This window comes from Marinobacter vinifirmus, assembly GCF_002258215.1.
Lineage (GTDB): Bacteria > Pseudomonadota > Gammaproteobacteria > Pseudomonadales > Oleiphilaceae > Marinobacter > Marinobacter vinifirmus.
Genome location: NZ_NEFY01000009.1, coordinates 1 through 111909 on the forward strand (window position 1 = coordinate 1; position 111909 = coordinate 111909).

105 protein-coding genes, 1 other RNA gene and 1 pseudogene (1 of these 107 only partly in view) are annotated in these 111909 nt (G+C 59.4%); 49 read left to right on the forward strand and 58 right to left on the reverse strand.

Annotation, left to right across the window (positions count from 1 at the left end; translation table 11 throughout):
* Positions 1-58: 58 nt before the first annotated feature.
* Positions 59-439 (reverse strand): annotated as a pseudogene (locus B9Q17_RS11930) (transposase); the annotation flags it as partial.
* Positions 440-467: 28 nt separating this feature from the next.
* Entirely contained in the window at positions 468-1364 is an 897-nt protein-coding gene (locus B9Q17_RS11935; RefSeq protein WP_004574643.1) for a cation efflux transmembrane domain-containing protein, read from the reverse strand.
* A gap of 95 nt (positions 1365-1459) precedes the next feature.
* On the opposite strand from B9Q17_RS11935, the gene cadR reads away from it, so the two are divergent.
* The gene (cadR, locus tag B9Q17_RS11940; RefSeq protein ID WP_004364961.1) at positions 1460-1867 is read left to right on the forward strand and encodes a Cd(II)/Pb(II)-responsive transcriptional regulator; all 408 of its coding nucleotides are present in this window, start codon (positions 1460-1462) and stop codon (positions 1865-1867) included.
* A gap of 136 nt (positions 1868-2003) precedes the next feature.
* Positions 2004-2795, forward strand: coding sequence for a porin (locus tag B9Q17_RS11945; RefSeq protein WP_227508389.1), 792 nt, complete (start codon positions 2004-2006; stop codon positions 2793-2795).
* Between the two features lie 91 nt (positions 2796-2886).
* On the opposite strand, the gene B9Q17_RS11950 is transcribed toward B9Q17_RS11945, so the two are convergent.
* From B9Q17_RS11950 to B9Q17_RS11975, 6 genes are all read right to left on the reverse strand, one after another.
* A complete protein-coding gene (locus B9Q17_RS11950; RefSeq protein ID WP_058341904.1) occupies positions 2887-4011 on the reverse strand; it encodes an NAD(P)/FAD-dependent oxidoreductase in 1125 nt (374 codons plus the stop codon).
* A complete protein-coding gene (locus B9Q17_RS11955) occupies positions 4011-5330 on the reverse strand; it encodes an SAM-dependent methyltransferase (RefSeq protein ID WP_094625395.1) in 1320 nt (439 codons plus the stop codon). Before B9Q17_RS11955 ends, B9Q17_RS11950 begins: the two co-directional genes overlap by 1 nt.
* 176 nt (positions 5331-5506) lie before the next feature.
* Positions 5507-6802, reverse strand: a complete 1296-nt coding sequence (locus tag B9Q17_RS11960; RefSeq protein WP_022988400.1) for a TRAP transporter large permease — start codon at positions 6800-6802, stop codon at positions 5507-5509.
* On the reverse strand, positions 6799-7344 hold the full coding sequence (locus B9Q17_RS11965; protein WP_058341901.1) for a TRAP transporter small permease subunit: 546 nt from the start codon (positions 7342-7344) through the stop codon (positions 6799-6801). The genes B9Q17_RS11960 and B9Q17_RS11965 overlap by 4 nt, the downstream gene beginning before the upstream one ends.
* 105 nt (positions 7345-7449) lie before the next feature.
* Positions 7450-8526, reverse strand: coding sequence for a TRAP transporter substrate-binding protein (locus tag B9Q17_RS11970; RefSeq protein WP_022988398.1), 1077 nt, complete (start codon positions 8524-8526; stop codon positions 7450-7452).
* A 167-nt stretch (positions 8527-8693) separates the two neighbouring features.
* On the reverse strand, positions 8694-9152 hold the full coding sequence (locus B9Q17_RS11975) for a hypothetical protein (protein ID WP_058341900.1): 459 nt from the start codon (positions 9150-9152) through the stop codon (positions 8694-8696).
* A gap of 214 nt (positions 9153-9366) precedes the next feature.
* Between B9Q17_RS11975 and B9Q17_RS11980 the strand changes: the two genes are divergently transcribed.
* Positions 9367-10434 carry a beta-N-acetylglucosaminidase domain-containing protein gene (locus B9Q17_RS11980; protein WP_094625396.1) on the forward strand — a complete coding sequence of 356 codons (1068 nt, stop codon included), beginning with the start codon at positions 9367-9369 and terminating at the stop codon, positions 10432-10434.
* A 5-nt stretch (positions 10435-10439) separates the two neighbouring features.
* On the opposite strand, the gene B9Q17_RS11985 is transcribed toward B9Q17_RS11980, so the two are convergent.
* From B9Q17_RS11985 to B9Q17_RS11995, 3 genes are read right to left on the reverse strand one after another with little or no spacing between them, the layout of a single operon-like run.
* The gene (locus B9Q17_RS11985) at positions 10440-11150 is read right to left on the reverse strand and encodes an SIMPL domain-containing protein (protein WP_094625397.1); all 711 of its coding nucleotides are present in this window, start codon (positions 11148-11150) and stop codon (positions 10440-10442) included.
* Between the two features lie 15 nt (positions 11151-11165).
* Complete coding sequence (locus B9Q17_RS11990) at positions 11166-12161, reverse strand: ChaN family lipoprotein (protein WP_244177382.1); 996 nt, start codon at positions 12159-12161, stop codon at positions 11166-11168.
* Positions 12162-12183: 22 nt separating this feature from the next.
* The gene (locus B9Q17_RS11995) at positions 12184-12372 is read right to left on the reverse strand and encodes a ribbon-helix-helix protein (RefSeq protein WP_022988393.1); all 189 of its coding nucleotides are present in this window, start codon (positions 12370-12372) and stop codon (positions 12184-12186) included.
* A gap of 100 nt (positions 12373-12472) precedes the next feature.
* Between B9Q17_RS11995 and dauA the strand changes: the two genes are divergently transcribed.
* The gene (dauA, locus tag B9Q17_RS12000) at positions 12473-14203 is read left to right on the forward strand and encodes a C4-dicarboxylic acid transporter DauA (RefSeq protein WP_094625398.1); all 1731 of its coding nucleotides are present in this window, start codon (positions 12473-12475) and stop codon (positions 14201-14203) included.
* A gap of 44 nt (positions 14204-14247) precedes the next feature.
* Positions 14248-16194: a CASTOR/POLLUX-related putative ion channel gene (locus B9Q17_RS12005; RefSeq protein WP_094625399.1), complete on the forward strand. Its 1947-nt coding sequence runs from the start codon at positions 14248-14250 to the stop codon at positions 16192-16194.
* A gap of 12 nt (positions 16195-16206) precedes the next feature.
* Here B9Q17_RS12005 and B9Q17_RS12010 read toward each other — a convergent pair whose 3' ends face one another.
* Genes B9Q17_RS12010 through B9Q17_RS12020 form a run of 3 tightly spaced genes read right to left on the reverse strand, consistent with a single transcriptional unit; the run spans position 16207 to position 18429 of the window.
* Positions 16207-16596, reverse strand: coding sequence for a CBS domain-containing protein (locus B9Q17_RS12010; RefSeq protein ID WP_094625400.1), 390 nt, complete (start codon positions 16594-16596; stop codon positions 16207-16209).
* 13 nt (positions 16597-16609) lie between these two features.
* Positions 16610-16960, reverse strand: a complete 351-nt coding sequence (locus tag B9Q17_RS12015; protein WP_022988389.1) for a P-II family nitrogen regulator — start codon at positions 16958-16960, stop codon at positions 16610-16612.
* On the reverse strand, positions 16957-18429 hold the full coding sequence (locus tag B9Q17_RS12020) for a DUF1538 domain-containing protein (protein WP_244177383.1): 1473 nt from the start codon (positions 18427-18429) through the stop codon (positions 16957-16959). Before B9Q17_RS12020 ends, B9Q17_RS12015 begins: the two co-directional genes overlap by 4 nt.
* Positions 18430-18772: 343 nt before the next feature.
* Here B9Q17_RS12020 and B9Q17_RS12025 point away from each other — a divergent pair, with 343 nt between their 5' ends.
* The 5 genes from B9Q17_RS12025 to B9Q17_RS12045 all read left to right on the forward strand — a co-directional run bounded on the left by B9Q17_RS12025 (position 18773) and on the right by B9Q17_RS12045 (position 23372).
* Positions 18773-20365 (forward strand): isocitrate lyase, encoded by a 1593-nt coding sequence (locus B9Q17_RS12025; protein ID WP_094625402.1) that lies wholly within the window; start codon positions 18773-18775, stop codon positions 20363-20365.
* A 384-nt stretch (positions 20366-20749) separates the two neighbouring features.
* Positions 20750-21796, forward strand: coding sequence for a hypothetical protein (locus tag B9Q17_RS12030; RefSeq protein WP_094625403.1), 1047 nt, complete (start codon positions 20750-20752; stop codon positions 21794-21796).
* Positions 21797-21848: 52 nt separating this feature from the next.
* Complete coding sequence (locus B9Q17_RS12035) at positions 21849-22187, forward strand: hypothetical protein (RefSeq protein ID WP_094625404.1); 339 nt, start codon at positions 21849-21851, stop codon at positions 22185-22187.
* A 14-nt stretch (positions 22188-22201) separates the two neighbouring features.
* The gene (locus B9Q17_RS12040; RefSeq protein ID WP_094625405.1) at positions 22202-22894 is read left to right on the forward strand and encodes a C39 family peptidase; all 693 of its coding nucleotides are present in this window, start codon (positions 22202-22204) and stop codon (positions 22892-22894) included.
* A 4-nt stretch (positions 22895-22898) separates the two neighbouring features.
* Entirely contained in the window at positions 22899-23372 is a 474-nt protein-coding gene (locus B9Q17_RS12045; RefSeq protein WP_094625406.1) for a hypothetical protein, read from the forward strand.
* 7 nt (positions 23373-23379) lie between these two features.
* Here B9Q17_RS12045 and B9Q17_RS12050 read toward each other — a convergent pair whose 3' ends face one another.
* Complete coding sequence (locus B9Q17_RS12050) at positions 23380-24486, reverse strand: transporter (RefSeq protein ID WP_094625407.1); 1107 nt, start codon at positions 24484-24486, stop codon at positions 23380-23382.
* Positions 24483-25871 carry a sigma-54-dependent transcriptional regulator gene (locus tag B9Q17_RS12055; protein WP_094625408.1) on the reverse strand — a complete coding sequence of 463 codons (1389 nt, stop codon included), beginning with the start codon at positions 25869-25871 and terminating at the stop codon, positions 24483-24485. The genes B9Q17_RS12050 and B9Q17_RS12055 overlap by 4 nt, the downstream gene beginning before the upstream one ends.
* A gap of 270 nt (positions 25872-26141) precedes the next feature.
* On the opposite strand from B9Q17_RS12055, the gene B9Q17_RS12060 reads away from it, so the two are divergent.
* On the forward strand, positions 26142-27980 hold the full coding sequence (locus tag B9Q17_RS12060; protein WP_094625409.1) for an SLC13 family permease: 1839 nt from the start codon (positions 26142-26144) through the stop codon (positions 27978-27980).
* Here B9Q17_RS12060 and B9Q17_RS12065 read toward each other — a convergent pair whose 3' ends face one another.
* Positions 27981-28580: a TetR family transcriptional regulator gene (locus B9Q17_RS12065; RefSeq protein ID WP_094625410.1), complete on the reverse strand. Its 600-nt coding sequence runs from the start codon at positions 28578-28580 to the stop codon at positions 27981-27983.
* A gap of 126 nt (positions 28581-28706) precedes the next feature.
* Here B9Q17_RS12065 and B9Q17_RS12070 point away from each other — a divergent pair, with 126 nt between their 5' ends.
* The 3 genes from B9Q17_RS12070 (at position 28707) to senA (ending at position 34618) form a co-directional block, all read left to right on the forward strand.
* A complete protein-coding gene (locus tag B9Q17_RS12070) occupies positions 28707-29879 on the forward strand; it encodes an efflux RND transporter periplasmic adaptor subunit (RefSeq protein WP_094625411.1) in 1173 nt (390 codons plus the stop codon).
* Complete coding sequence (locus B9Q17_RS12075; protein WP_094625412.1) at positions 29879-32989, forward strand: efflux RND transporter permease subunit; 3111 nt, start codon at positions 29879-29881, stop codon at positions 32987-32989. The genes B9Q17_RS12070 and B9Q17_RS12075 overlap by 1 nt, the downstream gene beginning before the upstream one ends.
* 294 nt (positions 32990-33283) lie before the next feature.
* Positions 33284-34618, forward strand: coding sequence for a selenoneine synthase SenA (gene senA, locus B9Q17_RS12080; RefSeq protein WP_094625413.1), 1335 nt, complete (start codon positions 33284-33286; stop codon positions 34616-34618).
* Here senA and B9Q17_RS12085 read toward each other — a convergent pair.
* The 11 genes from B9Q17_RS12085 to aroQ form a co-directional block, all read right to left on the reverse strand.
* The gene (locus B9Q17_RS12085) at positions 34588-36159 is read right to left on the reverse strand and encodes a cation:proton antiporter domain-containing protein (protein ID WP_094625414.1); all 1572 of its coding nucleotides are present in this window, start codon (positions 36157-36159) and stop codon (positions 34588-34590) included. The two genes, senA and B9Q17_RS12085, sit on opposite strands and share 31 nt — an antisense overlap.
* Before the next feature lie 75 nt (positions 36160-36234).
* Positions 36235-37170: an alpha/beta fold hydrolase gene (locus B9Q17_RS12090; RefSeq protein WP_094625415.1), complete on the reverse strand. Its 936-nt coding sequence runs from the start codon at positions 37168-37170 to the stop codon at positions 36235-36237.
* 104 nt (positions 37171-37274) lie between these two features.
* Positions 37275-38561 carry a phosphoribosylamine--glycine ligase gene (purD, locus tag B9Q17_RS12095; protein ID WP_094625416.1) on the reverse strand — a complete coding sequence of 429 codons (1287 nt, stop codon included), beginning with the start codon at positions 38559-38561 and terminating at the stop codon, positions 37275-37277.
* Between the two features lie 22 nt (positions 38562-38583).
* Complete coding sequence (purH, locus tag B9Q17_RS12100) at positions 38584-40164, reverse strand: bifunctional phosphoribosylaminoimidazolecarboxamide formyltransferase/IMP cyclohydrolase (protein WP_094625417.1); 1581 nt, start codon at positions 40162-40164, stop codon at positions 38584-38586.
* Positions 40165-40187: 23 nt separating this feature from the next.
* Positions 40188-40505, reverse strand: a complete 318-nt coding sequence (gene fis, locus B9Q17_RS12105; protein ID WP_022988371.1) for a DNA-binding transcriptional regulator Fis — start codon at positions 40503-40505, stop codon at positions 40188-40190.
* Positions 40502-41500, reverse strand: coding sequence for a tRNA dihydrouridine synthase DusB (dusB, locus tag B9Q17_RS12110; RefSeq protein ID WP_058341878.1), 999 nt, complete (start codon positions 41498-41500; stop codon positions 40502-40504). Before dusB ends, fis begins: the two co-directional genes overlap by 4 nt.
* Before the next feature lie 211 nt (positions 41501-41711).
* Positions 41712-42872, reverse strand: a complete 1161-nt coding sequence (locus B9Q17_RS12115) for a DUF3426 domain-containing protein (RefSeq protein ID WP_094625418.1) — start codon at positions 42870-42872, stop codon at positions 41712-41714.
* An 84-nt stretch (positions 42873-42956) separates the two neighbouring features.
* Positions 42957-43853, reverse strand: a complete 897-nt coding sequence (gene prmA / locus B9Q17_RS12120; protein WP_036219133.1) for a 50S ribosomal protein L11 methyltransferase — start codon at positions 43851-43853, stop codon at positions 42957-42959.
* A 2-nt stretch (positions 43854-43855) separates the two neighbouring features.
* A complete protein-coding gene (gene accC, locus B9Q17_RS12125; RefSeq protein WP_022988367.1) occupies positions 43856-45202 on the reverse strand; it encodes an acetyl-CoA carboxylase biotin carboxylase subunit in 1347 nt (448 codons plus the stop codon).
* Positions 45203-45220: 18 nt separating this feature from the next.
* Positions 45221-45685 (reverse strand): acetyl-CoA carboxylase biotin carboxyl carrier protein, encoded by a 465-nt coding sequence (gene accB / locus B9Q17_RS12130; protein WP_094625419.1) that lies wholly within the window; start codon positions 45683-45685, stop codon positions 45221-45223.
* A 26-nt stretch (positions 45686-45711) separates the two neighbouring features.
* The gene (aroQ, locus tag B9Q17_RS12135; RefSeq protein WP_022988365.1) at positions 45712-46152 is read right to left on the reverse strand and encodes a type II 3-dehydroquinate dehydratase; all 441 of its coding nucleotides are present in this window, start codon (positions 46150-46152) and stop codon (positions 45712-45714) included.
* Here aroQ and B9Q17_RS18065 point away from each other — a divergent pair.
* Positions 46142-46327, forward strand: coding sequence for a hypothetical protein (locus B9Q17_RS18065; RefSeq protein ID WP_022988364.1), 186 nt, complete (start codon positions 46142-46144; stop codon positions 46325-46327). The two genes, aroQ and B9Q17_RS18065, sit on opposite strands and share 11 nt — an antisense overlap.
* Positions 46328-46448: 121 nt before the next feature.
* Here the strand turns inward: B9Q17_RS18065 and B9Q17_RS12140 are convergent, their stop codons facing one another.
* Entirely contained in the window at positions 46449-48059 is a 1611-nt protein-coding gene (locus B9Q17_RS12140; RefSeq protein WP_094625420.1) for a GGDEF domain-containing response regulator, read from the reverse strand.
* A 204-nt stretch (positions 48060-48263) separates the two neighbouring features.
* Between B9Q17_RS12140 and B9Q17_RS12145 the strand changes: the two genes are divergently transcribed.
* Both B9Q17_RS12145 and B9Q17_RS12150 read left to right on the forward strand, forming a co-directional pair.
* On the forward strand, positions 48264-50249 hold the full coding sequence (locus B9Q17_RS12145) for a bifunctional diguanylate cyclase/phosphodiesterase (RefSeq protein ID WP_094625421.1): 1986 nt from the start codon (positions 48264-48266) through the stop codon (positions 50247-50249).
* A gap of 22 nt (positions 50250-50271) precedes the next feature.
* Positions 50272-51324 (forward strand): DUF2333 family protein, encoded by a 1053-nt coding sequence (locus B9Q17_RS12150; protein ID WP_022988361.1) that lies wholly within the window; start codon positions 50272-50274, stop codon positions 51322-51324.
* Between the two features lie 92 nt (positions 51325-51416).
* Here the strand turns inward: B9Q17_RS12150 and ppa are convergent, their stop codons facing one another.
* From ppa to rpiA, 3 genes are all read right to left on the reverse strand, one after another.
* A complete protein-coding gene (gene ppa / locus B9Q17_RS12155) occupies positions 51417-51944 on the reverse strand; it encodes an inorganic diphosphatase (protein ID WP_022988360.1) in 528 nt (175 codons plus the stop codon).
* Between the two features lie 97 nt (positions 51945-52041).
* Positions 52042-53181, reverse strand: coding sequence for an acyl-CoA dehydrogenase family protein (locus B9Q17_RS12160; protein ID WP_094625422.1), 1140 nt, complete (start codon positions 53179-53181; stop codon positions 52042-52044).
* A gap of 137 nt (positions 53182-53318) precedes the next feature.
* Positions 53319-53999 (reverse strand): ribose-5-phosphate isomerase RpiA, encoded by a 681-nt coding sequence (rpiA, locus tag B9Q17_RS12165; protein ID WP_022988358.1) that lies wholly within the window; start codon positions 53997-53999, stop codon positions 53319-53321.
* Between the two features lie 136 nt (positions 54000-54135).
* Here rpiA and ilvA point away from each other — a divergent pair, with 136 nt between their 5' ends.
* Together ilvA and B9Q17_RS18195 are read left to right on the forward strand one after the other, a co-directional pair.
* Entirely contained in the window at positions 54136-55671 is a 1536-nt protein-coding gene (gene ilvA, locus B9Q17_RS12170) for a threonine ammonia-lyase, biosynthetic (RefSeq protein WP_058341870.1), read from the forward strand.
* 330 nt (positions 55672-56001) lie between these two features.
* Positions 56002-56166, forward strand: coding sequence for a hypothetical protein (locus B9Q17_RS18195; protein ID WP_022988356.1), 165 nt, complete (start codon positions 56002-56004; stop codon positions 56164-56166).
* Here the strand turns inward: B9Q17_RS18195 and B9Q17_RS12175 are convergent.
* Positions 56148-56783 carry a 5-formyltetrahydrofolate cyclo-ligase gene (locus tag B9Q17_RS12175; protein WP_094625423.1) on the reverse strand — a complete coding sequence of 212 codons (636 nt, stop codon included), beginning with the start codon at positions 56781-56783 and terminating at the stop codon, positions 56148-56150. The genes B9Q17_RS18195 and B9Q17_RS12175 overlap by 19 nt on opposite strands.
* Before the next feature lie 118 nt (positions 56784-56901).
* Here B9Q17_RS12175 and B9Q17_RS12180 point away from each other — a divergent pair, with 118 nt between their 5' ends.
* Entirely contained in the window at positions 56902-58686 is a 1785-nt protein-coding gene (locus tag B9Q17_RS12180) for a tetratricopeptide repeat protein (protein WP_094625424.1), read from the forward strand.
* A gap of 7 nt (positions 58687-58693) precedes the next feature.
* Here the strand turns inward: B9Q17_RS12180 and ssrS are convergent.
* From ssrS to B9Q17_RS12205, 5 genes are all read right to left on the reverse strand, one after another.
* Positions 58694-58873: non-coding RNA, 6S RNA (ssrS, locus tag B9Q17_RS12185), on the reverse strand.
* A 61-nt stretch (positions 58874-58934) separates the two neighbouring features.
* Positions 58935-59231, reverse strand: coding sequence for a cell division protein ZapA (locus B9Q17_RS12190; RefSeq protein WP_094625425.1), 297 nt, complete (start codon positions 59229-59231; stop codon positions 58935-58937).
* Positions 59231-59437: a TIGR02449 family protein gene (locus B9Q17_RS12195; RefSeq protein ID WP_022988352.1), complete on the reverse strand. Its 207-nt coding sequence runs from the start codon at positions 59435-59437 to the stop codon at positions 59231-59233. The genes B9Q17_RS12190 and B9Q17_RS12195 overlap by 1 nt, the downstream gene beginning before the upstream one ends.
* A gap of 118 nt (positions 59438-59555) precedes the next feature.
* Positions 59556-60830 carry an ABC transporter permease gene (locus tag B9Q17_RS12200; RefSeq protein ID WP_244177384.1) on the reverse strand — a complete coding sequence of 425 codons (1275 nt, stop codon included), beginning with the start codon at positions 60828-60830 and terminating at the stop codon, positions 59556-59558.
* The gene (locus B9Q17_RS12205) at positions 60827-61528 is read right to left on the reverse strand and encodes an ABC transporter ATP-binding protein (RefSeq protein WP_094625427.1); all 702 of its coding nucleotides are present in this window, start codon (positions 61526-61528) and stop codon (positions 60827-60829) included. The genes B9Q17_RS12200 and B9Q17_RS12205 overlap by 4 nt, the downstream gene beginning before the upstream one ends.
* A gap of 69 nt (positions 61529-61597) precedes the next feature.
* Between B9Q17_RS12205 and B9Q17_RS12210 the strand changes: the two genes are divergently transcribed.
* Positions 61598-62110 (forward strand): DUF3299 domain-containing protein, encoded by a 513-nt coding sequence (locus B9Q17_RS12210; RefSeq protein ID WP_094625474.1) that lies wholly within the window; start codon positions 61598-61600, stop codon positions 62108-62110.
* Positions 62111-62112: 2 nt separating this feature from the next.
* Here B9Q17_RS12210 and B9Q17_RS12215 read toward each other — a convergent pair whose 3' ends face one another.
* On the reverse strand, positions 62113-62691 hold the full coding sequence (locus tag B9Q17_RS12215) for a ZrgA family zinc uptake protein (RefSeq protein ID WP_094625428.1): 579 nt from the start codon (positions 62689-62691) through the stop codon (positions 62113-62115).
* 183 nt (positions 62692-62874) lie between these two features.
* On the opposite strand from B9Q17_RS12215, the gene B9Q17_RS12220 reads away from it, so the two are divergent.
* The 5 genes from B9Q17_RS12220 (at position 62875) to B9Q17_RS12240 (ending at position 68321) form a co-directional block, all read left to right on the forward strand.
* Positions 62875-63474 (forward strand): UPF0149 family protein, encoded by a 600-nt coding sequence (locus tag B9Q17_RS12220; RefSeq protein WP_036219211.1) that lies wholly within the window; start codon positions 62875-62877, stop codon positions 63472-63474.
* 12 nt (positions 63475-63486) lie between these two features.
* Positions 63487-64806, forward strand: a complete 1320-nt coding sequence (pepP, locus tag B9Q17_RS12225; protein WP_094625429.1) for a Xaa-Pro aminopeptidase — start codon at positions 63487-63489, stop codon at positions 64804-64806.
* Positions 64807-64810: 4 nt separating this feature from the next.
* Positions 64811-66097: a 2-octaprenyl-6-methoxyphenyl hydroxylase gene (ubiH, locus tag B9Q17_RS12230; RefSeq protein WP_094625430.1), complete on the forward strand. Its 1287-nt coding sequence runs from the start codon at positions 64811-64813 to the stop codon at positions 66095-66097.
* Positions 66087-67310 (forward strand): FAD-dependent monooxygenase, encoded by a 1224-nt coding sequence (locus B9Q17_RS12235; protein WP_094625431.1) that lies wholly within the window; start codon positions 66087-66089, stop codon positions 67308-67310. The genes ubiH and B9Q17_RS12235 overlap by 11 nt, the downstream gene beginning before the upstream one ends.
* Before the next feature lie 96 nt (positions 67311-67406).
* A complete protein-coding gene (locus B9Q17_RS12240) occupies positions 67407-68321 on the forward strand; it encodes a DUF808 domain-containing protein (protein ID WP_094625432.1) in 915 nt (304 codons plus the stop codon).
* Positions 68322-68340: 19 nt separating this feature from the next.
* Here the strand turns inward: B9Q17_RS12240 and B9Q17_RS12245 are convergent, their stop codons facing one another.
* The 9 genes from B9Q17_RS12245 to ubiE all read right to left on the reverse strand — a co-directional run bounded on the left by B9Q17_RS12245 (position 68341) and on the right by ubiE (position 74463).
* Entirely contained in the window at positions 68341-69060 is a 720-nt protein-coding gene (locus B9Q17_RS12245) for a 16S rRNA (uracil(1498)-N(3))-methyltransferase (RefSeq protein WP_094625433.1), read from the reverse strand.
* Positions 69060-69842, reverse strand: coding sequence for a twin-arginine translocase subunit TatC (gene tatC / locus B9Q17_RS12250; RefSeq protein WP_022988341.1), 783 nt, complete (start codon positions 69840-69842; stop codon positions 69060-69062). Before tatC ends, B9Q17_RS12245 begins: the two co-directional genes overlap by 1 nt.
* Positions 69839-70288, reverse strand: a complete 450-nt coding sequence (gene tatB / locus B9Q17_RS12255) for a Sec-independent protein translocase protein TatB (RefSeq protein WP_094625434.1) — start codon at positions 70286-70288, stop codon at positions 69839-69841. Before tatB ends, tatC begins: the two co-directional genes overlap by 4 nt.
* Positions 70289-70299: 11 nt before the next feature.
* Positions 70300-70527 (reverse strand): Sec-independent protein translocase subunit TatA, encoded by a 228-nt coding sequence (gene tatA, locus B9Q17_RS12260; RefSeq protein WP_022988339.1) that lies wholly within the window; start codon positions 70525-70527, stop codon positions 70300-70302.
* A gap of 86 nt (positions 70528-70613) precedes the next feature.
* A complete protein-coding gene (locus tag B9Q17_RS12265; RefSeq protein ID WP_022988338.1) occupies positions 70614-70943 on the reverse strand; it encodes a phosphoribosyl-ATP diphosphatase in 330 nt (109 codons plus the stop codon).
* A 12-nt stretch (positions 70944-70955) separates the two neighbouring features.
* Positions 70956-71372, reverse strand: coding sequence for a phosphoribosyl-AMP cyclohydrolase (gene hisI, locus B9Q17_RS12270; protein ID WP_094625435.1), 417 nt, complete (start codon positions 71370-71372; stop codon positions 70956-70958).
* Positions 71373-71399: 27 nt separating this feature from the next.
* Positions 71400-73043, reverse strand: coding sequence for a ubiquinone biosynthesis regulatory protein kinase UbiB (gene ubiB, locus B9Q17_RS12275; protein WP_094625436.1), 1644 nt, complete (start codon positions 73041-73043; stop codon positions 71400-71402).
* Positions 73040-73681, reverse strand: a complete 642-nt coding sequence (locus tag B9Q17_RS12280) for a ubiquinone biosynthesis accessory factor UbiJ (protein WP_094625437.1) — start codon at positions 73679-73681, stop codon at positions 73040-73042. Before B9Q17_RS12280 ends, ubiB begins: the two co-directional genes overlap by 4 nt.
* Positions 73681-74463: a bifunctional demethylmenaquinone methyltransferase/2-methoxy-6-polyprenyl-1,4-benzoquinol methylase UbiE gene (gene ubiE, locus B9Q17_RS12285; protein ID WP_094625438.1), complete on the reverse strand. Its 783-nt coding sequence runs from the start codon at positions 74461-74463 to the stop codon at positions 73681-73683. Before ubiE ends, B9Q17_RS12280 begins: the two co-directional genes overlap by 1 nt.
* 116 nt (positions 74464-74579) lie before the next feature.
* Here ubiE and B9Q17_RS12290 point away from each other — a divergent pair, with 116 nt between their 5' ends.
* A complete protein-coding gene (locus B9Q17_RS12290; protein ID WP_094625439.1) occupies positions 74580-74858 on the forward strand; it encodes a polyhydroxyalkanoic acid system family protein in 279 nt (92 codons plus the stop codon).
* Between the two features lie 3 nt (positions 74859-74861).
* Here B9Q17_RS12290 and B9Q17_RS12295 read toward each other — a convergent pair whose 3' ends face one another.
* Positions 74862-75611 (reverse strand): DUF8198 family protein, encoded by a 750-nt coding sequence (locus B9Q17_RS12295; protein ID WP_094625440.1) that lies wholly within the window; start codon positions 75609-75611, stop codon positions 74862-74864.
* An 84-nt stretch (positions 75612-75695) separates the two neighbouring features.
* Positions 75696-76619, reverse strand: a complete 924-nt coding sequence (locus B9Q17_RS12300; RefSeq protein WP_022988331.1) for a hypothetical protein — start codon at positions 76617-76619, stop codon at positions 75696-75698.
* Positions 76620-76958: 339 nt separating this feature from the next.
* On the opposite strand from B9Q17_RS12300, the gene B9Q17_RS12305 reads away from it, so the two are divergent.
* From B9Q17_RS12305 to B9Q17_RS12320, 4 genes are all read left to right on the forward strand, one after another.
* A complete protein-coding gene (locus tag B9Q17_RS12305) occupies positions 76959-78323 on the forward strand; it encodes a WS/DGAT domain-containing protein (protein ID WP_094625441.1) in 1365 nt (454 codons plus the stop codon).
* Between the two features lie 174 nt (positions 78324-78497).
* The gene (locus B9Q17_RS12310) at positions 78498-79601 is read left to right on the forward strand and encodes a porin (RefSeq protein ID WP_094625442.1); all 1104 of its coding nucleotides are present in this window, start codon (positions 78498-78500) and stop codon (positions 79599-79601) included.
* 243 nt (positions 79602-79844) lie between these two features.
* Entirely contained in the window at positions 79845-81005 is a 1161-nt protein-coding gene (gene nosP / locus B9Q17_RS12315) for a nitric oxide-sensing protein NosP (RefSeq protein WP_094625475.1), read from the forward strand.
* The gene (locus B9Q17_RS12320; RefSeq protein ID WP_167373029.1) at positions 80980-83253 is read left to right on the forward strand and encodes a hybrid sensor histidine kinase/response regulator; all 2274 of its coding nucleotides are present in this window, start codon (positions 80980-80982) and stop codon (positions 83251-83253) included. Before nosP ends, B9Q17_RS12320 begins: the two co-directional genes overlap by 26 nt.
* A 19-nt stretch (positions 83254-83272) precedes the next feature.
* Here B9Q17_RS12320 and B9Q17_RS12325 read toward each other — a convergent pair whose 3' ends face one another.
* Positions 83273-83950: a response regulator gene (locus tag B9Q17_RS12325; protein ID WP_058342435.1), complete on the reverse strand. Its 678-nt coding sequence runs from the start codon at positions 83948-83950 to the stop codon at positions 83273-83275.
* A gap of 334 nt (positions 83951-84284) precedes the next feature.
* Between B9Q17_RS12325 and B9Q17_RS12330 the strand changes: the two genes are divergently transcribed.
* The 3 genes from B9Q17_RS12330 to B9Q17_RS12340 are packed head-to-tail and all read left to right on the forward strand — an operon-like array spanning position 84285 to position 86675.
* Positions 84285-85238, forward strand: coding sequence for an ABC transporter substrate-binding protein (locus B9Q17_RS12330; RefSeq protein ID WP_094625444.1), 954 nt, complete (start codon positions 84285-84287; stop codon positions 85236-85238).
* Complete coding sequence (locus B9Q17_RS12335) at positions 85235-86011, forward strand: ABC transporter permease (protein ID WP_244177386.1); 777 nt, start codon at positions 85235-85237, stop codon at positions 86009-86011. The genes B9Q17_RS12330 and B9Q17_RS12335 overlap by 4 nt, the downstream gene beginning before the upstream one ends.
* Complete coding sequence (locus B9Q17_RS12340; RefSeq protein ID WP_094625445.1) at positions 86004-86675, forward strand: ATP-binding cassette domain-containing protein; 672 nt, start codon at positions 86004-86006, stop codon at positions 86673-86675. The genes B9Q17_RS12335 and B9Q17_RS12340 overlap by 8 nt, the downstream gene beginning before the upstream one ends.
* A 16-nt stretch (positions 86676-86691) precedes the next feature.
* Here the strand turns inward: B9Q17_RS12340 and B9Q17_RS12345 are convergent, their stop codons facing one another.
* The 4 genes from B9Q17_RS12345 to B9Q17_RS12360 are packed head-to-tail and all read right to left on the reverse strand — an operon-like array spanning position 86692 to position 90418.
* On the reverse strand, positions 86692-87495 hold the full coding sequence (locus B9Q17_RS12345) for a lanthanide ABC transporter permease protein PedC (RefSeq protein WP_094625446.1): 804 nt from the start codon (positions 87493-87495) through the stop codon (positions 86692-86694).
* Between the two features lies 1 nt (position 87496).
* Positions 87497-88219, reverse strand: a complete 723-nt coding sequence (locus tag B9Q17_RS12350) for a lanthanide ABC transporter ATP-binding protein PedB/LutE (protein ID WP_058341847.1) — start codon at positions 88217-88219, stop codon at positions 87497-87499.
* On the reverse strand, positions 88216-89190 hold the full coding sequence (locus tag B9Q17_RS12355; RefSeq protein WP_058341846.1) for a YVTN family beta-propeller repeat protein: 975 nt from the start codon (positions 89188-89190) through the stop codon (positions 88216-88218). Before B9Q17_RS12355 ends, B9Q17_RS12350 begins: the two co-directional genes overlap by 4 nt.
* Positions 89191-89230: 40 nt before the next feature.
* Complete coding sequence (locus B9Q17_RS12360; RefSeq protein WP_244177387.1) at positions 89231-90418, reverse strand: lanthanide ABC transporter ABC transporter substrate-binding protein PedA1; 1188 nt, start codon at positions 90416-90418, stop codon at positions 89231-89233.
* A gap of 163 nt (positions 90419-90581) precedes the next feature.
* Between B9Q17_RS12360 and B9Q17_RS12365 the strand changes: the two genes are divergently transcribed.
* Positions 90582-91823, forward strand: a complete 1242-nt coding sequence (locus B9Q17_RS12365) for a sensor histidine kinase (RefSeq protein WP_094625478.1) — start codon at positions 90582-90584, stop codon at positions 91821-91823.
* 3 nt (positions 91824-91826) lie between these two features.
* Positions 91827-92483, forward strand: a complete 657-nt coding sequence (locus B9Q17_RS12370) for a response regulator (protein WP_058341844.1) — start codon at positions 91827-91829, stop codon at positions 92481-92483.
* A gap of 27 nt (positions 92484-92510) precedes the next feature.
* Here the strand turns inward: B9Q17_RS12370 and B9Q17_RS12375 are convergent, their stop codons facing one another.
* Positions 92511-93167 carry a pentapeptide repeat-containing protein gene (locus tag B9Q17_RS12375; RefSeq protein WP_094625447.1) on the reverse strand — a complete coding sequence of 219 codons (657 nt, stop codon included), beginning with the start codon at positions 93165-93167 and terminating at the stop codon, positions 92511-92513.
* A gap of 73 nt (positions 93168-93240) precedes the next feature.
* Complete coding sequence (locus B9Q17_RS12380; protein WP_094625448.1) at positions 93241-95088, reverse strand: methanol/ethanol family PQQ-dependent dehydrogenase; 1848 nt, start codon at positions 95086-95088, stop codon at positions 93241-93243.
* A gap of 361 nt (positions 95089-95449) precedes the next feature.
* On the opposite strand from B9Q17_RS12380, the gene pedF reads away from it, so the two are divergent.
* The 5 genes from pedF to acuI all read left to right on the forward strand — a co-directional run bounded on the left by pedF (position 95450) and on the right by acuI (position 101808).
* Positions 95450-95878: a cytochrome c-550 PedF gene (gene pedF / locus B9Q17_RS12390; RefSeq protein ID WP_094625450.1), complete on the forward strand. Its 429-nt coding sequence runs from the start codon at positions 95450-95452 to the stop codon at positions 95876-95878.
* Positions 95879-95949: 71 nt separating this feature from the next.
* Positions 95950-96906 (forward strand): substrate-binding periplasmic protein, encoded by a 957-nt coding sequence (locus B9Q17_RS12395; protein ID WP_094625451.1) that lies wholly within the window; start codon positions 95950-95952, stop codon positions 96904-96906.
* Positions 96907-97051: 145 nt separating this feature from the next.
* A complete protein-coding gene (locus B9Q17_RS12400; RefSeq protein WP_094625452.1) occupies positions 97052-98827 on the forward strand; it encodes a PQQ-dependent methanol/ethanol family dehydrogenase in 1776 nt (591 codons plus the stop codon).
* Positions 98828-99030: 203 nt separating this feature from the next.
* Positions 99031-100551, forward strand: a complete 1521-nt coding sequence (gene exaC / locus B9Q17_RS12405; RefSeq protein WP_058341837.1) for an acetaldehyde dehydrogenase ExaC — start codon at positions 99031-99033, stop codon at positions 100549-100551.
* Between the two features lie 273 nt (positions 100552-100824).
* On the forward strand, positions 100825-101808 hold the full coding sequence (gene acuI / locus B9Q17_RS12410; RefSeq protein WP_094625453.1) for an acrylyl-CoA reductase (NADPH): 984 nt from the start codon (positions 100825-100827) through the stop codon (positions 101806-101808).
* A 1-nt stretch (position 101809) separates the two neighbouring features.
* Here acuI and B9Q17_RS12415 read toward each other — a convergent pair whose 3' ends face one another.
* Positions 101810-103918, reverse strand: a complete 2109-nt coding sequence (locus tag B9Q17_RS12415; protein ID WP_094625454.1) for a NosR/NirI family protein — start codon at positions 103916-103918, stop codon at positions 101810-101812.
* A gap of 228 nt (positions 103919-104146) precedes the next feature.
* Here B9Q17_RS12415 and pqqA point away from each other — a divergent pair, with 228 nt between their 5' ends.
* From pqqA to B9Q17_RS12455, 8 genes are all read left to right on the forward strand, one after another.
* On the forward strand, positions 104147-104218 hold the full coding sequence (gene pqqA, locus B9Q17_RS12420; RefSeq protein ID WP_007153157.1) for a pyrroloquinoline quinone precursor peptide PqqA: 72 nt from the start codon (positions 104147-104149) through the stop codon (positions 104216-104218).
* Positions 104219-104274: 56 nt separating this feature from the next.
* Positions 104275-105192 (forward strand): pyrroloquinoline quinone biosynthesis protein PqqB, encoded by a 918-nt coding sequence (gene pqqB / locus B9Q17_RS12425; protein WP_094625455.1) that lies wholly within the window; start codon positions 104275-104277, stop codon positions 105190-105192.
* Between the two features lie 7 nt (positions 105193-105199).
* Entirely contained in the window at positions 105200-105955 is a 756-nt protein-coding gene (pqqC, locus tag B9Q17_RS12430) for a pyrroloquinoline-quinone synthase PqqC (RefSeq protein WP_094625479.1), read from the forward strand.
* A gap of 10 nt (positions 105956-105965) precedes the next feature.
* Positions 105966-106229 carry a pyrroloquinoline quinone biosynthesis peptide chaperone PqqD gene (gene pqqD / locus B9Q17_RS12435; protein WP_058341833.1) on the forward strand — a complete coding sequence of 88 codons (264 nt, stop codon included), beginning with the start codon at positions 105966-105968 and terminating at the stop codon, positions 106227-106229.
* Positions 106226-107365 carry a pyrroloquinoline quinone biosynthesis protein PqqE gene (pqqE, locus tag B9Q17_RS12440; RefSeq protein ID WP_094625456.1) on the forward strand — a complete coding sequence of 380 codons (1140 nt, stop codon included), beginning with the start codon at positions 106226-106228 and terminating at the stop codon, positions 107363-107365. Before pqqD ends, pqqE begins: the two co-directional genes overlap by 4 nt.
* Complete coding sequence (locus B9Q17_RS12445; RefSeq protein WP_094625457.1) at positions 107331-109184, forward strand: S9 family peptidase; 1854 nt, start codon at positions 107331-107333, stop codon at positions 109182-109184. The genes pqqE and B9Q17_RS12445 overlap by 35 nt, the downstream gene beginning before the upstream one ends.
* A 69-nt stretch (positions 109185-109253) precedes the next feature.
* Positions 109254-110417, forward strand: coding sequence for an alcohol dehydrogenase-like regulatory protein ErcA (gene ercA, locus B9Q17_RS12450; RefSeq protein WP_094625458.1), 1164 nt, complete (start codon positions 109254-109256; stop codon positions 110415-110417).
* Positions 110401-111909: the 5' portion of a hybrid sensor histidine kinase/response regulator gene (locus B9Q17_RS12455; protein ID WP_094625459.1), read on the forward strand. The gene runs 162 nt beyond the window's last position; 1509 of the gene's 1671 nt are visible here — the first part of the coding sequence; it begins with the start codon at positions 110401-110403; the stop codon falls past the right edge of the window. Before ercA ends, B9Q17_RS12455 begins: the two co-directional genes overlap by 17 nt.

Below are 111909 nucleotides of genomic sequence, written 5' to 3' on the forward strand. Positions count from 1 at the left end.
GGGTATACGGATTTAATGGTTGATGGGGCACCTTCACCCCATCAATCTGATACCACCCTCAGATGGTTGATAGATCGACTCCGTAGTTGAGTTCCTCTGCGAAGTCCGGCAGTCCGTAACCGATGGTTTTCTTGTAGAAAGGAGAGACCTTCGCAGTCGGTGCCTTTTTCTTGTGCTTCGTGGTGTAGAGCATTCGTGCCCGCATCACCTCGAAGGAGTAACCGCGCCCTTCACGGTTCTTGTCCTTGGCCAGTCGGTTGATGGACTCCGTGTAAGCGTTGGTGACGGGCATGTCCGTCTCGAAGTAGGTCATGGTCTCTTCGCGCCAGTTTCCCACTGCCCTGACCAGATCGCTCCAGACTTCCTTTTGGCCCTTCGGGATGGTGGCTATCCACTCGTCCAGGGCGGCTTCTGCCTGGAGCCGTGTGGTGGCGTCCCAAGAGCTTTTTGCCAATAATGAGCATTATTTAACCCTTCAACGCCAAAATGCGTCTGGCACCGTTAAGTACAATGCCCCCCGCGATGGTGCCGATAATCAGATCCGGATAATTGGAACCGGTCCACGCGACCAGGGCGCCGGCGGTGATGACCCCCAGGTTGATCACCACGTCGTTGGCCGAGAATATCCAGCTTGCCTTCATGTGCGCCCCGCCTTCCCGATGTTTGGATATGAGCAGCAGACAACTGGTATTGGCAATCAATGCGACGAATGCGATAGCCATCATCACCAGCGATTCAGGCTCACTACCGAATACAAAGCGTCTCACCACCTCTACGAGCACGCCCACAGCCAAGATCAGTTGCAGTACACCAGCAAGATGCGCGGCACGTACCTGCATTTTCACGCTATGTCCAACCGCATAAAGGGCAAGCCCGTACACCGCCGCATCGGCAAAATTGTCCAGGGATTCTCCAATCAGGCCGGTGGACTGGGCGATCAGACCGGCAGTCATTTCCACCACGAACAGAAGTGCATTGATGCCGAGCAACCAGCGCAGGGTCCCGGATTCTTGCTTAGCAGAAGCTGCCGAAAACTCGGCGGCCTTGATGGTCTCCGGATTTGCAGCGACGGTTTCCTGAAGCGAGGCGCCTAGCCCCAAGGTCTTCAGTTTCGAGGTGACGGGCTCGACCTCGCCGTCATGCACGACCTTCAGCCGGCGGTTCGACAAGTCGAAGGACAGCGCCCGAATCTCCTCAAAGCCGTTCAGGGCTAGGCGAATCATTCGTTCTTCTGATGGACAGTCCATCTTCGGCACGGCATAAACACTGACCCATCTCCCTGGCGCCTCGGAGGAGGCCTGTATATCGGTATCCGCTGCGGACGTTGCATCACCGCCACAGGCGCCACCACAGGATTTGCTCATGATACGACTCCACTTGAACAATGTTGTGGTACCATTTAAAACTATAAAGCTACTATAAGGTCAATAGAGTAAAGAATCCGTTGGGGAGGAGGCTGATGCGCATTGGTCAGTTGGCGCAGTTGGTAGGGGTCGAAACACAGACGATCCGCTTCTATGAACAGCAGGGCTTGTTGCCGCCGCCTGATCGGCAGGACAACGGTTACCGTGTCTATACCGAGAAGCATGGTGAGGGGCTGGCCTTCATCCGTCGCTGCAGAATCCTGGGCCTGTCACTGGCTGAGATTCACGAACTACAGAGCTATCAGGACGACCCTCATCAGCCTTGTACCGCCGTCAACGCCTTGCTCGATGATCACATCTCTCATGTGCGGTCGCAGATAACCGCTCTGCAAGCGCTTGAGAAACAACTCGTTTCACTGAGAGCGAGTTGCAACGATGACCGGGAAGTTGAGGCGTGTGGGGTTCTTGCTGGAATTAGCGAAGGAAACATGCACCAGCAGTAGGTGAAGCATCAACCAGATAATCCGATGAGATGCCGGTCTGTCTCACTCTCATGCAAAGGTAAGATCAACCATTTAATCCGCTTACCCGAAAATTGGTGACAACAAAAATGAATATGTTGATTTCGACGACCTGGAAATCAAAAACTACGTAAGCTATGAGCTCGGCAATAACATGAAAGCCTTTGGCCGTCTGGATCTTGACTTTAAAGATCACGCCAATGGTAATGAAGAAGAAATTGCCGGTGACAATTACGCGTCAACAGATGAGCCGATTGAAGAGGCATATGTTGGTATCCAGTACGGCGTAACCTCTTTCTCCTTCGGTAAGCAGAACTTCGCTTCTGACGAATTCGGCATCGAAGAAGCCTATGAAGCACCGCTGGACGAAGATCAGTTTGATGCGGTAGACACAGACGGCGATGACACCTTCCGCGTAGACGTAGAACTGGATCAGGTATACCTGGTTGCAAGCTACGAGCTGGAAGCCGAAGACAAAGATGGCATCACCGGTGAATTCTTCGATCTGTTCGCTGCTACCGAAATCGCTGGTCTGGAACTGGCTGCCGCTTTCCAGCAGCACACTCCGATTGGTGGTGATTCCCTGGACACCTGGGGTCTGAGCGCCGGTTACGACTTTGGCATGTTTGGCCTGGCCGCTGACTACAGTGTCACCGACGACAGCAACACAGATCGCGAAACCACCCTGTATAACGTTGCTGCTACCATCGACGTCACCAGCACTACCGGCGTTGCAATCGGTATGCAGAACCAGGAAGAGGACAACGAAGAAGACGTAACTGGCTGGTACGCTAACGTGACTTATAAGTTCCCGGAAGCCAAGAACGTAAGCGTGTTTGCTGAAATTGCTGACACTGATGAAGACGACACCGACATGGGCTTCCTGGCCGGCATGCGCGTGAAGTTCTAAGCACTACCTCCAAAGCACCAACCACAGTCATACCCACGGTTGGCGCATGGAAAAACAAAGGCCGGGCAGCAATGCCCGGCCTTTGTGCATCTCACACCGCCACATCCAGTGGCGGCACCTGCTGGTGTAAAAACCATTTCTCTGTCACCACCTTCCGTGTAAACCAGTGTGAGCGCATCAGCGTGCTGGCAATGGGTTGCTTGAGCCATTCCGGCAAGTCAAAACCATGTTCCTGCTCAGACGCCCGATTGCCAAAGCGGGCCGCGATCTGTTCGCCGTAGGGCTGCAGGGAAACCGCAGAATAATCCGGGGCTTCCTGTATCACTTTCGCAGCCATCAGGGCCGATTCGATGGCCGGGCGGATGCCTTCGCCGCTCTGGGTGTAGGCCAGCCCTGCGGCATCACCGATCAGCAACACGCCATCGTCCAGCAGCGGGCGGTCGGCGTGGGCATACAGCAGGTAGGCGTGACCCTTGAACCGGCCGGGCAGGTCGGCGGGAATGCGCCCGGCTTGTTTCATATCTTCTACAAAGGCTTCCAGGTGATCCGTCAGTCGGTGATTGTCTTCCCGGCCCAGGCCGATGTTCAGGTAGCTGCCTTTGCGGAATACCCAGGCATAGCCCTTGAGATCGCGGCAGAACCAGAGCTCCGGCGTGTCGCCCCGGGCTTCGCAGGCGCGGGCCTGTTCCGGTGTCATCTCGAACTCTACTTCCTTGGCCGCAACCACGGTTTCATGCTTGCCGGGGCCGTTGCCCAGCTGCCGGGCCACAGGGCAGAAGTGACCGCCGGCGCCCACCAGTAACGGCGCCTGCCATTGTTCGTTGATCACCCAGTTGCCGCTGTCACGGGTGATGGATTTTACCGGCGTACCCAGCTGTTTGGTGCAGGACACCCGGCCAAGCAGGTAGTCATCAAACTCGCAGCGGCGGATGCCGTAACTGACCACTTCACCGTGGTTGTTCTCCACCGCGTCCTGGCCCATCATGCCGATGCGGAAGCGGCGAATGGGTTGCAGGGTGCGGCCATTGCCATACTCGTTGGCATCAATATCCAAGCTTGCCAGTACCGCGGGGGTTACCCAGCCTGCGCAGGTTTTATCCCGGGGGAATTCGGCCTTGTCGATAATCAGCACCTGCTTGCCCGCGCCCTCCAGCGCCCGGGCCAGGGTAGCGCCGGCGGGGCCGGCGCCGACAATGATCACATCGTAGTAATCCATCAAATGCCCTCCGGTGTGGCTGGGAAGGTATAAAGATCCTGCCGGCTCCGGGGCAGCTGATTGTTATCGCCGTGGGTGAATACCACCTGGAACAGCTGCAATGAGCCGGCCCGGAAGGCGGCAATGGAGCCGGCCAGGTACAGCCGCCATGCCCGGGTGAAGTGCTCGTCGTACATCTCCGTTACCTTGTCCTGGTTGGCGGTGAAATTGTCCATCCAGTGGCTCAGGGTCTGGGCGTAGTGCAGGCGCAGGTTCTCCACATCCAGCACCGAGAAATCGCCGTGTTCGCAGAGTTCCATAAACTCGCCAATGCTGGGCGGGTAGGCGCCCGGGAAAATCCGTTTCTCGATCCAGGCGTTCATCAGCATCGGCCGGTTACGCCCGATACTGTGCAGCAGGGCAATGCCATCGGGTTTGAGGGAGCGTTTGATCAGTTCCGACAGGGCCGGGTAGTTGTCCTTGCCCACATGCTCCAGCATGCCGATGGAGACGAAGGCATCGTACTGGCCCTCAATGTTGCGGTAGTCGTCTTCCACATAGGTGACCAGGTTATCCAGGCCCTGCCGCTCTGCCTCGGCCCGGGCATAGGCCAGTTGCTCCCGGGAAATGTTGTAGGCATGCACGGTTACCCCGTAATTGCGGGCCATATAACGGGCAAGGCCGCCCCAGCCGCAACCGGCTTCCACCACGGTCATGCCCGGTTTCAGGCGCAGTTTGCGGCACACATGTTCCAGCTTGGCCAGTTGGGCCTGTTCCAGGGTATTGTCTGCCTGCTCGTAATAGGCGCAGGTGTACTGCATTTCTGCCTTATCCAGCCAGAGCCGGTAGAACTCGTTGCCCAGATCGTAGTGGTGGTGGATGTTTTCCCTGGCTTCGGAAATCCCGGTAGGCCGGGGGTTGTGGTTGCGCCAAAGTGCATCCAGCCATTTCGGCCACTTCTGCCGCGCCGCATGAACCGCCCGGTACATGGCCTCCATAAGATCCGGCAGGTCGCCGTCTACTTCCAGTCGGCCGGCGCTGTACAGGTCTCCGAACGCCAGGTTGGGATTGGCCACCAGTGAATACAGGGCTTTGGGATCGGCCAGGCTCAGGGTGAACCGGGCGGGTTGCTGTTCCGGTTCGATGGTCTCGCCGTTCCACAGGCGGAAGCGCACCGGTGGCGAACCGGCCATACGCATCAGCTTGGCCACCAGCCAGCGCTCGTAGCTGTGGGGTTCCCGGTCGGTCTGGCTGTTTTCGAGGGGCAGGGTCAGTACATGGCCCTGGCCTCTTGGGTCGCTTCCGGAATATTCCGGTTTGCGGGCGGTGTTCTGTGTCACGGCAGGCTCTCCCTTTGTTCTCTGTACTCCTGTGCGGTCCCGAAATCAGGCTGAGAGTCGCGTTTCTGATTCAGTATAGAAAATGATCAGGATTTGTCAGGTATTGGCGAAAACGGAGGGTAAACCGGGGCGAAAACCGGGATCGGGCGGGTGCCCGATCCCGGAAGGTACAAGTCTTAGTAAGTAGCGCTCATGCCAAACCATTCGGGGAATATGATGATCATCGCCAGCACCAGGATCTGGAGCAGGATGAACGGCAGTATGCCCTTGTAGATATCGGTGGTTTTGACGTTTGGTGGCGCCACCCCTTTCAGGTAGAACAGGGCGAAGCCGAACGGTGGCGTCAGGAAGCTGGTTTGCAGGTTCATGGCCACCAGGATGGCGAACCAGAGCATGTTGATGCCCAGGGCTTCGGCCACCGGCGCCAGGATCGGCACGATGATGAACGAAATCTCCACGAAGTCGATAAAGAAGCCCAGAACCAGGATCACCAGCATGGCCAGGATGATGAAGCCCCACTGTTCGCCCGGCAGCATCAGCAGCCATTCTTCCAGAAGGTAGTCGCCGCCGGTGTAGCTGAACACCATGGAGAAGGCGGTGGCACCGATCAGGATGGCGAACACCATGGCGGTTACGCTGACGGTATCCCTGGCCGCATCCCACACCATCTTGAACGAGAACTGGCGATAGATGATGGCCAGGACCACCGCACCCACACCACCCAGTGCGGACGATTCGGTGGGGGTGGCAATGCCGGTAAAGATCGAGCCAAGCACCACCACAATCAGTGCCAGCGGCGGGATAATCGCGAGCAACGCATCGCGTATTTCCTTGCCACGGCTGATGCTGTCATCCGGCGGCATGGCCGGCGCTGTCTGGGGCTTGAGGCGGGTGATCACCAGGATGTAGATAATGTACAGGCCGATCAGAACGATGCCGGGCATCACTGCGGCCTTGAACAGGTCGCCCACCGGCAGGCCCAGCACATCCCCCAGAATGATCAGGATAATGGACGGCGGCACAATCTGGCCCAGGGTGCCAGACGCACAGATAGTACCGGTGGCCAGGCGCTTGTCGTAGTTATGGGCCAGCATCACCGGCAGGGAGATCAGGCCCATGGCCACCACACTGGCGCCGACCACACCGGTGGACGCAGCCAGCAATGCGCCCACCAGGATGGTGGAGATAGCCAGGCCGCCCGGCAGGCCGCCAAACAGCCGGCCCATGGACGTGAGCAGCTGCTCGGCCAGCCTGGTGCGCTGCAGCACCACGCCCATGAAGATAAACAGGGGTACGGCCATCAAGACGGTGTTCTGCATCACACTCATGATGCGGTAGGGCATGAACGCGAACAGATCCATGCCTTCAGCGAAGATGCCAAAGAACAGCGCCACGCCACCGAAGGTGAAAGCCACCGGGAAACCCAGCATCAGCATGACCAGTGCCACGCCGAACATAATCATGCCGATCATGCCAGACCTCCCGCACTGTGCTCGCCTTCGTATTCTTTATCACCTGCCATCACCCTCAGGGCGTAGGTGGCCATGTTCAGGCCGGCGGTCGCCATAAACACGGCAGAGAAAGGAATCACGGCCTTGATAATCCAGCGGTGTGGCAAGCCGCCCGGGTCGCCGCTGCCTTCACCCATCTGGTAGGCGTCCTGGGCAAAGCTGTAACCGTAGAAGCCGATCAGGTAGGCGAAGGGCACAACAAAGATCAGGGCGCCAATCAGGTTCACCCAGGCTTTGCGCTTCTGGCTCCAGTTGGTGTAGAACACGTCTACCCGAACGTGGCTGTCTGTGCGCAGGGCATAGGGAATGCCCAGCAGGAACACCACCGAATACAGGTGCCATTCCATTTCCTGCATGGCGATGGAGACGTCGTTAAACACATACCTTGTGAGCACGTCGTAGAACACGTTGGCGGCCATCAGGATCATGGCAATGCACGCCACCCAGCCACACACTTTCGAGACCCAGGCCAGGCCCTCGTCCAGTTTTATTATCCAGCGCATCTGTACATCGTCCTCCGCAGAGCGGATTTTCTGTTCTGATTAGAAAGCAAAAAGCCGGGACCTCTCCAAGAGCGATCCCGGCTCTGTTGCTGCATGGCGCCCAGTTTACTCGACTTCCGCCATGGTGTTGAGATAGGCCCTTTCGGAAATATCCGTGTAAGCCCGGCTCTGCTCCTGGTAGCTCAGCTGGGAATCAATGATCTTCTTGGCGATTGCACTGTCTTCCGCCGCTTCTGTCAGCAGTTTTTTGTTGGCATCGTACATGGCCTGGAAGATGTCTTCCGGGAACTGTTTGATCTGTACGTTCGGGTAGTCTTGCTTGATGTTGGCCCAGGCCTTGGCGTTTTCATGCTGGGAATGTACCAGCATGTCGTAGGAAGCGGTGCGCATGGCTACCCGCATGATTTCCTGCAGGTCTGCCGGCAGGCGTTCCCATACACGCTTGTTGACCAGGAACTGCAGCTCGGTGGCCGGCTCGTGCCAACCGGTGTAGTAGTAATCGGCGATCTGCTGGAAGCCAAGACGCAGATCCAGGGCCGGACCTACCCACTCAACGGCATCAATGGTGTTGCGCTCAAGGGCTGTGTACAGCTCGCCCGGGGCGATGTTGGTGGGGTTAACACCCACCTCGGCGAAGACTTCGCCGGCAAAGCCCGGGATGCGCATTTTCAGACCTTGCAGGTCTTCCAGCGACTTGATTTCCTTGCGGAACCAGCCGCCCATCTGCACACCGGTGTTGCCGCCGGGGAACGACAGCATGTTGTGGGGCTCATACACTTCCTGCATCAGCTCCATGCCGCCGCCGTGGTAGAACCAGGCGTACTGTTCCATGGCGTTCATGCCGAACGGCATGCTGGTGAAGAACAGGGTTTCCGGAACCTTGCCTTTCCAGTAGTAGGAGGCAGAGTGGCCCATGTCGTACTGGCCTGCCTTGACCATATCGAACACGCCCAGCGGCGCTTTGTGCTTGTTGGCGGAGTCGATGCGGATGGTCAGCCGGCCGTCAGACATTTTCTCGACGGTTTCGGCAAAACGCTTGGTTGTGTCACCGAAAATGGGAAAGTTGGGGCCCCAGGTTTCGGCCAGTTTCAGGGTGAATTTGTCTTGTGCCAGCGCCTGTGTGGCGGCAAATGTCGTTGCCACAGCCAGTACAGCCGCGGATAGAACAGAACGGATCTTCATTGCTCTTCTAACCTCTGATGTTGTTGTAATTGTCTTTGGCTCAGAGCCAGCCGCTTTTTGGGTGACCGGCTTGTTCTTGCAGTCTAGTTCACAAACACAATGGTTGTGCTATGCAGTTGCTCGAATTAAGACATATGTCTAAGGCCTCGGAGCTATACGAACGGTTTTCACAAATCGTTCATCCGGCCGATCTGGCTGGCCAGGCGCATGGCTTCATGTTCTTCCAGCGATTTCAGGTCTTCCAGCAGAGACTTGGCTTCGGGGATCTCTGCCTTGCCGATCAGGCTGTCGTAGAGTGCCATGACCTGGTCATGAAAATCAAAGATCTCCCGGGCAATGCCGGCGAAGTCCAGCGCTGAGTAATCGGTGCTGCAGGTCCGGTTTTTTTCGATGGGTTTGTGCACCCCGTAATCGTAAAGCCGGGTTTGCATGGCTTTCGGATCGGCCTGGTTTTCATATTCGGCCACCGCCTTTTCCAGCAGGGTCTCGTGGCTGCTGATGTAATCCAGCAGGGCACTGGCCCGCTCGTCTTTATGCTGGCCGGCCGATTCGTGCAGGCAACGCGCCAGGTGGGCGTGCAGTTGCCGGGTCCAGTCGATCAGGTCTGCGAAGGTTTTGATTTCCATACGGCATATCTCCGGTCAGAATGGCTGTTGAAATGTCGGTTTGTCTGTAAGTCTAGACAATATTCTCTGCCTGCCATGCCCTTTGCCTGTTGATCGGGATCATAAGCCTGATGAGTCGTAGCAATCCCTTCCGTTTCTTCCTGGTTCGCCGGGCCTGACCTGTGCCCGGGTAGGGTATATGATGATAAGAAACCTTGGTCAGGGAGCGAGTGAGATGACGGTAGAGCTGGGTATTATCGAAGGATTTTATGGCCCGGTGTGGAGCTGGGGCGAGCGGCGCCAGCTGGTTAACGCCCTGACCACCCATGGCTATGGTTTCTACCTGTACGCGCCCAAGGCCGATCCATACTTGCGCCGGCGCTGGCAGGAGCCGCATCCGCCGGAACAGGCCGAGGCGTTGGCGGATTTTGCCGGATTCTGCCGGCGCGAAGGGGTGCGTTTCGGCGTAGGGCTGAGCCCGTTCGAGGTTTTCAACAACTTCGATGACGCCGCCCGGGATGCCCTGGCGAAAAAGCTGAAAATGCTGGATCGCCTGGGTATTCAGGAGCTGGCCATCCTGTTCGACGATATGCACCCGGATACCCCGGAGCTGGCCCGAACCCAGGCCGGAATTATCCGGTGGGTGCAGGAGCACACCGCGGCTGCGAAGATCAGTGTGTGCCCCACCTACTATTCCGATGACCCGGTGCTGGACCGTGTGTTTGGCCAGCGGCCGGCAGATTACCTGGAAACCCTGGGTGCGGAGCTGGACCGCGATGTGCGGATTTTCTGGACCGGGGAGGAAGTCTGCTCCCGTGAGATTTCACCGGGGCATCTCAAGCGTATCAGCAAGTTGCTGGGCCGTAAGCCTCTGCTCTGGGATAACTATCCGGTCAACGACGGCGACCGCATGTCCCGGCATTTACACCTGCGCGGATTTACCGGCCGCCCTGCGGGCAACGCCGCCTATCTTTCAGGCCACGCCATCAACCCTGCGCTGCAACCGGTGCTCACCAGTATTCCGGCCATTACCCTGGCGGAATCCTATCGTCAGGGGCCGGACTACCAGTATGGCCAGGCGTTTTTGCACGCGGCAAGGGAGGTGTTGGGGCTGGAGCTGGCGGAGCAGCTGCACAAAGACTTGCTGGTGCTGCAGGACACCGGGCTGGCGCGCATCAGCGATGAGAAAAAACAGGCGCTGATGCACACCTACGATGCCTTTGATCACCCGGCTGCCCACGAAATTCTGCGTTGGCTGGCCGGGGATTACCAGGTTACCGACGAAATGGTGGCCACCCAGTAACCCGGTTACTCCAGGTAGTAGTCGAAGGTAGAGACTACACGCACGGTTTTTAACGGCTGCTGTTGTTCCGAAACCCCCGGGGCCTGGTCCCGGGCGAGGATCTGGAAAATCCCCTGATTGGCCCGTCGCAAGCCGCCGAGCTCCGCATCGGCATCCCGGGCAAATTGCTGGGCGGATTCCCGGGCGGCAACGGTGGCTTCGGCGATCATTTGCGGCTTGATATCGTTCAGGCCACTGAACAAATAGGTGGGGCCGCCGGGGCCGTAGTCCGACGACAGCACCACACCGGAATCCACCAGTTCGCTCACGTTCTGTGCCGCCTGGCGGATACGGTCTATGTCGGTGCTGCGCACCATCAGGGTCTGGTTGATGATGTACTGCTGCTCGTTGTTGTTGCCGGAGTATGGATTGGCGCGAGTATCGGTAACATCCAGCCACTGCAGTTCAACCGACGACTCCTCAATCGCCTGCAGTTTCAGAAAGGCCATGATGGCTTCGCGACTGCTGCGGGTTTTGTTCTGGGCTTCGTCCAGCGTGCTGCCGGTGGCGACAAAGCGGATTGGCCACAATGCAAGGTCTGCCTGCACCTCCCGTTCCGCCACGCCCTTGACCGTCACGTAGCGGTCGGCCGTGCGCAGCCCCATCAGTCCTTCGCTGAGCAGAGACGCGGCAAAAATGGCACACAGGCCGATGATCAGGGCAGAGACAACTTTCATGCTTACTCCTTGTGATTAATCACAGTTGGTCGTGGTGCGCTGGCCGAACCGGGCCTGCATGGCCTCTCGCTCCCGTTCCGGGTCTCGGAATTCCCGGGGCATGGGCTGGATAAAGTACAGATAGTCGCCTTTGTGGCGGTGCTTTGCCAGCGGCATGTCTGCTTCGTTGGCCGGCCATTCGACAGGCGAGATTACCGTGATATCCAGTTCCGGTGCACGTTGTTCCAGCACCGCCACGGTACCAAGGCGCTGCTCGCTGTGGAAGGTGCCGGTGGTATGCACCAGTTGATGCCCGGGCCGGTTGCGGAGCGCTTCCACCATCCGGTGCGCCATGGTGTTATCCCGGAGCAGTTGGGCCTGGTAGGTGTTGAGCATGCGCCCGGAGAGTTCAGCCTGTTCCGTACCATGGCTGCCGCTGATGGCGTCTATGAACTTGTCCCGATATTCCGGGGTGTCCAGGAAGGCCTGCTGCGGCAGGGCTGAGCGCTGCGCTTCCGGCAACCTGTCCAGGTAAGCCTTACCCTCCCGGCCGACACAGCGAACCGTATCCGCCGGTGCGTTGGCGGCGATCACCGGTAGCTGATGCTGGCGCGCAAATTCCACCAGCGGCCGGTAGGAGGCCTTGTAGTTGTCCCAGGCGTTGGCGTCTTCCAGCATTTCGGTTTCGCCGGTTGTGCCGGCCAGGTAGGCATCCACGGCAGCCTGGTGGTCCAGGTTGAACTGTTCCATGCTCAGGATCTGGGCGGGGTTTTGCCGGTACAGGGCTTGTTGCAGCCGGGCCTGGAGCAGGTGGGAAGCGTGGTGGCCGTGGTACTCGCCGATCACTACGATATCGGTGTCGGCCAGCTGGCGGGCCAGCTCTTCAACGGTAACCGGAGTGTCGTTCTTCGCTGCCACAACCACCGCATCGTACTGGCTGCCGGGCCGTGCCGGAATGTTGTCCGCCGGCACAGCGGCGCACCCGGTGACGGTGGCGAGTGTTAACAGGAGGCTGGCGAATAAAGGTTTCATAGGGGCTTATACGCTTTGCCGGTCAGTCGGTTTTCTGGCGGGAGTCTTCGCGCCAGTCCGGGCCCAGCCGGGCTTCCACATATTCCCGGATAAACTGCCGGACCTTCTGGGACGGCGTTACATCTTCCTCTTTGCACAGGGCTTCAAAGACCTTTTTCTTTTCCGGGTCAATCAGCAGGGTGAGGCGTGCGGTTCGGTTTTCCTTGGGCATAGGTATCAACGCTCATGCTATGTTAATCAGGTTAACATTGAATGTAATCGTAATGAGCATATAATGATAACGTCTCGTTCGCAACCAGGAGCCGCCAGCGATGTCCCACCGTGCTCATCTTTTTTCGCTCAGATTCGCCCACGCTGTCCGTGAGGCCTGTATTGACGAGCGCTACACCGGTGGCCGTTTCCTGAAAGATGCGATGGCCGGCATCACGGTCGGCATCATCGCCATTCCGCTGGCCATGGCGCTGGCCATTGCCAGTGGCGTTGCGCCCCAGTACGGGCTGTACACGGCCTTTATTGCCGGCTTTGTGATCGCCCTGTTCGGCGGCAGCCGGTTCAGTATCTCCGGCCCGACCGCGGCCTTTGTGGTTATTCTCTACCCGATTGCACAGAGCCATGGCCTGGGTGGCTTGTTGTTGGCCACCCTGATGTCCGGGGTGTTGCTGGTGATTATGGCGCTGATGCGTCTCGGGCGCTTTATCGAGTATATACCCGAGTCCGTCACTTTGGGCTTTACCGCGGGTATTGCCGTGGTGATTGCCACCCTGCAGGTGAAGGACTTTTTCGGTTTGCCAGTCGAGACCATGCCGGAGCATTACTGGGACAAACTGGCGGTGCTGGGCCAGCAATTACCGGCGCTGGATGCCATGAGCACCCTGGTGGCTCTGGCTACGCTGGCGGTCATGCTGCTCTGGCCCCGCCTGAAAACCCCGGTGCCGCCGCACCTGCCGGCGGTGGTGGTGGGTAGCCTGCTGGCGTTGTGGATGAACAGCCAGGGGGCTGCCGTTGAAACCATCGGCTCCCGTTTCAGTTACCTGCTGCCGGATGGCAGCACCGGTGCCGGTATTCCGCCGTTCCTGCCGGAATTCGCCTGGCCCTGGCAGCAGGCGGGGGCAGCCGGTGAACCGATAGGGCTGAGCTGGGAACTGTTCCGGGAGCTGATCCCGGCGGCCTTTGCCATTGCTATGCTGGGCGCCATCGAATCCCTGCTGTGCGCAGTGGTGCTTGATGGCATGACCGGCAAGCGCCACAGCGCTAACAGCGAATTAATGGGGCAGGGCATCGGTAACATTCTGGTGCCGTTCTTTGGCGGTATTACCGCCACCGCTGCCATTGCCCGTTCCGCTGCCAACTACCGGGCCGGGGCGGAATCGCCGGTGTCGGCGATGATCCATGCCCTGGTGGTGTTGCTGGCGCTGGTGTCGCTGGCCGGCATCCTGGCCTACCTGCCCATGCCCGCCATGGCTGCGTTGCTGGTGATGGTGGCCTGGAACATGAGTGAAGCACCGAAGGCGGTTCACCTTCTGAAAACCGCGCCCCGCAGCGATATCCTGGTGTTCCTGACCTGCTTTGGCCTGACCGTGGCGCTGGATATGGTGATTGCTATCACGACCGGCGTTTTGCTGGCGGCGGTGCTGTTCATGCGGGAGATGGCGCAGATGACCAAGGTGACCGATATTACCGGTAACAAGCGCATCGTACAGGCGGAGCTGCCCGAGGGCTGGCAGGTATTCAAGATCAACGGCCCGCTGTTCTTTGCGGCGGCAGACCGGGTGTTTGGCGAGCTGGCAGGCCTGTCCCGGCAGGCCAGGGGCCTGGTGCTGTATATGGACGGTGTCACCATACTGGATGCGGGCGGTTTGTCGGCCCTGAACAAGCTGATTTCCAGCTGCCGGAATACCGGCACGGAAATAGTGATTGCGGACTTGCAGTTCCAGCCTTTGCGCACGCTGGCGAGGGCTGGCGTAAAGCCGGAGCCCGGTATCAGCCGCTTTTATCCCACACTGGAAGCGGCCCTGAATGGCGTTGTTTCTGGCGAAGCCTGAAAACTGCGATAAACTGCCCCGCATAGTTGATGCAAGGGGCAGGCATGCTTCCGTTCCGGATTGTTGATCGAATCAAGTTTGTTGTTGAGCGCCAGCTGGTCAAAGGTGCCGGCTTCCAGTTACTGGTGGTGGGCGGTTTTATTGGCCTGATTTCGCTGATTGGCGGCCTGCTGGTGGTGTTGCCGCCGGCCGGTGAGTTCAAGGATGCCGGCTCCGCTATCTGGTGGGCCTTCCTTCGCCTGACCGACCCCGGCTACCTGGGGGACGATGTCGGCACCTGGCAGCGCATTGTGTCTACCCTGCTGACCATCTCCGGCTATGTGGTGTTTATGGGCACCCTGGTGGCCATCCTCACCCGCTGGCTGATTGCCAAGATGGAAGACCTGGAGCGGGGCCTGACCCCGGTTACCCTGAAAAACCATGTGGTGGTGCTGGGCTGGACAGCCCAGACCCCGCCGCTGGTGGCCGAGTTGTTTGGTTCATCCGGCCGGATGCAGCGCTTTCTGGAAAAGCACGATACCCAGAAACTTCGGCTGGTGGTGCTGGCGGAAGAAGCCAGTGCCGAACAGCTGCATGAGCTGATCAACGAGCCGGGCGTGGGCCGCCGGGCCAGGGAAGTGATCCTGCGAAGCGGTTCGGCTATTCAGCCCGAAGCCCTGCACCGGGTCGCCTGCCTGGACGCTGCGGCAGTGATTGTGCCCAGCCAGGGCCATGATGCCGGCAGCCTGGTGACCTCCGATATCGAAACCGTCAAAGCCCTGTTGTCTATCGCCGCCCAGGCCCGCCATTTCAGTTCTCCGTTGCCGTTTGTGGTGGCAGAAATCCAGGACATGCGAAAGCTCCCGGTGGTCGAGCGGGCCTATCCCGGCTCGGTCGAGGTGGTGGCCGGTGATGCCACCATTAGCCGCCTGATGGTGCAGAACGTGCTGCACCCGAACCTGTCCGAGGTTTACAACGAATTGCTGACCGCCGGTGAAGGCAACGAGATCTTTGTGCGGGGTGGCGAAACCGCCGAGGGCCTGACCCTGAGCGAGCTGGCAACGCAGCGGCCCCATGCCGTCGTGCTGGGCTTGTTGCAGCCGGCAGCCAAAGGCTGGCAGGTTAACCTGCTGGCGCCGTCAGACACGGTGATCCGTAACGAAGACCGGGTAGTGCTGATGGCCAGCGACTATGAACACACGGGGCCGGATACCAAGGTGGACCCCCTGGCTGCAGTGGAACGCATCAGCGGCTCTGTGCAGCCGAGCCGCCAGCAGGGGCCTCACCGGGTGCTGGTTCTCGGCTGGAACCGACGGGTGCCGAGCCTGGCGGCGGAGTTTGGCAGCTACGCGGGGCGACAGTTCCAGCTGGACATGGTATCGGCAACCCCGCTGGAAGAGCGTCAGCGTGAGATGTCCCGCTATGGCGTGGACCTTGAACGGATCAATGGCCGCCTGCTGGAAGCCGATTACATGGTGGAAGAAGACCTGCGCAAGCTGGCGCCGGCCAGTTACGACACCGTGATGTTGCTGAGCAGCGACCGGATAGGCTCCGGGGAAGAGGCCGATGCCCGTGCCATGGTGGGTTACCTGCAGCTGGAAGATATTCTGTCGGAATCCACCCGCCGGCCCCAGGTTATTATGGAGCTGAGTGATCCGGACAACCGCCACCTGTTGTATGGCCATCAAAGTGAAATGCTGATCAGCCCGATGATTCTGAGCCACGTCCTGGCCCAGGTGGCTTTACGAAGGGAATTGCGGGTGGTGCTCGACGAGCTGTTCACGGCCGGCGGCGCCGAGATCCAGTTCCGTGATCCCCACGACTACCCGCTGCCGGCCAGCGCGACCTTCCAGTTACTGGAGAAAACAGTCGCGGCCCGGGGCGAGATTGCGCTGGGTGTATTCAGGGCCCGGGCCGATGAGCGGGGGCGCCACCTGGTCATGAACCCGCCCCGTAAACAGTACCTGGACCTGCAGGAGGGAGACCAGTTGCTGGTGATGTGCCAGACCTGAGGCTGGCCCGGTTCAGTCGATGGTATCGAGCAGGGCATCCATGATGTCGTCCATCACCACAAAGCCGCACATTTCGTTGTCTTTCAGTACCAGCAGTCGCTTGACCCGATACTCGGACATCAGGGTGGCGGCATGCTTCAAGGCGAGGTTTTCGCCCACGCTGATCACCGGCTTGGCGCAGACATCGTAGACATTCAGCAGGTCGATATCGCCATCCTCTGCAATCACCGATTTGAGCACGTTGGTATAGGTGATCAGCCCCCAGGCATCGTGTTCGCTCTGGCGCTCGACCACCAGGGATTTCACGTTGTGGCGCTTCATCAGCGTCAGTGCCTCCCGCAGGGTTGCGAAGGGCGAGATCTTGATGATGTCGGTGACCATCACATCTTTGACCAGTTTCATGAGCGCTCTCCGATCAGATTGAGTCTTTCAGGTGTTGTTCGAATTTTTCCACCTGGGCCATGTCGATGCCACCCAGGTGCTCCAGCGGAACGGTAAAGATCAGGCCCTGGGAGTCTGCCGGGTCCGGCATGATCACCTTCTGCAGGGCTTTGAGAATCTCCAGCGACAGGCCTTTTTCCAGCACCATCAGGAGCACGCTCTGGCTGCCGTCGTAGGTCAGGCCGAAGAACGTCTTCTTGGCGGTGTTGCTGATGCCGCGGCCGGTCATGACGGTAATGCCGCCGGCGCCGAGTTCGCGGGCTGCATCGATGCAGTCCTGTTCCAGGTCTTCAGGGACAATTGCTACCAGTGCAGAGAACTTCATTGGGTTTCCTTCCTGCGTTCAGATCGGTATTGGGATACGATGGCATAGGTCATCACAGTAACGATCGGGAAGATCGAGGCAAAGGCAATCAGGCCAAAACCGTCGATCAGGACATTACGGCCTTCTATGCTGCTGGCCAGTCCAATCCCCAGGGCCGTTACCAGCGGTACCGTGACTTCCGAGGTGGTCACGCCGCCAAGGTCATAGGCCAGTGCCACGATGTATCGGGGGGCGAGCAGGGTGAGCAGAATCACCAGGATATAGCCGCCCATAATGTAATAGTGAATGGAATCTCCGGTGATGATCCGGTGCACACCAATGGTGATGCCAACGGCCACCCCCACAGCTACCAACAGGCGAATGGCATTGCCGTTGAGGGCACCCGCGGCGGCTTCTTCCGCCTGCTTGCCGATGGCGATCAGTGCCGGTTCTGCCATGGTTGTGGCAAACCCGATCATCAGGGCGAAAAGGTACACGGGCGCATAGCTGTCCATGGCCATCAGTTGCTCGGCCATGCTGGTGCCGATGGGGAACAAGCCCAGTTTCAGGCCGACAACAAAGGCATACAGGCCGAGGATCACCAGCGCAAAGCCGAAGGCAATCTTCTTCGGATTGCTCAGCTTCCGGCGTAACACCAGGTACTGGAAGAACAGAACGGTGATGATGATCGGCAGCACATCCCTCAACATGCCGGCCAGGTCGAGCAGGGCCGCAATTATGCCGGACTTCGCCGGGGCTTGCGCAACCTGCGCTGTGATGGCCTCCATGGCTGCGGCCCCGGTGCCGCCGGAGTAAGCCACCATGCCGTACACCTGCACGGTGATCATGGGCACCATGACGGACAGTGCCACCAGGCCAAAGCCGTCAATCAACGGGTTCCGGCCCCGGATCGAGGCCGCCAGGCCGATGCCGAGAGCGGCGATCAGGGGCACCGTCACCACATTGGTTGTCACCCCGCCGGAGTCATAGGCCAGCCCGACAATTTCCTCCGGTGCAAACCAGGTAACAATCACCACGATGACGTAGCCGGTGATCATGAACCAGTGCAGCGGGTAGCCGAAAATGGTGCGGAAAACACCCAGGGCAACGACGAAGCCCACAGAGACCGCTACCAGTATCCTCAGGGTGAGGCCGTCAATTCGCCCCTCACTGATGGTCTGGGCCTGCTCTGCCACTGCAATCAGCGCGGGCTCGGCAATAACCGCGGAGAATCCCATGGCAAAGCCGAACGACAGCAGTATGGCCAGGGAGCCCTTGCGGGCGAACTGGTTCGACAGGCTTTTGCCCACCGGGAAAATGCTCAGCTCCAGTCCCTGTAAGAACAATGCCACGCCCACGGCAACAATTAACAGGCCGATGGCCATGCTGCCGAGGTCATCCGACACCTGCTGCAGAATAACCAGCTGGAAGAAACCGACCACCACGACGATGGGTAACAGATTTTTCAGGGCGTGTAACAACGAATGCAAAAAGGACCGGATATAAAACACGGAGAGCCCTTGTAGGTGCCAGGTGGACGCTGTGGCTGATCCAGGTCAGTCCGGTTAATCCTAGCATGGGATATGCTGGGGGTAATCAAAGAGTTCAGCCCGCGTGCAGGGGGTATTTTTCAGGCATTTAGACCTGCTGATTGGTATTCACAGAAAAAATGCCGAAAATACACCATATAAATTTCAATTATAAATTCGAAAGCACTAAAGTTACGCCCAACGTCACCACCTGCCGGGTTTGTCAGACAGGTGGTTGGCCTCGGAAGCTGCTGGCCGCAGCGTTCCGAACCTTTTGAACATAAACGTAGAAAGGATAGAGATCATGCCCTACGCACAAGACGTCGACCAAATCGCTTCCATCCTGAAGCAGAACCCGACCTGGAACGCCATCAACCCGAAGCACGCTGCCCGCATGCGCGCCCAGAACAAATTCAAGACTGGTCTGGACATCGCCAAGTACACCGCCAAGATCATGCGTGAAGACATGGCTGCGTACGATGCTGACTCTTCCCAGTACACCCAGTCTCTGGGTTGCTGGCACGGTTTCATCGGCCAGCAGAAGATGATCTCCATCAAGAAGCACTTCGGTACCACCAAGCGTCGTTACCTGTACCTGTCTGGCTGGATGGTTGCTGCCCTGCGCTCCGAGTTCGGTCCGCTGCCTGACCAGTCCATGCACGAGAAGACTGCTGTTTCCGGCCTGATCGAAGAGCTGTACACCTTCCTGCGCCAGGCTGACGCATGGGAACTGAACCACCTGTTCCGCGCCCTGGACGAAGCTGAAGAAGCTGGCGACAGCGCCAAGGCTGCTGAGCTGATCAAGCAGATCGACAACCACGAAACCCACGTTGTGCCGATCATTGCCGACATCGACGCTGGTTTCGGTAACGCCGAAGCGACCTACCTGCTGGCCAAGCAGATGATCGAAGCCGGTGCTTGCTGTATCCAGATCGAGAACCAGGTATCTGACGAGAAGCAGTGTGGCCACCAGGACGGTAAAGTAACTGTTCCGCACGCCGACTTCCTGTCCAAGATCAACGCGGTTCGCCTGGCGTTCCTGGAGCTGGGTGTAGACGACGGTGTTATCGTTGCCCGTACTGACTCCCTGGGTGCTGGCCTGACCAAGCAGATCGCTGTAACCAACGAGCCGGGTGACCTGGGCGACCAGTACAACAGCTTCCTGGACGGTGAGTACATCGACGACGCTTCCCAGATCGAGAACGGCGACGTTGTGATCAAGTCCAACGGCAAGCTGCTGAAGCCGAAGCGCCTGGCCTCTGGCCTGTTCCAGTTCAAAGCTGGCTCTGGCGAAGACCGTGTTGTTCTGGACTGTATCACCAGCCTGCAGAACGGCGCAGACATGCTGTGGATCGAAACCGAGAAGCCGCACGTTGGCCAGATCGCTGCCATGGTTAACCGCATCAAGGAAGTGGTACCCGACGCCAAGCTGGTTTACAACAACAGCCCGTCCTTCAACTGGACCCTGAACTTCCGTCAGCAGGTGTTCGATGCCATGCAGGAAGAAGGCAAAGACGTATCTGCCTACGACCGTGCCAAGCTGATGAGCGCCGAGTACGACAACACCGAGCTGGGTCAGCTGGCTGACGAGTGGTGCCGTAACTTCCAGCGTGATGCGTCCCGTGAAGCAGGTGTATTCCACCACCTGATCACTCTGCCGACGTACCACACTGCGGCTCTGTCTACCGACAACCTGGCCAAGGGCTACTTCGGTGACGAAGGCATGCTGGCCTACGTTGCTGGTGTACAGCGTCAGGAAATCCGTCAGGGCATCGCTACTGTGAAGCACCAGGACATGGCCGGTTCCAACATCGGTGATGACCACAAAGAGTTCTTCGCTGGTGAAGCGGCTCTGAAGGCCGGTGGTAAAGACAACACCATGAACCAGTTCGGTTAATCGACCGGTCCATGATGTTCCGGTGAGGGCGCAGCCCTCACCGACCACAGAAAACCCCGCATGGCTTGCGCCCTGCGGGGTTTTTGTTTTTTGACACCGGCGTTTCGGGCTATGTGACTGATTTCTGGTGCCAAGAGACTTTCTGCAGTGGTACAGAGGCGACAGGCTGTTTCAGCACTGCAACAGGTTGGAGGTCGGCTGGAAATCCGGGGATTGTACTGAGTGTCGAAAGTGGCTTTTTATTCAGTATGTTATGGGACTTGACCTGGAGTTGGCACGGTAATCGCTCTTACCGTTGTACGGATCTGGACCTTGGCTTACCCGACTACCTGAGGGACTGGGGCGGATCCCGTTAAGCCAATCCCATCAAAAGGACATGACATCATGAAAACTAAAAAAACTCTGCTGGCAGCTGCTATCGCTCTGGGCCTGGGTCTTTCCGCAGGCGCATACGCCGACCTCGGTGGTAATGGTAGCCCGAACGTGAATGCTGATGAGGGATCCGGAAACACCAATTCCGGTAACGACAACTCAACCACCAATACAACCACAACCACTGACAACACCGATAATTCAGACAACAGCAGCAGTCTGAATGATGCCTTCAAGATTTCCGACGCGGGTAACAACATGTCGGACAACTCGGATAACTCCGATAACAGCGATAATTCCGATAACAGCGACAATAGCGACAACAGCTCCAGTGTTGCTGACTCGTTCAAGATTGCCGATACCGGCAACAACATGTCGGATAATTCCGATAACAGTGATAACTCCGATAATTCGGACAACTCGGATAACTCCGACAACAGTTCCAGTGTCTCCGATTCGTTCAAGATCGCGGACACCGGCAACAACATGTCAGACAACTCCGATAATTCTGACAACTCTGATAACTCAGACAACTCGGATAACTCCGATAACTCCGATAACTCCGACAACAGCACCAGCGTGAACGACTCGTTCAAGGTTGCTGACAGCGGCAACTCGGACAATTCGGATAATTCCGATAACTCAGACAATTCGGATAACTCTGATAACTCAGACAACTCCGATAGTTCCGACAACAGCACCAGCGTGAACGATTCGTTCAAGATAGCCAGTGACAGTTCGGACAACTCCACCACCAACACTGACTCCAACAACAGCGACAGCAGTGACAACTCTGACAACAGCACTACTACGCTGAACCTGTCGATGGAAGTGTTCATGAACGACGCCGAGCTGAGTGGTTCGGTCACCGGCAGCAACGTCACCTATGGCGATGCCAATGGTGGTGGCTCCTACGTTGACACCCGGACCTCCAACGAGATCTCCGGTGGATCTGCCAACTTCACCGGTGTGGGCGCCATTGCCCAGAACGCCGGCGTTGGCAGCGTGACCCAGGCCAACGTGAGCGTGATGTCTAATCTGAGCGCAGGTGGCAACTAAGGCCATGTGGGCTGCCCATTGCGGGCAGCCCATACATGACAGGAGATGTGTCATGGCCAGAATGATCAACAGGGTACTGGTGCTTGTGCTGGCAGGATTGCCGTCACTGGCCGTTGCCCAGGACTGGGCAGGCTTTGAACCCATGGATTCGGGACAGCTCGAAGCGGCCAGCGGCCGGCAGGGCATCCCCATCCAGTGGCAGCTGAACGAGACTGAGCAGAATGCCATGGTCAGCGACAACGTATTGTCGGGAAATATTCTGACCGGTGATAACCGGATTTCTGACCAGGCGTTCCAGAACATGAGCGGTGTGGCCACGGTTATCCAGAACACCGGTAACCAGGTGGTGATCCAGGACAGCACCCAGATCAACATTCTTCTTAACCAGTAATCCGGAGGTGGGCTATGGCGATTCAGGCAAAGGTGCTGGCTGGTGCCTTGGGCTGTGCGCTCTGGTCCACCGTTTTTGCCGGTACGATTCTGGTACCCGGAACCGGTGGTGATATTCCCGTATCGGTCAGCAGTTTTCAGGACCGGCGTTTCACTGACGTGATGCGGCAGCAATACGATTTCAGTTGTGGCTCGGCGGCGCTGGCGTCTTTACTGTCGTTCCACTACGACCGCCCGGTTACCGAGCAGGAAGTGTTTGCCGATATGCTGGCCCTGGCGGATCAGGACAAGGTGCGCCAGCAAGGCTTCTCGATGCTGGATATGAAGCGTTACCTGGAGGCTGAGGGCTATCAGGCCGATGGCTTCAGAATGCCGCTGGCGGGTATCCGCGAGCAGGTACGGGTTCCGGTGATTGCGTTGGTGACCCTGGGCGGTTACCGGCACTTTGTGGTGATCAAGGGCATCAGTGATACAGAGGTGTTGGTGGGCGACCCGGCCCGGGGCCTGAAAGCCTACAGCGTGGCGGAGTTCGAGCAACATTGGGATGGCTCGGCGTTTGTAATCCGCAGCCACCTGGATCAGGGGCGGGCGGGCTTCCTGGCAAAAAATGACTGGCCGGGGCTGGCCCGGGCGCCGTTGTTCAAGGGGCTGGGAAGCCCGGCTTTGGGTCATACCCTGCCGTACTGGCCCAGTACACAGGATTGGTGAGGCTATGAAACGCAAAGCGTGCTTTCTGGTTGCCTTCTTGATGCTTGCCGGCACGGCAGGGGCGGAGCTGAAGCTGCCCGTGCAAGCCCTGCCGGATTCCGAGCTGGCGATGCTGCGTGGCGGTTTCGTGCTGGATGGCCTGGAGATTGCTATCGGCCTGGAACAGCTGGTGGCTGTGAACGGTGAAACCCTGGTGGTGAACCGGCTGAATATTCCGGACCTGAACCAGGCCATGAACAGCGACCGGTTAACCCAACAGATGCAACAGATGGAAACCGTTATGAACGTTCAGGCCACGGGTGCTGCCGGGATGTCGCTGACTTCGGCCCCGGTGGGTAATGGCGGCTGGATGACGGTACTCCAGAACAGCCTGGACAGCACCACCATCCAGCACATCCGCACCCTCAATATCGAGCTGAACAATCTGGGCGGGGCTTACCGGTTCCCGAGGGATTCCGGCTTGCCCCTGTTGCCCTGAGGCTGTCTTACAGGTTGATCGGCAGTTTCAGGGTGATTTCACTGTTCGGCGCGCTGTCTGTTACCCCCACAGCGACGGTCAGGCTCAGGGTTGTGGAGTCTGATACCCGGTGGGACAGTCCGAAGGCCAGTGAGCCCACCTGGATGCGGTCAAAGTTGGCGGCAAACAGGTCGTTGCCGAACTCCAGGGTGGTCTTGCGGATCACTGAGTGGTCATAGCCCAGGCTGAACGAGGTGCGTTCGTTGAACGCGAAGCCCATGCCGAAACCGAAGCGCACCACATCGCCGGGGTCGACCGTGCCGCCGTTCTCGAAGCCCTGGTCTTCCTCGATGGTCCACACGTAGCTCAGGTTGCCGAACAGCACGGCAGGGTCTGACGGGTAGATGAAGGATATTCCGGGTTCTACGGACCAGAAGCCGGAGCCGGTTGGGCGCTCAGCCAGTTCGAAACCAATCGGGTTGCCTTTGTTGTCGGTGAGGACTTTCTGCTCGACATCATAAGGGCCGTCCCCGGTTGGGGCCTTGGCCCGGAAGGTGCCGATCAGGTAGGGCCAGCCATCCAGGCCATCGTTCAGCTGGTAACGCAGGGAAAGCTCGACATCTCCAAGTCCGTCACCGGAGGATTCGCGGACAAAATCGACCGGTGTTCCGTCGAAAACCTCCCGCTCCCGCAAGTCTTCGTTGATGCTCAGGTATGGCACCCGAAAACCTGCCTCGAACCGGCTGGTAAAACCGTACTTCAGGGAGACCGCTCCCACGAAGATATCCCGCTGCACTTCCGAGATGTTGATCAGACCGATCAACAAGGCGGGAATCACGGTATAGCCTTCAATGGCGACCCGGGTTGCGTTGCTGTGGGCGTGGGAAAATGACGGCTCGATGGTAAACCGCCCCGGCCGGGTGACAATGCCCCGGTCTGCGGTGATTGAGGCGATATCCGTAGCTGCATCCTGGGCGCGGGCTTCTGCCTCGGCTTTAACGGTTGTTCCAACCGGTTGCTGCGGGCTGGTTCGGCTGCTGATTCCACCGGAGGTAAATTCCGGCGTTGGTGGTTCTGCGTGAGCAAGGGGTATCAGTGCGGCGGCGAGTGCCAGAGCGGACAGTTTTGTGTTCATGATCCTTCTCCGTTACCCCGGTCAGGGTTTTGGTGGGAGCTGTGGTTGGACAGATGCTGAAGTTGGTGTTTCTCCAGCAACCGGTACAGGGACACCCGTGAAATCTTCAGCAGCCGGGCGGCCGCCGAGATGTTCTGGTGCGTCAGGGAAAGACTGGTGCTGATGGCTTCCTGGTCGGCCTTGGCGCGGTAGGCCTCCAGCGAGAGCCGGTCGGGATGGCTGGTCAGCGGTGCGCCCAGCAGGCCCAGGTCTTCGGGCTCCAAACGCAGGCTCTTTGCCAGTAACATCGCCTGGCTAAGGCGGTTCTGAAGTTCTCGCAGGTTTCCAGGCCAGCTGTGCCGAGCCATGGCAATCAGCGTGGCATTGCCGATCCGGTAGTTTTTCCCGCCCCCGGTTTCCAGTATTCGGTCCACCAGGTAGGGCAGGTCTTCCAGCCGTTGCCGTAAAGGTGGCAGGGTGACGGTCAGGTTGCCCAGCCGGTAGAACACGTCTTCCCGGAACTGGTGTTGCCGGACCAGCTGGTCAAGCGGCGTATTGCAGATGGCAATAACCCGTGTGTCAACGGTGATCACCCGGTTAGAACCTACGGGTTCAATCTGGCCTTCCTGGAGAAAACGGAGAATGGCGGACTGCTGTTCCGGGGTCAGTTCGTCGGCACCGGCCAGTACCAGGGTGCCACCATCGGCGGCTTCAATCCGGCCTTTGCGGGCTTTTAGGGCGTGGGTGAAAGCGCCACGCTCATGGCCGAACAGTTCACTCTGGGTCAGCGACGGCGGGAGTGCCGCGCAGTTAACCTTGACCAGCGGCTGGTGCTGGCGGCCTGAATGCCGGTGAACAAATTCCGCTGCGGCTTCTTTGCCGGTTCCGCTTTCGCCGTAGATCAGCACCGGCTCACCGGTGGCGGCAAACCGGCGCAGCAGGCTTCGTGTGCGCCGGATGGTTTCAGACGGGCCTTCCAGCACAACGTCCTGGTAGCCGAGGTGTCCGGCGCTGTTGTCGGCCTGGTTCAGCCTGCTCATACCCCACATATGGCCCAGGCTGTTGTTCAGGCGCGGCCAGTCGGCGGGCAGGGTGTGGTAGTCCTGGCAATAATCCCTGATCAGCCGCTGTATCTCGGGTTGCTCCTTCTGGGAGGGCTGAACCAGCGCCAGCCAGCAGCGTACCGGCAACAGCTCCAGCCAGTGCCGCACACCCTCTGCCTGTTCCGGTGACAGCCCGGCCAGGTTACATACGCCGACAGGCTTGCCAACCCACCCGGGGTGCAGGGCAACCGGCGGGCTGGCGGCGTTCACAAAGGTGGCCTGCCAGTGTTTTTCGACAGGCAGGCCGGTTGTATCCTGACGGGAATCCGCTGACAGCCAGACAAGCGGTCGCTTCTGCTCCATGGTCTTTGCTCCGGCAAAGTGGCTGAACAATCGACGGCTTTTATGATCAGGGGATCTTTCGGGTACTGCTGCGGGAACTGCTATAGTCGTCCACGGCCCTGTGGCCTGCCCGGGTTCAGGGCGGCTGAATCCTCGAGCAGGTTACAAGCAGGTTTCGAACCAGTTCTGGAACCTTCCCGTGTTTCAGAGGCTTGCCGGTATGGCCCCTTAACCTGCCCGTCCGGTTTGTAAATATTGTCGACACGGACATCGAAGTGGAGCAGTGATTTGATGTTGTCTGACCAATGGATTGTGTTTCTGGTGCTCGGCATCACCCTCGGGCTGTTTGTCTGGAACCGGCTGCGCTTTGATGTGGTGTCCATGCTGGCCTTGCTGGCAGTGGCTATGGCCGGGCTGGTGCCGTCTGACCAGTTGTTCGCAGGCTTCGGTCACCCGGCGGTGATTACCGTGGCGGCGGTGCTGGTCATCAGTCAGGGGCTGGTCAATGGCGGGGTGGTCGATGCCGTGGCACGGCTGCTCGGCAAGGTAGGCCGTAACGCCGTGTTGCAGGTGATTACCCTGACGTTGGTGGTGGCCCTGTGCTCTGCGTTTATCAACAACGTAGGGGCCCTTGCGCTGTTGATGCCGGTGGCTATCTGGATGTCCCGTAAATCCGGCCGGTCGCCCTCCTTGCTGCTTATGCCCCTGGCGTTCGGCTCACTGCTGGGTGGCACCATCACCCTGATCGGTACACCGCCGAACATCATCATTGCCAGCTACCGGGAGGCAGGTTCGTTCGGCCTGGTGGATTTCGCCCCGGTGGGCCTGGCCATCACTGTGGCCGGTATCCTGTTTATCGGACTGATAGGCTGGCGCCTGACGCCGAAGCGGGACGATCCTGCTGCCGGCGACAAGCTGTTCAGTGTGGGGGACTACGTGACCGAACTGCGGGTGCCTGAGGGTTCCGACTATGCCGGTAGTACCTTGCACAACCTGCTGACAGCCGGAGAGGGCGACAAGAGTGTGGTGGTGCTGGCCCTGATCCGGGGTGACAAAACCTCTCCGGCACCGTCCACCTACAGCGTGTTGCGGGAAGGGGATCTGCTGCTGGTTGAGGCGGATACGGAAAGCCTGCAGGAGTTTGTGGATTTCACCGGGCTCGCCCTCGCCAATGTGGTCGGGGAAGAGGAAAGCGAAGATTCGGACGAACAGGCGGCGGAAGACCCTGGCAAGGCGAGACCTGCCGGCGAGTCCGCGGAAACGCAGATTGCTACCGGTGACGTTCGCCTGACCGAGGCCATTATCACGCCTTCGTCGCAGCTGGTGGGCCGCACCACCAACCGGCTGAACCTGCGGGAGCGGTACGGTTTGAACGTGGTGGCGGTTGCCCGGCAGGGGCATCGCCTGAAAAAACGCCTGGCCGATATCCGTTTTCGTTCCGGGGACATCCTGCTGGTTCAGGGCTACCAAGACACCCTGATGGGCACCCTGCAGCAGCTGGGTTGCCTGCCACTGGCGGAAAGGGAGTTGAGTCTGGGGCGGCAGAGCAATCTCTGGCTGGCTGGCGGGCTGTTCCTGGCAGCGATTGCCGTCATCCTGTCCGGCTGGCTGACACCACCGGTGGCCCTGGTGGCCTGTGCCGTGGCCATGGTGCTTACCCGCTTGCTGGACACCTCAGAAGCCTACCGGGCCATCGACTGGTCGGTGATTGTGTTGCTGGCGGCAATGATCCCGGTGGGGCAGGCCCTGGAAAGCACCGGAGGTGCCGCGCTCATTGCCGGCCAGATCCTGGATGTGGCCGCCGGGCAGGCACCCTGGGTGGCACTCACGATTATCCTGGTGGGTTCCATGCTGCTGTCTAACGTGGTTAACAATGCGGCGGCAGCGGTGTTGGTGGCGCCCATTGCCCTCGGTATCTCGGCCCAGCTTGGTTTGTCGCCGGATGCTGCCCTGATGGCAGTGGCGGTGGGTACCTCCTGTGCCTTCCTGACGCCTATCGGGCATCAGTCCAATGCCCTGGTCATGGAGCCGGGTGGTTACCGTTTCGGGGATTACTGGCGGCTGGGTTTGCCACTCTCTGCGGTGGTGACGGTCACCGCAGTGCCGATGATTCTGTGGGTATGGAACTGATCAGTCCTGTAACAGGCCTTTGAAAAAGCTATCGACCAGCACCGGAGCGATTTCGGCCAGGCGCCAGCGTTCCGGTGTCGCCAGCCAGTCAAAGAACAGGCCCAGCATCTGGGTGTGGAGCAGGTAGGCCGCCTGCTCGGGGGTGAGGCCCGGGCGCAGTTGTTTGCGGATTTCCGGGATAATGAAAATGCTGCTGACAAAGGCAAGACCTTCATCCGCCAGTTCCCGGTGCTTGTTCAGGGCCTGGTCGGATTCATTCCGGTGGAACAGAATGTAATACACCCGGAAGTACCGGGCATCTTCCGCCAGTTTGCGCAGGGCCACGACACACAGTTCTTTCAGGTTCTCCAGGCTGTGCCCGCCCCGGCTGGCGTCGTCTATCATTTCACCCAGTGGTGCCCGTACCCGCTCGAGCATGGCATGAAGGATGTCCTGCTTGTTGCGGAAGTGCCAGTAAACGGCGCCCCGGGTAACGCCGGCTGCCCGGGCGATTTCTTCCAGTGAGGCGCGGGCTACGCCTTTGTCCATGAACACCTGCTCGGCGCAGTCCATGATGGCTTCCCGGGTGGCTTCCGCTTCTGCTTTTGTTTTTCGTGCCATGGTTCTCGTGTGGTGGTCTGTGTGTTTGGCAAAGGAGTATAAACGAGAACAGTTTACATACATACACGAATGAATGTATGTTATCGCGCTCTTAATTTTTCCGATCCGGTGTTCAGGAGAACGCACATGCCCTTCGAAAGCTCTCATCGACCGTTGGCCCGTAACGGGCTGATCCTTGCAGGTTTGTCTGCCCTGTTAGTGCTGGCGGGCTGCAGTAACGACGATCAGCCGGCACAGCAGGGTGGGGGCGGCATGCCACCGGCAGCCGTGGTGGTGGAAACCGCTGAACTGACAGACGCCAGTGTGCGCCAGGACTACGCTGGCCGTGCCCGTGGTGCCCGGGAAGTGGAAGTGCGCGCCCGGATCAGCGGTATTCTGGAGCAGCGCCTTTACGACGAAGGGCAGATGGTGAGTGAGGGCGATGCCCTGTTCCGGATTGATCGCAAGCCGGCCGAGGCGGCGCTTCAGCGTGCCCGAGCCCAGCGCCAGGTAGCGGAAGCCAACCTGCGCCAGGCCGAGCGGGAGTGGAACCGGATTTCCTCGCTTTACGAGCGCAATGCGGTTAGTGAGCGTGACCGTGACTCGGCGCAGTCTGCCCTGGAACTGGCCCAGGCCAATATGGCCGTGGCGAATGCCGGCATGACCCAGGCCGAGCTGGACGTGGGCTATACCGAGGTGACCGCACCGATCAGCGGGGTTACCAGCCTGGAAGACTTCCCGGAAGGCAGCCTGATTGATACCGGCACCCTGCTGACCACCATCGTGCAGCTGGACCCGATTCATGTGCGCTTCGCGCTGCCGGAAAATGACGCCACCATCCGCCGGGTTGCCCGTGAAGGCATGGCCAGTGCCGGTGAAGAGCAGAACGTGAACGCCCGCCTGGTGCTGTCGGACGGCAGCGAATACCCGCTGGATGGCCGCATCGACTTCACCGCCTCGACCCTCGACCCGCGCACCGGTTCGGTGTCGGCCCGGGCCGTGTTCCCGAACCCGGAGCAGATGGTTGTGCCTGGTCAGTTTGTCCGGGTAAGGGTGGAGTTGCAGTCGTTTGACGACATCATCACCGTGCCGGAAAAAGCGGTCGCCCAGGGCCCGCAAGGCCCGGTGGTGTATGTGGTGGACGACGAAGGCAAGGCCCGCGCAAAGGCGGTTGAGCTTGGCCCGGTTTCCCAGGGCCGGCAGATTTTGCTTGAAGGGCTGGAAGCCGGTGACCGCTTTGTTGTCAGTGGCCTGACCAACCTCCGCGACGGCGCACAGGTGAATGTGACCAATGCCGAAGACGGGGAGGGTACTGACTGATGCTACGCACCTTCATAGACCGCCCGATTTTCGCGACGGTCGTCTCCATTATTATTACCCTGGGTGGTGCCCTGGCACTGCTTGGCCTGCCGGTGGAACAGTACCCCAACGTGGTGCCACCCCAGGTGGTGGTCGACGGCCGCTTTCCCGGCGCCAGTGCCGATGTTATCGCCGATTCCGTGGTGGCCCCACTGGAGCAGGAGATCAACGGCGTGGACGACATGATCTACCTGGAATCCAGCGCCACCGACTCCGGCAGCTTCCGGGTAACCGTGTCGTTTGAAATCGGCACCGACCCGGACCAGGCCACCATCAACGTCAACAACCGGGTACAGCAGGCTCTGGCGCGACTGCCGCAGTCGGTGCGGGACCAGGGCCTGAAGGTGGAGGCCCGTTCCACCTCCATCCTGCAGGTGATCACCCTGTCCTCTCCGGACAACTCCATGGATGTGGTGGAAATCTCCAACTATGCCCTGCTGAACGTGCTGGACGAGCTGGTGCGCCTGCCGGGTATTGGTGATGCCTCGTTGTTTGGTGCCCAGGACTATTCCATGCGGATCTGGCTGCGGCCCGACAAGCTGGCCCAGTACGAACTGACCCCCGGTGATGTGGCCAACTCCCTGCGCGGCCAGAACGCCCAGTTTGCCGCCGGCCGTATCGGTGCCGAACCGGCCCCGGAAGGCCAGGCTTTCACCTTCAGTGTGTCTGCGCCCGGCCGGCTGGCCAGCCCGGAAGAATTCGGAGAAGTGATCCTGCGCAGTGACGAGCAGGGTGCCTCCCTGCGCCTGAAGGATGTTGCCCGCATTGAGCTGGGTGCCCAGAACTACGACTTTGCTGCGGTCTATAACGGTGGCGCTACCGTACCCATGGGGGTTTACCTGCAGCCCGGTGCCAACGCCCTGGACGCCGCCGAGGCGGTCGACGAAGCGATGAAGGAAATTGCTGGCCGTTTCCCGGCGGGGCTGGAATACAACGTTCCCTACGACACCACCCGCTTTATCGACATTTCCATCCAGGAGGTGATCAATACCTTCATTGTGGCGGTGTTGCTGGTGGTGCTGGTGACCTTCCTGTTCCTGCAGCATATCAACGCGACCCTGATCCCGCTGGTTGCCATTCCGGTCTCCCTGATCGGCACCTTTGCGGGCATGCAGGCGCTGGGCTTCTCGGTCAACCTGCTGACCCTGTTCGGGTTGATACTGGCCATCGGGGTGGTGGTGGATAACGCCATCATCATCATGGAAAACGCCGAGCGCCTGATGAAGGAAGAGGGCATGTCGGCCTACAACGCCGCCGTGGCTACCATCGGCCAGGTTTCCGGGGCGGTAGTGTCGTCAACCCTGGTGCTGGTGGCGGTATTCGCGCCGGTGGCCTTCCTGGGTGGCCTGAGTGGCGAGCTGTACCGGCAGTTTGCGATAACGATTGCGGTGTCGGTAGTGATCTCGGGTATCGTGGCGCTGACCCTGACTCCGGCTATGTGTGCCCTGTTGCTGGGCCATGAGGGCAAGCAGCTGACGGTGTTCCGCTGGTTTGATGCCGGCTTCGACAAGCTCACCGCCGGCTTCTCTGCCGTGGTGGACTGGCTGTTAAGGCACGCGGTTGTCGGCGTACTGCTGTTTGCCGCCATGCTGGGCGGTACGGTCTTCCTGATGAAGGCGATGCCCTCCGGGCTGGTGCCCCAGGAAGACCAAGGCTTTGTGCTGACCGCCTATTCATTGCCGCCCACGTCCTCCCTGAGCCGGACCGAGCAGACCCGGGACGAGCTGGTGCAGAAGATGATAGCCATGCCGGAAGTGAAAGACGTGGTCGCCTTCGCCGGTTTTGACATCATCTCCAGCGCCCTGCGCACCAACAGCGGTGTGGCGTTTGTGACCCTGGAAGACTGGGCGGAACGGGAAGGCGAAGGCCAGGCGGCGGCTGACATTGCCAAGAAGGTGATGGGCATCGGCTTCGGCATGCCGGAAGCCTTCGTGATTGCCTTTACCCCGCCACCCATTCAGGGCTTGTCTACCACCGGTGGTGTGGAAGGTTACATCCAGGCCCGTGGCGGCCGCACCCCGGCTGAAATCAAGGCCATGGCGGACAGCTTCACCCAGGCCGCCAATGCCCGGCCGGAGCTGACCAACGTGCGGGTCACCCTGGATACCGGGATCCCCCGGTTCAAGGCCAACGTGGACAGGGAAAAAGCCCAGGCCGCGGGTGTGCCCATCGACCAGATCTTCACTACCATGCAGAGTACCTTCGGCGGCCTGTACGTGAACGACTTTACCCTGCAGGGCCGTAACTGGCAGGTTAACCTGCAGTCCGAAGGTGAGTTCCGGAGCCACCCGGATGACCTGCGCAAGGTGTTCGTGCGTTCCAACTATGGCGAGATGATTCCGCTGAGTTCGCTGGTGGAGCTGGAACGCACCAGTGGCCCGGATATCCTCAACCGGTTCAACGTGTACCCGGCGGCCAAGTTGCTGGCAGACCCGACCCCGGGCCACACCACCGGTGAAGCGCTGACGGCATTGCAGGAAGTGGCGGCGGAGCAATTTGACCGCAACACCCTGCTGGGCTGGACCGGCGAGGCCTACCAGCTGCAGGATTCTGCCGATTCCGGCACCCTGGCCTTCGGCATGGGCTTGTTGCTGGTGTTCCTGATCCTGGCGGCCCAGTACGAGCGCTGGGGCCTGCCGGTGGCGGTGGCCACCGCTGTTCCCTTTGGTGTGTTCGGCGCCGCACTGGCCTCGTTGTGGCGCGGTTTCCCGAACGACATCTACTTCCAGGTGGGCCTGCTGGTGCTGATCGGCCTGGCGGCCAAGAACGCGATCCTGATCGTGGAATTCGCGGCCCAGAACCGCAAAACCGGCATGAGTTCGTTTGAGGCAGCCAGCGCGGCAGCCCGTCAGCGTTTCCGGGCGATCATGATGACGGCGCTGACGTTCATCGTGGGCTCCCTGCCACTGGCGTTCAGCTCCGGTGCGGGTGCGGTTTCCCGCCAGGAAATCGGTACGGTAGTGGTCGGCGGCATGCTGGCGGCCAGTACCCTGGCGCTGTTCTTCGTGCCCTTGTTCTACAAGCTTATCGAGGATCTGGCAGACTGGCGGCGTAAGCGCAAAGCCGCATGATTGCCGCGTTAGCCTGTTCGTTGCGGCTTTGAGTGAGCTGAACCGGGGCAGGCTATCGTAGTTATAATCTGAAAACCGCCGTCGGTGACTACCGGCGGCGGTTTTTTGTTTGGTACTCTCGTTGATTCATGGCGTATGAAGAGCGAGTTCGGAGAGGCTTTCCAAAAATTTGTGGAGCCAGGGATGGCGGAACAGAAGCGACACATGGATGTGCCGCCAGGAGCGGTTTTTGGAAAGCCTCTCCGAACTTGCTCCTGCACCGAGGTTTCAGGCTAGGGGATATTAGGTCTAAACATGAACAAGAAAGCGCTTCTGGCTGAACTTGAGCTGGCTCGCAGCCGGACAGAACAGCTGATTGTTACTTTGCCTGAAGATAAACTGGATGTGCCTTACCACCCGGGTGTGAACCCACCGCTCTGGGAAATGGGCCACTCAGCGTTCTTCTACGAGGTCTTTGTCTTTAACCTGCTGGACGGCACGCCCAGCTATGATCCTTCCATGGATGACCTGTGGGACTCTTTCCATGTCGATCACAAAGACCGTTGGAGTCGGGATCTGTTTCCGGGCCGGGAAGAAACTCTCAAGTATTTCAACACCATCTACGACCGGGTTGCCGAACGCATCAAGGGTCGGGAACTGACCGATAAAGAGCTGTATCTCTACCGCTACGCCATTTATCACCAGAACATGCACATCGAGTCGCTGATCTGGTGCCGGCAGACGGTGGGTTATCCGGCGCCGGTGGATTACAAGGGCGATCGGCCGGCTCCGGGCGAGCCGGTGAGCGGTGATGCGCAGATTCCGGCCGGGCGTTGGGTGATCGGGATGCCGGGTGAGTCTGAACAGTATGCGACCGAAGACTTTGCGTTTGATGCCGAGAAGCCACGTTTTGAGGTGGAGCTGCCGGCGTTTGCGATCAGTCGTACCCTGGTGAGTAACCGGGAGTTTCAGGCGTTTGTTGAGGACGATGGCTACAAGCGCCCGGAGCTTTGGTCGTTCGGGGGCCGGAAGTGGCTGGATACGGAGGTGGATGTGGCGTTGGTGCACGGGGTTACGGAACCCCGGATGGCGGTGCCACGGCATCCGCTGTATTGGCGCTGGCATGAAGGGCACTGGCAGGAGCGGGTGTTTGACCAGTGGCTGCCGCTGGAGCCGGATGCGCCGGTCACCCATGTGACGTATTGGGAAGCGGAGGCGTTCTGTACATGGGCCGGGCGGCGGTTGCCGACGGAGTATGAGTGGGAGGTGGCGGCGCTGGGTAACAAGCCCGGTGAGCCTTTCCGTCGGTATCCCTGGGGCAACGAGCTGCCAGGTGCATCGCGGGCGGATATGGACGGCCGGGCCGTGGCCCGTAATCCGGTGTCGGATTATCCGTCAGGAGACAGTCCGTTCGGCTGCCGGCAGATGATTGGCTCGGTCTGGGAGTGGACCAGCAACGAGTTTCTGCCTTATGACGGCTTCAAGGTGGATATGTATCCGTTCATGTCGACCCTGCAGTTTGCCACTCACAAGGTGACCAAGGGGGGTAGCTGTGCCACGTCATCCAACCTGGTTCGTGGCACTTACCGGCAGGCGTACCTGCCGTTCCGCGGTGATGTTTATACCGGGTTCCGCACCTGCGCGGTCTGAAGCCCTGATTTGTCCATGAGGTGGCTGGCGAGGGCTACGCCGGTCTCGCTCATGGTGAGGTAGGCTTCGTCTGCGCCGGCGATGCGGATTTTCTCGGCTTCGTCGGCGTACATGGTGTGGGCCACGATATAGCCTTCAAAACCGAGCTTGCGCAGCATCCGGGCGGCGATGAGCTTGCCTTCAATATCATTCATCGCCAGCACCACCGACTGCAGCGCAGGCATATGCAGGCCCTGCCAGAAGGTGTTGTCTTCGGCATCGGCAAAGACCACGTTCCGGCCTTCCTGCTGGTGCTTTTCCATTTTCGCCGGGTCGGAGTCCAGGCCCATGATTTTGGGTTCGTGGGGTTGAAGCCAGTCGTACGTGGCGGTGCCGGTGCGGCCCATACCCATCACCAGTACGCGGGTATCGCCCAGGGAAATCGGCTGTTCGTCCGGGTGTCGTTTCTTGCTCTCGAAGCGGACGATGCGTGGTGCCAGCTTTTCGAACAGGCTGTGGGCAAACCGGTTCAGGGGTGCGGAGATCACGAAGGACAGCGACACGGTAATGGCCAGCGGAATCAGCCATTCAGGCAGGGCGATGCTGGCGACAATCAGGCCGAATTCGCTGTAGTTGGTCAGCGACAGGGAGGTCAGGAAACTGCTGCGGGCACGCAGGCGGAAGCCCAGCAGCAGGAAGTAAAACAGTATGCCTTTGAGTGGCAGCAGCAGGGCAGCGACGACGGCAAAGATCAGTGCCTGCTGGTCTGGCAGGCCGCCAATGCCGATCTGCAGGAAGAAGCCCACCAGGAAGATTTCCTTCACGCTCCACAGCGACTTGGCCAGTTCCTGGGAACGGGGATGGTTGGCCAGCATGGCACCGAACACCAGGGCGCCCAGTTCCGAACTCAGGCCCACCGCCTCGAAGCCCAGGCCACCGACCACCAGGGCCAGCAGTAATCCCAGCAGCACCAGCAGTTCGTCATGGCCGCTGGCATCCAGCAGTTTGTAGAGCAGGGGCCGTAGCAGGGGCAGGCCAAAGACAATCAGCGCCCACTCGGAAGGGGTTTTGCCGGCGGCCAGGCTCATCACCACCAGGGCGATCAGGTCCTGCATGATCAATATGCCGATGGCTACTCTACCGTGGAACGCCCGCAGTTCCCGCTTGCTTTCCAGTACCTTGGCCGCCAGCACGGTGCTGGAGAAGGACAGTGCGATGGCGAGCATCAGGGCGGTGGTCCAGTCCAGGTCGAACAGCAGGTACAGGCCGGGGGCAAACACCACGCAGGTAATGGCAAAGTGCAGCAGGCTGCCGCCGATCACTTCAGGGCTGATGATGGAGCGCAGCTTGAGTTTCAGGCCAACGGTAAACAACAGCAGCAGAACACCCAGGTGGGCGATGTGAGCCAACACATCGGTGGGCTCAGCGGTAATGCTGGTGTTGGCGGCCAGGCCGCTGAGCACAAAGCCCGCGGCCAGGTAACCGACGAGTGGCGGCAGGCCGATGCCTTTAACAAGCAGGCCGATAACAAAGGCGAAACTGATCCAGATGGCTTCAGGCATGGCGCGTTCTTTTGACGGGAAAACAGGCCCGAAACCTTACCGTTTTTTTAACCGTAAATGTAGTGGCCGTTGGTGTCAGGGCTGCTGCTCTGCAAGAAACCGCCGGAACAGTTCTGCAGACCGCTCCGGGGCCTCCACCATCGGAGCGTGGCCGATGTCATCCAGAATGGCTTTGCGGGCATCGGGGATGGCCTCAACGAAGACGTCGGCGTTGCGGTAGTCGATCACCCGGTCCAGCTTGCCCCACACCACCAGGACCGGCGCCTGGATGTTGGTGATGGCATTACGGAAATCCGGCTCAAAGCCGGTGTCGCGGATGGCGGCAAAGATGACTTCGTTGACTTCCCGGTTGGCGATGGCCTTTTCTTCCATTACGTCGAAAATCGGCCAGGGAACGAACGGGCGCTTCTCCAGGGCGAAATCCAGCAGCTTGTCGAAGTCCCCTTCCTGCTTGGGGATCAGCGGGTTGTCGCCTTCCAGGACCAGGTCGACCAGTTCGCTCTCGAATTCGAAGATGCCTGCCGGGTCAAACAGCACCGCCGTTTGTACCTGGTCGGGATGGGTTGCGGAATAGAGCGCGGTGATGGCGCCGCCCATGGAGTTGCCCATCATGTGGAACCGCTCCACGCCCAGCTTCGCCAGCGCCTGGTTCAGGTAGCCCACCTGGTCTTCAAAGCGGTAGCCGATGTCCATGGGTTTGCTGCTGTCGCCATGGCCGGGCAGGTCGAAGGCGTAGATGTTGAACTCGCCTTCGAATTCCTTCGCCAGCCGGGTCCAGTTGTCTTTATTGGCACCGAAGCCGTGAATCAGAACCAGTGTGTCGCCGTCCACCGGCTCTTTGCTGCGCAGATAGGTGATATCCAGTTCCCCGACCGCGACCTGTTCGGTTTCAAGCCCGGCGCTGGAGCGCTCCCAGCCAATGGCACTGTCGTAGATGCCCTGTTTCGAGCAGGCGCTGATCAGAAGGGTGGTGGCGAGCAACAGAACAAGGTTGAGTGCGTTACGGGGCACAGTGAACTCCTTTTCATGGTTTCGGGGTTGATGGCCTAACACTAACCCATAAAAAAGCCCGGTCAATGACCGGGCTGACAGCTTTAACGGGCAGAGCCTGAAACTCAGCCTTGCTCCCGGGCAATGGCCCGGTAGGCAATGTCGTTACGGTAGAACATGCCGTTCCAGCTGATTTTCTTCGCCAGCTCATAGGCCCGTTGCTGGGCTTCGGTCACGCTGTTGCCCAAAGCGGTGGCACAGAGTACGCGGCCGCCGGCGGTGACAACGTCGTCGCCGTTAAGCTTGGTGCCGGCGTGGAACACTTTCTCGCCTTCGGTTTCACTTTCCGGCAGGCCAGAGATGACGTCACCCTTGCTGTAGTCGGCAGGGTAGCCGCCGGCAGCCAGCACGATGCCCACAGAGGCGCGGTCGTCCCACTCGGAGTCGCACTGGTCCAGCTTGCCGTCCACGGCCGCCTGGCACAGCTCAACCATGTCAGACTTCATGCGCAGCATGATCGGCTGGGTTTCCGGGTCGCCGAAGCGGCAGTTGAACTCGATCACCTTCGGTGCACCGTTGGCATCGATCATCAGGCCGGCATACAGGAAGCCCTTGTAGGGGTGACCTTCAGCCGCCATGCCGTTGACGGTGGGGTAGATCACCTCGTCCATGATGCGCTGGTGCACATCAGGCGTGACTACCGGGGCCGGAGAATAGGCACCCATGCCGCCGGTGTTGGGGCCGGTGTCGCCGTCGCCTACCCGCTTGTGGTCCTGGGAGGTAGCCATGGCCAGCACGTTCTTGCCGTCGACCATCACGATGAACGAGGCTTCTTCGCCGTCCAGGAATTCTTCCACCACCACGCGGCTGCCGGCATCACCGAAGGCATTGCCCGCGAGCATGTCGCGGATGGCGTCTTCGGCTTCTTCCAGGGTCATGGCCACGATCACGCCTTTACCGGCGGCCAGGCCGTCGGCCTTGACCACGATCGGCGCACCCTTTTCACGCACGTAGGCGAGGGCTTCGTCTACATCGGTGAAGTTGGCGTAGTCGGCGGTCGGGATCTTCTGGCGGGCCAGGAAGTCCTTGGTGAAGGCCTTGGAGCCTTCCAGCTGGGCTGCACCGGCGCTGGGGCCGAAGATGCGCAGGCCGCGGGCCTCGAACTTGTCCACCACGCCTGCCACCAGAGGGGCTTCCGGGCCGACGATGGTCAGGCCGACGTTGTTCTGCTCGGCAAAGTTGGCCAGGCCGTCCAGGTCCATCACGTCCAGGTCGACGTTCTCCAGGTTCGGCTCCCGGGCCGTACCGGCGTTACCCGGTGCCACGAAGACTTTTTCTGCCTGCGGAGACTGGGCTGCTTTCCACGCCAGGGCGTGTTCGCGCCCGCCACTGCCAATAACCAGAATGTTCATGTGCTGCTCCTGAATACGTTGATCAGTGACGGAAATGGCGCATGCCGGTGAAGACCATGGCAATGCCATGCTCGTTGGCGGCGTCGATCACTTCCTGGTCGCGCATGGAACCGCCCGGCTGGATCACTGCGGTGATACCGGCAGCGGCAGCCGCATCGATGCCGTCGCGGAACGGGAAGAAAGCATCGGAGGCCATCACCGAACCCTTCACTTCCAGGTTTTCATCGGCGGCTTTGATACCGGCAATCTTCGCACTGTAGACGCGGCTCATCTGGCCTGCGCCCACACCGATGGTGCGGCCCGCCCTGGCGTAGACGATGGCGTTGGATTTCACGTACTTGGCTACTTCCCAGGCGAACAGCAGGTCGTTCAGCTCTTCTTCGGTGGGCTGGCGCTCGGTAACCACTTTCACGTCTTCCATAGCGACCATGCCCAGGTCACGGTCCTGCACCAGCAGGCCGCCGGTTACGCGCTTGTAGTCCATGGTCTGGGCGCGCTCGCCGCCAAATTCGCCGCAGGCCAGAAGGCGTACGTTCTTCTTGGCAGCAACAATCTCGACCGCTTCCGGAGCCACGCTCGGGGCAATAATGACTTCCACAAACTGGCGATCCACGATGGCCTTGGCGGTAGTGGCATCCAGTTCCCGGTTAAAGGCGATGATGCCGCCAAAGGCGGACGTGGGGTCGGTGGCAAAGGCCAGGTCGTAGGCCTGCAGGATGTCGGCACCGATGGCTACACCACAGGGGTTGGCGTGCTTGACGATGACACAGGCCGGGTCTGCGAACGGTTTGACGCACTCCAGCGCAGCATCGGTGTCGGCCACGTTGTTGTAGCTCAGTTCCTTGCCCTGCAACTGCTTGGCGGTGGCCACGCAGGCTTCTTTCGGGTTGCGCTCGGCGTAGAAGGCAGCGCGCTGGTGCGGGTTCTCACCGTAACGCATGTCCTGAACCTTCACGAACTGGGCGTTGAAGGTGCGGGGGAAGTCGGCGTTGTCGTTGTCCGGGGTGCGGCCGCCCAGGTAGTTGGCAATGGCACCGTCGTAACCGGCGGTGTGCTCGAAGGCTTTTACTGCCAGGTCGAAGCGGGTGCTGTAGGTGAGCTGGCCGTCGTTACTGTCCAGTTCTTTCAGAACCCGGCTGTAGTCGGAAGCGTTCACCACGATGGCGACATCGTTGTGGTTCTTGGCGGCGGCGCGAACCATGGTTGGGCCGCCGATGTCGATGTTTTCGATGGCAGTGGCCAGGTCGCAGTCCGGGTTGGCAACGGTCTCTTCGAACGGATACAGGTTCACCACCACCATGTCGATGGGGTTGATGCCGTGTTCGCCCATGATGGCATCATCAGTGCCGCGACGGCCCAGAATGCCACCGTGAATCTTCGGGTGCAGGGTTTTTACCCGGCCATCCATCATCTCGGGAAAACCGGTGTAGTCGGACACTTCGGTGACCGGTACGTTGTTTTCCTGAAGCAGGCGGAAGGTACCGCCGGTGGACAGCAGTTCAACGCCGCGTTCAGTCAGGGCTCGGCCGAAATCGACGATGCCGGTTTTATCACTTACGCTGATCAGGGCGCGACGGACGGGGGTGTTTGCCTGGTTTGCCATGGTGACTGCCTTCCTTTATCAGATTAAAGCAGACCGTACTGCTTGAGTTTCTTGCGCAGGGTGCCGCGGTTCAGGCCAAGCATGGTGGAGGCCTTGGTCTGGTTGTTGCGGGTGTACTTCATTACCTGCTCCAGCAGGGGCGCTTCCACTTCTGACAGCACCAGCTGGTACACGTCAGAAACCGGTGCGCCGTCCAGCTGCGTGAAGTAGTTTTTCAGGGCCACTTCCACGCTGTCACGCAGGGTGACACTGTTGCCGCTATTATTTACCGTGTGCAACTGATGGACATCATCGTTGGCCGGGGTGCCCAGGTTGTCGTTTGCCAAAGTCTCAGCGGTCATGCTGCGAATACCTCTCCATTTCGTAAGCCTGCAAAGTACTGTTCGATGCTGTCTTTCTGCTCCAGCGCATCTTCGATGCCGTTGAAGCGTGTTCGGAACTGTTTGTTCTCGTCGTGGGACTGCAGATACCAGCCCACATGCTTTCTGGCGATACGCACACCCATTTTCTCGCCGTAGAAGCTGTGCAGTTCGGCCAGGTGCTCCGACAGAATCTGCTCGACTTCATCCAGCGGTGGCTCAGCCAGGTGTGTGCCGGTTTCCAGGTAGTGCAGAATCTCCCGGAAGATCCATGGCCGGCCCTGTGCCCCACGGCCAATCAGCAGGCCGTCTGCGCCGGTGTGCGCGAGCACCTGCCGGGCTTTTTCCGGCGTGGTGATGTCGCCGTTGGCGAACACCGGAATACCCACGCTGGCTTTTACCGCAGCGATGGTGTCGTATTCGGCGTTTCCGTTGTATTTGTCTGCCCGGGTGCGGCCGTGCACTGCCAGTGCCTGGATGCCGGCGTCTTCGGCCATGCGGGCGATCACCGGTGCGTTGCGGTTGTCCCGGTCCCAGCCGGTGCGCATTTTCAGGGTGACCGGTATATCCACGGCGGCCACAACGGCCTCGAGGATTGCCCGCACCAGTTTTTCATCTTTCATCAGGGCAGAACCGGCGGCCTTGTTACAGACCTTCTTGGCCGGGCAGCCCATGTTGATGTCGATGATCTGGGCACCAAACTCGGCATTTTGCCGGGCGGCATCCGCCAGCATCTCAGGGTCGCCGCCGGCGATCTGTACCGAGCGGGGTTCCGGTTCACCCTGATGGTTCAGGCGGGTGCGCGATTTGCGCGTATGCCAGAGCTTGCTGTCTGCTATGACCATTTCCGATACCGCCAGACCAGCTCCCATTCGGCGGCAAAGCTGCCGGAAAGGGCGATCCGTTACGCCGGCCATGGGCGCAACAATAAGCGGGTTGGGCAGGGTGTACGGCCCGATTTTTGCCGTTGGCAGCATGATCTGAGTCCGTGTCACAGCGGGTTAAGCAAGGTTCGGTGGAGCGGTTGGTTAATTTCTGACCGCTCCGGTCTCCGAAGGGCGGTAATGATACCGCCGGGGGCACATCGATTGAAGGGGCGAAAGCAGGAAAAAATTGATTATTTTTCGTGCTTTCTGGTTGACTTTTGCGCTGTCAACTGTGCGTCGGCATGGCGGTTGTCCGGCGCTGTCAGGGGGATGCCGGCCGGAAACCCAGATTGTAGTTAACCGCGTCGCGGCCCGGGTCGCGAATGCTGATGGCGATGCGAACCGGAGTTTCTACCGGCATGGCATCCAGCCCGGTGGCTTCGCCGGCCAGGTATTCATCGGGGGAAAACACACTCTGGGCCACCACGTCGCCGTTAAGGTTCGAGAAGGTCAGGGCGATGGCCGGGAACGGCTGTTCAAAGCCTGCCCGGTTGAGGATAACCGCATCGACAATCAGCTGGGTACGGTTTTCCGGATCGGTGCGTACCACCAGCTTCCGGCTCTGGATGGCGTCGACATCCACCAGGGGCTTGAGCTGGCAGCCGGCAAGTTCACAGCCTTTCTCGTAGAACGGGCGCAACTGGGGGATGGCAGACAGCCGGTCAAACTGGAACCAGGTAACCTGGGCCACCAGAACGCCAATCAGCACCAGCACCACCAATGCCCAGAGGGCTGTGCGCAGGCCGCCACGGCCACCATCCACGGATACCGGATCGCGGCGCAGGTCCTGGTAAAGGTTGTCCGGCTGGAACGGTTTGGCGGGGCGGCTGGTGGCAGGATCGCCCACCCGGTCGTCATCGGCGGTCAGGGGCGGTTCGTCATCGGCCCGGGGTTGCGCCGGTTCGGGCTCCGGCTCAACTTTCAGAAGTTCAGGTTCAGGTTCAGGTTCAGGTTCAGGTTCAGGCTCCGGTTCGGTTTCAGGCTTGCCTTCCTGCCCGGGCTCCACCTCTTCAAGCATGGCTTCTGCCCAGCTTTCGTCTACCTGGTGGTTGTCGTGATCGTCTGAGTCGTCCCGGAAGCCCGGGGCATCGGGTTCATCCACATCCCGGAAGCTGTCGCTGAGCTCGTCCTCATCGAAGGTGAGCTTGCTGCCGGCGTAGCGGCCTTCAGTGGCGTCTTCTTCGGGGTTGTCGGCAAACACAAACTCGTCTTCGCCAAAACCGACATCTGCGGGTTCTTGCGGCTTTTCCTCGGGGGGCGTCGCAATCGTCCCGCTTTCAGTCACCCGGTGTTCCAGGGCGTTGAACACGTTCATGCAGCTGCCGCAACGGACCTTGCCCCCGGCTACGCCGAGCTGTTCGTCGGTTACCCGGAAACGGGTTTCGCATTGGGGGCACTGGGTCTGCAGGCTGCTCTGGGTCATGCTTCGGTCCTGAAAGCGGGATCGCTAGGTCATTGCATTTGGGTCAGTACGAGTCAGGCAGTTTAGTCATAAACGCCTGGGCCGTCATCTGTCCCTGCGCCGTCCTGTGAGGCGTATCCAGTCTTCTTTCTGTTCCGGCTCGTCCATGATGAACCAGGGCTCGTAGGCGTCCATCACTTCCCGGGCCTGGTTGAACAGAATGCCGGACAGTACCAGGTGGCCACCGGGCCTGGTCAGCTCTGCCAGCCTTGGCGCCAGGCCAATCAGCGGCTGGGCCAGGATGTTGGCCAGCATTACGTCCGCCTGGGTGTCGGGATCCTGTCCGGGCAGGTAGAGGTCCAGGCGGTTGTCTTCCACGCCGTTACGGCGGGCGTTGTCGCGGCTGGCTTCCAGGGCTTGCGGGTCTGTATCCACGCCAATCACATGGTCCGCACCCAGCAGCAGGGCGGCCAGGCCCAGGATGCCGGAGCCACAGCCGTAGTCGGTTACCTGTTTGCCGGCAACATCCTGGCCGTCGAGCCATTCCAGGCACAGGGCGGTGGTGGGGTGGGTGCCGGTGCCGAAGGCCAGGCCCGGGTCCAGCAGCAGGTTGGCGGCATCGGGGTCTGGCGCCTCGTGCCAGCTGGGCACAATCCACAGGCGTTCACCGAACTGCAGCGGGTGGAAATCATCCATCCAGGCCCGTTCCCAGTCCTTGTCTTCCACCAGAGTGACTTCAATCTCGGCCAGGGACTGCTGGGTTTGCTGGTGCCAGGCGTCGCGGATATCCGCTAACAGCTGTTCGATGTTGCGATCAGACTGGAACAGGCCGGTAACGGTGGTCTGGCTCCAGAGGGGAGTGGTGCCCGGATCGGGCTCGTACAGGGGCTGGTCGGCTGCGTCTTCCATGGAAACGGCGTCTGCGCCCATTTCCATTAACAGATCCTCCAGCTGATCCGCAGTATCCGGATCAGCTGGAATCTGGAGTTGTATCCAGGGCATGGTTAATCCCGCATCAGTTTCTCGAGGTAGTGGATGGTGAAGTCTACCTGTTTAAAGCCACCATCGCGTACCAGTTTTCGATGCAGGGGTTGATTGGTCTTGATGCCCTCGACCAGCATTTCGTCCAGCGCGTTCTTCATGCGCCGGCGGGCGATTTCCCGGTCGTCGCCCCAGGTGATCAGCTTGGCCACCAGGGAATCGTAGTACGGCGGTACGGTGTAGCCGCTGTACAGGTGCGAATCCACACGGATGCCGTTGCCACCGGGAGCGTGGAAGTGTTTCACCTTGCCCGGGCTGGGCACGAAGGTTTGCGGGTCTTCGGCGTTGATCCGGCACTCGATGGCGTGGCCGGAAATATGGATTTCGTCCTGGCTGTACTGCAGCGGCAGGCCGCTGGCAATGCGCAGCTGCTCACGCACGATGTCCACGCCGGTGACCATCTCGGAAACCGGATGCTCAACCTGTACCCGGGTGTTCATTTCAATGAAATAGAACTCGCCGTCCTGGTACAGGAACTCGAAGGTGCCGGCGCCCACGTAACCGATTTCCTTACAGGCATCCACGCAGGCCTTGAGGGTGCGCTCCCGGGATTCCGGGTTGATGTTCGGAGCCGGTGCTTCCTCGATCACCTTCTGGTTGCGGCGCTGCATGGAGCAGTCCCGGTCGCCCAGATGGATGACGTTACCGTGCATATCGGCCAGCACCTGGACTTCCACGTGGCGTGGAGTTTCCAGGAACTTCTCCAGATAGACGGTGGGATCGCCGAACGCGTTCTTGGCTTCGGTTTGGGTAATCTGCACCGCTTTCAGCAGGGCGGCTTCAGAGTGCACTACCTGCATACCACGACCACCGCCGCCGGAAGCGGCCTTGATCATCACCGGGTAGCCGATCTGCTTCGCCAGCTTGAGGGTACGCTCGTCGTCGTCCGTCAGCGGGCCGTCGGAGCCGGGTACGGTCGGTACGCCTGCCTTTTTCATGGCTTCGATGGCGGAGACCTTGTTACCCATCAGGCGAATGGTTTCTGCCCGGGGGCCGATGAAGCGGAAGCCGCTTTTCTCGACCTGCTCGGCAAAGTCGGCGTTCTCTGCCAAAAAGCCGTAGCCCGGGTGGATGCCCACGGAATCGGTCACCTCAGCAGCGCTGATGATGGTGGGGATGTTCAGGTAGCTTTCTGTGGGGCTGTTCGGGCCAATGCAGACAGATTCGTCTGCAAGGCGCACGTGCATCAGGTCGCGGTCGACCTGCGAGTGCACGGCAACCGTCTTGATGCCCAGCTCCTTGCACGCGCGGAGAATGCGCAGGGCAATTTCACCGCGGTTTGCGATCAGAACTTTTTCTAACATGGCCATGGTTAGCAATCACCGAATTCAGGAAATGACGACCAGGGGCTGGTCAAACTCAACCGGCTGGCCATTTTCGACCAGGATTTCGGTAATGGTACCGGCCTTGTCGGCTTCGATCTGGTTCATCATCTTCATGGCTTCTACGATGCAGATCACGTCGCCAGCATTCACGGTCTGGCCCACTTCAACGAATGCAGCAGCTGTGGGTGAGGGTGAACGATAGAAGGTGCCAACCATCGGAGACTTCACGGTATGGCCTCTCGGTGCAGCCGGGGCAGCAGCTTCTGCAGCCGGTGCTGATTCAGCCACGGGCGCCGGTGCCTGGGGCGCCTGCGGTGCGGCGTAGTGTCCTACATAATGGCCACCGGCAGCTGCCTGCTCGCGACGGCGGGAAATGCGTACCGAGTCGTCGCCTTCGTGAATCTCCAGCTCTTCGACATCAGACTCTTCGAGCAGCTCGATCAGTTTCTTGATTTTGCGAATATCCATAACTGTTTCAGTCCCGTTTTACTGGTCTATCGGTGAATTCGTTGCAGGGCAGCCTGCAGTGCCAGGTCATAGCCCTGGCTGCCCAGCCCGCAGATAACGCCTACGGCGATATCCGAAAAGTACGAGTGATGGCGGAAAGGCTCCCGCGCATGCACGTTGGAAAGATGCACTTCAATAAACGGAATCCCGGATGCCAGCATGGCGTCACGCAGCGCCACGCTGGTGTGGGTGAAGGCGGCCGGATTGATAATGATGAAATCCACGCCTTCGGCCCGGGCTTCGTGCACCCGCTCGATCAGCTCATATTCCGCGTTCGATTGCAGGTGCAGGAGATGATGGCCTTTGTCTGCCGCTTTCTCGCGCAACCGGTCATCGATATCGGCCAGGGTCTCATAGCCATATACCTCGGGCTCACGGGTGCCGAGCATGTTGAGGTTGGGGCCATGGAGCACAAGTATGGTCGACATGGTAATTTTGCCTTGGTGTTATTTGAACAGGATCGCCGAAGATAACGGCACGTTACCGGAATGGTGCGTGCTTGTTAGCCTCGGATCAACACTTTTTGACAATCTTCCTGCTGCCGGATTGATCCTGAAAAAAGCTTACACAGCAATGACCGGCGGTGCGATGACATTTCGTTGATGGCCTCAATTGTCGGCCATGGTTGCCAAAGCGGCTATTCGACATTGGTTTCATGGGCCGGGCAGGGCGCCCGGCCCGGAAGTTCAGAGGCTGGAGCGATTCTCCAGCCTGGAGGGAGGGCTCAGGACGCCAGGCTGATCTGGTTGCGGCCGTGTTCTTTCGAGCGATACAGGGCCTTGTCGGCCCGTTCGCACAGTGTCTGGGCACTGTCGCCCTGCCAGTCGGCAACGCCGCAGCTGAACGACACCCGGAACTCCTGTTCGCCGGCCTGCTGCTGCAGCTCGGAGAAGCGCTGGCGGATTTCGTCGAGCACGTTCTGCGCATCCCGGGCGGAGGTGTTGGGCAGGATCACCGCAAACTCCTCACCGCCGTAGCGGCCGATGTGGTCGGTTTTGCGCAGGCGCTGTTTCAGGAACATGGACAGGCTGCGCAGTATGCGGTCGCCGATGGGGTGGCCGTAGGTGTCGTTGACCTTCTTGAACTCGTCAATATCGATCATGGCAAAGGCCAGCGGCTGGTCTTTTTGTCTCGCCCTGACAATTTCCTGTTCCAGCAGGTACAGGGTGTGGGTGTGGTTGTACAGGCCGGTCAGGCTGTCGCGAATCATCAGTGCCAGCAGCGAACGGGCCCGGCGACCCCGGTTGTGGATGGTCGCCACCAGGTGTTTGGGGTCGATCGGCTTGGTCAGGAAGTCGTCGCCGCCCAGGCTCATGGCCTGCAGCTGCTTGTTCACGTCTTCCTCTGCCGACAGGTAGATAATCGGTACGCTGTGGAATTTGTCCTGCTGGCGGATAACCCGGGCGATCTCGGTGCCGGTGCAACCGGGCATGTACATGTCGAGGATGATGATTTCCGGAGAGAACTCGTCCAGGGCGTTGATGATCTGCATCGGGTCGGTGATGACGTAGGCGTTCATGCCGGCCCGCTTGAGCACCGTCTCCATGAATTTCGCCTGGGCCCGGGAGTCGTCCAGTACCAGCACCTTGTAGGGCTCGCTGGAATTGCCGTTGCAGTAGGTTTCGATTTTCTCGATCAGCTGGCCCGGGTCTACGGCCGGGTAAAAGAATTCCTCGCCGCCGCAGCGTGAAGCCCGCAACCGGGTTTCAATGGTGCCATCGTCTTCGCTGACGAAGATAATCGGGATGGGAGTCTCGTGCCGGGCCTGTAACTGCTCTACGGTGCTGATACCCGCCAGGGCGGATCCGCCGAAGTTCACATCCATCAGGATGGTTTCCGGCTTGCTCTGGTTGCAGGCCTCGACCAGCTCCCGGGCGGTGGCGAAGGCGGCGGCCCGGAACCCGAAAAATTCCAGCTGGCGGATCAGCCGGTTGGCGGTTTCCCTGTTTTCCAGGGCAATGTAGACCGGGGTGCGCCGGTATTGCTGCGGTGCCTGGCCGGTGGCCTGGTCGGAGCGGCGCTGGGTGCTCTGGCACAGGCTGCCGGTGGCTTCCTGTAATTGCGCGGCAAGGTTGTCATCCAGGGCTGTGCCCGGTGCCCAGCTTGCCAGCAGTTGCAGGATGCGCTTGCCGGCAACGGCGTGGTCATTCATCTCGAAGCGCAGGGCGTAGCGCACCAGTTTGTCGGTGTCTGCGGCAAACAGCTCGCGGAGGCTTTCGGCCTGGCCCCGGTTCTCGCTGATCTTCTGCCAGGTATCCAGCACCACCCGGGCCTGGGTGGTTACACGGCGGGCGAAGTGTTGCCTGAGTTTTTCTTTCTGGCTCTCGTCGTTCATGGGGCTCCGGCCTGTGTCCTTTTTATGAAGATGCACCCGATCCGCGGGGGTAACTTTCTAACCTTAGTCGGTTTCCAGAGTCTATAGTGTTTAATGTTGTCGGCGTAGATTGCACACTGTAAATGTTTGTCAACTCTGCGGCACCGGTCACGGGCCGCTGATCATGGAAATCGTTCAGGCCAGCATGGCCGGGGCCGGGAAATCATGGCAAGGAAGCACACAAACACGTTCGCAGCCCAGCAGGGTGAAATCTCCCTCAGCAGCCTGCTGATTCTGTTCACCAGCGGTCTGTTGGTGATCATTCTTGCCGCCGCGTTTATCACCAGTTTCGGGCACTTCCGGGACTACGTGGCGGACCAGCTCACAGACCACGCCCTTGACGGAGCGACTGCTACCGGGCTTTCCCTCTCCAACGCGATTGACGGCTCAGACCCTGTGGCCTCGGCATCGCTGGTGGATGCGGTTTTTGACAGCGGCCGTTACCTGTCGGTGGAATACATCGGCCATGACGGCCAGGAGATTGCGGGCCGGCGTATGGAGCTAAAGGGTGCGGCCGCCCCCGGCTGGTTTATTCGCCTGGCGGAGCTGCCGTTGCCGCAAGCGGAGGCGGAAGTGGTACGGGGCTGGTCGCGCCTGGGCAAGGTCAGGGTGGTCAGTCATCCGGGCCGCGCCTACGACGACCTGTGGCGCATATCCCTGGGCTTGCTGGTTAGCGTGCTGGTGATCGGCGGTGCGGGCCTGGTGGCCCTGTTCCTGTTGGTGCGCCGGTTACTGCGGCCACTGTCGACACTGGAGCAGCAGGCCCGGGCCTGGGGCCAGCGGGATTTCCGGAACCGGGTGCGCACCCGTTCTACCCGTGAGCTGAACCGTGTAACCGAAGCCATGAACCAGATGGCGGACGACCTGGAGCGTTTGTTTGTCGGTCAGGGCCGGCTTATCCAGCATTTGCGCAAAGTGAATAGTGAAGACCCGGTAACCGGGCTGGCCAGCCGCAGTTCCTTTGACCAGCGCCTGAAAGCGGAAATCATGTCGGAAGAAAAGTCGGCTCCCGGTGTGTTGGCCATGATCCGCCTGGCGGGCTTTGCCGATTACAACATGGCCTATGGCCGTGAAGAGGGCGACCAGTTGCTGCGCCAGGTGGCCGGAAGCCTGGCCGGGTTTACTGCCCGCCACCCGCAATCCTTTGCCGGCCGGCGCACCGGCGCGGAGTTTGTGGTGTTTCTGCCAGGAGCGCCGGCAGCCGACGCCCGGAACTGGCTTGAGCGGTTAATCCAGGAACTGGACAGTATCTATTGCGACCTGGCCTCGCCCATGGACACGGCCGTGCACGGAGGGCTGGCGGTGGCTTTGCCCGGGGCCGGGGTCCGTGACCTGCTGGCGGCGGCGGATGAAGGCTTGCGGGCGGCCCAGGAGAAATGCGAATCCGGTTGCTGCCTGGAGCAGGCCGGGGCGGACAGCCATCTCACCATGGAATCCTGGCGCGACCTGCTGGCCGGTGCCATTGAATCCGGGAACCTGTCATTGTGGCTGCAGCCAATGGTGACCTGTGAAGACGGTGCCCTGGCCCATTATCAGGCCTTTTCGCGCATTCCCTCGCCGGAGGGCGACCTCAAGGCCGGGGCATTTCTGCCCGTGGCCGAACGCCTGGGCCTGATTGCCGGCATTGACCGGTTGTTGCTGGCCCGGGTGCTGGCGATGCTGGAACAGACGCCGGACCAAACCCTGGCCATATCGCTTGGGGTTTCCTCCGTTGGTGATGACCGCTTCTGTGAAGACCTGCTGGAAGCGCTGACCCGGGCCGGGAACCGGGTGGCCAGGCTGTGGGTAGGCATTCCCGAACTTGCGCTGAACCATCATCGCAAAAAGGCTGGCTGGCTGGTTCGGGCGCTGGTGAAAATTGGTGTTCCGGTGATGGTGGATCGTTTCGGCGTCGGCGGGGTGCCGTTCAGCTATCTGAGAAATCTGCCTTTCCGGGGCATTCGTATCGACAACAGTTTTATCCACGACCTGGACAGCCACAGCGAGAACCGGTTCTGGGTGGAGTCGGTGATCGGCATCGCGCACAGCCGCGGCGTGCGGGTGTTCGCCACCGGAGTGGAAACCGAAGCGGAATACTCGGTAGTCTGTAAGCTGGGTATTGATGGCGCCATGGGATACCATCTGGGCAGGCCCTTCGGGGCAGACGAATAAGCAACGGGAGAACGGGAGACTTATGTCGGGCAAGATCAGACAGTACTTCAGGGACAAAAAGGAAGACGTACAGGATTACACCGGAGGCAGTGGTGTAATCGGTAAATTTGTACTGGCGGTGCTGGTGGTATACCTGCTGGTTACGATTGTGCTCGGCATGTACTGGAGCAGCGAGCCGGATACCTTCTCTGTGCGTGACCATACCCGAACCCTGGCCAACACCATGGAGCGGGAGCCGGTAACCGGGTTTGCCACCACCGCCACCATGATCCGGATTGCCGAAACCCTGCTGGACAAGCCGGGCGGATACATCTCTAACGACATCTTCCCCCCGGGATTGTGGCTGGACAACATGCCCAACTGGGAGTACGGCGCGCTGGTGCAGCTGCGGGACCTGTCCCGGGCCATGCGTAAAGACATCAGCCGTTCCCAGAGCCAATCGGCTGAAGACCCGGACCTGACCATTGCCGAGCCCCAGTTGCACTTCGACAGCGAGAGCTGGGCGATACCCTCCACCGAGGCTGAGTACCGTCGCGGTATCAATGCCCTCAAGCGCTATCTGAACCGGTTGTCGGACCCCGCCCAGGCCGATGCCCAGTTCTTTGCCCGCGCGGACAACCTGGGCAACTGGCTGGCAGACCTGGAAACCCGTCTGGGCAGCCTGTCCCGCACCCTGAGCGAGAGTGTGGGCAAGGCCTCGGTGTCCGATGCGGTTGCCAACCTTGATCCGGACGATCCACTGTCTGAAGACATCGGCGGCGAGGATGTGAAAACCGACTGGACCAGGATTGACGATGTGTTCTACGAAGCTCGCGGCAGTGCCTGGGCCCTGCTGCACATCTTCCGGGCCATTGAAGTGGACTTCCGCAAGGTGATTGTGGACAAGAACGCCATGGCCAGTGTGAAGCAGATCATTATCGAGCTGGAAGGCACCCAGGAATCCATGTGGAGCCCGGTGATCCTGAATGGCAGTGGCTTTGGCCTGCTGGCTAACCACTCCCTGACCATGGCCGCTTACCTGTCACGGGCCAATGCAGCAATCAGTGACATGCGGGACCTGTTGTCACGGGGGTAACAACGGATATGCGTTACCCGGGAGGGTAACGCAGACACAAAAAAACCGGGGAGCTGTTATGGCTGCCCGGTTTTTTTATGCCTGATACGTGATCAGCCTTTGTAGGCGTTCACGGCATCAACAATGGCTTGCTTGGCAGCGGCGGCGTTGTCCCAGCCCTGCACCTTTACCCACTTGCCCGGCTCGAGAGTCTTGTAGTTCTCGAAGAAGTGACGGATCTGGTCGCGCAGCAGCTCGGGCAGGTCGTCGATTTCTTTAACGTCGTGGTAAGTGGTGGTCAGCTTGTCGTGGGGAACCGCAACCAGCTTGGCGTCGCCACCGGCTTCGTCTTCCATGTTCAGTACACCCACCGGACGGCAGCGAATAACGGAACCTGCCTGGATCGGGTACGGGGTTACTACCAGCACGTCCAGCGGGTCGCCGTCGTCAGCCAGGGTGTGCGGGATGAAACCGTAGTTGGCCGGGTAGAACATGGGGGTAGCCATGAAACGGTCAACCAGCAGGGCGCCCATGTCTTTGTCCAGTTCGTACTTGACCGGGGAGCTGTTAGCCGGGATTTCGATGGCTACGTAGATGTCTTCCGGCGGGTTCTTGCCAGCGGGGATGTTGTCGAATTGCATGTGCGATCCTTCCTGCTACGTTAGTGTTCGTTTAACTGCGGTGGAAAATTGGGCGCAATTATACGGAAGTCTCCTGCCATTCGAAACTAAACCTTGGTCACAGCCGGATCTGTTTGGCAATCAGCTCCTTCATGATTTCCGTGGTGCCGCCGCCGATCGACAGGATCTTGGCATCCCGGTACAGGCGCTCCACCACCGATTCCCGCATGAAGCCCATGCCGCCGAACAGTTGCACCGCCTCGCGGGTGACTTTTTCGCACACGTCGACGGAGAAGTTCTTGGCCATGGCCACCTGTTTGATCGGGTTTTTGCCGGCCTGCATCAGCGCCGCGCAGCGGTAGGTGTATTCCCGGGCGATGTCGATCTGGGTGGCCATGTCCACCAGCTTGTGGCGGGTTACCTGGAAGCCTGAAACCGGGCGGCCGAAGGCCTTGCGTTCCTTGACGTAATGCATCGCGGCTTCATAGGCCAGCTGGGCGGTCATGTAGGCCATGATGGACAGGCTCAGGCGTTCGGCCAGGAAGTTGCTCATGATGGCAATGAAGCCGGCGTTTTCGGCGCCGATCAGGCGGTCGGCCGGTACCCTGCAGTCTTCGAAGAAGAGTTCGGCGGTGTCGCTGGCCCACCAGCCCATCTTGCGGAGCCTGGTGCCGGTGCTGAAGCCGGGCATGTCATGGTCGATCAGCAGCAGGCTGATGCCGCCATGGCCCTCGCCGCCGGTGCGCACAGCCACGGTGTAGTGGTCGGCACGGGTGCCACTGGTGATGAAGGTTTTGCTGCCGTTGACGATGTAATGGTCGCCGTCTTTCACGGCTCGGGTTTTCAGGCTGGCGACGTCAGAGCCGCCGCCGGGTTCGGTGACCGCCAGGGCGGCAATTTTTTCGCCCCGGAGCACCGGCGGTACGATCTGATCGCGTATCTCTTTCTTCGCCCACTTGGCCACCGGTGGCAGGCCGATATCCAGGGAACCGATGCTGGCGACAAAGCCGCCGGAGGTGGAGCGCATCAGCTCTTCGGACGCCGCCACTTTCATGAAGATATCGCCTTCACCAACGCCACCAAGCGCTTCCGGGAAGCCAATGCCCAGCAGCCCTGCGTCGCCTGCCTTCTGGTAGATTTCCCGGGGGAATTCGCCGGCTTCTTCCCAGTTGTCGATATGGGGCAGTACGTGGGTTTCGATAAATTTACGGGCGGTCAGGCGAACCTGTTCGTGGGTTTCGTTGAAGTAGTCAGACACAATCGGGCTTCCCGCGTTCTTGTTGGTGTTATCCGGAGTGTCTCTTAAATTTCTTTACCAAGCAAGCGCTTGGTTTGTGCGTGTGGGCCAGAAAAAGCCGGCGCTGCTGGCCGGCTTGGTCGTTTGCTGCTTCTGGCTCATGCGCCGGGGCGGGCAATGCTCTTCACGCCTTCGCTGGTGCCCAGCAGCAGCAAGTCGGCCGGGCGTCGCGCGAACAGGCCGTTGGTAACCACGCCGACAATGTTGTTGAGCCGCTCTTCCACCTGGATCGGGCGGGAGATGTCCATGTTGTGGATGTCGATGATGATGTTGCCGTTGTCAGTGACAAAACCGTCCCGGTAAACCGGGTCGCCACCGAGTTTGACGATTTCCCGGCCCACATGGCTGCGAGCCATGGGAATCACTTCCACCGGCAGCGGGAATTCACCCAGAATGCCCACCATCTTGGACTCGTCGGCAATACAGATAAACGTCTTGGCGACGGCGGCCACAATCTTTTCCCGGGTCAGGGCACCGCCACCGCCCTTGATCAGTTCCAGGCTCTCGTTGGTTTCGTCGGCACCGTCGACGTAAAACTCGATTTCGTTAACGGCGTTGAGGTCGTATACCGGGATGCCGTGCTTTTTCAGTCGTTCGGCGGTTGCCTCGGAGCTTGCGACGGCGCCGTCGAAGTCGTTGCGGTATTCCGCCAGGTAGTCGATGAAAAAGTTGGCGGTGCTGCCGGTGCCCACCCCGACAATGCTGCTCGGTTCCAGGTGAGGGGCGATGTGATCCACTGCAGCTTTGGCAACGGCTTGTTTCAGTTCGTCCTGGGTCATGGGGGGGGCTCCCGGAGGTTTGCGTTGAATTTGGGCGCTATTATACGCCTGCAGCAACTCTGCTTATAGACGGCAAGCGTGCAAACTTTCTACACTGTGGGTTTTTCCTGATCACTCACCAGCAACCGGAACCATCATGCCGCAACGCTATATCAAGAAGATACTCGATGCGCGGGTTTACGACATCGCCATCGAAACACCGCTGACTGAAGCCCGCAGCCTGTCCAAGCGCTTTGGCAACAATATTATGCTCAAGCGTGAAGACCTTCAGCCGGTGTTCTCCTTCAAGATTCGTGGCGCATACAACCGGATTGCCCAGCTCTCCGAAGAGCAGAAAGCCAAGGGCGTGATCTGTGCCTCCGCCGGCAACCATGCCCAGGGCGTGGCGTTGTCGGCCAGGCAACTGGGCATCAAGGCCGTGATCGTGATGCCCCAGACCACGCCTGACATCAAGGTGAAGTCGGTGCGGGACCGGGGCGCCCGGGTAGTACTCAAAGGCGACGCCTTCGACGAAGCTGCCGCCCATGCCCAGGAGTTGATCAAAAAACACGGCTACACCTACATCCCGCCCTACGACGACCCGGACGTCATCGCCGGGCAGGGCACCGTAGCCATGGAAATGATGTGGCAATTTTCCCAGCCCCTGCACGCGGTATTCATCCCCGTGGGCGGCGGCGGCCTGATCGCCGGCATGGCGGCGTACATCAAATACCTGCGCCCGGACATCAAGGTTATCGGAGTGGAACCGGAAGACTCCAACTGCCTGCAAGCCGCCATGGCTGCCGGTGAGCGGGTGATACTGGACGAAGTAGGCATCTTTGCAGACGGTGTGGCGGTTAAACAGATCGGGGAAGAACCCTGGAACATCTGTAAAGACGCCGTCGATGAAGTCATCACCGTTTCGACTGACGAAATCTGCGCTGCCATCAAAGACGTATTCGAAGACACCCGCTCCATCGCAGAACCGGCAGGCGCACTGTCGGTGGCCGGCATGAAAAAGTACATCGAGCGGGAACAGCTTGAAGGCGAAAACCTGGCCGGCGTGCTCAGCGGCGCCAACATGAACTTCGACCGCTTGCGCTACATCTCCGAACGCACCGAAATCGGCGAAAAACGCGAAGCCATCCTGGCCGTCACCATCCCGGAAAAACCGGGCGCGTTCAAAACCTTCATCAACGCCCTGCACAAACGCAGCATCACCGAATTCAACTACCGCTACGCCGATGCCAGCGAAGCCGTCATCTTCGTTGGCATCCAGATCCAGGCCGGCGGCCTGGGCCGTGAAGAACTGGTGCAGGAACTGCGCGAAACCGGCTACTCCGTCATCGACCTCACCGACAGCGACCTGGCCAAGCAACACATCCGCCACATGGTCGGCGGCCACGCCCCGTCGGTCAGCAACGAAGTCATCTACCAGTTCGAATTCCCCGAACGCCCGGGCGCTTTGCTGAAATTCCTCATGTCCCTCGGCACCCGCTGGAACATCTCCCTGTTCCACTACCGCAACCACGGCGCAGCCTACAGCCGCGTTTTGCTGGGTGCCCAGGTTAACGAAGCGGAAATTCCGGATTTCGAGAAGATGCTGGAGAAAGTGGGCTTCCGCTACGAAAACATGACCGATAACGAGGCCTACCGGTTGTTCCTGGGCGCGGGTAACGGAAACCAGAAGTAGACCCGGTCAGAAGCAGAAGCAGAAGCAGAAGCAGAAGTAGAAGCAGTTGTGGGGCACCTTTCCGGGAATTTCGAAGGCCATGGATGGCCGGAGAGAAGCGCACATGGATGTGCTCGTAGCGGTTCCCGGAAAGGTGCCCCACAACTGATTCGGCCGTCTTGCTCCGGTGCAGGTCGCCCGGTTTCGGCCGGCATACCCTTACGTAATCGTAATCCGTCAATAATTGTAAAATTGAAGTTACGTGTTAGTCTTTCGTCTAATTCTCTAAGTCGAGAATAGCCATCTGATTTTCCAGCCAATTAGAACCAAGAAAAAACGGGACCACGTGAAATGAGAGGCAAGCCAGACATCATCCGCACCATCGTACTGATCTTTGCGGTCGGCCTTGTCATTACCGGGTTTACGTCACTTCAGGCTTCAGAAGACAAACGCTCTGCCAGAGACGTTCCTGTGACCAGCTTCGTGCAGCCAGCCAGTCAGGGCTTGAACCGGTAACAACGCTTATCCGTTACCACACCGTGTAAAGGCACATCCCAGGGCTCAACCGGCAACTGTTCCACGCGCTGAAAATCGTGGGCCAGGCCAACCAGTTTTGGTGCCATGCAGGGCCTGATCCGGCTGAACGCGAAGGTTCGGTCGTAGAAGCCGCCGCCCATACCCAGTCGCCCTCCGGTTTCGTCAAACCCCACCAATGGAAACAGCACCGCATCCAGTGCCCAGGCCGGCTTGCGTCTTGAACGCGGGAACGGGGGTTCTGGAATGCCGAAGCGGTTTGCCGTCAGTTGCACTCCATCATAATAGGGGCTGAAAACCAGCTTGCCCGGGTAGATCGGGTGCAGAATGGGCAGGTAGAACCGGATGCCTTTTTTGCGAGCCAGATCAATGTACAGGGACGGGTCAATTTCGCCGTCGTTGGCGAGGTAGATGCCAATGTGGCGTGCCCGGTGCAGGTCGGGGTGCCTCAGCAGGTTAAGGGCGAGACGTTCGGAAGCTTGCCGCTGTTCTTCAAACGACAGACTTCTCCGTTTCTGGCGAAGAGTTTGGCGGAGCTGGCGGCGTGAGGCCCGATCATTGCCGGAGTCAAACGTCCTTGCTTGATGATGCGGATTCAAGATGGCGATTACCTGCTGCTGCGTCGTGAATTCGGCCTATGTTGTATCACATCAATAACGCCCCGTTAAAATTCTGCTAGTCTGCAGTCCGTTGTTTTTTCAGAGGCTGTATTCTGCCATGGATTTCCCCCGATACGCTCGCCTGTTGCTTCCTGCGGTTTTGATTGTTGCTTTGTCTGGTTGCGCGACCGGATCCCCCGAGGTTTACCAGGTGGGTGTTCGTGCGTTGGCTTCTGCTGAATATTCCGGTGCCCGCCACCATCTCCAGAGTTACCTTGACGGTGAGACCGAGAGTTATGAAAGCAGTCGGGCGCGCTATGAACTGGCTCGCTTGACGTATCTTGGCCTGGGCGGGCCAGCGGATGAGCGGGCAGCTGCCGAGTTGCTGGAGCGAGAGCTTCAGAAACCGTTTTCGGTCTACGAGCGCGAAGCGCGGCATTTGTTGGCCGAGATCTATCGGCGAGGGCAGGCAGAGAACCGTGATGTGTCCAGGTCGTTAGTGCTTCTCCGTGCGGCGGACTATCCGCGAGCCTTGATTGATCTCGCGATGATCTATTGGTCCGGGGAGCTGGTCGAGCAGGATCGCAAACAGGCGGTGGCACTGATCCCCGAAATCGGTGAGCTAGATAATGCTTCGAATCTGTTTCATCACCGGGCTCTGGCTGAATACTGCGGCCCCGACACCCGGGACAGGGTACCTGCCTGGGCCTGTCTGGATGAGGAAGGCGAGTTTATTCTCCAGAGTGCAGACGAGGTATGGCGCGCAAGTCGTCCGGACACCGATGCAGGCACCATGCGCTACCTGGCTACATTGTATCCGGCCCTGGTGGATCCCAGTGCGCAACGCCGGGTAGCGTGGTACCGGTATGCCGGAGATAAAGGCAGCGCCCGCGCCCAGTACATGATAGCCCAAATATACGGAGCGCCAGATTCACCTTGGTTTAACCCTGCCGAAGCAGAGCAATGGCTGCAACGGTCTGCCGATCAGAACTACCCGAAAGCACTGCTGGCCCGAGGTGTGGCGCTGGCTCGCGGAAAGCAGCGTTCCGAGGCTGATTATCTTGAGGCGCTCGATCAGCTGGAGCGTGCGGCCGACCGGGGCGAGAAAGAGGCGAATCTCTGGTTGGCTCACCTGTATCTGAATCCCGAAGACGGGCGCTCGATGCAGGTGGGTCTGGCCGTTGCGCGTCTCGAACAGATAGAACGGGAGGACGATCGGGCCAAGCACTTGCTGGCCGATATCTATCTCTCGAGCCTGCCGGGTATGGCCGAAGAACAGCATCGCCGAGCCTTGGATCTGTTGGAAAGCATGGCTTACCGGGATGCGGAGGCGGCCTACAAACTTGGTGCGATCTACAGTCAGGGGCTGGCCAGTATTCCGCCCAGTCTGGTGGATGCTGTAGGTTGGTTGAGGCGCGCCGCTAATAAGGGCCACCTGCCCGCACAGCTGCTTTTGGCGCGAGAGTTGCAGCAGGATGGCCGGGATGAGAGCGCTGCGAAAGCTCGCGAGCGGTTTGTATTTATGCCGATTGCCGATGTGCCGGATAATCTGCGTCAAGCTGTCTCAAATGCGCGCTATAGACAGGCAATGTATTACGCCGGTCAGGCTGAGGTTCATGCAGAAGAAGTTCGACAGCTTCTGGAGAGGGCGGCGGAGGAGGAGAACATGGCCGCCCTGGCGTACCTCGGGCTGATGTACTACCGGGGTGAGCAGGTGGCCCCGGATGATGAGCTGGCCTATCAGTACCTGGAACGCTGGGATTCGCTGTATCAGCAACGAAAGGATCAGGCCAGGTCGGACGACTCAGTGTGGTCTGGACTGTTGTTCGATGAGCGGTTCGGTAACCAGGAGGTTCAGGACGCTTTGCTGCACTTGAGATTCAGGAAGTCGCAATCGGAGTAACGGTGAAAAGCTTCCCGGGCTGCCGTTATCGGATGTAGCCCTTGAACCCAAAGTTCAAGGTCGGTGGCCGCTGTGACATATCAGGCTTTCCCCCGTGGGGGACATGCTCACAATGCCCTGAAGTAGCCACCTGGGTAGTGCGCATCGGCTCGAGGACGTACCCGACCAGCGAACAGCCCAGGAAGTTGGTTCCATTATACGGGCAGGGCCGGGGCTGATTGCAACCCCGTTTCCGGATTCTTTCCGGATCAGTTGCCCGAAGGCTCTCCCAATGCCTCATCAAGCCGGTTGTCCATGGCACGCAGGATGCTGCTGGTGGCATCAGACATGGTGTCGCGCTCCAGCAGTTCATGGGTGATGTTCAGGGCGGCCATCACGGCAATGCGTTCGGTACCGAACACCTTGCCGCTGGAGCGGATTTCGCGCATTTTGGTGTCCAGATGCCGGGCCGCACGCAACAGGGCTTCCTGCTCTTCCTGCGGACAGGCCACCAGGTATTCCTTGTCGAGAATCCTGACTTCCACGGTGGTTGAGGTCTGTGACATCAGTGGTGCTCCAGTGCCCGAAGACGGCCGATCATGGCTTCAATCTTGTTCTTGGCAAGATCGTTCTTGTGCATCAGCTGGGCCCGTTCCCGGTTCCAGTCGTCCTGCAGCTCGCGCAGCAGGGCGTTATCCTTCTCGAGCTTTTTGCAGCGTTCAATCAGTGTGTCCAGCTTGTCCGCTAATGCCTGTACTTCGGACTGTTCCATGACGTGCCCAATATGAGTAATTTGGATGTCGGTAACTATAAGTGCCCGCACCATAACGGTCAATTTACCGCATTGTCATGGCGCCGGGGCCGTGAAGCCTGTCACTTTCAGCGGCAGGTCAGCCGCCGGATCCGGCAAATCCCAGCTTGCGGCTCTTTTGCCAGCTGCGCAAGGCCGGGAGTAACGAAACCACGAATGCCGCCACCGGTACCAAGCCCAGCAGGAGCCATTCTGCCCGGTTCAGGCCGCGAAGTCCGATCTGTATGCCGTACTGCTCCAGCAGCCAGGGGCCCAGGCCGGCAATGGCACCGGCGCCCAGCAGCAGCGCCAGGGCGCTGGCCGCCAGGGCCAGTACCACGCACTCAAAGCTGTACAGCGAGGCAATCAGGATGGGCGGGGCACCGGTAGCCCGCAACACCGCCACCTCCTGCTGGCGCTGGGCCTGAATGGTCAGCAGCACCGCAACCAGGCCGGTCAGGCTGGTAATGACCACAAACGCGCTGATGCCCAGCAAGGCTTTCTCAAACTGGCCCATCATGCGCCACAGTTCGCTCAGGGCAACGCCCGGCAGAATGGCGGACAAGGGCTCCTCGCGATACTGGTTCAGCTCCCGTTGCAGCTGGAAGGTGAGTATCGGCTTGTCCAGCCCGATAAACGCTGCGGTAATGGCGTCTGGCTCGAAGGAGCGGGTCTTTGCCTTCTCTTCTGTCAGGGTTCGGCCGGGCAGGGCAATGCCGGATTCCCAGCCCACGTGGATGGCTTCCATGGCTTCCAGGCTAATGTAAACCGCCTGGTCTACCGGTGTGCCGGTAGGCGCCAGAATGCCGGACACCGTAAACGGCAGGTCGGTATGGTTGGCAAAGCTGGTGCGCCCACCCCCGTGGGACAGCACAACACGGTCGCCAGCCTGGTGGTTGAGCTGGCGGGCCACGCCGGCGCCCAGCACCACATCGAACAGGCCAGTAAACCAGTGGCCGGTTGTCAGCTCCAGGGGCTGGTCATTGCCATATCGGAAGCGCTCGATGAACTGTGCGTTAGTGCTTACTACCCGGTAGCCCCGGTAGCTGTCGCCCAGTGAGACCGGAACCACCCAGTCGATACGCTTGTCCTGTGCCAGTTTCTGGTAAGTGGACCAGCGGATGTTGTTGGTGGCATCGCCAATATGGAAGACCGAATACAGCAGCAGGTTCAGCTGGCCGCTGCGGGCACCAACAATCAGGTCTGTTCCGCTGATGGTGCTGGTAAATGACTGCCGGACTTCAGTGCGCAGATACTGGATTCCGAGCAGTAGCGTGACGCTCAGGGCAAGGGTGAGGCAAACCAGTGCCAGTACCTTGCGCCGGTACCACAGGCTGGCGGTTGCCAGGGAGAGTGCCAGTCGGACCTTGCTCACGGCGTACCTCCCAGGGCCAGTTGATGGTGGAAGTGGCTGGCCAGGCTTCTGTCGTGGCTGACAAACACCACCGAGCATTGCCGTTCCCTGGCCAGCGTCAGCAGAAGATCCAGGAAGCGGTCGCGGTTGTCGGTGTCCAGGGCGGAGGTTGGCTCGTCGGCCAGAATGATTTCCGGCGCGCCGATCAGCGCCCGCGCGGCGGCGACTCGCTGCTGCTGGCCGATGGACAGCTCGGTAACTCCGTGGTGCCAGTGGCTCTCGGGGATGCCAAGTTCCTTCAGCAGTTCGCTGGCAGCGGTATCCGGGTGACGGTCGGCGCGGGCCCGGCGCAGCGCCGATAACCGGCAGGGCAGGGTCACATTGGCCAGCGCACTCAGGTAAGGCACAAGGTTGAACTGCTGGAAGATGACGCCCATATGGTCAGCCCGGAAGCGATCCCGGGCGCCGGCCCTCATGGCACTGGTTTGCTGCCCCAGCAGGCTGATCGAACCGGTTTGCGGCGTCTGCATCCCGGCCAGCAGGCCCAGCAAGGTACTTTTGCCGGTGCCACTGGGGCCGTGCAGAAACAGGTGTTCGCCTGCGGCCAGGGAAATGTCAGGAAAAACGAGCGGCTGTTCCCGGCCTGGCCAGCGAAACATCAGGTCTCGGGTCTCTATGGCCGGGCAGGCCGATCTGGCGGTTGCTGTACTGCTGTTCATATCGGTCTGGTCGGTTGCGTTGTATGATGTGGGCCGTGTTGTGAATCACCCCGATTGGAGATGCCGTCCATGCCAGTGTATCCGAAGTCCCGGGCATTGTTTGCCTGCCTTTTGCCGCTGATGTTGCTGCTGTCATTATCAGCCCGGGCCGAGCTCCGGGAAATCGACTGGCTGGAACTGATGCCGGCCGAAGACCTAGCATTGCTGGAAAGCATGCCTGAGGTGGAGCACGAAGGCGATGGCCCGGTTTTGTTGCCCGACGAGATCATGACGGGCCGGGTTGTGCCGGAAATGGGCGATGTCGAAGGCCGTATTCCGGGCTTTGTGGTACCCCTGAAAACCACCAGTGACATGCGCATCCTCGAGTTCTTCCTGGTGCCTTACTACGGCGCCTGTATCCACGTACCGCCACCACCGCCGAACCAGATTATCCATGTGAAATACCGCGAAGGCTTCACCCTGGAAGCCCTGTACGACCCGGTCTGGATTGAGGGCAAGCTGGTGATTGAGCGTACCGAAAACGACCTGGGTACTTCGTCTTATTCCATGGTGGCGGAGTCTGTAGAGCGTTATACCGAGTAAGTTTACTGCCCCGGCCGGAAACGGTTGTCGGACCGGGTCAGCCGGGTGCCACCCTGGCCCTGCGCAGATACCCATTGCACATCCAGGAGCTCCAGGGCCGGGTAGGCGTCCAGTATGGGTGCGGTGAAGGCGGAAGCATCTGGCAAGGCGTCGCATCGCATGCTCTGGGTGATTTCCAGGTCGGAATGGTTTGCGTGGGCGTCCTGGTCATGGCCGTGGTCATGCCCTTGGTCATCGTGAGCTTCGTGCCCTTCCCAGCCGGTATGCAGTTCCGAAGTGGTCACCCGGCAGTTGCCTCCTTCGGTGTTGATCAGGGCATTCGTGGCCACCCATTCGCGCAAACCGTCCAGTTTCTGCCGCTGTTCCTTTGTGCGGGGCTGGTGCTCGAAGCCCAGCAGGTTCCAGGCGGGCGACTCCAGCAACAGGTCAATCTGTTCGCCGGCAAAGGCAACCTGGAGTTCTGCATGGCCATGCTGGTGAGCGGCCGGGTTGTCCTGTGCCATGGCGGGTGCCGTAATGGTTGCCAGGCCAAGGGCCAGGATCAGTCTGGGGGAAGCGGACAAGGGCAGGCGCTTTCGCATCGGGGGATCTCCGGTGTTTTGATATGTTATAACATTTTTATCCTTTGGCCCGGTAAAAGCAAGTGCCGATCTGGCCGGCCCGTGCCAGCACAGCGCCGTAATGCTAGGATAGACACCTCAAACAGACGGAGCGGCCGGGCAATGGCCCCGGCAGTCTCCCCCGACACAGGAACCGGTTTTTTCATGTCTGAAAGCGATACTTCAGGTGCCGCCCGCGCTGCCGAATTCGAACGTTGGGCTAACGTCTTCACGGCCCACAAGGCCTTCAGCCACCCCTCCGAACTGCACGGTGTGCTTTGTGGTCGGCTGGCGGCCGGCACCCGTATTGAAGAACAGCAGTGGCTGGCCATGGTGTGCGAGCACATGGGGCTGGCGGACCAGGCCATGGAAGAATCAGATGACCTGGCGCCGTTTATGTACGGTGCCTACGAGAAAACCCTGGCGCAGCTGCAGTCCAGTGAGATGACCTTTCAGCCCCTGTTGCCGGATGACGACTATGCCATTGAGCAGCGCCTGGAAGCCCTGATCGCCTGGGTGCGAGGTTTCCTCGAGGGCATGGCCCTGGCGGCCGGCGCTTCGCTGGGGCAGGCTCCGGATGAAATCCGTGAACTGATTGAAGACATGGTTGCCATCAGCCAGCTGTCGGAAGACGAAGAGTCCGACGACGAAAGCGAGCAGCAGCTGCTGGAAATTACCGAATACGTCCGCTTGGGTGCCCTGGCGGTGTTTACCGAATTCAATGAGCCGGAGAAGCCGGCTGGCGCAACGCCCACCCTGCACTGATCAGGAGACAGCATGGCCTCAATGATTCCGATGAAAGAATTTGCCGACCGCCGCCGAAAGCTGATGGACCGGATGGCTCCGGACAGCATCGCCATTCTGCCGGCAGCGCCGGAGCGTGTGCGTAACCGGGATGTTCTGCATCCGTTCCGCCAGGACAGCGACTTTCAGTACCTGACCGGGTTTGGCGAGCCGGAAGCGGTACTGGTATTGATTCCGGGCCGGGAACACGGCGAGACCGTGCTGTTTTGCAAGGAGCGTAATCCGGAGAAAGAACTCTGGGACGGTTTCCTGGTGGGGCCCGAGGGGGCCATCGAGCGCTATGGCCTGGACGATGCCTTCCCGATCGGCGATATCGACGACATCCTGCCCGGCATGATTGAAGGCCGCAGCCGGGTGTATTACCCGCTTGGCAAAGACCCGGTCTTCGATAACCGGGTGATGGACTGGGTGAAGGTCATCCGGAGTAAAGTGCGGGCCGGAGCCCATCCGCCGGGTGAGCTGGTGGCCCTTGAACACCTGCTGCACGACATGCGTCTGTACAAGAGCGCGGCCGAAGTGAAAGTGATGGCCGGGGCCGGGAAAATCAGCGCCGAGGCCCATTGCCGGGCTATGAAGCGGGCCCGCAAGGGTGGCTATGAGTACAACCTGGAGGCCGAGCTGATCCACACTTTCATGGAACACGGTGCCCGCTCCACGGCCTATCCTTCCATCGTGGGTGGTGGCGCCAACGGCTGCATCCTGCACTACATCGAGAACAGCGCGCCGCTGAAAGAGGGCGACCTGGTGCTGATCGATGCCGGTTGTGAGCTGGACTGCTATGCCTCCGACATTACCCGCACCTTCCCGGTCAGCGGCAAGTTCAGCCCGGAACAGAAAGCCCTGTATAACGTGGTTCTGGATGCCCAGTACGCCGCCATTGATGCGGTCCGCCCCGGTAACCACTGGAACCACCCCCACGAGGCGGCCCTGAAGGTGCTGACCCAGGGGTTGATAGATCTGGGTCTGCTGTCCGGCAGCCTGGACGATGCCATTGCCAGTGAGGCCTACAAACCGTTTTTTATGCATCGCACCGGCCACTGGCTGGGGCTGGATGTGCACGATGTGGGCGACTACAAGGTAGGCGATGCCTGGCGGCAGCTGGAACCGGGTATGGCGTTGACCGTAGAACCCGGCCTGTACATTGCGCCGGATAACGAGAACGTAGAGGAAAAATGGCGCGGTATCGGCATTCGCATCGAAGACGATGTAGTGGTAACCAAAGACGGCTGCCGCGTGCTGACCGACGCGGTGCCGAAAACCGTGGCCGATATTGAAGCCCTGATGGCGGACTGAGCCTGTGACCGAACCCCGGATGGATACCGACCTGATTATTGCCGGTGGCGGCCTTGCCGGCGCCACACTGGCGCTGGCCCTGGCCCGAGTGGTACCGGAATTGCGGGTGACCGTGGTGGAAAGTTTTCCGCTCTCGCCCGATGCCCTGCCGGACGACTACCAGCCCAGCTATGACGCCCGTTCCACGGCGCTGGCCTGGGGCTCCCGGCTGATCTTCGAAGAGCTGGGTTTGTGGGCAGCGCTATCTGAACACGCGACGCCCATCCGGAATATTCATGTATCTGACCGGGGCCGGTTCGGCGCCACCCGGCTGGATGCTGCCGATCATGGCCAGCCGGCCCTGGGTTATGTGGCGGACAATCGCTGGATGGGGCTTTGCCTCATGCGGTCGCTGCTGGAAACCCCGGTAAGCTGGCAGGCGCCGGCAGAAGTGGTTGGCATGACGCCGATTGTCGGTGGTGTGAAGGTCAGCATCCGTAAAGAGGGTGAAGAACAAACCCTGACCGGCCAGTGCCTGGTGGTGGCCGATGGCGGCCGTTCCGGACTTCGGGAACAGTTGGGCTTTGTGACCCGAACCGAGGACTATGGCCAGAATGCATTGATTGCCAACGTGTCGACCAGTGATTCGCACGGGTACACCGCGTTCGAGCGTTTTACTGATTCCGGCCCCATGGCCCTGTTGCCCCATGGTTCGCCGGTGCGGGCCGAGAACCAGTCTGCGCTGGTGTGGACGCTGACTGACAGCGCGCTGGAACACATACTGTCGCTGTCTGACGATGAAAAATGCCGGCAGCTGCAGGAGCGGTTCGGCTGGCGTCTCGGGCGCTTTACCCGCATCGGGCAGTGCAATCATTATCCGCTGAAGCTGGTGACTGTAGACGAAGCCGTGCGCCCCGGCGTGGCCCTGGTGGGCAACGCCGCCCATGCCCTGCATCCGGTGGCCGGGCAAGGCTTCAACCTGGCCCTGCGTGGGCTGGTGACGCTGGTGGAACAGTTCCGCAAGGCGGTGGATGCCGGTGTGTCGATCGGTGACCTGTCTGTACTGGGTGAATACCAGCGCCTGCATCGCCAGGACTGGCAGCAGACAGTGCAGTTCTCCGATTCCCTGATCCGTGTTTTCGGGCAATCCCTGCCACCGCTGGCTGCTGCCCGGGATGCCGGCCTGGTCGGGCTGGACCTGGTGCCCGGAGCCAAGCGCTGGTTTGCCCGCAAGGCGATGGGTACCGGTGGCCGCAAGCCGGTGATTTCAGCCGCTGAGTCTTTGCAGGAGTCCGAACACCATGACCGCTGATGCCCCAACACAGCAATTCGATATCCTGATCGTCGGTGGCGGCATGATCGGCTCCGCACTGGCCCTGGGCTTGTCCCGACAGGGCTGGCAGGTGGGCCTGATTGAAGGTGCCCCGGCCGCAAGCCTGATGGCCCCGGCCGAACCCGCGAACTCGGTTGACGACTTTGAGCCCCGTGTCAGCGCGATTTCCCTGGCCAGCCAGCGCTTGCTGGAAGAGCTGGGAGCCTGGCCGAAGGTACAGGCCAGCCGCCACTGTGGTTATCGGGAAATGACCGTGTGGGACGGTGACGGCACTGGCCGTATTCATTTCGATGCGGCCGAACTGCACGCCCGCAGCCTTGGCACCATCGTCGAGAACCGGAACATCGTTCGCGCCCTGTTCGAAAGCCTTTCAGACAGCTCGGTACAGTTGCTGGATGGCGTGCGGGTGAAAGCCTGGAGCCGGGAGCAGGGTGTAGAGCTGGAAGACGGCCGGCGCCTGGTTGCCAGGCTGGTGGTGGGCGCAGATGGCGCGCTTTCGCGCTTACGCCAGTGGAGCGGCCTGGCAACCCGGGAATGGGATTACGACCAGCAGGCCATCGTGTGTACCGTCCGCACCAGCCAGAACCATCGCTACACGGCGTGGCAGCGGTTTTCTCCGACCGGGCCACTGGCCTTCCTGCCGTTACTGAATGAAGCCGGGGATGAACACTTCTGCTCCATTGTCTGGTCCCAGGACACCTTGGAAGCCCGCCGCCTGATGGCGCTGGAGACCGAGAGTTTCCGGAAGGAGCTGGAAGCTGCCATCGAGCGGGAGCTGGGTGAGGTGCTGGCGGTTTCCCGGCGCTTTGCCTTTCCCCTGCGCCAGCGCCACGCCAAGGATTACATCGCCGATGGCCTGGCCCTGGTGGGCGACGCCGCCCATACCATCCACCCGCTGGCCGGGCAGGGTGCAAACCTGGGCTATGGCGACGTGCGTGCGTTGCTGGAGGAGCTTGGGCGAGCCAGGGCACTTGGCCTTGCTCCGGATGATGCCTCCGTGCTGGCCCGTTATCAGCGCCGGCGTAAGGGTGAGAACCTGACCATGATGGCGGCGATGGAAGGCTTCAAGCAGTTGTTCGCCCGGGATGAACTACCCGTGCGCTGGCTTCGGAACACCGGCATGCGCTGGCTTAACCAGCTGGCGCCGCTGAAAAACCGCATTGCCGCAGAGGCGATGGGCATTGATGCCTGACGTGTCCGGTTCTGGGTACCCGGAACTGTTTTACAGCTCCGGGTTTTCGTAAACTTCGGTCTTTCCCTTCTTGTCGAATTAACAAAGGAACTGTTTATGGCCGGCTCCAGCCTGCTCGTTTTAATCGATGACATTGCGACCGTCCTGGACGATGTCGCGGTCATGACCAAGGCCGCCACCAAGAAGACCGCAGGTGTGCTCGGGGACGACCTGGCCCTGAACGCCCAGCAGGTAACCGGCGTAAAGCCGGCCCGTGAAATACCTGTGGTTTGGGCGGTGGCCAAGGGTTCGTTTATCAACAAGGCGATCCTGGTGCCGGCGGCACTGGCCATCAGCTTCTTCGTGCCCTGGCTGATCACCCCGTTACTGATGCTTGGCGGCGCTTTTCTGTGCTATGAAGGCTTTGAAAAGCTGGTGCATAAATTCCTGCACAGGGAAGAAGAACAGAGGCACCGGGAAGAACTCCGGGAAGCGCTGAAGAAGCCGGAAGTGGACCTGAAAACAGTCGAGAAAGACAAGATCAAAGGCGCTGTTCGTACCGACTTTATCCTCTCCGCAGAGATCATCGCCATCACGCTTGGCACCGTGGCGGGCAAGGGGTTCGGAATGCAGTTTGCGGTGCTGACGGTGGTGGCGCTGATGGTCACCGTTGGAGTTTATGGCCTGGTGGCGGGTATTGTGAAACTGGACGATGCCGGTCTCTACCTGAGCCAGAAAGCGAGCGCCATGGCGCAGAAAGTGGGGCACGGCATACTCTGGCTGGCGCCCTGGATGATGAAAACCCTGTCGGTACTGGGCACCATTGCCATGTTCCTGGTGGGTGGCGGTATTCTGACCCACGGCATTCCGGCGGTGTACGACGCCATTCACCATGTGGCCGGCATGGTCTCATCGGTGCCGGAGGTGCTGGTCACCACGTTGGGGGATGGCCTGTTCGGGTTGCTGGCGGGGGCTGTTCTGGTCCTGGTTATTACACCGCTTTCGAAGCTTTGGCAGCGCAAGGCGGCGTAACCTTCTCACGCCTGCCAGTTCACAGGCAGGCGTCAAACAACCGGCTGACCAGCACCGGTACAGCGGTTTCTACCCGCAGGATACGGGGGCCGAGGTGCACGCTCTGGCAGCCGGCTTCTTCCAGTTTACCCACTTCGTAATCGGTGAAGCCGCCTTCCGGGCCGATGCACAGGGCGGCGGATTCGTTCAGGTGTGTGGGGCAGGGAGCTGCCATACCGGGGTGGGCGACCAGTGCCCGTTTTCCTTCCAGCAATGCCGGTAATTCGTCTTCCACGAAGGGTTTGAACAGTTTGCGGATATGCACCTGTGGCATCACCGTGTCCTTTGACTGTTCCAGGCCCAGTGTGAGGTTTTCCCTCAGGTTGTCGTCTGACAACCAGGGCGTTTGCCAGAAGCTCTTTTCCACCTTGTAGCTGTTGATCAGCCAGATATCTTTCACGCCCAGAGAGGCGCAGGTTTGCAGTACCCGGCGGAACATCTTGGGGCGTGGCATGGCAAGGATCAGGGTCAGCGGCAGGGCGGCCGGTGGCGGGGTCTCCAGCGTTAGCTGCAGTTCCGCTTCGGAGTCGTTCAGCTTGAGGACTTCACCGTACCCCATCAGGCCGTTGACCCGGCCCACCGGAATGCGGTCGCCGGCACTGGCCTTGAGTACGGTTTTCAGGTGTTGCAGCCGGCGGCCCTGAAGCCGGGCACGGTCCGGGCTGACGAAGTCTTCGTCCAGCAGCAGGGCCAGGTTCATCAGGCTTCCGGTTCGTCTTCGGCGGCCTGTTCACGCTCGCGATAGGCCAGGCGGCCAAAGATGATGCCAAACTCGAACAGAATCCACATAGGCACCGCCAGCAGAGTCTGGGAAATGATGTCTGGCGGGGTCAGCAGCATGCCGATGATGAAGCAGCCGACGACCACGTAGGGACGCTTGGCCGCGAGATCCTGCGGCGTGGTGGCGCCGGTGAGGATCAACAGTACGGTAGCAATGGGAATCTCGAACGCCACACCAAAGGCGAAAAACATCTTCAGCACGAAGTTCAGGTAGCTGGTGATGTCCGGCAGTTCCACGATGCCTTCCGGGCCGATGGCGGTAAAGAAACCGAACACCAGCGGAAACACCACGAAGTAGGCGAAGGCGGCACCGGCATAGAACAGGATGACCGAGGTGAACAGCAGCGGGAATGCCAGCCGCTTTTCATGGGCGTACAGGCCCGGCGCCACAAAACTCCAGAGCTGGTACAGGATGACCGGGATGGCGGCAAACACTGCCAGCACCAGGGCCAGTTTCAGGGGCGCAAAGAACGGCGAGGTGATGTCGGTGGCGATCATCATCTGGCCCACCGGCAACAACTCCCTCAGGGGCTGGGACAACAGCAGGTAGAGATCGTTGGCAAACGGGTAGATAACGGCGAAGCAGATAATCACTGCCAGCACCATTTTCAGTAATCGGTTACGCAGCTCGAGCAAATGCTCGATCAGGGGCATCTCCTGTTGTTCAGAAGATGCTTGATTGCCGTCTGGCTTGGCATTCATGAACGATGATCCGGTGAACTCTCAGTCGATGGGCAGGGCTCGGCGTCGGCGCTGGATGTGGTGTTTCCCTGATCCGCCGGGGCTGTTGCCGAATCCGGGCTGCTTTCCTCCGGCTTGTTAACCCGGCGGGTAGCGGGAGCCGGGCGGGTTTTCCTGGAGCCGTCGTCCAGGATCATGTGCTCGTACTTCTTGGCCTCATCCAGGGCGCCTTTGACCGTCTTCTGCACATCATCCAGGCCAACATCGCCAGCCTTTTTCAGTTCCTTGCGCAATTCTTCGGCTTTCAGCTCGCGGTCCAGTTCAGAGGTGAACTGACCAACCATACGCCGGGCGCCGCCAATCCAGCGGCCAGCCGCCCGTGCAGCGCCGGGCAGCCGTTCAGGGCCCAGCACCAGCAGGGCAATAATGCCGCAGATCAGCAGCTCAATGAAGCCGATATCGAACATTCAGTGGTTGCTCAGCTCTGCTTTTCCTTGGGCTTTTCTTCGGCCTGGGCCTGTTCGGCTTGCTGGCCCTCCAGGTTATCCTGGTCAGCCTGCTTCTTTTCTTCTTCGTCGCTCATGGATTTCTTGAAGCCACGAATAGCACCGCCGAGATCGGAGCCGATATTGCGCAGTTTCTTGGTTCCGAACAACAGGATAACGATGCCGAGTACGATAAGAAGTTGCCAGATACTGATACCCATGAGGGTTCCTCGTTCAATTGTTTCTGTTACGTGACATTGTACGCCAACGATTACCTCAGGCGGAAATCCCCGTTAGGGGTACTCCCTCAGGATTGCCGTGACGCTTTTTCTTCCAGGCCGGAGAGGTCGAAACGGTTGGCCAGCTCATCCAGGATATCCTGCGGGCCCAGGCCCAGGCTCGACAGCATGACCATGCTGTGGAACCACAGGTCTGCTGTCTCGTATACCACATCCCGGGTTTGTCCGGAATGTTCGGCATCCTTGGCGGCCAGCAGGGTTTCCGTGCACTCCTCGCCAACCTTTTCCAGAATCTTGTTCAGGCCCTTGGCATGTAGGCTGGCCACATAGGAGGTGTTCGGGTCTGCCTCTTTTCGGGCTTCCAGTACATGCGCCAGGCGCTCCAGTACATCGCTCACGGTGTCTGCTCCTCAGTTGCTGCCGTAGATGGCGTTCGGGTCTTTCAGTACCGGTTCGGCACTCACCCACTGGCCATCTTTCAGTGTCCGGTAAAAACAGCTACGCCGGCCAGTATGGCAGGCAATGCCACCTTTTTGTTCCACTTTCAGCAGGATTACATCGGCATCGCAGTCCAGGCGGATATCCCTGAGCACCTGCTGGTGCCCGGAGCTTTCGCCTTTGCGCCAGAGTTTGCCGCGGGAACGGGACCAGTACACCGCCTGGCCTTCCTGAACGGTCAATGCCAGGGACTCCCGGTTCATCCAGGCCATCATCAGGATGTCGCCGTTGTCGGCGTCCTGGGCGATGGCCGGTATCAGGCCGTCGTCTGTCCATTTGATGTCGTCCAGCCAGTCAGGCTGTACGACGTTATCGGGGGAATCTTGCATTTGTGTGAATCCTGAAAATCTTTGTGTTCACCGGCTACCCCGGAGCATGACGCCTGCGGCTGCGGCAAGCAATGCCCAGCTCCACACCGGCATGTCGGTCACCAGTTGCTGTGCTTGCGGATGGCTGCTGCCCACGGCAATAACGGCCAGTACGGCGGCGATAAAGCCCCGGCGCCAGCGCCGTTCACTACGCAGCTGCTGCTGTTTCATCAGCTCCAGTGTCGCCCGGTTCTGCTCTTCGGTCGGGCCGCTGCCGCGCAGCTGTAACAGCGCATCGTGTACCAGTTGCGGCATCTCCGGAGATTGCTCCAGCCAGGACGGCAGGTGCGTTTGCAGCGACTTGACCAGGCCGGCCGGGCCGATGCGCTTGCGCATCCAGTCCTCAAGGAACGGCTGGGCAGTGCTCCACAGATCCAACTCGGGATACAGCTGGCGGCCCAGGCCTTCCACGTTCAGCAGGGTTTTCTGCAGCAGCACCAGCTGCGGCTGCACTTCCATATTGAAGCGGCGGGCGGTTTGGAACAGGCGCAACAGGAAGTGGCCGAAGGAGATGTCTTTCAGCGGCCGCTCGAAAATAGGCTCGCACACAGTACGGATGGCGGCTTCGAATTCGTTCACCCGGGTATCCGGCGGTACCCAGCCGGACTGGATGTGCAGCTGAGCCACCTGGCGGTAATCCCGGCGGAAGAACGCCAGCAGGTTGCGGGCCAGGTAGCTTTGATCGTCCGGGGCCAGGGTGCCGACAATGCCGAAATCGATAGCAATGTATTTCGGGTCTGCCGGGTTGGAGATGTCCACAAAGATATTGCCCGGGTGCATGTCGGCGTGAAAGAAGCTGTCCCGGAACACCTGGGTGAAAAAGATCTCGACGCCTTTCTCAGCCAGTACCTTCATGTTCACGCCGGCGTTTCTCAGGGTATCCACATCGGAAATGGGAATGCCGTGGATGCGCTCCATCACCAGTACGGACTTGCTGGTGTAATCCCAGTCGATGAAAGGGATGTAAATCAGCTTGGAGTTTTCGAAGTTGCGGCGCAGCTGGCTGGCGTTGGCGGCTTCGCGCTGCAGGTCCAGTTCGTCGTGGATGGTGGCATCGTAGTCGGCCACCACATCCACCGGGTGCAGGCGCTTGCCTTCAGACCAATATTTCTCCAGCAGCCCGGCCATCAGGTACATCAGGCCCAGGTCCTGGCGGATAACCCTTTCGATGCCGGGGCGCAGCACTTTTACCACCACTTTCTGGTCATTGGGCAGGGTGGCGGCGTGTACCTGGGCTACCGAGGCCGAGGCCATCGGGTCCGGGCTGAATTCCGCAAACAGTTCTGACACCGGTGCGCCCAGGGATTTCTCAATAATGCCCCGGGCCTGGTCGCTGGGGAAGGGCGGCACCCGGTCCTGAAGCTGTTTCAGGGATTCGGCCATGTCATCGGGCAGCAGGTCCCGGCGGGTGGAGAGAATCTGGCCGAACTTGACGAATACCGGCCCCAGCTCTTCCAGTGCCAGGCGCAGGCGGTCGCCGCGGCTCAGCTTCGGTTGCGGGAAGAGATGCCAGGGCGCCAGCAGGAAAAAGACCTTCAGGGGCGTGGGCAGTTCCGACAGGGGCAGAAACGTGTCCAGCCGGTAGCGGCAGAATACCCAGGCAATTCGGAACAGGCGTTGCAGGCGGGTCACAGGGTCTCCGTATCGTTAATGCTTCCGGGTGCTGCCAGTTGGTTCAGGCGAGCTTCCAGCCGCTCGGTGCGCAGGTTCAGCTCGTCGATGTCCTGAAAGGTGGCTTCCAGTTCACGCCGGCCGGGCAGGGTGCGGCTTTCTTCGTGGATGTATTCCTCCACGTTGGCGTTCATGGTGCTGACCGCCTGCCGGCTCCATTTCGCGGCATTCCGGATACGCTGGCCCAGAAAGTGCGCGGGCACATCGCCGATGTGCCGGGCCATGGCGGCTTCCCAGTCGGGCTGCAGCTGGTTCAGGGCCCGCTGGAACTGGTGGGCCAGGGCAGTGTCGCCCTGTACTTGCAGGCGCTCGTCGGCAAAGACCCGGTCATCACCCAGCGCCAGGGCGGCGAAGGCAACCGGCCGGCCGCTGATCTCCAGTGCAGGGTCGTCTGCCGGCTGGCTGCGTACCTGTACCCTGTCGGCCACGGGTTCCAGTGTCCAGCTCATAACCACCGGCGCGGTCAGGCTGAACTGAACCGGCCCAGCCAGTGCCTGCATCAGGGCTTTGTGGCCGGCAGGATCCAGCTCCAGGGCCCGGTTCAGCGCGGCTTCAATAATGGCGCTGATGGCAGACAGCAGGGTAGGGCCGGGAAACATCAGGGCTTGATTCCCACGTGCAGGGCCACGATGCCGCCGGTCATGTTGTAGTACTTGCAGTTCACCAGGCCGGCGTTTTCCATCATGCCCTTCAGGGTGTCCTGGTCCGGGTGCATGCGGATGGACTCGGCCAGATACTTGTAGCTCTCGCTGTCACCGGCAATCAGCTGGCCCATCAGGGGCAGGGCGGTGAAGGAGTAGGTGTCGTAGGCCTTGCTCAGCAGCGGGTTGGTGGGCTTGGAGAATTCCAGCACCATCAGCTTGCCGCCGGGCTTCAGTACCCGGGCCATGTCACGCAGGGCCTGGTCTTTGTCGGTGACGTTACGCAGGCCGAAGGCAATGGAAACGGCCTGGAAGCTGTTGTCCGGGAACGGCAGGTGTTCGGCATCGGCCTGGACGTATTCGATGTTGCCGGCATAGCCCCGGTCGGTCAGGCGACTGCGGCCTACCTGCAGCATAGAGGCGTTGATATCGGCCAGCACTACTTTGCCGGACGGGCCTACCAGGTCTGAGAATTTCATGGTCAGGTCGCCGGTGCCACCGGCAATGTCGAGCACCTGGTGGCCGGGGCGAACACCGCTGAGCTCGATGGTGAAGCGCTTCCACAGGCGGTGGATGCCCATCGACATCAGGTCGTTCATGAGGTCGTATTTGCCGGCCACACTGTGGAAAACCTGGGCTACCTGGCTGGCTTTCTGGCTCTTCGGTACATCGCGGAACCCGAAATGGGTGACGTCGTCCTGGCCGTTGCCGGGAGTGCCCGGTGCTTGCTGCTCGCTCATGGGTGTTCGTCCTGTCAGAATCTAAGGTTGGTATTCTAACCTTTGAGGGGTTGGCTACAAGTTTATTGCCGGCTTACACTGTAAAACCGTTTCCAAATCACCGAGAAAACTGATTCATGTCTGTTATCGATATCCATCGCGCCCATTCCCTGGACAAGGCCCACGCCCGAGAGGCCGCCGAAACCCTGGCCAAGGACTTGTCCCGGCAGTTCGACGTTAACTATCAGTGGGAAGGCGACCTGCTTAAATTCAAGCGCAGCGGCGTGAAAGGCCAGCTGGAAATTGCCGAGAGCGACCTGCATATCCGCCTTGAACTGGGCATGATGCTGCGACCGTTCAAATCCCGCATCGAGCAGGAAATTCATTCCCAGCTGGACCAGATCATCCAGGCCTGACCGCTACAGGTCACCCGGCAGCGTAAACGGCTCCGGGTGGCCTTTTAGTATGTTCTCCATTACCTGCCTTTCCCGGCTGATCAGCCGTTCAATCAACAGATCCACCTTGTCCATTTTCCGGAAAGCGCTGTAACCCCGGTGCAAAAAGCTGTGCAAATCGCCCAGTTCCGCCATTTCCGCCGGCCCCCGGGTCATCGACAGCAGCCAGCCCAGTGTGCGGTTGCGTACATAGCGGTCCAGCTGTTGGCCGGTATCGGAAACCAGTTCCAGTTGCCGGTGCCGTGCCGGAAGTTGCCCGCTGGCCCGGTAGCCTTCGCACCAGCTTGCTGGGGTGATCGAGCCGGTATCCATGCCTTGCCGGTCAAACCATTCGGCGAGTTCCAGGTCCAGGCTCTGGGTCAGCAGGTTCAATTCGACCAGGCCGGCAAAGGTGGCCAGCAGGTGGTCGGGCAGCCACTTCACCATTTTCGGGAATACACGGTCGATGTTGTCATCGCGGCGGGTCATGCCGGCCGGGGCGTAGAGGTCGGTCAGCAGGAATTCCAGGCCGGTGTGATAGCCGGGGTGGCGGTACAGGTCCTGGTGGGTAGTTTTCAGGCGCTCGGCCTGCCAGTCGGCAATCCGGCGGGTGTCGTCCAGCAGCGGGCTGGCAGCTTTGAGTTGCCGGAAGTCGTGGTACTCAAGCAGCAGGTGCTTGAGCCTGTGGGCGTTTTCTGACTGCACTTCCGTTGCGACCAGGCGCTCACGATACATGCCGGGACTCCATCACACTGAACCTGAAACCGCGCAGTTTAACGGAGCCCCGCAGCCGGTGCACCCGGAATCGGGGCCAGGAATTCAGCCTTGTGCGGCGGCAGGCAGGGTTTCAAAGCCCGGTACCCATTCCTTGCTGTCCAGGGTGATGAAGTGGCTGGGTGCCCCGGTTTCAACAATCCGCATGGTGGTGGGGCTGGTGCGGGCGCTGGCCAGCATGGCGGTGCGGTCCAGAATGCGGTCGGTGCCGGGAATCAGGAAGGTGCCATGGCGTACGTGCTGGTACACGGAGCTGTCTGTTCGGGCCATCCACTCCATGATGTTCTCGATGTTGCGAACAATGGTGAGGTGATCCTTGGTGGCGTAGAACAGTTTGCCCAGAAGCTGGCGCTTGCGCGGGTTCATCTTGCCGAAGAAGGTCTGGCCATAGGCCGACTGCGGGGCACTGTTGATCAGGCGGATCAACCAGGGCCACATACCGTGGCTGACCGGTTCCAGAAGCGTGGTGACCAAGGCGTGCAGTTTACCCTGGGGCAGTACCGGGGCTTCCAGCACGACTTCCGCGTCTTCATAGAGTTCCGGCCACTGGCGGATGGCTTCCAGAATAACCGCGCCACCCCGGGAATGGCCGTGCACCCGGATGTTGCGGGTGGTGGGCAGGTTCTGCAAGGCCTGGTTCAGGATGCAGGCATCGTATTCGATGGTGCCTTCAAGGTGTTTGATGGGCACTTCCCAGTCCGGAGTTTCAGGCGTTACGCCATTCACCGGTATGTGGTAGTTGCTGCAAGTGAGCAGGATCAGTTCGGTTGTGGGGGCGTCGTAGGCCTGGGTGAAGTAGCAGTGGTTTTCCAGAAAGCCGTGTACGCCGATCACGGTCTGTTCTGCCGCGCCGCTGTGGTTCCGCACAGACACAGCGCCCTTGCCAACCCGGAATACCCGGCCGGAAAACATTTCCGAATAGGCGTTTTCGATGGGTTTGATCAGCTTGCGAACATGACTAGCTTTCATTGTTCATCTCCCCCCGGCACAGCTTCAGGCTTTTTTTGGAATTGGATAGCCGGTTTAGCTTTTGTACCCCGATCGGCGTGCGGGTGTAGTGGCACCAGTGCCCGGATTTTTGGTGATTCGGGGCCAATCAGGCTTTGCGTCGTTCAGTTTATAACCATTGCATCAAGCAATATAGCGAGTATAGAAGCGAACAGTTAATCGCGTGTAACTTTTTGTAAGCCTGTGCGCGGTATCCACACGATGGAGCCGGATGAACGACTCTGGCACAATGCCGGATTGGCTTTTCACCAGTTTACTGACCGGGGACCTTCAGGTTTGAACCAAGAGCACTCGCATCTCATGCTGCCTTCGGATTCGGCCTGGCTGGCTTTGGAACGGCCGGACAACCCCATGACCATCACCATCATGCTCCGGGTGGACGGGCTGACCGCCGGCCGTTTCCGGGAGTTTCTTGAGGTTTACTGGTCGGCCTGGGAACGCTTTGGTTGCCGCCCGGTGTGGAAAGCCCCGGCCTGGTACTGGCAGCCGGACGCTACCTTTAATGTGGCGCACCACCTGGATGTGGCGCTGGACCGGTTTGACCAGCACCAGCTGCAGGACTGGGTGTCTGCCCGCCTGAACGAACCCCTGCCACTTTATCGCCCGGCCTGGAAATTCTGGCTGGCCCCTAACGCCGAAGGCGGCGCTGCCCTGCTGCTGCGATTGCACCATTGCTATGCCGATGGTTTGTCGCTTTTGAGTATTTTCGACCAGTTGTGCCCGGCCTCGCCCCGGCAATACCCGGCGGTATACGGCGCCCCGGAGCAGCCCCGGGTAGGGCGGTGGCTGGAAACCGCCCAGCAATGGCTGGGCTCACAGCTTGCCCGTTACGGTGCCACCACACAGACGGATTCAGAAAAGCGGGAGACCGGCCTGGAGCAAACCCTTGCGGCCCGCACCGTACAGAACGGGGCGCGACTGGTGCATGAGCTGAGCGAATTCCTGGCCGAGGAAGAAGATTCCCCCTCTGATCTCAAGCGGCCGCTGGCCGGCCAGCGCAATTGCCGGTGGTCGGCTCCGGTGCCGCTGGAGCGCTTTCGCGCCATTGCCCACCAAACCCGCACCACCATCAACGATGTGCTGCTGGCCTGCGTGGCTGCAGCGGTACGCCCGCGGCTGGGCATGACACCGGAACAGCTGGACGATGCGGTGATGCACGCCGCCGTGCCGGTAGACATCCGCACCCGCTTGCCCGAAGGCATCAAGCCCGAAGCCGGCGAGCCCGGCAACTGCTTCGGTACCGTGTTTGTGCCACTGCCGGTGGATGGCGAAAGCGCCCTGGAGCGGTTGTTCCGTATCAAACATGAAACCCGCAAACTCAAGAAGAGCTGGCAACCAGGCCTGGCCTGGGGCCTGACTGCCTGCGCCTCCCTGTTGCCCGACATCGGCCGCAAACCCCTGGCCGACCTGTTCTTTCGCAAGGCCTCGGCCGTGGTCTCCAATGTACCGGGCACCCCGGAAACCCGTTACCTGGCCGGTTGCCCCATTACCGAGCAGATGTTCTGGGTGCCCCAGGCCGGGAATATCGGCCTGGGTGTGAGCATTGTCAGCTATGCCGGGCAGGTGCAGTTTGGCGTTGTGGCGGATGAGGCGGTGATGGCGGATCCTGCGGCGTTTCTGGAGGATTGCCTGGCGGAACTTGGGCAGTTCCCGGACGAGTCGTAATTCCAAAGTTCCATTCCTGGTGCCTCCCAAATGAGCAGGCAATCTGCTCTCACGAACAATACTCCCCGACTTTTGATTCCCCGACCATGGTACTCAGGCGTGATCTAGCGCCCGGGGTTGCTGGCCATTGCTGCTGCCCCTGATCCCAGATTTCAAATAACAACCGGGGGAAGTATGAACAACAACAAAGTAACAAAGTCAGGGCTGGCTCTTGCCGTGGCTGCATCTATGTTGGCCGGCTCAGGGGCACAGGCTGCGGTTGAAGTCTATAACCAGGACGGCACCAGCTTTTCGGTGGACGGTTATTTCAACGCTTTCTACGTGAACCGTGATGACAAGGTGGCGGATGTCCGTAATTCCGACATCAAGATGGGTTTTCTGCCCAACACGATTGGCTTCAATTTCAGCAAGGACATGGGTGACCTTACGCTTGGTGGTCGGTCTTCATTTTGGACCACCATCAACGACAGCTTGCAGTCTCCCACCGATACCAGCATTGATGTGCGGCAGCTGTATGCCACTGTAGATGGCGACTTTGGCCAGGTGCTGATCGGTAAGGATTTCGGGCTGTATGCCCGTTCTAATATTTTCCTGGATGAACTGTTGATGGGTTTTGGTTCTCCGGGCGCCGCGACTGGCGTGTCCTTTGGCAATATCCGCGCCGGTTATCCTTACCCGAACCCCTCTGCACAGATTACGTACCGATCTCCGGATATGGCTGGCCTGAAGGTGGCGGCGGGTATACTCGAGCCAGCAAACACCACACCGGGTGCGGGTTCTGAGCAGTCTGCGCCTCGATTTGAAGCGGAACTGACCTACAGTGCAGATCTGAAGGGCTTGTCGCTGACCGGTTGGCTCAATGGCCGCCACCAGAGTTCCGAGAACGCGACAACCAAGGTGGACAGTCAGGGTATCGGTTATGGCCTGAAGGCCTCTGTTGCGGGTTTGTCTGTAACGGCTTCCGGGTTTACCTCGGAAGGTGATGTGCCCGTGCTGATCAGTGATGAACTTCTTGCTTCGGAAGAGGATGCCGACGGCTACCTGCTTCAGGGCTCCTATACTCAGGGAGCCAACCGGTTTGTGCTGTCTTACGGCGAAACCGATTCCGATCAGGGTGGCTTTGAAACCGAAAATACCTCGTTCGCGGTGTTCCACGACGTTAACAGCAATTTCAAGCTGGTGGCGGAATACAACATGTTTGAGGAGCAAGCCAAGTCTAACGGCGCAACCACTATGGACGCGAACACCCTGGCCGTGGGTGCGATCGTAACCTTCTGATCCTGATATTGCTGGTCAGATGCCGTTAGTGCGTTGCGGTATCTGACTGAGCTATCTCAGACTAAAGTGCTGGTTTGTGTGTGCCAAAACCTGGCTGGGCCACTGGTCATTGATTCAGGGAGTTTATAATCAATGGGTTATCACCGTTTTGGCGCACCGATAAAAAGCACCGAAGTCGAATTTTCCTCCGTTGGCATCGGCGTAGAATCAGAGCCACTGTGTACTCTGACAAGAGCCGTTGCCATGCCATCACACAATCCAGAGCCACCGGTGAAAACAGCCAGCACCAGTGTCCGTGATCCGGAACTGGCGGCTGTGGCGCTGGCCAGGCAGTTGCGCCATGAGCATCTGGGCTGCGTGCTTTTTTTCTGTTCTGTGGAGTACGACCTTACCCGCCTCGGGCCAGCGCTCAAGATGGCATTTCCTGGCATCCGGGTGGTTGGTTGTACATCTGCTGGTGAAATTACCAGCGAAGGCTATGGGCGGGGCTGTATCAGCGCACTGGGCTTTGATGCCCGCTACTTCGCCATCGACTGCGCACTGATCAGCGAGCTTGAACGCTTTACCCTTCAGGACGCGCAGCAGGTTATTGACGGGCTGTTGAGCACCTGTCGCGATGCACGGCTGGCACCGGTTAAAGGTAATACCTTTGCAATCACCCTTCTGGATGGTCTTTCGAGCCGGGAAGAGCTGGTACTGGCCACCCTGAATGCGGCCTTGGGTACTATTCCCCAGTTTGGCGGCTCGGCCGGTGATGATGAACGGCTTGCCGACACCCACGTTTTTTTCGACGGGCATTTTCACAGCGCGGCGGCCACCGTCGTACTGGTGAACACACCGCTGGATTTTCGCGTGTTTTCAACCCATCACATGCGGGATCAGGCAGACAAGCTCGTTGTTACCCGTGCCTGCCCCGAAAGCCGGACGGTGTTTGAGCTGAATGCGGAGCCGGCGGCCGATGTCTATGCCCGCAGCGTAGGTGTTCCGGTCGAGCAGCTTGACCGGCGAGTGTTTGCCTTACAACCGCTGGGCGTGCGGGTGGGGGGGAACTATTTTGTTCGATCCATTCAGCGGGTGAACCCAGACGGCAGCCTGACATTCTATTGTGCCGTCGAGACCGGCATTGTGATGACCGTCATGGAGCCAGGCTCATTGCTGGATAGTGTTCGGGCACAAATCGAAGCGTCGGAGCGGGTTGTGGGCAAACCACTGGTGACCCTGGCGTGCGATTGTTTCTTGCGGCGCCTTGAGGCGGAACTGACCGGCCAGCTTGACGATGTCACTGGCTTCTTGCGTCAGCACAAAGTGGTCGGGTTCAACACATACGGTGAACAGTTTAACGGCATGCACATCAATCAGACGTTTACGGGGGTGGTCATTGGCCAGCCTGAATTCAGTACCTAGTGCCCCATCGCCTGGCCCTGATTATGATCTTTCGCTCCGGATCTCTGAACTGGAGCTGGAAAACCAGCGCCTGCGCAGCATCCGCGACGCCCTGATTGTCCGGGTGGAATCTGGCACAGAGCACAAGCCTGCTCCCTATGCGGCATTCGAACACTCGGTCATCCTTGCCGAGCAGGTACGGGAGCGGACCGAAGCCCTGAACCTGGCCATGGAAGAGCTCAAAGCCAGCAACAAGGCTCTGAGTCGTGCCCGGGAAGAAGCTGAGACCTCGCGGCAGCGATTGAGTGATGCCATTGAAAGCATTGCCGACGGATTTGTGCTGTTTGACCGCGACCACTGCCTCATCCAGACCAATAGCCGGTTCCGGAGCTACTGGCGCCACGCGGGGGTGCCGGTACCCCAAGCAGGCACGCCCATTGAAGCTGTGAAAGCCCTGGCCCTGAGTTCCGGCCTGGTGGTTGAAGAGCACAGTCACGAAGACGCCGAAGGAACAGTGTTCCTGCTCTCTAACGGCCGCTGGGTACAAATGACCGAGCGTACCACCCGTGAGGGTGGTCAGGTGGTGCTCTACTCCGATATTACCGACGTCAAGAACAGTGAAATGGCCCGTCGCATCAAGGCGCTGGAAGAAAGCGAGCGCTGGATCCGGGTCGTCACCGACCATGTGCCGGCGTTGATTGCCTATGTAGGGGCAGACCTCACCGTCCAGTTCTGCAACAAGGTTTATCAGGCCTGGTATGGCCGTAATGGTGTGTCGCCACTGGGCAAGCGTCTGGAGCAAGTGCATTCCGATGAGTTCTACCAGCGTCTGCTGCCCCAGATACTGGAAGTACTGGACGGGCACAGTGTGAACTTCGAGTTCGAGGAAACCGGCGAGCATGGTGAACAGCGGTACATGTTGCGTTCCTATGTGCCCAACAGGGATGAAACTGGCGAGGTGACCGGCTTTTTTGTTCTGATCCGAGACATCACCGAAAGGCGCAAGACCGCGATTGCGCTGGAGCAGGCCTACGACGACCTGGAGCACCGGGTGCGAGAGCGCACCGCCGCCTTGACAGGCCTGAACCAGCAACTCCGGCAGGAAATTTCGGAACGTTCTGCAGTGGAAGCCCGTCTCCGGGAAGCGAAGCAGGAGGCTGAACAGGCCAACCTGTCCAAAACCAAGTTCCTGGCTGCTGTTAGTCACGATCTGCTGCAGCCGCTTAATGCCGCACGCTTGTTCACCAGTGCATTACTTGAGCAGAGCTTCGGGCCCAAGGCCGAGAGCCTTGTGCGTTCGGTCAGTACTTCGTTGGATGATGTAGAGAATCTGCTGGGCACACTGGTGGATATTTCCAAGCTGGATGCCGGAGTGATCACTCCGGACGTGACCGCCTTTGACCTCCGGGATCTGCTCAATAACATCGCCCGGGAGTTCCGGCAGATGGCCCTGGCTGAAGGGCAGCGGCTGGATTTCGTGCCCTGCTCTGCAGTGGTTCAGTCGGATTCACAGTTGCTGGCGCGGATACTGCGAAACTTCCTGACCAATGCCATTCGTTATACCGGCCAGGGCCGGATTCTGCTTGGTTGCCGTCGCGAGCATGACCACGTGTTGCTGCAGGTCTGGGACACCGGGCCAGGTATTCCGGCAGACAAGCTCACCGAAATCTTTCAGGAGTTTAAACGGATTCGCCCCAAGGGTGCCCAGGCAGACAAAGGGCTGGGCCTGGGCCTGGCTATCGTTGACAAGATTGCCCGGATGTTGGGCCATGAGATCTCGGTATCATCTGTTGAGGGAAAAGGCTCCGTGTTCAGCGTCCGGGTGCCCCTCGGAGAACTTCAGTCAGCCCAACCGGCACCCCGAGGGCCTCACCTGCCGATGCTCGATAGTGGTTTGAAAGGCGCCCGGGTGTGGGTGATCGATAATGATCTGGCTATCTGCCAGGGGATGAAGACCTTGCTGGAAGGCTGGGGTTGCCGGGTCACCACAGCCGTTTCTGCCGAGGGCCTGGCAGGGCAGGTAGATGTGGCAAGGGCTCCGGTAGATCTGATACTGGCGGATTATCACCTGGATAATGATGAAAATGGCGTCGACGCGGTGGCAGTGATCAATGCTCAGCGCTCACAGCCAGCGCCGGTCCTGATGATCACCGCCAACTACACCAATGAACTGAAACAGCATATCCGGGAGCTTGGTTACCTGTTGATGAACAAACCGGTCAAACCGCTTAAGCTCAGGAGTGTACTCAATCACGTGATGCGTTGCTGAGTGCTGATGCCGGCTGCGTTCAGCGTTTGAGATATTGACTGAAGTCCACATCCCCAGCCGATAGGATAGCCTGTACCCGGTTGTGAACGCCGAGCTTTCTCAGGATCGCGGAGACGTGGGCCTTGACCGTGGTTTCTGCGATGTTGAGGTTGTAGGCAATTTGCTTGTTGGATTCACCCTTGGCCATACGTTCCAGCACCAACAACTGGCGCCGGGTGAGAGAGTTCAGTAGTTCCGGCGAAATCAGGTTCTCATCGCTTCGAGTACGCCGGTGGGAGCTTTCTTTACTGGTGCGGATAATGTCTGATGGCAGGTAAACATTGCCGTTCAGTATCTGCTGGATGGCCTCAGTCATCTGGGCCCGGGGTGAGGACTTGGTGATAAACCCTACCGCGCCATAGGTGATCGCCTGCAGCACTATCTGTTTGTCTTCCTCGGCAGAGACAATCACTACGGGAATGGTGGGTGCTTCGTTACGCAGGGTAATCAGGCCGTTGAGCCCGTGCATGCCGGGCATATTCAGGTCCAGCAGGATCAGGTCCAGGTCGTCATTCTCGCGGGTGATTTCCAGAGCGCTGTCCAGGTCATCGGTTTCGATGATTTCACTGCCTTCGAAGCCGGAGGCGATAACGCTGCTGATGGCTTCCCGGAACAGCGGGTGGTCGTCGGCAATCAGAATCTTATACGCCGGTTCCATGGTTGCTTCTACCTGCTTGTTTTCATTGTCGGGGATGGCTTCCGAGTCATGATAGCGGTTTTCGGAAGACAGTGCGGCATCGAGCTCGTTCAGCATGGCGGCCTCCTGTGCAGAGAATCGCCGGAGTCGGTTCCGATCCTCTGTTTATTATTGTGATGGTTTCATTACACGCCATCTTGGTCTCGGGTTGAATGCGACCATCGCACCAAAAAACAGGCACCAAAGTACTATTCTTGCCGGGCTGCGGGCTTCGTATCGTGTATTAATGAGCCTACAACCAACAATAACGACCGTCTCCGCATTCTCTCTTGCTGATCCATGGATCAAACAGGCAATGGCCGCACTGCTATGTTTTCTTTTGAGTCTTGCTGGCGGTGTCCATGCCCGGGAAGAAGCATCTGACCTGCCCATGCTGTCTGTCAGCGTGTTGCAGTTTGGAACCGCCCACTGGGAGCTCGATCATCTCCTGCATCGGGAGCTGGACCGGGAATATGGCTATCGGCTGGAGTTGAAACCGGTTGCCAACCTGCCTGCCTCCAGGCTGGCGGTCACCAGCGGTTCGGTGCACGGCGCTGTAGCCGATCTGCTGTGGGCACAGTCACGATTCGAGGCCGGCACGCCCTACCTGTACGTGCCGTTCTCCTCCCAGATTGGCGATATCGTCGTCGCTGACAACTCTCCGATTCGCTCGGTGGCGGATCTGGCCGGCAAACGCATCGGCGTTGCGGGCGGGCCGGACAGCAAGGGCTGGATACTGCTCAAGAAAGTCGCACAGCGCCAGGGAATCAATCTGGAAGAATCTGACGGAGTTCAGTTCGCAGCCCCGCCCTTGTTGAGCCAGGCGCTAAAACGCGGGCAGGTGGATGTCATCGTTACCTACTGGCATTTTGCGGCCCGCCTGAGGGGCGAGGGCGGCTGGCGATCGGCGTTTGGTATGGCTGACCTGCTCACTGAGCTGGACCTGGATCGCAACCTGCCGGTGCTTGGTTATGTCTTTCCAGAGCGCTGGGCGCGAGACAATGGCCTGCTGATGGATCGGTTTGCAGCTTCCCTGCAACAGGCCAAAGCCGAGCTGGCGGACAGTAAGTCCTTCTGGCAGCGTTTGCGTCCTCTCATGGGTAATCCGGACGACAATGTCTTCGCAGCCTTGCGAGAGGGCTTTGTCGCCGGGACGCCAGCGCCGCAAACAGACCAGCGAATCGCTGACCTGCAACGTTTGATGACCCTCACCGGCGCCGGCCCGGACAACCTGATGCCGGCTTCTCTGTTTTACCGGAGCCAGCCGTGAAAGGCCAAGCCGGCCGGCCGCCGCTGTGGAGCTACTGGGTAGTCCTGCCGTCGTTTGTCCTGCTCTGGGGGCTCATTGCCTGGCTGCTTCAGTCGCCCCTCTTGCCGACGCCTCTGAACGTGCTCGACACCCTGATTCGTGAATCGGCGACCGGCGAGCTCTGGCATCATCTGGGCGCGACCCTCGGGCGTGTGGTGGTCGCCTTTATTCTGGCCATGATCATCGGTACAGCCATCGGCATCGTCATGGGCCGTTCGCCAACCACCAATGCCCTGTTCGATCCCTTGCTGGTGCTTTTGCTGAACCTGCCGGCCCTGGTCACCATCATCCTCATGTATGTCTGGTTCGGCCTGGTGGAAGTGGCTGCGGTGATGGCAGTTGTGATCAACAAAGTGCCCAACGTGGCGGTTACTGTCCGGGAAGGTGCCCGTAGCCTGGACTATAGGCTCGAGGAAATGGCCACCGTTTACGAGTTCACCCGATGGCAACGATTGCGGGAAGTCTGGGTACCCCAGCTGTTTCCCTATCTCATGGCGGCTACAAGAGGCGGCCTGGCCCTGATCTGGAAAATTGTCCTTGTGGTAGAGCTGCTCGGCCGTTCCAGCGGCGTTGGCTTCCAATTACATATGGCGTTTCAGGTTTTCGACGTGGCCGCCATTCTTGCCTACAGCCTGGCGTTTATTGCCGTCGTCCAGCTGATTGAACTGGCCATCCTCCAGCCCCTTGAGCGCCGCTCCAGTCGCTGGCGACAGCCGGAGGCGGCCCATGCTTGAGCTAAGAATCGCAGGCCGCGATTTCGGCCAGCCTGTGCTCGGAGAGGTCTTCGCAACCATAGAGCGAGGCGACCGCATCTGCCTTCTGGGCCCATCGGGTATCGGCAAGACTACTCTGCTGAACGCGATTGCCGGTCTCGATAAATCGGTGCCAGATGAGGCGGTTATCGGGCGTGACAAACTCCGGGTGGGTTACCTGTTTCAGGAGCATCGCCTGCTGCCTTGGCGCAGTCTGGATGCGAATCTGAAACTGGTGGGTGCCAGTGATCAGGAGGCTGAAAGCTTATTGGAACAGGTGGGATTGTCCGGTTATGGCCATTACCTGCCGGACCAGCTGTCCCTGGGAATGGCCAGAAGGGCGGCCTTGGCCCGTTGTCTGGCCGTAAAGCCGGACTTGCTGTTGTTGGATGAACCCTTCGCCTCACTGGACCCTGTAATGGCTGGTGAGCTCAAGACGCTGATTGCCGGGATTCTGGATTCGTGTCCGAAGATGGCGATGATCTGTGTTACCCATGATGGTGGGGATGCAGAGATATTGGCGAACCGTCTTTGGTATCTCGACGGCAAGCCTGCGCGACTGCAGTGGGACGATGCATTGGCAGAACCGGGGTTGGTCGATGGGCTTCTTGGGAGGCTTCGTGATCTGGCTTTGCCCGGCTCCTGAATCAGCGCCCCGACCATTATGCGGGCTTTCCGCCCAATATTTTCGTGCGTTGCGGGCGAAAGCCGGCTGTCGCAAATGACACAAGGAAAACAGTCACACCTGCTGTAATCCCGTAAGCCATCGGATTCCATTCCAGATACAGTGAGAAGCGGATTGCTTCCACGGCGTGGGTAAACGGATTGAACTGGCAGATCCAGTAGAGCCAGGGACTGGCTTCGTTCATGCGCCAGAGCGGATAGAGCGCCGAGGACATGAAGAACATCGGGAAGATTACGAAGTTCATCACCCCTGCAAAGTTCTCCAACTGTTTGATCCATGTGGCGATCAGCAGCCCCAAAGCTCCCAGCATCAGGCTGGTAAGAATCAACGCTGGCAATACGGCCAGGTAACCCCAGAGCGGTGGCTCTACATCCATCAGCAGTGCCAGCAGCAGGAACACATACACCTGGCCGATGGACACCACACCCATGGCCAGCAGTTTGGTCACCAGCAGGAAGGGCCGGGGCAGGGGACTCATCAGCAACACACGCATACTGCCCAACTCCCGGTCGTAGACCATGGACAGGGCGCCCTGCATGCTGTTGAACAGGATGATCATGCCGCACAGCCCGGGGGCAATGTAGGTCTCGTAGGTGATGTAGGTCTGATAGGGCGGGATGATGGAAATGCCCAGTACCGCCCGGAACCCGGCAGCGAATACCACCAGCCAGAGCAGTGGCCGGACCAGGGCGCTGGCGAAGCGGGTGCGCTGCTGCCAGAACCGCAACCATTCTCGTGTCTGGATGCCTACGAAACAATGCCAGTAGTGAGCTGCTTTCATATCAGCCGGCTCCGGTCAGGGAATGGAAGGTTTCGGCCAGGTCCCGGGTGCCGGCGGTTTCGCAGATGGCCTGGCCTTTACCGTCAGCCAGCAACTGGCCCTGGTGCAGGATCAGGACCCGGTCTTCCGCACGGACTTCCTCAATCAGGTGGGTAGCCCAGAGCACGGTCAGGTCGTCTTCCTTGCATAGGGTTCTTACGTGTTCGTTGAGCGCTTTTCGGCTGGCCACGTCAAGGCCCACAGTGGGTTCGTCGAGCAACAACAGCGAGGGTTCATGCAGCAAGGCGCGGGCAATTTCCACCCGCCGTCGGTGGCCGCCGTTGAGCTGGCGGACGGCATCGTTGGCCCGGTCCAGCAGGCTGAAGCGTTCCAGCTCCCGGTCACCCCGAGCCCTGGCTTCCTTGCGGGAAAGGCCATGCAGCGCGGCGTGGTACTGCAGGTTCTGGCGGACGGTCAGATCCAGGTCCAGGGCGTTCTGCTGGAACACCACGCCGATCTGGCGCATGGCATCGGCAGGCTGCTTTTTCAGAGACTGCCCGGCCATGAAGATATCGCCCTGCTGCAGGGCTAGTAGCCGTGTGAGCAGCCCGAACAGGGTTGATTTGCCGGCACCGTTGGGTCCGAGCAAGGCGTGGAAGCGGCCAGAGGTCAGCGCAAAGCTGACCTCCCGGAGCACCGGCTTGTCGCCGTAACGAAAGCTGAGGTTGCTCGCTTCGATGGTCATGAAGTCGGGTCGATGACCACACCCCAGGGGTAGCGGCCTACCTTGATGGACTTGATCACCTTCAGGTCTTCCACATCAATCACGGACACGTCACCGGAGACCCCGTTGGTGGTGTAAAGGTGCTTTTCGTCTTTATCCAGGTCCAACTGCCAAACGCGGCTACCTACCAGAAGATAGTCCAGGACTTCGTAGGACTGGGCGTCTACGACCGCCACATGGTTTGAGGGGCCCAGGGCCACGAAGGCATATTTGCCATCAGAGGTCAGCTCGATACCCACCGGCTGGACCCGATCCGGGCTAACGCCGGGTACCTTGAATGACATCTCGTGGACCTGCTCCAGGTTGTCTACATCAATGATGTGGACGGTACCGCCGATTTCAGCAGAGGCCCAGGCGATTTTACTGTCCTTGCTGAACTCGACATGGCGCGGGCGCTGGCCAACAACGATGTTTTTCTCGATCTCGAAGGTTTCGGTGTTGATCCAGTGCAGCATGCTGGTGGTTTCGGAGGTGTTTACTGCCCACTTACCATCCGGGCTCACCGCCATGCCTTCGGGTTCGATACCCACATCAATCTGGGCCAGGACCTCCTTGGTCTCAACATCTACCACGGTCACGATCGCATCATCTTCGTTGGCGATGTACAGATGTTTGTTGTTAGGGTGCAGGGAAAACTGCTCCGGATCCTCCCCTGAGGGCAAAGTGTCAACAATCTTGCGGGTGGCCAGGTCAAAAACCTGTACGGTATCGTCATCGCTGGCGCAGATGTAGAGCTTGGTGTAGTCCTTGGACAGCAGAATGCCCCGGGGGCGCTGGCCAACATCGATGGTTTCGACCACTTCCTGGGTTTCGGTATCAATGATGGAAAGCGTGTTGTCCTTCTCATTGGAGACATAGGCCAGGCTGGCCAGTGCGGGCGTGGAAAGGCCAATCATGGCAGCCAGTGCCGTTTGCTTGAACAGGGTTCTCATGGGTAACTCCTTCTTGTTTTGAGTACTGCCGCCTCGGCGGTCAGTTGTTGATCCGGCATTTACTTTCAGGCTTGTCGTAACCGAGAGTGTCCATCTCGCTTTCGGGATGCAGGAAGCCTTCAAACGGTGCCTGGGCAACCAGGCCTCTGGGATGCACCAGCGGAATCGGCTGACGGAGTTGGCCATTCCAGTCCCGGAAGGTGAGCTTCCGGCCCTTGAAGCCAGCAAGGTCAAATTTGTCGCTGAACAGGAAGTCCCTGATGGCAGGCGCATCGGCTTTACTGATGGCCGTCACAGCGGTGCCGATGGCTCGCACTGCAGCCCAGGCTGCGTAGTCTTCGCTGTTCATGTTTCGGCCTGACAGCTCCCGGAACCGGTTCTGAAGCTGGGCAGCGCCCCAGCTTTCGACCACCCGGTGCCAGGCAACCGGTGTCATGCCCTGCGTTCCCAGTACCGGGCGCGGCAGCCAGGTGTTGAACGGCACGTATTCACCAAAATCACCCCGGGTGTCGGCGACGACTACCGCATCGTAGTCGTCGCCCTGGGTAAACAGGGGCAGTTCCTTTGAAGCGGTCCGGCGCAGATCCGCATCGAAGGTCCAGGGCTTATCTTCAACGATGTCTAATCCAAAACGCTTGCTGGTGCGGCGGAAGGCCTCGGCCCAGGCTTTGTCTTCTGGTGTCTGGCCGGTTATCAGAAACAACTCCTGCCAGCGGCGTTGCTTCAGCCACTGCCCCAGGGCATCCGTCAGCATGGCGTGGCTGGGTATGGTGTGTAACAGGTTAGCGTGGCAGCTGGCGGTCCTCAGGGCATTGTCCCGGGCACCGGCATTAAACAGCAGTGTTTTGTCGTCGGCACTTTCGACAACCTTGCGGAGGGTTTGGCCGGGAATCCGGGTAATGATCAGGTCGATACCGGCGTCCTGCAGTTCGGTAAAGGCGGCCAGGGCAGTCTCTTCAGAATCCGTCACACGGGTTTCCAGAAGATAGTTCTGCCCCAGAAACTTGCCGGAGGTGTTGTTGTCTGCCAGGGCAAGCTCAGTACCTCTCAAGCCGGCATCTTCCGGTTCCGGGATGACATTGGAAAGTACCGGCCCCTGATCGGGTACGAACTGCAGGTAACCGATACGAATATCCAGGGCAAACGCGGGTGTGGCTGTTGCTAAGGCGCCGATCAGCGTGCATCGGGTAACGGCTGTCATCAGGGTCTGTCTGATGGAGAGGGTCATGGCATTCTCCGGGTTTTTATTGTCCTTTCAGCTTATGGAAGGGAAATCCTCCCGGAAATATTCAGAAAGTAGGAATGTGCCGGTACTAAAGAACTATTCCTGCAAAAAATGGCCGCCGTAGCATGTAGGTAAGGCTTCTAAATACCGCCAGATGGATAACGACGTGACTGCCTACCGGAAACTTTCCCTGCTGATGCTGGCCGTTTTCCTGCTTGTATATGCAGTGGGCGGGGTGTTCTACACCCTTCAGGCGAGGGGAGATATTGAGCGGGAACTTGGGTCAGTGATGGAGCTGGCCGCGAGTCTTCCAGCACCAACGCAGCTGGCGCCGGAGCTGGTACCGGAAATGCGGCATCTCAGACCGTTTTCCGTTGGTGAGTCGGTTTCGGGTACCACACGGGAAATGCCGGATTGGTTTTATCGCCTGATGGCAGATGGCATTCCCGCTCAGGCGGTGAACGGCTGGCAGCTGGATCCTGCAGACGAAATCGAAGAAATCTGGGAGAGCTTTGTGCTGATCTCCGCGGCCTTTTTGCTTGGCATGACGCTTTGCTTTGTGGCCCTTGGTTGGGCTATCCGGCAGGGATTGCGGCCCCTGGCGGAGCTTGGCGAGGCTATGGCGAGTGTTGAGCGGGGCCAGCTGGCATCGAGGCTGGGTGCACAGAATCTGCAGGAGGTGAACGACCTGGTGGCGCGCTTCAATACCATGGCGGCTGCCCTGGAGCAAGAGCAGAAAACGGTGCGCGAGCTGATGACGGAACTTTTACGGGTCCAGGATCGGGAGCGTGAGCACATAGCCCGGGTTCTGCATGACGACCTGGGTCAGTATCTGACCGGTATTCGCGCCCAGGCGAGGGCATGGCTGTACGACCCGGCGCTGAACAGTGAACAGAAAAAACAGGCCAGTGAACTTGCGCATCATTGCGAAACTGTGCAAAAGCACTTCCGGCACCTGTTGCAGGACTTGCATCCGTTGGTGATGGAGCAGCTGGGGCTGAACTCGGCCATAAGCCACCTGGCCGAGCAGTGGCAACAACTCAGTGGCCTTAGCTGCCAGTTAGAGCTGGATGAGTGCTTGCCGGAACTGACCGGTGAGCAGCAAACACACCTTTACCGTTTCTTGCAGGAAGCATTAAACAACATTTCCCGACATGCCCAGGCTACACGGGCATCACTGACAGTTGCCCAGTCAAGCGGTGCGCTGGAGGTGGTGGTTTGCGATAACGGTCGTGGTACCGGGGATCTGTCGGGCTGTCGCGGTTTGGGGTTGCGTTCGATGCGCGAACGGGCCCGTTGTCTGGGTGGCCGGATGGAACTGTTCAGCCATCTGGGAGAGGGCACCCGGGTATTGCTGGCGATGCCGGCGGCGGGAGCGGGTTCGCCTTCGGCCGGTTCAGGAGGTTAACGAATGAAACTGATGATTGTGGATGATCACCTGGTTGTCCGGCAGGGTATCGCCAACCTGCTGCGCAATCTGTTGCCGGCAGTCGCGATTACCGAGCTGGACAACGGGCAGGATGCCGTTGCCCGATATGGCAGTATTCAACCCGATGTGCTGATGCTCGACATGGGCCTGCCGGATATTTCCGGTCTTGAAGTGGCTCGGCGTATCCGCCAGCGCTGGCGGACTGCGGCCATTCTGTTTTTTACCATGCACGACGAACTACCCATGGTCCGGCAGGCGCTTGATGTGGGCGCGATGGGGTTTGTGTCGAAGAACTGTGCTCCGGAAGAACTGGCTGATGCCGTTCGAAGGGTAGGCGCCGGCCAGCCCTACATTGAACATCCGATTGCGACCCGGCTTGCCTTGAACCGGGAACGCCCTGTGGACCGTCGTCTGCGGGATATGACCCAGCGCGAAATGGAAGTGTTGCTGATGTTTGCCCGTGGTGATGCCGTGGCCAGAATTGCGGAACGCCTGTGCGTTAGCAGCAAAACCGTTTCCAACCATCTGGCGTTACTGAAAAGCAAGTTGCAGGTGGAATCGTCCATCGAACTGGTGCACCTGGCCGTTGATGCCGGGCTGGTGCGTTTCGGGCAGGGGCTTGATGCTGGCAATGCCTGAGCCGGACCCCGCCCCCTCCGGGTGCGCTTACCAGTCAAAGGGGCAGTCTGTGCAGCCTTCCATAAACGTGCCTTCAAAGGTGGCAAAGTGAATCCTTGCCCCGGATAACTGGGCCTTGGCAAGGTTGGCGTGCCCGAACTTGGCTTCCTGGAGGTCTGCTCCGGTCAGGTCTGCTCCTTGCAGGTTTGCTTTGGGCAACCAGGCAATTTCAAAGCTGCTGAACGGTGCCCGGGTATCGGCCAGTGTTGCTCCTGAAAAGCGGGAAAAGGCGAAGTTGGCGCCGGAAATATCCGTTCCGGTGAAGTCCGCTCCCTGGGCAAACAGGTATTCGCCTTGAAGGCCTGGCAGGGTGGCATTACGAACCTTGGCGCCGCGCAGGGATGCCCGGTAGAGCTGTAGCCGGTAGCCTGTGGCATTGTCCAGTTTTGCACCATTGAGGTTGGCACCCCGAAGGTTTGTGTGGTTTAGGGTGGCGCCAGTCAGGTTTGATCCCCGCAAATCTGCGCCGCGAAGGTTCAGGTTTGACAGGTCTGCGGCTCCCAAGTCAGCGCCCGGGCAAGCGGTTTCTGCCTCCAGTTTGCAACCGTTGATCACCGGAACAGTGTCTAGGTGGGCCATGTCATCGTTGGCCATGGCCGGAAAAACAGCCGAGGTCAGGAGGGTTGCTGTGATCCATGATTTCATGTCTGGCTCTCTTTTTTATGGACATTCTTTGGCATGAAAAGGCCCGGCAATGCCGGGCCTGGCAGGTCAGCGCTCAGCGTGAAGCCTGTGCCCATGACGGCAGTTTGAACACCCAGAATGATCCGCCCTGGGAAATCGGTTTGGTCAGCTCAGCCATGTCGCCGCCCCAAAGGGGTACAGCGCCGCCATAGCCGGAGGTGACACCGATGTACTGCTCGCCATCCATTTCCCAGGTGATGGGTGGGGAAATGATTCCGGAGCCGGTCTGGAACTTCCAGAGCTCCTCCCCGGTTTCGGCGTCAAAGGCTTTGAGAAAACCGTCGCCAGTCCCGGTGAATACAAGCCCACCCTTGGTCGTGAGCACACCGGCCCATAACGGCATCTTCTCTTTATGCTCCCACTCGATCTCGCCAGTGAGCGGGTTCATCGCTCTCAACACGCCTACGTGGTCATCGTACATGCGTTTGATGCGGAAGCCCTGGCCCAGATAAGCAGCCCCTTTCTTGTAGGTGACTTCTTCAGTCCAGTAGTCTTCTTTCCAGTGGTTGGCGGGAATGTAGAACAGGCCAGTATCCTGGCTGTAAGCCATTGGGTTCCAGTTCTTGCCGCCCAGGAAGGGCGGTGATACTTCAATGGCTTCGCCCCGGGTTTCACCTTCCGGAACAGGGGGTGGCCGCTGGCCTTTGACTTCAATAGGGCGACCGTTCTTGTCGATACCCTTTGCCCAGGTGATGTTGTCCACAAACGGAAAGCCTTTCCGAAATTCGCCGTTGGTGCGGTCCACCACATAGAAAAAGCCGTTGCGGTCGGCGTGGGCAGTGGCTTTGACCTGCTCTCCGCCTTCGGTGTACTCAAACAGTACCAACTCGTTGTTACCGGAGAAGTCCCAGGCATCGTTGGGGGTATGCTGGTAGAACCATTTCACCTCGCCGGTGGTTGGGTCTACGCCAACCTGTCCTGATGTGTATAGGTTGTCGTAATCGGCCGGATCTCCACCGGGCGCTGTTCTGGCCCAGGTATTCCAGGGGGCCGGGTTGCCGGCACCGATGATGATGGTATTGGTTTCCGGGTCAAAACTGGCGCTTTGCCAGGGCGCTCCGCCGCCGTGGCTCCAGGCTTCTACCTTGCCGGTCGGGCTGTTGGGGTCATCCGGCCAGCTGGGAGCCCTGGGGTCGCCGGTGGGGGTGCTTTTCTCGCCGTTGAGGCGCCCGTAATGGCCTTCAACGAAGGGACGCATCCAGACTTCCTCACCGGTGTCCGGATCCCGGGCGAAGAGTTTGCCCACCACACCGAACTCGTCTCCGGAAGAGCCGTGGATCAGCAGAACCTTTCCGGTTTTCTGGTCTTTCACCAGCGTCGGGGCGCCGGTCATGGTGTAGCCTTCTTCGTGGTCAGCGAACTTCTTGCGCCAGGCGATTTTCCCGGTGTCTTTATTCAGGGCCACAATGCCCGCATCCAGAGTGCCGAAGAAAACCTTGTCGCCAAAAATGGCAGCGCCGCGGTTCACCACATCACAGCAGGGCCGAATGCCTTCCGGCAGACGATGGTTGTATTCCCATAGCCGTTCCCCGGTTTTTGCATCGAGCGCATACAGTCGGGAGTAGGAGCCGGTAACGTAGATCACGCCGTCGTGTACCAGCGCCTGAGACTCCTGGCCCCGTTGTTTTTCATCCCCGAACGAGAATGACCAGGCGGGAACCAGCCTCTCGATATTGTCCTTGTTGATGGTTGTCATCGGGCTGTAGCGCTGGGCCTTGGGGCCGATACCATAGCCCAGAACATCCTGGGTGGTTTCGGCGTCGTTTACGATGTCTTCCCAGCTCACTTCTTTTGCCTGAGTGGTCATGCTCAAGGCGCCCGCAGTCCCCATCGCCAGGGCCAGGCTGATGCCCTTGATCAGTGGATGTTGTCGACGATTCATATTCCTTCCCCTTGATTGTTGTTGTGAACAGCGCGTTAAGAACGCTGACGTTCCGAGTATTGGCAAATGCCCGGTAGTCCGGCGACGGAAAATGACAGGTGATGTTCGGGAAAATGTCAGAAATTATCGGGAAAATTTCCCGGATGATGGGTTTCTTGCTGAAAAATGGCTGGATTTTCGTTTTCAGGATGCTGCCTTGTGCTTTCGCCTTCGCCCGGATCGTGTACTACCAAGGAACTAAGCCGGAAACCCCAAAGTGGCATTCGGAACAGCGGTACAGGTTCTTAGACTGTCTGGCAGTGAGTTGGCAACCGACAAATCCAATAGCCAACACTGGGGCAACCACAAAGAGGTAGCAACAATGACAATGCCTATTTCAATCAGACCGCTTATTGCCATCGTGCTGGCAGGTGCTGCCGGTTTGGCCATGGCTCATGGCAACGTGACACCACAGCCGGTAAACACCGGTAACCTGCCTTCTCTTGGCGACGAAGTGCGTATGGAGAATCCATTCCGTGAAGGAAATGAGTTGAGTGAGTACCACAGTGAAGCCGTGAAAGTGGGCGAGAGCGCCTATGCCGGCAACTGTGCCAGTTGCCATGGTATTCGTGCCATGTCGGGCGGGCTGACGCCGGACCTGCGGGAGCTGACGGAGTGGGATGACGAGTACTTTATTACCCGGGTGCGTAACGGTACCGACCGGGGTATGCCGTCCTGGAAGAAAAGCCTGGATCAGAACGCAATGTGGGCCATCCGGACCTATGTTGAGTCTCTGCCCAAGCCTGAATAACGCCATGATTGTCCAGATGCTCTGAACATAGCCGGCCCTGTGCCGGCTCGCTGTCGTTGGGGGAACCAATAATGAAAACAATTCTATCCTTTCTGATCTCTGTGCTCTTGTCGCTGCCCGTGGTGGCCCAGGGGGTTAACGATGGTGACGAGCTGCTGAACCGGCCGGCGGATCGCACTTACGATATCGTTCTGGATTCCGGTTACCTGAAAGTGGGGGTATATCGGGACTTTCCTCCCTACTCCTATGAGGTGGATGGGCAGCCCCGGGGTATTGATGTGGAACTAGGGAAGCTGATTGCACAGGAAATGGGTGTGGAGTTCCGAGTGCACTGGATCATCCCGGACGAAGAGCTGGGAGATGACCTGCGCAACAACGTGTGGAAAGGCCACTACCTGGACAAGCAGCGGCTGGCGGACGTGATGATGCGGGTGCCTTACGACAAGCAGTACGCCTACATGCAGGATTCCACCGGTGAATACATCAATGAGCAGGTGGTGCTGTTCGGCCCCTACCAGCAGGAAACCTGGCAAATTGCCTATAACCCGGAAAAGCTCGATACCGTCGATACCGTGGCGGTGTTCCAGTACCACCCCATCGGTGTTGAGATTGATACCTTGCCGGATTTCTATCTGAGTTCCGCGTTGCAGGGGCGAATGCGCAACCAGGTGCGCCACTACCCCAACGTCAGGGCAGCGTTTGAAGCCATGCGCAATGGCGAGGTCAGTGCCGTTATGGGGATGCGAGCAGAAATCCACCATGAGCTGGCAAAGCCTGAGAATGAGGCCTTTATGCAGGCCCAGAATGGTTTCCCGGGGTTGATGAAGCAGGTCTGGGATGTGGGAATGGCGGTCAAGCATACCCACCGTCAGCTGGGTTATGCCATTGAGGGAACTGTTAATCGACTGGTTACCGAGGGAACCCTTAGTGAGGCTTTCACCGGAATGGAGCTTGCTTACAGCGTGCCGGGCTATTACCGGGATTTCCTGAGTGAGGAAGCCATTGCGCAGGCAGAAGGCCAGAAATAGGGCGGGTCTTACTACCAAGTGATGAGAAAACCTGTCCGTGGGGGCAATTGTTGAGTTTGCGAGGTTTGCGAAAAATCAACGCAGGGTCGGGAAAACTTCCCGGTTCGGCTCGAAACTGACAACAAGAGACTTGGAGAGCGCAACCATGAGATCGAACAAATTCGGGATTCGCATTGCCGCCAGTGCACTGGCACTGGCCGTATCCTGCGGGGCCCATGCGGTAACCGATGAAGATATTCTGAAAGACGCCGAAACCACCGACGACATCGTTAGCTATGGCATGGGCCTCCAGGGCCAGCGCTTCAGCCCGCTGACGGACCTGAATACCGACAATGTAAAACACCTGCAGCCGGTGTGGGGCTTTGCCTTTGGTGGTGAGAAAATGAGGGGGCAGGAATCCCAGCCCATGATCAAGGACGGCGTGATGTATGTAACGGCTTCCTATTCCCGTGTCTATGCCATTGATGTGAAGGCCGGTGAGGAAATCTGGCAGTACGATGCCCGGCTGCCGGATGGCATCATGCCTTGCTGCGACGTGGTTAACCGGGGTGTGGCGCTGTATAACGACAAGGTGATCTTCGGCACCCTGGACGCAAAGCTGGTGGCGCTGAATAAAGACACCGGCAAGCCCATGTGGATCAAGAAAGTAGCTGATTACCAGGCAGGTTATGCCATCACAGCTGCACCACTGATTGTTAAGGGCAAAGTGATCACCGGCGTATCCGGCGGTGAATTCGGTATTGTGGGTAAGGTAGAGGCCTACGACGCTAACACTGGTGACCTGATGTGGACCCGTCCGACCGTTGAAGGCCACATGGGGTACGTCTACAAAGACGGCAAGAAAATCGAGAGCGGTATTTCTGGTGGTAAAGCCGGACAGACCTGGCCGGGCGATATGTGGAAAAATGGTGGTGCTGCAACCTGGCTGGGCGGCACCTACGATGAAGAGACCGACTCTCTGTTCTTTGGCACAGGCAACCCGGCTCCCTGGAACTCTCATCTGCGCCCGGGCGACAATCTGTTCTCGTCTTCACGCCTGGCCATTGATCCTGATGATGGCAGCATCAAGTGGCACTTCCAGACCACGCCCCATGACGGCTGGGATTACGATGGCGTAAACGAGTTGATCTCGTTTGATCTTAAGGAAAACGGCAAGACCATCAAAGCGGCGGCTACTGCTGACCGTAACGGCTTCTTCTACGTGCTTAACCGCGAGAACGGTGATTTCATTCGCGGCTTCCCGTTTGTCGACAAGATCACCTGGGCCGAAGGCCTGGATCCGGAAACTGGCCGGCCGATCTTTGCCGAAAACGGTCGCCCTGGTGACCCCTCGAACTCTGAGGCAGGCAAGGGTGAAACGGTTGTGGCCCAACCGGCCTTCCTGGGAGGCAAGAACTGGATGCCCATGGCCTACAGCCCGGAAACCGAGCTCTTCTACGTACCGTCGAACGAGTGGTCGATGGACATCTGGAACGAGCCAGTTTCCTATAAGAAGGGCGCGGCTTTCCTGGGTGCTGGCTTCACCATCAAGCCCGCGAATGAAGACTATATCGGCGTGCTCCGGGCCATGGATCCGAAAACTGGTGAGGAAGTCTGGCGCTACGAGAACCCGGCCCCTCTTTGGGGTGGCGTAATGACCACTGCGGGAGACCTGGTGTTCACAGGAACCCCGGAAGGCTACCTGAAAGCCTTTGATGCGAAGACCGGCGAAGAACTCTACAAGTTCAATACCGGTTCAGGCGTGGTTGGTACACCGGTCACCTGGACCATGGATGGCGAACAGTACGTGTCTGTCCTCTCTGGCTGGGGTGGTGCTGTACCCCTTTGGGGCGGGGAAGTGGCCAAGGTGGTCAAGGATTTCAACCAAGGTGGTATGGTCTGGACGTTCAAGCTGCCCAAGGATCGTGTTGCCGCTAAATAAGCTGAGTTGAGTGTCTCTTCGGGCTGCCTGCGGGTGGCCCTTTTTTATCTTTGCGATTGCCGGCACCCCGGCATCTACTACCAAGGTACCAGTGGTTCCCCTCCAACGAATCATTCACGAATCAGCGTGTGGCGACTACATTGAATACGTAAACGCGAAAGGCCGCGTTGCCAAGCGACAAACACAACAAAGAGGTCAACGTCATGATCTACGCACAACCAGGTAAGGAAGGCTCCGTTGTTTCATTCAAATCCCGCTACGAGAACTACATTGGCGGTGAATGGGTAGCGCCGGTAAAAGGCCAGTATTTCGAGAACATCACGCCGGTAACCGGCGAAGTTTTCTGTGAAATTCCGCGTTCCAGCGCTGAAGACATCGAGCTGGCGCTCGACGCCGCCCACAAGGCCGCGCCGGCCTGGGGCAAAACATCACCTACAGAGCGTTCCAACATCCTGCTTAAAATTGCTGATCGTATCGAGGCCAATCTCGAAAAGCTGGCGGTGGCGGAGACCTGGGACAACGGCAAGGCCGTTCGTGAAACCCTGAATGCCGACATCCCGCTGGCGGCCGACCACTTCCGTTACTTCGCAGGCTGCCTGCGTGCCCAGGAAGGTCACATGGGTGAGATCGACCACAACACCGTAGCTTATCATTTCCATGAACCGCTGGGCGTGGTTGGCCAGATTATCCCCTGGAACTTCCCGCTGCTGATGGCGGCCTGGAAGCTGGGCCCATGCCTGGCCGCCGGTAACTGCACCGTGCTGAAACCCGCCGAGCAGACCCCGGCCAGCATCCTGGTGCTGATGGAAATCATTGGCGACTTGCTGCCGCCGGGCGTGCTCAACATTGTCAACGGCTACGGCATCGAAGCCGGCCAGGCCCTGGCCACCAGCAAGCGTATTGCCAAGATCGCCTTCACTGGCTCCACCCCGGTTGGCTCGCACATCCTCAAGTGTGCAGCCGAAAACATTATTCCGTCCACGGTTGAGCTGGGTGGCAAGTCCCCGAACATCTATTTCTCTGATGTGATGAAGGCAGAGCCGGAGTTCATCGACAAGTGCGTGGAAGGCCTGGTGCTGGCGTTCTTCAACCAGGGCGAAGTCTGCACCTGCCCGTCACGGGCGCTGGTTCAGGAAGATATGTTCGAAGAGTTCATGCAGAAAGTGGTTGAGCGCACCAAGGCCATCAAGCGTGGCAACCCGTTGGATACCGACGTTCAGGTTGGTGCTCAGGCGTCCAAGGAACAGTTCGACAAAATCATGTCGTACATGGAAATTGGTCGTCAGGAAGGCGCGGTTGTGCTGACCGGTGGTGACCGCGAGCACCTGGAAGGCGAGTTCAACAACGGTTTCTACATCCAGCCGACCCTGTTCAAGGGCGACAACAAGATGCGGGTGTTCCAGGAAGAAATCTTTGGCCCGGTGGTGGGTGTCACCACCTTCAAAACCGAGGAAGAAGCCCTGGCCATCGCCAACGACACCGAGTTTGGTCTGGGTGCCGGCGTGTGGACCCGCGACACCAATCTTGCGTACCGCATGGGCCGCAATATCCAGGCCGGTCGGGTCTGGATGAACTGCTACCACGCATACCCTGCCCACGCGGCCTTCGGTGGTTACAAGAAGTCCGGTGTTGGCCGCGAGACCCACAAGATGGCGCTGGAACACTATCAGCAGACCAAGTGTATGTTGACCAGCTACGACACCAACCCTCTCGGGTTCTTCTGATCTGCAAGCGGCAGTTGGGGCCCGCCCGCCTGGGCCCCGTTTCGTGTGAAAGCACAGGGACTGTGCATTTGTTGGGCCCGGCACCTGCCGGGCTGCTCTCCGGAGCACGGGATAGATCTACCAACCTCTTCAGGCCCCTCCCAGGGCCTTTTTTTGTTCTCTGTTGTTAAAACGGTATACGCTACAGTGAGAATGGATCCACAAACTGTTTGTGTCTGGGGTTCGCCATCGTAAATCTGGCGTGTTCCTCGATAACTGATCTCTGGAGGGCAGATGTTCAAAGGTATTCTGATTGAAGGCAGTCGGGGCGATCAGCAGGTTTCTCTCAAATCCATTGATGAAGCACGGTTGCCGGAAGGCGATGTGACAGTGGATGTTGCGTACAGCACCCTGAACTACAAGGACGGCTTGGCTATCACCGGCCGTGCGCCCATCGCCAAGACCTATCCGATGGTTCCGGGTATTGACCTTGCTGGTGTGGTGACTGAATCGTCCAACCCCGACTTCAAGGCCGGAGACGAAGTGGTGCTCAATGGCTGGGGAGTGGGTGAGAAACACTGGGGCGGCCTGGCCCAGAAAGCCCGGCTTTCGGGTGACTGGCTGATCCCGCTGCAGGCGCCGTTCACGGCCCGCCAGGCCATGGCCATCGGCACCGCGGGTTACACCGCCATGCTGTGTGTCATCGCTCTGGAGAAACACGGCGTTAAGCCAGAATCCGGCGACATCCTGGTAACCGGTGCTACAGGTGGTGTTGGCAGCGTGGCGGTGGCCATTCTGGCCAAGCTGGGCTACTCGGTGACTGCGGTAACGGGCAGGCCGGAAGAGGAAGCTTACCTGAAATCCCTGGGCGCCAAACAGATTCTGGACCGGGCCGAATTGAGTGAGCCGGGCAAACCGCTGGCCCGGGAAACCTGGGCAGGTGCTGTGGATGTGGCCGGCGGCCAGGTACTGGCCAATGTTTGTGCGGGCATGAAGTATCACGGGGTAGTGGCCGCGTGTGGCCTGGCAGCCGGCATGGATCTTCCGGCAACCGTGGCTCCGTTCATCCTGCGTGGCGTGACCCTGTGTGGCATCGACAGTGTGATGGCCCCGAAAGCGGACCGGGTGTATGCCTGGAAGCGCCTGGCCGAGGATCTGTCTCCGGAACTGCTGGACAGCATGATCACCGAAGTGGCCTTTGATGATGCCATCGACGCCGCTGGCCGGCTGATGGATGGCAAGATTCGTGGTCGTATCGTAATCCCCGTGGCGGGCTGAATCAGGCCCCGACCGCATCCGTGGCCAGGATCCGTGCCTGTTTTTGCCGTTGTTTGTTGCGAACAATGGCATCCACGCACTGGTTCTGGTCACGCAATATCACCACACATTCCAGGCACTGGATGCACTCGTCATAGTCCACCCGACCATCCTTGCGAATGGCGTTAATGCCACACTCGTTCTTGCAGTGCTGGCAGGGCTGCCCGCAGCGTTTGACCCGTTCCAGCCAGCTGAACAGACGGAAGCGCCCCAGTACCGCCAGCCCTGCACCCAGCGGGCACAGGTAGCGGCAGTAGAACTTGTGGATGAACATGCCGATGGCCAGCAGCGCCAGGGCATAGACCACGAACGGCCAGTAACGCACAAAGTACAGGGTGATGCTGGTTTTGAATGGCTCAACCTCCGCTAACTGCTCCGCTAGCGTTAACGAATGGAAAGCGGTGCCAACCAGAATCAGCAGAATCGGGTATTTCAGTAATATCAGCCGGCGGTGCCACTGTTCCGGGACTCTGACCTGGCGCAACCCGAGCTTCTGGCCCAGCCAGGACAGCATTTCCTGTAGCGCCCCGAACGGACACAGCCAGCCGCAGAACAGCCCCCGCCCCCAGATAAAGAGAGTGACGAAGGTGTACGTCCAGAGAATGAAAATAATCGGATCCAGCAGGAACACGTTCAGGGAAAAACCGTCCCAAAGCGCCAGAAACAGCGTGTAGATGTTCACCACGGAAAGCTGGCCCTGGGCATAGAAGCCAATAAAGAACAGGGTGAAGAACAAAAAGCCCCACCGAAACCGGTGTACCAGTTTCGGGTAACGGGTCAGGGTTTTCTGGCGGGCAAAGAACACGGTTAATAAGGCCAGGCTTGTTACCAGCAGACTGATTTGCCACCAGCGCTCTTTCCACAGCCCTACCCAGACCGGCTCCCGGCCTTGTTGCGGGTCGGGTTCCAGCTCCACGGTTTCAAACAGCTCGCCGGCAAAGGTGACGGGCATGGTGAAGCGGGCGTTGTCGGATACCAGGTGGTTGCGCGGCAGCGACACATCCAGGTGAAAACCTGACTCAGCACCCGGGTTGAACCCGGCATTGCCGCCTATCCGGAACAGGTTCATGGCATCCATGGCTGGCGCCCCCTGCGCCGCAATGGTTTGCCCCGGCTCCAGCCAGTTCAGGTCGCGCATCTCGATGGCTAGCTGGCCCTGATTCAGGCCAATCCGGCTGGGAGTGCTGCCGGGTACAAAGTCCGGACTGATGTGGGGGTATACCCCGCGCGACAACACCAACATTACCTTGCCCTGATCGGCCAGTCGTTGCCTGAAGGCCTTGTAGGCCTGGTCGCCCAGCAGGTTTCTGCCCACCATGGGGGAATTCATGTAGGCGTAGTAAACCTCTGAAAAGGGTTCTCCGGGTACAGGTTCAAGATCCATCGGGTAGTCAGATAGAGACCGCCCGACTTCGGCCTCTACCGCCTCGGCAGACAGCGTGGCTTTGTGGATATAGCCGCGATCCAGCATCTGCTGCCAGGTCAGTGGCTCATAGAAATCCTGCCGGGCCCTGGTTGGCGTGGCCTGTGCAAAGCCTTCCAGTTTTTTGCGTGCCACCTGCAGTGCAGATGACAGAACACTGTCGTTGATGATCAGTACGGAGACAGTCGCCTTGCTGACACCATCGAAATACACCTGATTGCCGCTGTTGTTGCGGGCAGAACGGCTCGAGGCCTGGACAATGATCTGCTCGGTCAGGGAGCGTCCTTCGTACTGGTCGACAAACTCGGTTAGCGGCCCTTCCCCAAGGCCATGGAGGAAGACAGGCTCGTGATGGTGGAGTACTTTTACTCCGGTGAACCGGCCTTTGGTGTCCAGCCCGATCATCATGGTGATGGGTTTACCGGCGAAGCCCTGAAGTTTCACGAAATCGGTGGAAACGTAGGCGTAGCCTAGAAGTTCCTGTAGTTGATACACCGGGTATACCGGAAAATCGGGCAGTTTGTCCTCAATCACCGTGGCGGAGGGGAACAGGTCCTGGATGACGGCTCGGGTTTCTTCCGGCGGCTCTGTGGCGTGGCTGTGGGAAGACAACACCAGCAGGATCATAAGCAACACGCGCCCGACCATGAGACTTCTCCTGACATTATTATTGTATCTGTCACATGTTAGGAGCCTGCCGGATAGCCTCAATAGAACCTCCGGGCCAAAGCGCTGCTACTTTAAGGCGGGCGAAAACAGTTCCAAAGTACCATATGGTTGCCCGACCTCTGTCATTAGCATGAAACCGTACCCCTGGCTTTTGCACGGGTGCCGATACATGCAACGCACTAATAATCATGACAAGAGGTGAACATCATGTGGACCAAGCCAGCTTATGAAGACCTTCGCATCGGTTTCGAAGTAACCATGTACTTTGCCAACCGCTGAGAGCACAGACAGCCAGCTCCGTGCTGGCTGTCTGATTTCTGCCCAGGAGGTCTCCCATGCAGATTCGAATTCTGGGTTCCGGGGCGGGCGGCGGTTTTCCCCAGTGGAACTGTAATTGCCGGAATTGTTCCGGTTTCCGCAACGGCACTCTCAACGCCCGCGCCCGTACCCAGTCATCCATTGCCATCAGTGAAGACGGCGAGTACTGGATTCTGTTCAACGCATCGCCGGACATCCGTGCACAGCTGGCAGACTTTCCCGCCATGCAGCCGGCCCGGGCACTCCGGGACACCGGTATCTCTGCCATTGTTCTGATGGATAGCCAGGTGGACCACACCACCGGCCTGCTATCCCTCCGCGAGGGGCTGCCACTGGACATCTGGTGCACAGCCCAGGTGCGCGATGACCTGAGCAGCGGTTTTCCCTTGTTCAAGATGCTCCAGCACTGGAATGGTGGGTTGAACTGGTGCGAAATTAACCCGTCCGAACAGCAACCGTTCAGTATTCCATGTGCTCCGTCGATCGAACTGACGGCCATTCCACTGCTCAGCAATGCGCCGCCTTACTCACCAAGGCGTGATAATCCGCATCCGGGGGACAACATCGGGCTGTTCATCCGAGACCGGGTGCGCAACCAGTCCCTGTTGTACGCTCCGGGCCTTGGCCAGCCGGATGAGCGTATCCGGGCCTGGATGCAGCGGGCGGATGTTTTGCTCGTAGATGGCACCGTGTGGCACGACGATGAAATGATCCGGCAGGAGGTGGGAACCCGTACCGGCCAGCAAATGGGACACCTGGCCCAGGCCGGCGAAGGCGGTATGATCGAGCTGCTCGACAGTCTGCCAGCCAGCCGCAAGATACTTATTCACATCAACAATACCAATCCGATCCTGGACGAAGACTCACCCGAGCGTGCCTATCTGGCTGCCCACGGTATCGAAGTGTCCTGGGATGGTATGCACATTGATCTGTGAGGTTGCCATGAACGCCAGAGCCAATACTCCGCTAAACCGCACAGACTTTGAGCAGGCGTTGCGGGCAAAAGGGGCTTACTACCACATCCATCATCCCTTTCACCGGGCCATGTACGGTGGTGATTGCTCGCCAGAACAAATCCGTGGCTGGGTCGCCAATCGTTATTACTACCAGATTAAGATTCCCCAGAAAGACGCCGCCATTATGGCGAACTGCCCGGATGCCTCGGTGCGCCGGCTGTGGTTGCAGCGGATTCTGGACCATGATGGCCACAGTGATGACGCCGGCGGCATCGAGGCCTGGTTGTTGCTGGCGGAAGCCGTAGGCCTCAGCCGTGAGGAAGTCGTTGACCAGCGCCATGTGCTGCCGGGCGTGCGGTTTGCGGTGGATGCCTATCTCAACTTTGCCCGCCGTGCCAGCTGGCAGGAGGCCGCGTGTTCGTCACTGACCGAACTGTTTGCGCCGGAGATCCACCAGTCCCGGCTGGACAGCTGGCCGGATCACTACCCGTGGATTGAGGCGGATGGATATCGCTACTTCCGCAAACGCCTGTCGGAAGCTCGTCGTGACGTGGAACACGGGCTCTCGATTACCCTTGATCATTTTGTTACCGAGACGCAGCAACACCGGGCCCTGGAAATCCTGCAATTCAAACTGGATATTCTGTGGACCATGCTGGATGCCATGTCGATGGCCTATGTACACAATACGCCCCCATACCACACAGTCACCGGTGAGCAGGTCTGGCACCGGGGCTTGTAAGGAGAGTGCCATGGAAACCATTCCAAGATTGCGCCGTGGCTTCCGGTTCCAGTGGGAGCCTGCCCAGCAGAGCCATGTGTTGTTGTATCCGGAAGGCATGGTCAAGCTCAATGACAGTGCCGGTGCGATTCTGGCCGAGGTGGATGGTGTGAAATCCCGGGCCGATATTGTGGCTGCGCTGGAAGCACGGTTCCCCGATGCGGGGGCTTTGTCGGACGACGTCTTCGCCTTCCTGGATGAGGCGAGCCGCCAACACTGGATCGAGTGGCTATGACAACTTCCCATACTGACCATAAGATCGGCCCGCCCCTGTGGCTGCTGGCGGAACTGACCTACCGTTGCCCGCTGCAATGTCCCTATTGCTCAAACCCTCTGGATTATGCCAGTCAGGAGCAGGAACTCTCCACCCAGCAGTGGCTGGATGTCTTGCAGCAAGGGCGTGCCCTGGGGGCGGCCCAGCTCGGTTTTTCCGGCGGTGAGCCGCTGGTTCGCCAGGATTTGCCGGAGCTTATTGGCGGCGCCCGGGAGCTTGGTTACTACACTAACCTGATCACTTCTGGCCTCGGATTGACCGAAACCAAGGTGAAGGCGTTCGCCGATGCCGGGCTGGATCATATCCAGGTCAGCTTCCAGGCCTCCGACCCGGAACTGAACAACGCAGTAGCAGGTTCCCGTAAAGCCTTCCAACAGAAGCTGGCCATGGCCCGTGCCGTCAAGGAAGCCGGTTATCCGATGGTGCTGAACTTTGTGATCCACCGGCACAATATCCACCAGATGACGGATATTCTGGCCCTGTGCGAGAACCTCGGGGCAGACTATGTGGAACTTGCCACTTGCCAGTATTACGGCTGGGCATTTGCTAACCGGGAGGGGTTGATGCCATCCCGGGCTCAGCTGGCGGAAGCAGAAACCCGGGTAAACCGTTACCGGGCAGAGTTGGTCGAGCGGGACCACCCCATGAAAGTGATCTTCGTGACGCCGGATTATTATGAGGAGCGCCCCAAGGCCTGCATGAACGGCTGGGGTAGCCTGTTTCTCACGGTGGCTCCGGACGGTACAGCCTTGCCCTGCCATAGCGCCCGTTTGCTGCCCATTGAGTTTCCGAATGTAACGCAGGCCTCGCTGGAAGATATCTGGTACCGAAGCCCGGGGTTTAACCACTACCGTGGTGACGGCTGGATGCCCGAGCCCTGCCGTTCCTGTGACGAGAAAGACAAGGACTTTGGTGGCTGCCGCTGCCAGGCTTACCTGCTCACCGGCAACGCGGATAATGCTGACCCGGTTTGCGCCAAGTCGCCTCAACATGACCGGATCCTGGCCGCCCGCACCGCGGCCGACCATGCCACTGCAGGGCTGGAAGATCTCACCTACCGAAATGCCCGCAATTCCCGTGTGTTCTGCCGAAGCTGAACCGTTGTCCGCCCAGGAAGCCTGCCGGGCACTTCAGCAGTGCGCGGAACTTCAGGTGTCTGGAGGTTCTGTGTTCTGGCTGGCCTCCGAGCCTGAAGCCGGTGGCACGGCGCTCTGGTGTTATAGCCGGCAGGGTAGCCGAAGGCTCGACACCGGAGGTAGTGTTCGCAGCCGCCTGAATAGCTATGGCGGTGGCGCCTACGCGGTGATGGACGGCGTCGTATGCTGGATATCCGAGGACCAGCATCTCTGGGTTATGGATCTGGATAACGGCCATAGACGCAAGCTTGTGGGCACTCGAGGAGCTGTCTGGGGTGGAGTGGTGGCAGATTCACTGCGCAACCGCTGGCTCGCTGTTCGTGAGTGCCACGGCCGGCAGGCATTGGTGGCGATCGATCCCGATGGAAGGTTATCGGTGCTGCATGACCATTTTGACTTCTACGGTGCGCCGGCGGTTTCCTGCGATGGCCGTGAGCTGGCGTGGGTCAGCTGGATGCTGCCAGATATGCCCTGGGATCAGTCCTTTCTGTGCACCGCCGTTGTTGGGGGCCATGGGGACCTGCCCCGCGTTGTCAGCGCAGCACCTCCCGGTGGCGGGTCTGTCCAGCAACCTCAGTATGCGGGTAATCAGCTTTGGGTGATCTCTGATCACCGGGGGTGGTGGCAGCCGTTTTGTATCGGGCAGGCAAACGGGCAGTTTTTTTGGCAGCCTGGCAGTTTGGCAGAGGCAGACCATGCGAATGCTCCCTGGCAGCTGGGTGAGCGCCATACCTGCCGGCTACCGTCAGGCTGGGCCAGGGTTCGGTACCGGAACGGAATCGGTGAACTCTGGCTGGAACGTGAGGGTGGCCAGCAACGGGTTGCCGGGAGTTTCAGTGACCTCCGTTCACTGGACAGGCTGGAAAACGACCTTCTGTGCATTGCCCGCAGCCCGGACCGTACCGACAGCATACTGCGGATTTGTCCGGAAACCGGGCATTTCGAGGTTTTGTTTGGCGGCCAGCCGCCATGGACAGAGATAGTCCCTGTGTCGCCGGAAAGCATCGTGGTGCCCGCTGGCCAGGACAGCCGGTATGCATTGCAGGGCTTTTTCTATCCACCCTCCGGCGCGTCCCTGAACCGAAACGGGGGCAAACCACCTTTGATCCTGATCGCCCATGGTGGGCCCACCTCAGCAGCCTATGCCATTTTCAATCCACAGATTCAGTACTGGTGCCAGCGAGGTTTTGCGGTAGCCGAAGTGAACTACACCGGCAGTACCGGATTTGGCCGGGCTTTTCGCCAGGCCCTTGCTGGTCAGTGGGGCCTGGCAGACGTGGCGGACATGTTCCGGATGGCGGATTACCTGGTTGACCGGGGGCGGGCAGATCCGCAGCGCTTGTTTATTCAGGGGCGCAGCTCCGGTGGTTATACTGCGTTGATGGCTGCCATGGCGCCCGGGAGCAGGCTCAGCGGCCTGGCCAGCCTTTACGGGGTAACCGATCCGTTGCGGTTGCGGGAATCTACCCACCGGTTTGAATCCGGCTATCTGGACTGGCTGCTTGGGCCGGCGGGAGAGGATGGTGCGTATTGGAAGCAGAAAACGCCCCTGCGGATGGCTGAGCGGATTTCATGCCCAGCCATCTTCTTTCAGGGCGGGCAGGATCCTGTTGTGGTGCCGGAACAAACCCGGAGCATGGTAAACGCCATGCGAAAGATCGGGAAGCCGGCGCAGCTGGTATGGTTTGAGCATGAAGCCCATGGCTTCCGGTGTTCAGGTAACCAGGCGCAGATGCTTGACCGGCTTTGGTGTTTCTACTCTAAACCAAATGCTCAATGAAGCACCTCGAAACTTGAGTTAGTATGTCAGCAACTCCTATAACAACAAGCTGGTTGCATCAGACGCCTTATGAGCTACGACATATCTGCACTGCGTAAATTTGTCTCTCCGGAAATCGTTTTCGGCGCCGGTTCCCGCCGTTCGGTGGCTAATTTCGCGAGTAACTTCGGTGCCCGCCATGTCTTTCTTGTGTCGGACCCCGGTGTGTCGGAAGCTGGCTGGGTAGGAGAGATTGAAACACTGCTGCTGGATGCAGGCCTGCGCTGCACCACCTTCACGGATATTTCTCCTAACCCCAAGGTTGACGAAGTTATGGCCGGCGCCGAGCTGTACCGGTCCAGCGAGTGCGATGTCATTGTGGCTATTGGTGGCGGCAGTCCGATGGACTGTGCCAAGGGCATCGGCATTGTGGCCACTCACGGCCGGCATATTCTGGAATTTGAAGGGGTGGACACCATTACCAATCCCCCTCCACCGATGATTCTGATTCCCACCACTGCGGGCACATCGGCAGACGTTTCACAGTTTGCGATCATTTCTGACCCTGGCCGGCGCTTCAAATTTTCTATTATCAGCAAGGCGGTGGTACCTGATGTTTCGTTGATTGACCCGGAAGTCACTGAAACCATGGGGGCCTATCTTACCGCCTGCACCGGTGTCGATGCCCTGGTGCACGCTATCGAGGCCTTTGTATCCACCGGCAGCGGGCCGCTCACCGATACCCACGCTCTGGAGGCCATCCGGCTGATTAACCGTAACCTGGAGCCTTTGGTGGCCAATCCGGCAGACCCGGTGTTGCGGGAACAGATTATGCTGGCTTCGATGCAGGCCGGGCTGGCTTTCTCGAACGCCATTCTCGGGGCTGTGCATGCCATGTCCCACAGCCTGGGCGGCTTCCTGGATTTGCCCCATGGCCTTTGCAATGCCTTGTTGCTGGAGCATGTGGTGGCCTACAACTTCCCGTCGACTGAGGATCGTTTCCGCCGTGTTGCAGAGGCTATGGATGTTGATACCCGTGGAATGAGTAATGCCCAGGTGAAAAAACGCTTGATGGAGAGGATTGTCCTACTCAAGCGGAAAGTGGGACTGGAGGCCAGGCTAAAGGAATTGGGCGTAACCATCTCAGACATCCCCTACCTGTCTGGTTATGCCCTGAAGGACCCGTGCATTCTGACCAACCCCCGAAAATCTTCTCTGCGGGACGTTCAGGTGGTTTATGAAGAAGCCCTCTGACCCCGGCGAAAACGGGTATGGTATTGGCGACCTGCTTGGGCTGGGCAGTCAGTCTGTACGTAAGAACTATTACCCGGCACTGCAGGATCGGATAGAAGAGCTGGAACAGGAACGTAACCGTTACAAGTGGCTGTTTGAAAACGCGCTGCATGGGATTTTCCAGGCCGACCTCAGAGGTGGTTTTGTGGCGTGCAACCCGGCCATGGCTCGTATCTGCGGCTATGACAGCCCAGAGCAGCTCAGGGCCCGGGTAATCCGGCTTCGGGAACAGCTGTTTTGCAGCTCCTCAGAGTTTGATGCAATTCGCCAGGCCTTGCTCGATGAAGGAAGTTTGAATGCCCGTGAAACCCGGTTCCAGCGCTCAGACCAGACTCCCGTGCATGTGGCGGTTACCTTGCTGCGCCGGCCGGATCTGGGGCCGGAGGTAGTTGAAGCCTTTGTTGCCGACATTACCGACCGCGTGCAGGCTCGGCAGAAGCTTGAACAGTTGAATGCGGAACTTGAGCGCAGGGTTGAAGAGCGCACCGAAGAGCTTCAGAACGCCAATCGCAGCAAAGACAAGTATCTTGCCGCAGCCAGCCATGACCTGTTACAGCCGCTGAATGCAGCTCGGCTGATGATTTCGGCCCTGCAGGACAGCCATTTGCCTGATAAAGAAGGGCGGATGGTGGAACAGGTTCACCGTGCGCTGGAAGGGGCGGAGGATCTGCTGGCAGATCTGCTGGACATTTCAAAGCTTGACCAGCAAGCCATGAAGCCGGACTTGGTGTATACCGATATGGATGCGCTGGTGAGAGGGCTCGGGGCCGAGTTTGAAGCCGTTGCCGAGAACGCCGGACTGGATTTTCGGGTGCGTTCATTACCTGCCATGGTACAGACTGACCAGCGTATGTTGACCCGAATCATCCGGAATCTTCTCAGCAATGCGTTCCGATACACCCGGACGGGCGGCGTGCTGTTGGCCCTGCGCCGCCGTGCAGATACCCTGAAGGTAGAGGTATGGGATACCGGCGTCGGAATAGAACCGGTCAAGCTGCGGGATATTTTCAGAGAGTTTCACCAGATCGTTCCTCACGGTTCCGGTGGCCGGCAGGGTGTAGGGCTTGGGCTTGCCATTGTGGAACGTATGGTAAGGGTCCTGGACTACCGCATTGATGTGGCATCGAGGCCAGATACCGGTTCGCGCTTCACCCTGACACTTCCCCTCGCTTCAGCTCCTAGCCTGCAGGCCTGGTTTCGGCCGGTCATACCGGAGCCTCCCGGTAATGGTTTTGACGGAGTGTCTGTGCTTGTTATAGACAATGAGCCTGCGGTCCTCGAGAGCATGCAGGCGCTGCTGGAACGCTGGGGATGCAGGGTAATGACGGCCACCAGCCGGGTTCAGGCGTTGGAACGGCTTGCGCAGGATGGTGGTCGCCCGGACGCACTTCTGGTCGATTACCACCTTGATCATGATTTGACCGGATTCGACGCAATTTACGGGGTTCGCAAG

What these genes read in the sequence shown, in the direction of transcription:
- B9Q17_RS11935 (WP_004574643.1), bottom strand. Translation starts at nt 1,364, where the DNA reads ATGAGCAAATCCTGTGGTGGCGCCTGTGGCGGTGATGCAACGTCCGCA.
- cadR (WP_004364961.1), top strand. Translation starts at nt 1,460, where the DNA reads ATGCGCATTGGTCAGTTGGCGCAGTTGGTAGGGGTCGAAACACAGACG.
- B9Q17_RS11950 (WP_058341904.1), bottom strand. Translation starts at nt 4,011, where the DNA reads ATGGATTACTACGATGTGATCATTGTCGGCGCCGGCCCCGCCGGCGCT.
- B9Q17_RS11960 (WP_022988400.1), bottom strand. Translation starts at nt 6,802, where the DNA reads ATGATCGGCATGATTATGTTCGGCGTGGCACTGGTCATGCTGATGCTG.
- B9Q17_RS11965 (WP_058341901.1), bottom strand. Translation starts at nt 7,344, where the DNA reads ATGCGCTGGATAATAAAACTGGACGAGGGCCTGGCCTGGGTCTCGAAA.
- B9Q17_RS11970 (WP_022988398.1), bottom strand. Translation starts at nt 8,526, where the DNA reads ATGAAGATCCGTTCTGTTCTATCCGCGGCTGTACTGGCTGTGGCAACG.
- B9Q17_RS11975 (WP_058341900.1), bottom strand. Translation starts at nt 9,152, where the DNA reads ATGGAAATCAAAACCTTCGCAGACCTGATCGACTGGACCCGGCAACTG.
- B9Q17_RS11980 (WP_094625396.1), top strand. Translation starts at nt 9,367, where the DNA reads ATGACGGTAGAGCTGGGTATTATCGAAGGATTTTATGGCCCGGTGTGG.
- B9Q17_RS11985 (WP_094625397.1), bottom strand. Translation starts at nt 11,150, where the DNA reads ATGAAAGTTGTCTCTGCCCTGATCATCGGCCTGTGTGCCATTTTTGCC.
- B9Q17_RS11990 (WP_244177382.1), bottom strand. Translation starts at nt 12,161, where the DNA reads ATGAAACCTTTATTCGCCAGCCTCCTGTTAACACTCGCCACCGTCACC.
- B9Q17_RS11995 (WP_022988393.1), bottom strand. Translation starts at nt 12,372, where the DNA reads ATGCCCAAGGAAAACCGAACCGCACGCCTCACCCTGCTGATTGACCCG.
- dauA (WP_094625398.1), top strand. Translation starts at nt 12,473, where the DNA reads ATGTCCCACCGTGCTCATCTTTTTTCGCTCAGATTCGCCCACGCTGTC.
- B9Q17_RS12005 (WP_094625399.1), top strand. Translation starts at nt 14,248, where the DNA reads ATGCTTCCGTTCCGGATTGTTGATCGAATCAAGTTTGTTGTTGAGCGC.
- B9Q17_RS12010 (WP_094625400.1), bottom strand. Translation starts at nt 16,596, where the DNA reads ATGAAACTGGTCAAAGATGTGATGGTCACCGACATCATCAAGATCTCG.
- B9Q17_RS12015 (WP_022988389.1), bottom strand. Translation starts at nt 16,960, where the DNA reads ATGAAGTTCTCTGCACTGGTAGCAATTGTCCCTGAAGACCTGGAACAG.
- B9Q17_RS12025 (WP_094625402.1), top strand. Translation starts at nt 18,773, where the DNA reads ATGCCCTACGCACAAGACGTCGACCAAATCGCTTCCATCCTGAAGCAG.
- B9Q17_RS12030 (WP_094625403.1), top strand. Translation starts at nt 20,750, where the DNA reads ATGAAAACTAAAAAAACTCTGCTGGCAGCTGCTATCGCTCTGGGCCTG.
- B9Q17_RS12035 (WP_094625404.1), top strand. Translation starts at nt 21,849, where the DNA reads ATGGCCAGAATGATCAACAGGGTACTGGTGCTTGTGCTGGCAGGATTG.
- B9Q17_RS12040 (WP_094625405.1), top strand. Translation starts at nt 22,202, where the DNA reads ATGGCGATTCAGGCAAAGGTGCTGGCTGGTGCCTTGGGCTGTGCGCTC.
- B9Q17_RS12045 (WP_094625406.1), top strand. Translation starts at nt 22,899, where the DNA reads ATGAAACGCAAAGCGTGCTTTCTGGTTGCCTTCTTGATGCTTGCCGGC.
- B9Q17_RS12050 (WP_094625407.1), bottom strand. Translation starts at nt 24,486, where the DNA reads ATGAACACAAAACTGTCCGCTCTGGCACTCGCCGCCGCACTGATACCC.
- B9Q17_RS12055 (WP_094625408.1), bottom strand. Translation starts at nt 25,871, where the DNA reads ATGGAGCAGAAGCGACCGCTTGTCTGGCTGTCAGCGGATTCCCGTCAG.
- B9Q17_RS12060 (WP_094625409.1), top strand. Translation starts at nt 26,142, where the DNA reads ATGTTGTCTGACCAATGGATTGTGTTTCTGGTGCTCGGCATCACCCTC.
- B9Q17_RS12065 (WP_094625410.1), bottom strand. Translation starts at nt 28,580, where the DNA reads ATGGCACGAAAAACAAAAGCAGAAGCGGAAGCCACCCGGGAAGCCATC.
- B9Q17_RS12070 (WP_094625411.1), top strand. Translation starts at nt 28,707, where the DNA reads ATGCCCTTCGAAAGCTCTCATCGACCGTTGGCCCGTAACGGGCTGATC.
- B9Q17_RS12075 (WP_094625412.1), top strand. Translation starts at nt 29,879, where the DNA reads ATGCTACGCACCTTCATAGACCGCCCGATTTTCGCGACGGTCGTCTCC.
- senA (WP_094625413.1), top strand. Translation starts at nt 33,284, where the DNA reads ATGAACAAGAAAGCGCTTCTGGCTGAACTTGAGCTGGCTCGCAGCCGG.
- B9Q17_RS12085 (WP_094625414.1), bottom strand. Translation starts at nt 36,159, where the DNA reads ATGCCTGAAGCCATCTGGATCAGTTTCGCCTTTGTTATCGGCCTGCTT.
- purD (WP_094625416.1), bottom strand. Translation starts at nt 38,561, where the DNA reads ATGAACATTCTGGTTATTGGCAGTGGCGGGCGCGAACACGCCCTGGCG.
- purH (WP_094625417.1), bottom strand. Translation starts at nt 40,164, where the DNA reads ATGGCAAACCAGGCAAACACCCCCGTCCGTCGCGCCCTGATCAGCGTA.
- fis (WP_022988371.1), bottom strand. Translation starts at nt 40,505, where the DNA reads ATGACCGCTGAGACTTTGGCAAACGACAACCTGGGCACCCCGGCCAAC.
- dusB (WP_058341878.1), bottom strand. Translation starts at nt 41,500, where the DNA reads ATGCTGCCAACGGCAAAAATCGGGCCGTACACCCTGCCCAACCCGCTT.
- B9Q17_RS12115 (WP_094625418.1), bottom strand. Translation starts at nt 42,872, where the DNA reads ATGACCCAGAGCAGCCTGCAGACCCAGTGCCCCCAATGCGAAACCCGT.
- prmA (WP_036219133.1), bottom strand. Translation starts at nt 43,853, where the DNA reads ATGCCCTGGATACAACTCCAGATTCCAGCTGATCCGGATACTGCGGAT.
- accC (WP_022988367.1), bottom strand. Translation starts at nt 45,202, where the DNA reads ATGGCCATGTTAGAAAAAGTTCTGATCGCAAACCGCGGTGAAATTGCC.
- accB (WP_094625419.1), bottom strand. Translation starts at nt 45,685, where the DNA reads ATGGATATTCGCAAAATCAAGAAACTGATCGAGCTGCTCGAAGAGTCT.
- B9Q17_RS18065 (WP_022988364.1), top strand. Translation starts at nt 46,142, where the DNA reads ATGGTCGACATGGTAATTTTGCCTTGGTGTTATTTGAACAGGATCGCC.
- aroQ (WP_022988365.1), bottom strand. Translation starts at nt 46,152, where the DNA reads ATGTCGACCATACTTGTGCTCCATGGCCCCAACCTCAACATGCTCGGC.
- B9Q17_RS12140 (WP_094625420.1), bottom strand. Translation starts at nt 48,059, where the DNA reads ATGAACGACGAGAGCCAGAAAGAAAAACTCAGGCAACACTTCGCCCGC.
- B9Q17_RS12145 (WP_094625421.1), top strand. Translation starts at nt 48,264, where the DNA reads ATGGCAAGGAAGCACACAAACACGTTCGCAGCCCAGCAGGGTGAAATC.
- B9Q17_RS12150 (WP_022988361.1), top strand. Translation starts at nt 50,272, where the DNA reads ATGTCGGGCAAGATCAGACAGTACTTCAGGGACAAAAAGGAAGACGTA.
- ppa (WP_022988360.1), bottom strand. Translation starts at nt 51,944, where the DNA reads ATGCAATTCGACAACATCCCCGCTGGCAAGAACCCGCCGGAAGACATC.
- rpiA (WP_022988358.1), bottom strand. Translation starts at nt 53,999, where the DNA reads ATGACCCAGGACGAACTGAAACAAGCCGTTGCCAAAGCTGCAGTGGAT.
- ilvA (WP_058341870.1), top strand. Translation starts at nt 54,136, where the DNA reads ATGCCGCAACGCTATATCAAGAAGATACTCGATGCGCGGGTTTACGAC.
- B9Q17_RS18195 (WP_022988356.1), top strand. Translation starts at nt 56,002, where the DNA reads ATGAGAGGCAAGCCAGACATCATCCGCACCATCGTACTGATCTTTGCG.
- B9Q17_RS12180 (WP_094625424.1), top strand. Translation starts at nt 56,902, where the DNA reads ATGGATTTCCCCCGATACGCTCGCCTGTTGCTTCCTGCGGTTTTGATT.
- B9Q17_RS12190 (WP_094625425.1), bottom strand. Translation starts at nt 59,231, where the DNA reads ATGTCACAGACCTCAACCACCGTGGAAGTCAGGATTCTCGACAAGGAA.
- B9Q17_RS12195 (WP_022988352.1), bottom strand. Translation starts at nt 59,437, where the DNA reads ATGGAACAGTCCGAAGTACAGGCATTAGCGGACAAGCTGGACACACTG.
- B9Q17_RS12205 (WP_094625427.1), bottom strand. Translation starts at nt 61,528, where the DNA reads ATGAACAGCAGTACAGCAACCGCCAGATCGGCCTGCCCGGCCATAGAG.
- B9Q17_RS12210 (WP_094625474.1), top strand. Translation starts at nt 61,598, where the DNA reads ATGCCAGTGTATCCGAAGTCCCGGGCATTGTTTGCCTGCCTTTTGCCG.
- B9Q17_RS12215 (WP_094625428.1), bottom strand. Translation starts at nt 62,691, where the DNA reads ATGCGAAAGCGCCTGCCCTTGTCCGCTTCCCCCAGACTGATCCTGGCC.
- B9Q17_RS12220 (WP_036219211.1), top strand. Translation starts at nt 62,875, where the DNA reads ATGTCTGAAAGCGATACTTCAGGTGCCGCCCGCGCTGCCGAATTCGAA.
- pepP (WP_094625429.1), top strand. Translation starts at nt 63,487, where the DNA reads ATGGCCTCAATGATTCCGATGAAAGAATTTGCCGACCGCCGCCGAAAG.
- B9Q17_RS12235 (WP_094625431.1), top strand. Translation starts at nt 66,087, where the DNA reads ATGACCGCTGATGCCCCAACACAGCAATTCGATATCCTGATCGTCGGT.
- B9Q17_RS12240 (WP_094625432.1), top strand. Translation starts at nt 67,407, where the DNA reads ATGGCCGGCTCCAGCCTGCTCGTTTTAATCGATGACATTGCGACCGTC.
- B9Q17_RS12245 (WP_094625433.1), bottom strand. Translation starts at nt 69,060, where the DNA reads ATGAACCTGGCCCTGCTGCTGGACGAAGACTTCGTCAGCCCGGACCGT.
- tatC (WP_022988341.1), bottom strand. Translation starts at nt 69,842, where the DNA reads ATGAATGCCAAGCCAGACGGCAATCAAGCATCTTCTGAACAACAGGAG.
- tatB (WP_094625434.1), bottom strand. Translation starts at nt 70,288, where the DNA reads ATGTTCGATATCGGCTTCATTGAGCTGCTGATCTGCGGCATTATTGCC.
- tatA (WP_022988339.1), bottom strand. Translation starts at nt 70,527, where the DNA reads ATGGGTATCAGTATCTGGCAACTTCTTATCGTACTCGGCATCGTTATC.
- hisI (WP_094625435.1), bottom strand. Translation starts at nt 71,372, where the DNA reads ATGCAAGATTCCCCCGATAACGTCGTACAGCCTGACTGGCTGGACGAC.
- B9Q17_RS12280 (WP_094625437.1), bottom strand. Translation starts at nt 73,681, where the DNA reads ATGTTTCCCGGCCCTACCCTGCTGTCTGCCATCAGCGCCATTATTGAA.
- ubiE (WP_094625438.1), bottom strand. Translation starts at nt 74,463, where the DNA reads ATGAGCGAGCAGCAAGCACCGGGCACTCCCGGCAACGGCCAGGACGAC.
- B9Q17_RS12290 (WP_094625439.1), top strand. Translation starts at nt 74,580, where the DNA reads ATGTCTGTTATCGATATCCATCGCGCCCATTCCCTGGACAAGGCCCAC.
- B9Q17_RS12295 (WP_094625440.1), bottom strand. Translation starts at nt 75,611, where the DNA reads ATGTATCGTGAGCGCCTGGTCGCAACGGAAGTGCAGTCAGAAAACGCC.
- B9Q17_RS12300 (WP_022988331.1), bottom strand. Translation starts at nt 76,619, where the DNA reads ATGAAAGCTAGTCATGTTCGCAAGCTGATCAAACCCATCGAAAACGCC.
- B9Q17_RS12305 (WP_094625441.1), top strand. Translation starts at nt 76,959, where the DNA reads ATGCTGCCTTCGGATTCGGCCTGGCTGGCTTTGGAACGGCCGGACAAC.
- B9Q17_RS12310 (WP_094625442.1), top strand. Translation starts at nt 78,498, where the DNA reads ATGAACAACAACAAAGTAACAAAGTCAGGGCTGGCTCTTGCCGTGGCT.
- nosP (WP_094625475.1), top strand. Translation starts at nt 79,845, where the DNA reads ATGCCATCACACAATCCAGAGCCACCGGTGAAAACAGCCAGCACCAGT.
- B9Q17_RS12325 (WP_058342435.1), bottom strand. Translation starts at nt 83,950, where the DNA reads ATGGAACCGGCGTATAAGATTCTGATTGCCGACGACCACCCGCTGTTC.
- B9Q17_RS12330 (WP_094625444.1), top strand. Translation starts at nt 84,285, where the DNA reads ATGGCCGCACTGCTATGTTTTCTTTTGAGTCTTGCTGGCGGTGTCCAT.
- B9Q17_RS12340 (WP_094625445.1), top strand. Translation starts at nt 86,004, where the DNA reads ATGCTTGAGCTAAGAATCGCAGGCCGCGATTTCGGCCAGCCTGTGCTC.
- B9Q17_RS12345 (WP_094625446.1), bottom strand. Translation starts at nt 87,495, where the DNA reads ATGAAAGCAGCTCACTACTGGCATTGTTTCGTAGGCATCCAGACACGA.
- B9Q17_RS12350 (WP_058341847.1), bottom strand. Translation starts at nt 88,219, where the DNA reads ATGACCATCGAAGCGAGCAACCTCAGCTTTCGTTACGGCGACAAGCCG.
- B9Q17_RS12355 (WP_058341846.1), bottom strand. Translation starts at nt 89,190, where the DNA reads ATGAGAACCCTGTTCAAGCAAACGGCACTGGCTGCCATGATTGGCCTT.
- B9Q17_RS12360 (WP_244177387.1), bottom strand. Translation starts at nt 90,418, where the DNA reads ATGACCCTCTCCATCAGACAGACCCTGATGACAGCCGTTACCCGATGC.
- B9Q17_RS12370 (WP_058341844.1), top strand. Translation starts at nt 91,827, where the DNA reads ATGAAACTGATGATTGTGGATGATCACCTGGTTGTCCGGCAGGGTATC.
- B9Q17_RS12375 (WP_094625447.1), bottom strand. Translation starts at nt 93,167, where the DNA reads ATGAAATCATGGATCACAGCAACCCTCCTGACCTCGGCTGTTTTTCCG.
- B9Q17_RS12380 (WP_094625448.1), bottom strand. Translation starts at nt 95,088, where the DNA reads ATGAATCGTCGACAACATCCACTGATCAAGGGCATCAGCCTGGCCCTG.
- pedF (WP_094625450.1), top strand. Translation starts at nt 95,450, where the DNA reads ATGACAATGCCTATTTCAATCAGACCGCTTATTGCCATCGTGCTGGCA.
- B9Q17_RS12395 (WP_094625451.1), top strand. Translation starts at nt 95,950, where the DNA reads ATGAAAACAATTCTATCCTTTCTGATCTCTGTGCTCTTGTCGCTGCCC.
- B9Q17_RS12400 (WP_094625452.1), top strand. Translation starts at nt 97,052, where the DNA reads ATGAGATCGAACAAATTCGGGATTCGCATTGCCGCCAGTGCACTGGCA.
- exaC (WP_058341837.1), top strand. Translation starts at nt 99,031, where the DNA reads ATGATCTACGCACAACCAGGTAAGGAAGGCTCCGTTGTTTCATTCAAA.
- acuI (WP_094625453.1), top strand. Translation starts at nt 100,825, where the DNA reads ATGTTCAAAGGTATTCTGATTGAAGGCAGTCGGGGCGATCAGCAGGTT.
- B9Q17_RS12415 (WP_094625454.1), bottom strand. Translation starts at nt 103,918, where the DNA reads ATGGTCGGGCGCGTGTTGCTTATGATCCTGCTGGTGTTGTCTTCCCAC.
- pqqB (WP_094625455.1), top strand. Translation starts at nt 104,275, where the DNA reads ATGCAGATTCGAATTCTGGGTTCCGGGGCGGGCGGCGGTTTTCCCCAG.
- pqqC (WP_094625479.1), top strand. Translation starts at nt 105,200, where the DNA reads ATGAACGCCAGAGCCAATACTCCGCTAAACCGCACAGACTTTGAGCAG.
- pqqD (WP_058341833.1), top strand. Translation starts at nt 105,966, where the DNA reads ATGGAAACCATTCCAAGATTGCGCCGTGGCTTCCGGTTCCAGTGGGAG.
- pqqE (WP_094625456.1), top strand. Translation starts at nt 106,226, where the DNA reads ATGACAACTTCCCATACTGACCATAAGATCGGCCCGCCCCTGTGGCTG.
- B9Q17_RS12445 (WP_094625457.1), top strand. Translation starts at nt 107,331, where the DNA reads ATGCCCGCAATTCCCGTGTGTTCTGCCGAAGCTGAACCGTTGTCCGCC.
- ercA (WP_094625458.1), top strand. Translation starts at nt 109,254, where the DNA reads ATGAGCTACGACATATCTGCACTGCGTAAATTTGTCTCTCCGGAAATC.